The organism is Sphingomonas desiccabilis, assembly GCF_004135605.1.
Taxonomy (GTDB): domain Bacteria; phylum Pseudomonadota; class Alphaproteobacteria; order Sphingomonadales; family Sphingomonadaceae; genus Sphingomonas; species Sphingomonas desiccabilis.
On record NZ_SDPT01000001.1, the window covers coordinates 1,016,503 to 1,127,946 of the forward strand.

General features: G+C 68.7%; 109 protein-coding genes, 2 tRNA genes and 1 riboswitch (2 of these 112 cut by a window edge). Of the genes, 52 read left to right on the forward strand and 59 right to left on the reverse strand.

From position 1 onward, the window contains the following. Window positions 1-510 carry the 5' end (the start) of an acetyl-CoA hydrolase/transferase family protein gene (locus EO081_RS04880; RefSeq protein WP_129340768.1) on the reverse strand. 1,002 nt of this gene lie to the left of the window's left edge, so 510 of the gene's 1,512 nt are visible here — the first part of the coding sequence; the start codon lies at window positions 508-510; its stop codon lies off the left edge, out of view. 27 nt (window positions 511-537) lie between these two features. After that, entirely contained in the window at window positions 538-1,707 is a 1,170-nt protein-coding gene (ubiM, locus tag EO081_RS04885; protein WP_129340769.1) for a 5-demethoxyubiquinol-8 5-hydroxylase UbiM, read from the reverse strand. A 211-nt stretch (window positions 1,708-1,918) separates the two neighbouring features. Here ubiM and EO081_RS04890 point away from each other — a divergent pair, with 211 nt between their 5' ends. Then, window positions 1,919-2,797, forward strand: a complete 879-nt coding sequence (locus EO081_RS04890; protein WP_165284509.1) for a 2-dehydro-3-deoxygalactonokinase — start codon at window positions 1,919-1,921, stop codon at window positions 2,795-2,797. Beyond that, window positions 2,794-3,423, forward strand: a complete 630-nt coding sequence (locus EO081_RS04895) for a 2-dehydro-3-deoxy-6-phosphogalactonate aldolase (RefSeq protein ID WP_129340771.1) — start codon at window positions 2,794-2,796, stop codon at window positions 3,421-3,423. The genes EO081_RS04890 and EO081_RS04895 overlap by 4 nt, the downstream gene beginning before the upstream one ends. 35 nt (window positions 3,424-3,458) lie before the next feature. Here EO081_RS04895 and EO081_RS04900 read toward each other — a convergent pair whose 3' ends face one another. The 7 genes from EO081_RS04900 to EO081_RS04930 form a co-directional block, all read right to left on the reverse strand. Next, window positions 3,459-3,668 (reverse strand): hypothetical protein, encoded by a 210-nt coding sequence (locus EO081_RS04900; RefSeq protein ID WP_129340772.1) that lies wholly within the window; start codon window positions 3,666-3,668, stop codon window positions 3,459-3,461. A 64-nt stretch (window positions 3,669-3,732) separates the two neighbouring features. Beyond that, window positions 3,733-4,989 (reverse strand): N-succinylarginine dihydrolase, encoded by a 1,257-nt coding sequence (locus tag EO081_RS04905; RefSeq protein WP_129340773.1) that lies wholly within the window; start codon window positions 4,987-4,989, stop codon window positions 3,733-3,735. Then, entirely contained in the window at window positions 4,989-6,005 is a 1,017-nt protein-coding gene (locus tag EO081_RS04910; protein ID WP_129340774.1) for an arginine N-succinyltransferase, read from the reverse strand. Before EO081_RS04910 ends, EO081_RS04905 begins: the two co-directional genes overlap by 1 nt. Continuing rightward, the gene (locus EO081_RS04915) at window positions 6,002-7,210 is read right to left on the reverse strand and encodes a hydrolase (RefSeq protein WP_129340775.1); all 1,209 of its coding nucleotides are present in this window, start codon (window positions 7,208-7,210) and stop codon (window positions 6,002-6,004) included. Before EO081_RS04915 ends, EO081_RS04910 begins: the two co-directional genes overlap by 4 nt. Before the next feature lie 42 nt (window positions 7,211-7,252). Further along, a complete protein-coding gene (locus EO081_RS04920; RefSeq protein ID WP_240697537.1) occupies window positions 7,253-8,173 on the reverse strand; it encodes a DUF481 domain-containing protein in 921 nt (306 codons plus the stop codon). Window positions 8,174-8,235: 62 nt separating this feature from the next. Beyond that, window positions 8,236-8,724, reverse strand: coding sequence for an RNA pyrophosphohydrolase (locus EO081_RS04925; protein WP_129340776.1), 489 nt, complete (start codon window positions 8,722-8,724; stop codon window positions 8,236-8,238). A 42-nt stretch (window positions 8,725-8,766) separates the two neighbouring features. Further along, window positions 8,767-9,684: an alpha/beta hydrolase gene (locus EO081_RS04930; RefSeq protein WP_129341440.1), complete on the reverse strand. Its 918-nt coding sequence runs from the start codon at window positions 9,682-9,684 to the stop codon at window positions 8,767-8,769. 110 nt (window positions 9,685-9,794) lie between these two features. On the opposite strand from EO081_RS04930, the gene EO081_RS04935 reads away from it, so the two are divergent. Both EO081_RS04935 and EO081_RS04940 read left to right on the forward strand, forming a co-directional pair. After that, window positions 9,795-10,703: a histone deacetylase family protein gene (locus tag EO081_RS04935; RefSeq protein WP_129340777.1), complete on the forward strand. Its 909-nt coding sequence runs from the start codon at window positions 9,795-9,797 to the stop codon at window positions 10,701-10,703. Between the two features lie 44 nt (window positions 10,704-10,747). After that, complete coding sequence (locus tag EO081_RS04940; protein WP_129340778.1) at window positions 10,748-11,986, forward strand: SAM-dependent methyltransferase; 1,239 nt, start codon at window positions 10,748-10,750, stop codon at window positions 11,984-11,986. Window positions 11,987-12,203: 217 nt separating this feature from the next. Here EO081_RS04940 and EO081_RS04945 read toward each other — a convergent pair whose 3' ends face one another. Together EO081_RS04945 and purF are read right to left on the reverse strand one after the other, a co-directional pair. Further along, the gene (locus EO081_RS04945) at window positions 12,204-12,914 is read right to left on the reverse strand and encodes an SDR family NAD(P)-dependent oxidoreductase (protein ID WP_129340779.1); all 711 of its coding nucleotides are present in this window, start codon (window positions 12,912-12,914) and stop codon (window positions 12,204-12,206) included. Between the two features lie 47 nt (window positions 12,915-12,961). Beyond that, window positions 12,962-14,419, reverse strand: coding sequence for an amidophosphoribosyltransferase (purF, locus tag EO081_RS04950; RefSeq protein ID WP_129340780.1), 1,458 nt, complete (start codon window positions 14,417-14,419; stop codon window positions 12,962-12,964). 131 nt (window positions 14,420-14,550) lie between these two features. Between purF and hisI the strand changes: the two genes are divergently transcribed. From hisI to EO081_RS04965, 3 genes are all read left to right on the forward strand, one after another. After that, window positions 14,551-14,910 (forward strand): phosphoribosyl-AMP cyclohydrolase, encoded by a 360-nt coding sequence (hisI, locus tag EO081_RS04955; protein ID WP_129340781.1) that lies wholly within the window; start codon window positions 14,551-14,553, stop codon window positions 14,908-14,910. Beyond that, window positions 14,907-15,395: a hypothetical protein gene (locus EO081_RS04960; RefSeq protein WP_129340782.1), complete on the forward strand. Its 489-nt coding sequence runs from the start codon at window positions 14,907-14,909 to the stop codon at window positions 15,393-15,395. The genes hisI and EO081_RS04960 overlap by 4 nt, the downstream gene beginning before the upstream one ends. 525 nt (window positions 15,396-15,920) lie before the next feature. Continuing rightward, window positions 15,921-16,667, forward strand: a complete 747-nt coding sequence (locus EO081_RS04965) for a 2-phosphosulfolactate phosphatase (protein WP_129340783.1) — start codon at window positions 15,921-15,923, stop codon at window positions 16,665-16,667. A 120-nt stretch (window positions 16,668-16,787) separates the two neighbouring features. Here the strand turns inward: EO081_RS04965 and EO081_RS04970 are convergent, their stop codons facing one another. The 10 genes from EO081_RS04970 to EO081_RS05015 all read right to left on the reverse strand — a co-directional run bounded on the left by EO081_RS04970 (window position 16,788) and on the right by EO081_RS05015 (window position 28,703). After that, window positions 16,788-18,116 (reverse strand): cell wall hydrolase, encoded by a 1,329-nt coding sequence (locus EO081_RS04970; protein ID WP_240697538.1) that lies wholly within the window; start codon window positions 18,114-18,116, stop codon window positions 16,788-16,790. A 9-nt stretch (window positions 18,117-18,125) separates the two neighbouring features. After that, the gene (cysK, locus tag EO081_RS04975) at window positions 18,126-19,046 is read right to left on the reverse strand and encodes a cysteine synthase A (RefSeq protein ID WP_129340784.1); all 921 of its coding nucleotides are present in this window, start codon (window positions 19,044-19,046) and stop codon (window positions 18,126-18,128) included. After that, complete coding sequence (locus EO081_RS04980; protein ID WP_129340785.1) at window positions 19,043-20,374, reverse strand: MFS transporter; 1,332 nt, start codon at window positions 20,372-20,374, stop codon at window positions 19,043-19,045. The genes cysK and EO081_RS04980 overlap by 4 nt, the downstream gene beginning before the upstream one ends. A gap of 108 nt (window positions 20,375-20,482) precedes the next feature. Next, the gene (locus EO081_RS04985; RefSeq protein ID WP_129340786.1) at window positions 20,483-21,340 is read right to left on the reverse strand and encodes an alpha/beta fold hydrolase; all 858 of its coding nucleotides are present in this window, start codon (window positions 21,338-21,340) and stop codon (window positions 20,483-20,485) included. A gap of 61 nt (window positions 21,341-21,401) precedes the next feature. Beyond that, window positions 21,402-21,893, reverse strand: coding sequence for a pyridoxamine 5'-phosphate oxidase family protein (locus tag EO081_RS04990; protein ID WP_125960111.1), 492 nt, complete (start codon window positions 21,891-21,893; stop codon window positions 21,402-21,404). Window positions 21,894-22,002: 109 nt separating this feature from the next. Continuing rightward, the gene (locus tag EO081_RS04995; protein ID WP_240697539.1) at window positions 22,003-22,332 is read right to left on the reverse strand and encodes a hypothetical protein; all 330 of its coding nucleotides are present in this window, start codon (window positions 22,330-22,332) and stop codon (window positions 22,003-22,005) included. A 294-nt stretch (window positions 22,333-22,626) separates the two neighbouring features. Then, on the reverse strand, window positions 22,627-22,896 hold the full coding sequence (locus tag EO081_RS05000) for a hypothetical protein (protein WP_129340787.1): 270 nt from the start codon (window positions 22,894-22,896) through the stop codon (window positions 22,627-22,629). Between the two features lie 62 nt (window positions 22,897-22,958). After that, window positions 22,959-24,776 (reverse strand): glucans biosynthesis glucosyltransferase MdoH, encoded by a 1,818-nt coding sequence (gene mdoH, locus EO081_RS05005; RefSeq protein WP_240697540.1) that lies wholly within the window; start codon window positions 24,774-24,776, stop codon window positions 22,959-22,961. Then, a complete protein-coding gene (locus EO081_RS05010; protein WP_129340788.1) occupies window positions 24,773-26,275 on the reverse strand; it encodes an OpgD/OpgG family glucan biosynthesis protein in 1,503 nt (500 codons plus the stop codon). The genes mdoH and EO081_RS05010 overlap by 4 nt, the downstream gene beginning before the upstream one ends. 142 nt (window positions 26,276-26,417) lie before the next feature. Beyond that, window positions 26,418-28,703, reverse strand: a complete 2,286-nt coding sequence (locus tag EO081_RS05015) for an ATP-dependent helicase (protein WP_129340789.1) — start codon at window positions 28,701-28,703, stop codon at window positions 26,418-26,420. Window positions 28,704-29,039: 336 nt separating this feature from the next. Between EO081_RS05015 and EO081_RS05020 the strand changes: the two genes are divergently transcribed. Beyond that, window positions 29,040-30,353 carry an MFS transporter gene (locus tag EO081_RS05020; RefSeq protein ID WP_129340790.1) on the forward strand — a complete coding sequence of 438 codons (1,314 nt, stop codon included), beginning with the start codon at window positions 29,040-29,042 and terminating at the stop codon, window positions 30,351-30,353. Here EO081_RS05020 and rsmD read toward each other — a convergent pair. Further along, a complete protein-coding gene (gene rsmD / locus EO081_RS05025; protein ID WP_129340791.1) occupies window positions 30,307-30,870 on the reverse strand; it encodes a 16S rRNA (guanine(966)-N(2))-methyltransferase RsmD in 564 nt (187 codons plus the stop codon). The two genes, EO081_RS05020 and rsmD, sit on opposite strands and share 47 nt — an antisense overlap. Next, window positions 30,870-32,396: a pseudouridine synthase gene (locus EO081_RS05030; protein ID WP_240697541.1), complete on the reverse strand. Its 1,527-nt coding sequence runs from the start codon at window positions 32,394-32,396 to the stop codon at window positions 30,870-30,872. Before EO081_RS05030 ends, rsmD begins: the two co-directional genes overlap by 1 nt. Window positions 32,397-32,519: 123 nt before the next feature. Between EO081_RS05030 and EO081_RS05035 the strand changes: the two genes are divergently transcribed. Both EO081_RS05035 and EO081_RS05040 read left to right on the forward strand, forming a co-directional pair. After that, complete coding sequence (locus EO081_RS05035) at window positions 32,520-32,951, forward strand: response regulator (protein ID WP_129340793.1); 432 nt, start codon at window positions 32,520-32,522, stop codon at window positions 32,949-32,951. 267 nt (window positions 32,952-33,218) lie between these two features. Beyond that, the gene (locus tag EO081_RS05040; protein ID WP_129340794.1) at window positions 33,219-34,577 is read left to right on the forward strand and encodes an AmpG family muropeptide MFS transporter; all 1,359 of its coding nucleotides are present in this window, start codon (window positions 33,219-33,221) and stop codon (window positions 34,575-34,577) included. Here the strand turns inward: EO081_RS05040 and EO081_RS05045 are convergent. The 6 genes from EO081_RS05045 to EO081_RS05070 all read right to left on the reverse strand — a co-directional run bounded on the left by EO081_RS05045 (window position 34,574) and on the right by EO081_RS05070 (window position 40,084). Then, window positions 34,574-35,011 carry a DUF6628 family protein gene (locus tag EO081_RS05045; protein ID WP_129340795.1) on the reverse strand — a complete coding sequence of 146 codons (438 nt, stop codon included), beginning with the start codon at window positions 35,009-35,011 and terminating at the stop codon, window positions 34,574-34,576. The genes EO081_RS05040 and EO081_RS05045 overlap by 4 nt on opposite strands. Before the next feature lie 73 nt (window positions 35,012-35,084). Further along, window positions 35,085-36,413, reverse strand: a complete 1,329-nt coding sequence (locus tag EO081_RS05050; protein WP_129340796.1) for a bifunctional folylpolyglutamate synthase/dihydrofolate synthase — start codon at window positions 36,411-36,413, stop codon at window positions 35,085-35,087. Window positions 36,414-36,494: 81 nt separating this feature from the next. Continuing rightward, on the reverse strand, window positions 36,495-37,352 hold the full coding sequence (gene accD / locus EO081_RS05055) for an acetyl-CoA carboxylase, carboxyltransferase subunit beta (RefSeq protein WP_129340797.1): 858 nt from the start codon (window positions 37,350-37,352) through the stop codon (window positions 36,495-36,497). Continuing rightward, window positions 37,349-38,161, reverse strand: coding sequence for a tryptophan synthase subunit alpha (gene trpA / locus EO081_RS05060; RefSeq protein WP_129340798.1), 813 nt, complete (start codon window positions 38,159-38,161; stop codon window positions 37,349-37,351). Before trpA ends, accD begins: the two co-directional genes overlap by 4 nt. After that, window positions 38,158-39,387, reverse strand: a complete 1,230-nt coding sequence (trpB, locus tag EO081_RS05065; RefSeq protein WP_129340799.1) for a tryptophan synthase subunit beta — start codon at window positions 39,385-39,387, stop codon at window positions 38,158-38,160. Before trpB ends, trpA begins: the two co-directional genes overlap by 4 nt. Window positions 39,388-39,445: 58 nt before the next feature. Next, a complete protein-coding gene (locus tag EO081_RS05070) occupies window positions 39,446-40,084 on the reverse strand; it encodes a phosphoribosylanthranilate isomerase (RefSeq protein ID WP_129340800.1) in 639 nt (212 codons plus the stop codon). A gap of 428 nt (window positions 40,085-40,512) precedes the next feature. On the opposite strand from EO081_RS05070, the gene EO081_RS05075 reads away from it, so the two are divergent. Next, the gene (locus tag EO081_RS05075) at window positions 40,513-40,938 is read left to right on the forward strand and encodes a ribosomal maturation YjgA family protein (RefSeq protein WP_129340801.1); all 426 of its coding nucleotides are present in this window, start codon (window positions 40,513-40,515) and stop codon (window positions 40,936-40,938) included. Here the strand turns inward: EO081_RS05075 and pyrF are convergent. The 7 genes from pyrF to EO081_RS05110 all read right to left on the reverse strand — a co-directional run bounded on the left by pyrF (window position 40,883) and on the right by EO081_RS05110 (window position 46,363). Beyond that, window positions 40,883-41,557 (reverse strand): orotidine-5'-phosphate decarboxylase, encoded by a 675-nt coding sequence (pyrF, locus tag EO081_RS05080; RefSeq protein ID WP_129340802.1) that lies wholly within the window; start codon window positions 41,555-41,557, stop codon window positions 40,883-40,885. The two genes, EO081_RS05075 and pyrF, sit on opposite strands and share 56 nt — an antisense overlap. Then, window positions 41,554-41,976 carry a LapA family protein gene (locus EO081_RS05085; protein WP_129340803.1) on the reverse strand — a complete coding sequence of 141 codons (423 nt, stop codon included), beginning with the start codon at window positions 41,974-41,976 and terminating at the stop codon, window positions 41,554-41,556. The genes pyrF and EO081_RS05085 overlap by 4 nt, the downstream gene beginning before the upstream one ends. A gap of 81 nt (window positions 41,977-42,057) precedes the next feature. Beyond that, entirely contained in the window at window positions 42,058-42,753 is a 696-nt protein-coding gene (locus tag EO081_RS05090; protein ID WP_129340804.1) for an endonuclease/exonuclease/phosphatase family protein, read from the reverse strand. Window positions 42,754-42,851: 98 nt separating this feature from the next. Continuing rightward, window positions 42,852-44,213, reverse strand: a complete 1,362-nt coding sequence (locus tag EO081_RS05095; protein WP_240697542.1) for a sensor histidine kinase — start codon at window positions 44,211-44,213, stop codon at window positions 42,852-42,854. Continuing rightward, window positions 44,210-44,929 (reverse strand): response regulator, encoded by a 720-nt coding sequence (locus EO081_RS05100; protein WP_129340805.1) that lies wholly within the window; start codon window positions 44,927-44,929, stop codon window positions 44,210-44,212. Before EO081_RS05100 ends, EO081_RS05095 begins: the two co-directional genes overlap by 4 nt. 83 nt (window positions 44,930-45,012) lie before the next feature. After that, window positions 45,013-45,546: an EF-hand domain-containing protein gene (locus EO081_RS05105; protein WP_129340806.1), complete on the reverse strand. Its 534-nt coding sequence runs from the start codon at window positions 45,544-45,546 to the stop codon at window positions 45,013-45,015. 121 nt (window positions 45,547-45,667) lie between these two features. Further along, complete coding sequence (locus tag EO081_RS05110) at window positions 45,668-46,363, reverse strand: glutathione S-transferase N-terminal domain-containing protein (protein WP_129340807.1); 696 nt, start codon at window positions 46,361-46,363, stop codon at window positions 45,668-45,670. A 106-nt stretch (window positions 46,364-46,469) separates the two neighbouring features. Between EO081_RS05110 and EO081_RS05115 the strand changes: the two genes are divergently transcribed. Then, window positions 46,470-47,573 carry a phosphotransferase family protein gene (locus EO081_RS05115; RefSeq protein ID WP_129340808.1) on the forward strand — a complete coding sequence of 368 codons (1,104 nt, stop codon included), beginning with the start codon at window positions 46,470-46,472 and terminating at the stop codon, window positions 47,571-47,573. 247 nt (window positions 47,574-47,820) lie between these two features. On the opposite strand, the gene EO081_RS05120 is transcribed toward EO081_RS05115, so the two are convergent. After that, a complete protein-coding gene (locus EO081_RS05120) occupies window positions 47,821-48,690 on the reverse strand; it encodes an acyl-CoA thioesterase (RefSeq protein ID WP_129340809.1) in 870 nt (289 codons plus the stop codon). Window positions 48,691-48,804: 114 nt separating this feature from the next. Between EO081_RS05120 and EO081_RS05125 the strand changes: the two genes are divergently transcribed. Beyond that, a complete protein-coding gene (locus EO081_RS05125; protein WP_240697543.1) occupies window positions 48,805-50,553 on the forward strand; it encodes a class I adenylate-forming enzyme family protein in 1,749 nt (582 codons plus the stop codon). Window positions 50,554-50,735: 182 nt separating this feature from the next. Here EO081_RS05125 and EO081_RS05130 read toward each other — a convergent pair whose 3' ends face one another. The 4 genes from EO081_RS05130 to EO081_RS05145 all read right to left on the reverse strand — a co-directional run bounded on the left by EO081_RS05130 (window position 50,736) and on the right by EO081_RS05145 (window position 54,442). Continuing rightward, a complete protein-coding gene (locus tag EO081_RS05130; protein ID WP_240697544.1) occupies window positions 50,736-51,980 on the reverse strand; it encodes an MFS transporter in 1,245 nt (414 codons plus the stop codon). 60 nt (window positions 51,981-52,040) lie between these two features. Then, window positions 52,041-52,463, reverse strand: coding sequence for a VOC family protein (locus tag EO081_RS05135; protein ID WP_129340810.1), 423 nt, complete (start codon window positions 52,461-52,463; stop codon window positions 52,041-52,043). 65 nt (window positions 52,464-52,528) lie between these two features. Next, window positions 52,529-53,239, reverse strand: a complete 711-nt coding sequence (locus EO081_RS05140) for an HAD family hydrolase (RefSeq protein WP_129340811.1) — start codon at window positions 53,237-53,239, stop codon at window positions 52,529-52,531. A gap of 9 nt (window positions 53,240-53,248) precedes the next feature. Beyond that, window positions 53,249-54,442: a toxic anion resistance protein gene (locus EO081_RS05145; protein WP_129340812.1), complete on the reverse strand. Its 1,194-nt coding sequence runs from the start codon at window positions 54,440-54,442 to the stop codon at window positions 53,249-53,251. Window positions 54,443-54,533: 91 nt separating this feature from the next. On the opposite strand from EO081_RS05145, the gene EO081_RS05150 reads away from it, so the two are divergent. The 4 genes from EO081_RS05150 (at window position 54,534) to EO081_RS05165 (ending at window position 58,412) form a co-directional block, all read left to right on the forward strand. Further along, window positions 54,534-55,487, forward strand: coding sequence for a DUF2268 domain-containing putative Zn-dependent protease (locus EO081_RS05150; protein WP_129340813.1), 954 nt, complete (start codon window positions 54,534-54,536; stop codon window positions 55,485-55,487). 81 nt (window positions 55,488-55,568) lie between these two features. Further along, window positions 55,569-57,407, forward strand: a complete 1,839-nt coding sequence (gene typA, locus EO081_RS05155) for a translational GTPase TypA (RefSeq protein ID WP_129340814.1) — start codon at window positions 55,569-55,571, stop codon at window positions 57,405-57,407. A gap of 203 nt (window positions 57,408-57,610) precedes the next feature. Continuing rightward, window positions 57,611-58,042: a hypothetical protein gene (locus EO081_RS05160; protein ID WP_129340815.1), complete on the forward strand. Its 432-nt coding sequence runs from the start codon at window positions 57,611-57,613 to the stop codon at window positions 58,040-58,042. 91 nt (window positions 58,043-58,133) lie between these two features. Next, entirely contained in the window at window positions 58,134-58,412 is a 279-nt protein-coding gene (locus EO081_RS05165) for a DUF3297 family protein (protein ID WP_129340816.1), read from the forward strand. Between the two features lie 39 nt (window positions 58,413-58,451). Here the strand turns inward: EO081_RS05165 and EO081_RS05170 are convergent, their stop codons facing one another. The 6 genes from EO081_RS05170 to ligA all read right to left on the reverse strand — a co-directional run bounded on the left by EO081_RS05170 (window position 58,452) and on the right by ligA (window position 66,174). Beyond that, window positions 58,452-58,757, reverse strand: coding sequence for a transcriptional regulator (locus EO081_RS05170; protein WP_129340817.1), 306 nt, complete (start codon window positions 58,755-58,757; stop codon window positions 58,452-58,454). Beyond that, window positions 58,754-59,215, reverse strand: coding sequence for a hypothetical protein (locus tag EO081_RS05175; RefSeq protein ID WP_129340818.1), 462 nt, complete (start codon window positions 59,213-59,215; stop codon window positions 58,754-58,756). Before EO081_RS05175 ends, EO081_RS05170 begins: the two co-directional genes overlap by 4 nt. A gap of 74 nt (window positions 59,216-59,289) precedes the next feature. Next, entirely contained in the window at window positions 59,290-60,093 is an 804-nt protein-coding gene (locus tag EO081_RS05180; protein ID WP_129340819.1) for a LytR/AlgR family response regulator transcription factor, read from the reverse strand. Further along, window positions 60,090-61,196 (reverse strand): sensor histidine kinase, encoded by a 1,107-nt coding sequence (locus EO081_RS05185; protein WP_129340820.1) that lies wholly within the window; start codon window positions 61,194-61,196, stop codon window positions 60,090-60,092. Before EO081_RS05185 ends, EO081_RS05180 begins: the two co-directional genes overlap by 4 nt. 137 nt (window positions 61,197-61,333) lie before the next feature. Next, complete coding sequence (locus EO081_RS05190) at window positions 61,334-63,883, reverse strand: TonB-dependent receptor (RefSeq protein WP_129340821.1); 2,550 nt, start codon at window positions 63,881-63,883, stop codon at window positions 61,334-61,336. Window positions 63,884-64,044: 161 nt separating this feature from the next. Then, the gene (gene ligA, locus EO081_RS05195; protein ID WP_129340822.1) at window positions 64,045-66,174 is read right to left on the reverse strand and encodes an NAD-dependent DNA ligase LigA; all 2,130 of its coding nucleotides are present in this window, start codon (window positions 66,172-66,174) and stop codon (window positions 64,045-64,047) included. Window positions 66,175-66,286: 112 nt separating this feature from the next. Here ligA and EO081_RS05200 point away from each other — a divergent pair, with 112 nt between their 5' ends. Then, the gene (locus EO081_RS05200) at window positions 66,287-67,807 is read left to right on the forward strand and encodes a fumarate hydratase (protein WP_129340823.1); all 1,521 of its coding nucleotides are present in this window, start codon (window positions 66,287-66,289) and stop codon (window positions 67,805-67,807) included. A gap of 164 nt (window positions 67,808-67,971) precedes the next feature. Here the strand turns inward: EO081_RS05200 and EO081_RS05205 are convergent, their stop codons facing one another. The 3 genes from EO081_RS05205 to EO081_RS05215 form a co-directional block, all read right to left on the reverse strand. Next, the gene (locus EO081_RS05205; RefSeq protein ID WP_129340824.1) at window positions 67,972-68,739 is read right to left on the reverse strand and encodes an SDR family NAD(P)-dependent oxidoreductase; all 768 of its coding nucleotides are present in this window, start codon (window positions 68,737-68,739) and stop codon (window positions 67,972-67,974) included. Window positions 68,740-68,828: 89 nt separating this feature from the next. Then, window positions 68,829-69,893: a threonine aldolase family protein gene (locus EO081_RS05210; RefSeq protein WP_129340825.1), complete on the reverse strand. Its 1,065-nt coding sequence runs from the start codon at window positions 69,891-69,893 to the stop codon at window positions 68,829-68,831. Between the two features lie 42 nt (window positions 69,894-69,935). Next, window positions 69,936-70,046: riboswitch (SAM-I-IV-variant riboswitch) on the reverse strand. A 348-nt stretch (window positions 70,047-70,394) separates the two neighbouring features. Then, a complete protein-coding gene (locus tag EO081_RS05215; RefSeq protein WP_129340826.1) occupies window positions 70,395-71,207 on the reverse strand; it encodes a ferredoxin--NADP reductase in 813 nt (270 codons plus the stop codon). Window positions 71,208-71,365: 158 nt separating this feature from the next. On the opposite strand from EO081_RS05215, the gene uvrB reads away from it, so the two are divergent. Beyond that, on the forward strand, window positions 71,366-73,558 hold the full coding sequence (gene uvrB, locus EO081_RS05220) for an excinuclease ABC subunit UvrB (protein WP_129340827.1): 2,193 nt from the start codon (window positions 71,366-71,368) through the stop codon (window positions 73,556-73,558). A 64-nt stretch (window positions 73,559-73,622) separates the two neighbouring features. On the opposite strand, the gene EO081_RS05225 is transcribed toward uvrB, so the two are convergent. Next, window positions 73,623-74,288, reverse strand: a complete 666-nt coding sequence (locus EO081_RS05225; protein WP_165284513.1) for a DUF2490 domain-containing protein — start codon at window positions 74,286-74,288, stop codon at window positions 73,623-73,625. Window positions 74,289-74,469: 181 nt separating this feature from the next. On the opposite strand from EO081_RS05225, the gene EO081_RS05230 reads away from it, so the two are divergent. Further along, on the forward strand, window positions 74,470-76,296 hold the full coding sequence (locus EO081_RS05230; protein ID WP_129340829.1) for a DUF885 domain-containing protein: 1,827 nt from the start codon (window positions 74,470-74,472) through the stop codon (window positions 76,294-76,296). 516 nt (window positions 76,297-76,812) lie between these two features. Next, window positions 76,813-79,827, forward strand: a complete 3,015-nt coding sequence (locus EO081_RS05235; RefSeq protein ID WP_240697545.1) for a TonB-dependent receptor plug domain-containing protein — start codon at window positions 76,813-76,815, stop codon at window positions 79,825-79,827. Window positions 79,828-79,962: 135 nt separating this feature from the next. Here the strand turns inward: EO081_RS05235 and EO081_RS05240 are convergent, their stop codons facing one another. Then, the gene (locus EO081_RS05240; protein ID WP_129340831.1) at window positions 79,963-80,658 is read right to left on the reverse strand and encodes an HAD family hydrolase; all 696 of its coding nucleotides are present in this window, start codon (window positions 80,656-80,658) and stop codon (window positions 79,963-79,965) included. 136 nt (window positions 80,659-80,794) lie between these two features. On the opposite strand from EO081_RS05240, the gene EO081_RS05245 reads away from it, so the two are divergent. The 5 genes from EO081_RS05245 to EO081_RS05265 all read left to right on the forward strand — a co-directional run bounded on the left by EO081_RS05245 (window position 80,795) and on the right by EO081_RS05265 (window position 83,911). Further along, entirely contained in the window at window positions 80,795-81,316 is a 522-nt protein-coding gene (locus EO081_RS05245; protein WP_129340832.1) for a hypothetical protein, read from the forward strand. Beyond that, window positions 81,313-81,852 (forward strand): hypothetical protein, encoded by a 540-nt coding sequence (locus EO081_RS05250; protein ID WP_165284515.1) that lies wholly within the window; start codon window positions 81,313-81,315, stop codon window positions 81,850-81,852. The genes EO081_RS05245 and EO081_RS05250 overlap by 4 nt, the downstream gene beginning before the upstream one ends. 452 nt (window positions 81,853-82,304) lie before the next feature. Further along, the gene (locus EO081_RS05255; RefSeq protein ID WP_129341447.1) at window positions 82,305-83,522 is read left to right on the forward strand and encodes an AI-2E family transporter; all 1,218 of its coding nucleotides are present in this window, start codon (window positions 82,305-82,307) and stop codon (window positions 83,520-83,522) included. A gap of 21 nt (window positions 83,523-83,543) precedes the next feature. Beyond that, window positions 83,544-83,620, forward strand: a tRNA-Asp gene (locus EO081_RS05260). A gap of 214 nt (window positions 83,621-83,834) precedes the next feature. After that, window positions 83,835-83,911: transfer RNA gene (locus tag EO081_RS05265), tRNA-Asp, on the forward strand. Window positions 83,912-84,145: 234 nt separating this feature from the next. On the opposite strand, the gene EO081_RS05270 is transcribed toward EO081_RS05265, so the two are convergent. The 4 genes from EO081_RS05270 to EO081_RS05285 all read right to left on the reverse strand — a co-directional run bounded on the left by EO081_RS05270 (window position 84,146) and on the right by EO081_RS05285 (window position 85,628). Then, window positions 84,146-84,355, reverse strand: a complete 210-nt coding sequence (locus tag EO081_RS05270; protein WP_129340834.1) for a DUF2842 domain-containing protein — start codon at window positions 84,353-84,355, stop codon at window positions 84,146-84,148. Continuing rightward, window positions 84,355-84,909 (reverse strand): 5-formyltetrahydrofolate cyclo-ligase, encoded by a 555-nt coding sequence (locus tag EO081_RS05275; RefSeq protein WP_129340835.1) that lies wholly within the window; start codon window positions 84,907-84,909, stop codon window positions 84,355-84,357. The genes EO081_RS05270 and EO081_RS05275 overlap by 1 nt, the downstream gene beginning before the upstream one ends. A gap of 180 nt (window positions 84,910-85,089) precedes the next feature. Then, the gene (locus EO081_RS05280) at window positions 85,090-85,440 is read right to left on the reverse strand and encodes a cell division protein ZapA (RefSeq protein WP_129340836.1); all 351 of its coding nucleotides are present in this window, start codon (window positions 85,438-85,440) and stop codon (window positions 85,090-85,092) included. After that, window positions 85,440-85,628 carry a hypothetical protein gene (locus EO081_RS05285; protein ID WP_129340837.1) on the reverse strand — a complete coding sequence of 63 codons (189 nt, stop codon included), beginning with the start codon at window positions 85,626-85,628 and terminating at the stop codon, window positions 85,440-85,442. The genes EO081_RS05280 and EO081_RS05285 overlap by 1 nt, the downstream gene beginning before the upstream one ends. Window positions 85,629-85,753: 125 nt before the next feature. Between EO081_RS05285 and tkt the strand changes: the two genes are divergently transcribed. Genes tkt through EO081_RS05305 form a run of 4 tightly spaced genes read left to right on the forward strand, consistent with a single transcriptional unit; the run spans window position 85,754 to window position 90,478 of the window. After that, a complete protein-coding gene (tkt, locus tag EO081_RS05290) occupies window positions 85,754-87,721 on the forward strand; it encodes a transketolase (protein WP_129340838.1) in 1,968 nt (655 codons plus the stop codon). A gap of 50 nt (window positions 87,722-87,771) precedes the next feature. Continuing rightward, window positions 87,772-88,779, forward strand: a complete 1,008-nt coding sequence (gene gap, locus EO081_RS05295) for a type I glyceraldehyde-3-phosphate dehydrogenase (protein WP_129340839.1) — start codon at window positions 87,772-87,774, stop codon at window positions 88,777-88,779. A 5-nt stretch (window positions 88,780-88,784) separates the two neighbouring features. Continuing rightward, window positions 88,785-89,291 carry an MOSC domain-containing protein gene (locus tag EO081_RS05300; RefSeq protein ID WP_311720691.1) on the forward strand — a complete coding sequence of 169 codons (507 nt, stop codon included), beginning with the start codon at window positions 88,785-88,787 and terminating at the stop codon, window positions 89,289-89,291. Beyond that, complete coding sequence (locus tag EO081_RS05305; protein ID WP_129340840.1) at window positions 89,288-90,478, forward strand: phosphoglycerate kinase; 1,191 nt, start codon at window positions 89,288-89,290, stop codon at window positions 90,476-90,478. The genes EO081_RS05300 and EO081_RS05305 overlap by 4 nt, the downstream gene beginning before the upstream one ends. 128 nt (window positions 90,479-90,606) lie before the next feature. Here EO081_RS05305 and EO081_RS05310 read toward each other — a convergent pair whose 3' ends face one another. Both EO081_RS05310 and EO081_RS05315 read right to left on the reverse strand, forming a co-directional pair. Beyond that, the gene (locus EO081_RS05310; protein ID WP_129340841.1) at window positions 90,607-91,092 is read right to left on the reverse strand and encodes a hypothetical protein; all 486 of its coding nucleotides are present in this window, start codon (window positions 91,090-91,092) and stop codon (window positions 90,607-90,609) included. Further along, window positions 91,089-91,568, reverse strand: coding sequence for a vgr related protein (locus EO081_RS05315; RefSeq protein WP_129340842.1), 480 nt, complete (start codon window positions 91,566-91,568; stop codon window positions 91,089-91,091). Before EO081_RS05315 ends, EO081_RS05310 begins: the two co-directional genes overlap by 4 nt. A gap of 153 nt (window positions 91,569-91,721) precedes the next feature. Between EO081_RS05315 and EO081_RS05320 the strand changes: the two genes are divergently transcribed. Next, window positions 91,722-92,630 carry a class I fructose-bisphosphate aldolase gene (locus EO081_RS05320; RefSeq protein ID WP_129340843.1) on the forward strand — a complete coding sequence of 303 codons (909 nt, stop codon included), beginning with the start codon at window positions 91,722-91,724 and terminating at the stop codon, window positions 92,628-92,630. Then, complete coding sequence (locus EO081_RS05325) at window positions 92,630-93,022, forward strand: putative quinol monooxygenase (protein ID WP_129340844.1); 393 nt, start codon at window positions 92,630-92,632, stop codon at window positions 93,020-93,022. Before EO081_RS05320 ends, EO081_RS05325 begins: the two co-directional genes overlap by 1 nt. A 183-nt stretch (window positions 93,023-93,205) precedes the next feature. Here the strand turns inward: EO081_RS05325 and EO081_RS05330 are convergent, their stop codons facing one another. Further along, on the reverse strand, window positions 93,206-93,955 hold the full coding sequence (locus EO081_RS05330; RefSeq protein ID WP_129340845.1) for a DUF72 domain-containing protein: 750 nt from the start codon (window positions 93,953-93,955) through the stop codon (window positions 93,206-93,208). On the opposite strand from EO081_RS05330, the gene thiE reads away from it, so the two are divergent. From thiE to nuoN, 20 genes are all read left to right on the forward strand, one after another. Further along, window positions 93,954-94,658 (forward strand): thiamine phosphate synthase, encoded by a 705-nt coding sequence (gene thiE, locus EO081_RS05335; RefSeq protein ID WP_129340846.1) that lies wholly within the window; start codon window positions 93,954-93,956, stop codon window positions 94,656-94,658. The two genes, EO081_RS05330 and thiE, sit on opposite strands and share 2 nt — an antisense overlap. A 377-nt stretch (window positions 94,659-95,035) precedes the next feature. Next, the gene (locus EO081_RS05340; RefSeq protein WP_129340847.1) at window positions 95,036-95,632 is read left to right on the forward strand and encodes a M23 family metallopeptidase; all 597 of its coding nucleotides are present in this window, start codon (window positions 95,036-95,038) and stop codon (window positions 95,630-95,632) included. Between the two features lie 69 nt (window positions 95,633-95,701). Beyond that, window positions 95,702-96,265 carry an elongation factor P gene (gene efp / locus EO081_RS05345; protein WP_125960050.1) on the forward strand — a complete coding sequence of 188 codons (564 nt, stop codon included), beginning with the start codon at window positions 95,702-95,704 and terminating at the stop codon, window positions 96,263-96,265. 18 nt (window positions 96,266-96,283) lie between these two features. Next, window positions 96,284-96,691 carry a hypothetical protein gene (locus EO081_RS05350; RefSeq protein ID WP_129340848.1) on the forward strand — a complete coding sequence of 136 codons (408 nt, stop codon included), beginning with the start codon at window positions 96,284-96,286 and terminating at the stop codon, window positions 96,689-96,691. Between the two features lie 5 nt (window positions 96,692-96,696). Continuing rightward, window positions 96,697-97,512 (forward strand): inositol monophosphatase family protein, encoded by an 816-nt coding sequence (locus EO081_RS05355; protein ID WP_129340849.1) that lies wholly within the window; start codon window positions 96,697-96,699, stop codon window positions 97,510-97,512. 319 nt (window positions 97,513-97,831) lie between these two features. Then, window positions 97,832-98,206 (forward strand): NADH-quinone oxidoreductase subunit A, encoded by a 375-nt coding sequence (ndhC, locus tag EO081_RS05360; protein ID WP_125960149.1) that lies wholly within the window; start codon window positions 97,832-97,834, stop codon window positions 98,204-98,206. Between the two features lie 2 nt (window positions 98,207-98,208). Beyond that, window positions 98,209-98,769, forward strand: a complete 561-nt coding sequence (locus EO081_RS05365; protein ID WP_317893264.1) for a NuoB/complex I 20 kDa subunit family protein — start codon at window positions 98,209-98,211, stop codon at window positions 98,767-98,769. Continuing rightward, window positions 98,766-99,623 (forward strand): NADH-quinone oxidoreductase subunit C, encoded by an 858-nt coding sequence (locus EO081_RS05370; RefSeq protein WP_129340850.1) that lies wholly within the window; start codon window positions 98,766-98,768, stop codon window positions 99,621-99,623. Before EO081_RS05365 ends, EO081_RS05370 begins: the two co-directional genes overlap by 4 nt. Further along, window positions 99,623-100,855 carry an NADH-quinone oxidoreductase subunit D gene (locus EO081_RS05375; protein ID WP_129340851.1) on the forward strand — a complete coding sequence of 411 codons (1,233 nt, stop codon included), beginning with the start codon at window positions 99,623-99,625 and terminating at the stop codon, window positions 100,853-100,855. Before EO081_RS05370 ends, EO081_RS05375 begins: the two co-directional genes overlap by 1 nt. Further along, window positions 100,855-101,532, forward strand: a complete 678-nt coding sequence (locus EO081_RS05380; RefSeq protein WP_129340852.1) for a complex I 24 kDa subunit family protein — start codon at window positions 100,855-100,857, stop codon at window positions 101,530-101,532. The genes EO081_RS05375 and EO081_RS05380 overlap by 1 nt, the downstream gene beginning before the upstream one ends. Further along, on the forward strand, window positions 101,529-101,699 hold the full coding sequence (locus EO081_RS16780) for a hypothetical protein (RefSeq protein ID WP_165284517.1): 171 nt from the start codon (window positions 101,529-101,531) through the stop codon (window positions 101,697-101,699). Before EO081_RS05380 ends, EO081_RS16780 begins: the two co-directional genes overlap by 4 nt. 2 nt (window positions 101,700-101,701) lie before the next feature. Then, complete coding sequence (gene nuoF / locus EO081_RS05385) at window positions 101,702-103,006, forward strand: NADH-quinone oxidoreductase subunit NuoF (RefSeq protein ID WP_129340853.1); 1,305 nt, start codon at window positions 101,702-101,704, stop codon at window positions 103,004-103,006. Next, window positions 103,006-105,006, forward strand: coding sequence for an NADH-quinone oxidoreductase subunit NuoG (gene nuoG / locus EO081_RS05390; protein ID WP_129340854.1), 2,001 nt, complete (start codon window positions 103,006-103,008; stop codon window positions 105,004-105,006). The genes nuoF and nuoG overlap by 1 nt, the downstream gene beginning before the upstream one ends. Beyond that, window positions 105,003-106,058, forward strand: coding sequence for an NADH-quinone oxidoreductase subunit NuoH (gene nuoH, locus EO081_RS05395; RefSeq protein ID WP_129340855.1), 1,056 nt, complete (start codon window positions 105,003-105,005; stop codon window positions 106,056-106,058). Before nuoG ends, nuoH begins: the two co-directional genes overlap by 4 nt. Then, window positions 106,055-106,540, forward strand: a complete 486-nt coding sequence (nuoI, locus tag EO081_RS05400) for an NADH-quinone oxidoreductase subunit NuoI (RefSeq protein ID WP_129340856.1) — start codon at window positions 106,055-106,057, stop codon at window positions 106,538-106,540. Before nuoH ends, nuoI begins: the two co-directional genes overlap by 4 nt. Before the next feature lie 127 nt (window positions 106,541-106,667). Beyond that, on the forward strand, window positions 106,668-107,279 hold the full coding sequence (locus EO081_RS05405; protein WP_129340857.1) for an NADH-quinone oxidoreductase subunit J: 612 nt from the start codon (window positions 106,668-106,670) through the stop codon (window positions 107,277-107,279). Next, window positions 107,276-107,581, forward strand: a complete 306-nt coding sequence (gene nuoK, locus EO081_RS05410; protein ID WP_129340858.1) for an NADH-quinone oxidoreductase subunit NuoK — start codon at window positions 107,276-107,278, stop codon at window positions 107,579-107,581. The genes EO081_RS05405 and nuoK overlap by 4 nt, the downstream gene beginning before the upstream one ends. Window positions 107,582-107,588: 7 nt before the next feature. Continuing rightward, window positions 107,589-109,709: an NADH-quinone oxidoreductase subunit L gene (nuoL, locus tag EO081_RS05415; RefSeq protein ID WP_129340859.1), complete on the forward strand. Its 2,121-nt coding sequence runs from the start codon at window positions 107,589-107,591 to the stop codon at window positions 109,707-109,709. A gap of 109 nt (window positions 109,710-109,818) precedes the next feature. Further along, the gene (locus EO081_RS05420) at window positions 109,819-111,387 is read left to right on the forward strand and encodes an NADH-quinone oxidoreductase subunit M (protein WP_129340860.1); all 1,569 of its coding nucleotides are present in this window, start codon (window positions 109,819-109,821) and stop codon (window positions 111,385-111,387) included. After that, window positions 111,387-111,444, forward strand: the start of a protein-coding gene (gene nuoN / locus EO081_RS05425) for an NADH-quinone oxidoreductase subunit NuoN (protein ID WP_129340861.1). 1,400 nt of this gene lie beyond the right edge of the window; only the first 58 of its 1,458 coding nucleotides appear in the window; its start codon is at window positions 111,387-111,389; its stop codon lies beyond the right edge, outside the window. The genes EO081_RS05420 and nuoN overlap by 1 nt, the downstream gene beginning before the upstream one ends.

Below are 111,444 nucleotides of genomic sequence, written 5' to 3' on the forward strand. Positions count from 1 at the left end.
GCGGTTCACCTCCAGGATCACCTTGTCGGCGCGATCGATCCAGGTCTTGTTGTTGCCGACCGAGGAGGATGGGATCAGCGCGCCGTCCGGGCGGATGCCTGACACCTCGATCACCGCGACGTCCAGGGGGCCCAGGAAGCCCTCCCAGGCCATCGGCGCGACCTGGCTCAGGTGCATGTCGAAATAGTCCATCTCGCCCGCGTTGATCTTCGCGCGCGCGATCGGATCGGAATTGTAGGGCAGGCGGAACTCGATGCCGTCGGCCTTGGCGAGGGCGCCGTCGAGTTCCGGTCCGGTCGAGGCACCGGTCCAGATGCGGACGCGAAACGGCCGGCCGGCTGCGTGTTCGGCTTCGATCCTTGCAGCCAGCGCCGTCGGCACCGCCTTGGGGTATCCGGACCCGGTGAATCCGCTCATGCCGACGGTGTTGCCCGACGAGATGTGGGTCGCAGCCTCGGCGGCGGTGCAGATTTTGTGACGAAGCGCCTGGCACGCGATACGATCGGCCATCGGGTTCTGGTTCTCCTTTTCGGGGGTTCAGCGCTGCATCAGCATCGCGGTGATCGCCTGGCGGGCGAGCGGCAGCCGGCTGCCGACCCGAAGCGTCGCGTGACGCGCGAGCCGCGCGCCCGGGCGCTCGTCGGTATAGAGCCGAACCAGGAAATTCGTGGCCGCATAGAGCGGGCGGCTCGCGAGCCGGTGCGTCATCTCGTAGCGGCGCAGCAGCGCCGGCGCCGCGATGTCGCCGCCGCGCCGCGCGGCATCGGTCACCAACTGCGCCAGCGTCGCCTGGCTTTGCAGACCCAGGTTGAAGCCGTGGGCGGTGACGGGGTGCATGCCCACCGCCGCATCGCCGATCAGCGCCGCGCGCGTCGCCGCAAAGTGCCGGGCATAGGTGGTGGCGAGCGGATAGACGTGCGCGGGCGCGTCCACTTGCATCCGTCCGAGCCGCCCCTGGTACCGCCGCGTCAGTTCCGCCCCCAGCGCTGCCTCGTCCAGCGCCGCGATCCGCGCCATCGCCTCCGCCGGCAGCGTGAGCACCGCCGACGACCGGCGCCCGTTCAGCGGCAGCATCGCCACGGTCTGGTGGTGATCGAACCATTCGGTGGCGACGCCCCCATGATCGCCCTCGTGGCGGACCCGGCACACCATCATCGATCGGCCGAGCCGGTTGACCTCCGCCCCGATCCCCAGTTGCTCCCGCACCCGCGAGAAGCGCGAGTCCGCCGCCACCAGCAGCCGTGCCGAAAGGACCCGCCCGTCGTCGAGCGTCACTTCGGCCGATCGCGCGTCCGTCCGGATCGCCGCGACCCCGGTCCCGGCCAGCAGCGTCAGGTTCGGCTGGTCGGCGACCGTCCGGTACAGCGCCGCGCGGATGCGGTGGTTCGGCACCATCAGGCTCAGCGGCCCGCCGCCGTGACCGGACGTCTCGAACGAAAGCGCGAAGGGCGAGGCGCCGTTCAGCACCCGCGCTTCGTTGAGCGGCGAGATCTCTTCCGCCGGCAGCAGCTCCCAGGCGCCCAGCGCCTTGAGCGTGCCGATCGAGCGGTGGGTGAGGGCGATCTCGCGCCCGTCATAGGCGGGGGCGGCGATCGCCGCCTCTGGCTGGCGCTCGATCACGGTCACGCGCAGGGGCGCATCGGCCAGCGAACGCGCCAGGCTGAGCCCGGCGGGACCGCCGCCTATGATCACTACGTCACTCTCCATCGCGCGAACCTCCCGTGTGCCGGGCGCTATGCGGGTCCCCTCCTGCGCCCGTCCTTGCGCCCGATCAACCCGCTCCGGCGCGGAAACGCCTCGGAATGCTGGAGAGCCGCACCGGGCTCGACATTTGCGCGCAGCCGTTCCACTTCAGCGCCATGATCCGCAACGCCCTCGCGCCGGCCCGGCGCGCGTTGCATCTTCTGGGAGCACGCGCATGACGTTGGTTGGTGTCGACTGGGGATCGAGCAACCTGCGCGCCTATCGCTTCGGGCCTGACGGTGCGGTGATCGACCGGCGCGAATCCCCGCGCGGGGCGGCTCGGCTGAAGCGCGACGAGTTCCCGCAGGTGCTGGCCGACACCCTCGACGGCTGGCTGGAGGCGGACACGCGAGTCGTGCTCGCCGGCATGGTGGGTGCGCGCGCCGGCTGGCACGAGGCACCGTATCTTCCGTGTCCCGCCGATCCGGCCGGGCTCGCCGCCGCCGCCCTTCGGGCCGAGGATGCGCCGGCCCACTGCTTCATCGTCCCCGGCCTCTCCGCGCGCAGCGCCAGCGGCGTGGCCAACGTGATGCGGGGGGAGGAGACCCAGATCCTCGGCAGCGGGCTTGCAGACGGCACCATTGTCCTGCCCGGCACCCACAGCAAGTGGGCCCGCGTCGAAGGGGGCCGCATCACCGGCTTCTCCACCATCATGACGGGCGAGATGTACGCCCTGCTGCGGAACAACTCGCTGCTGGGGCAGCTTGCGGAGGGCGACGCGCCCGACGAGGCCGCCTTCACGCTCGGCGCCCAGCGCGCCCTCGACAATCCGGCAGGCGTGCTGCCGCTGCTCTTCTCGGCACGGGCCGACGTGCTACTCGGCAGTCTCGCGCCGCAGGCGGTCGCTAGCTATCTCTCCGGCCTGCTGATCGGCGGCGAAGTGGCGGCGATGCGGGATGCAGCAGGGCAGGGCGTGGTGCTGATCTGCAACGCCGTGCTTGCGGCGCATTACCGCGTTGCCCTGGCGCTGGCGGCTGTAACGGATGTGGCCGTGGTCGACGGCGCCGATGCGGTGGCGCGCGGCCTGTGGCGAATTGGAGGATTGCTGAAGTGACCATCGAAACCCTGCTGGGCGGCCTGCCGCTCGTCGCGATCCTGCGCGGCCTGACCCCGGACGAGGCGCCGGCGATCGCCGATGCGCTGTTCGACGTGGGCTTCCGCTGCCTGGAAGTGCCACTCAACTCGCCCGAGCCGTTCGACAGCATCCGCCGCATCGTCGATCGCATGGGCGATCGCGCGCTCGTCGGTGCGGGCACGGTGCTGACCGTCGCGGACGTCGGCCGGGTGGCGGATGCCGGCGGCAAGATCGTGATCTCGCCCAACACCGACGTCGACGTGATCGCCGCGACCAAGGACGCCGGGCTCCAGTCGCTGCCCGCCTTCTTCACCCCCAGCGAGGCGTTTCGCGCCATCGCGGCCGGTGCCGACGCGCTCAAGCTCTTCCCCGCCGAACTCGCCGGGCCGCAGGGGCTGAAGGCGATGCGCGCGGTGCTGCCCAAGAGCTTCCCCGTATTCCCCGTCGGCGGCATCGATCCCAACACCATGGGGCCGTATCTGCAGGCGGGCGCTGCCGGCTTCGGGATCGGCTCGTCGCTCTATGCGCCCGGCCGCAGCGTCGAGGACGTGCGCGCCCGCGGCGCGGCGTTGGTCCAGGGGTTCGAGGCGGCCCGCGCCGGCTGACATACATGCCGGCAGCGGCGCGTCCTCGGGGGTGTTCAGTGCGCCTCGACCGAGTCGAGGATGCGCCCGCCGGCCATAAACACCGCGACCGGGCAGAGGGCGAACAACGCCCAACCCCCGGCGCCGGGGTATTGCTCGACATAGGTGAGCCCGCGCTCGACGGCCCCCATGCCGAGGCCGTAGATCACCAGATAGGCTTCGAACTTGGTCTTGATGGTGAACAGGCGGGTGACACGCTTCCACATGGCCGGTGCGTAGCAAGCCCCGTGCCAGTGGCGGAAAACTGCGTCTCCGCCTGGCGCAGCCTAGTTAACTGTAAGTTAACTCGACAAGTTCGAGCGCTTCGAGCAGCGATGCTCGCGCGATTTCGATCTGCTCGATCAGACCCGGATCCGCGATGGCGTCATGCGCGATCGTCTCGGGCCAGTGGGTGCGGATGACCTCCGCGATCCGGTCGAGCTTTGCCTCGTCCACCAGGAAACGCGGGTCGACCGTAGCCGGATCGGCAACGACGCGCAGACGCAGGCACGCCGGGCCGCCGCCGTTGGCCATGGATTCGCGCACGTCGACCACTTCCAGCCGGCGGATCGGGCCATTGCCCGCGACATGTTCCTGCAGCCAGTTCCACACCGACGGCGTCGCCCGCGCTTCTTCCGGCAGCACTAGCGCCTGCGCCCCGTCCGGCAGCGTCACCAGCTGCGCGTTGAAGAGGTAGGACGCGATCGCATCCTCCAGCGGCACGCGTGCCGCGGGCACCTCGACGATCTCCACCTCCGGCAGCAAGCGGCGGAGCTCGGCGTAGAAGCCGGGCGCGTCGGCAAAGGCCTGTTCATGGCAGAACAGCACGCGCTCGTTCGCCACCGCCACCACGTCGTTGTGAAAGGCGCCGGCCGCGATCGCCGCGTCCGATTGCTGCACGAACAAGGTGCGCGTCGGGTCCAGGCCATGCGCCCGCGCCACCGCCGCGCTCGCCTCGCGATGCTGGCGGGCGGGAAAGGGCCCGCCGCCCACGCCATAGACGAACACCTCGACGCCGGGCCGATCGTGCGCGGCCGACAGCCGCATGTGGTTCGCCGCGCCTTCGTCCCCGAACGGTGCCGGCACGGGCGGGTGTACGGCGAAGCCCTCGTGCGCGAAGGCGAGCCGCAGCTGTGCCAGCGTCGCGGGCCACTCGTGGCTGCGATGCGCCATGGTCACGAGATTGGCCACGCTCAAGTGGCACCGTCCATCGGCCGTGTCGGGCGCCGGGGAGACGGTGGCGGCGTTGGCCGCCCACATCGCCGAGGCGGACAGCGCCTGCGCCTTCAGATGCGCCGGGGCCGTCGCATAGTCGGTGGCCAGCGCCGACAGCCAGCGGCGATCCGGCCGCGGGTGCGGCAGCAGGATCCCCTGTGCGAGGCCGAGGGCAAGATTTGCGCGCATCTTGTCGATGCCCTGCAACGCCGCCGCGCGCGGGTGCGAGACCGCACCGGCATTGCGGGTCGCGGCCAGGTTGCCGTGGCTCAGCCCTGCATAATTGTGGCTCGGCCCGACGATCCCGTCGAAGTTGATCTCCCGCACCGCCATCAGTCGCGCTCCACCACCGTCACCTGGTCGCCGGCGTCGACGCCCAGCAGCGCGGCACAGGCGGGATCGAGCAGCACGTCGCCGGCGTCGCCCGCACGCACCTGGCCCAGCGCCACGCGGAAATGCTCCAGCCGCCCGGCCGACACCAGCATCGGCTCCCCGTCGCCTCCCAGTTCCGCCACGCGCACCTGCCGCGCGTTGCGGATGGTCCCCACCTGGTCGGTCCGGGCGGTCATGGTCGGCCCGCCGTCGAAGATGTCGACGTAGTTTTCATAATGGAAGCCTTCGCGCTCCAGCATCCGCATCGCGGCCCGGCCGGAGGGGTGGGGCAGGCCGATCACCGACCGTGCATTCTCCGGCAGCATCGCCGTGTAGACCGGATGCTTCGGCATCAGGTCGGCGATGAACTGGTTGCCGTGGATCGCATTGAACTGGTCCGCCTCCTGGAAGCTCATGCCGAAGAAGCGCCCCGCGACCCCGTCCCAGAAGGGCGACCCGCCCGCCTCGTCGATCACGCCGCGCAGCTCGGCCAGGATGCGGTCTGCGAAGCGCTGGCGATGCGCCTTGATGAACAGGTAGCGGCTGCGCGCCAGCAGCAGCCCCAGCCCGCCGGCGCGCTCGCCCGGATGCAGGAACAGCCCGCCGACCTCGCTCGCGCCCTCCAGGTCGTTCACCAGGTTGAGGATCTCGGCCCGAAAGGTCCGGCGCAGCGCCTCGCTATGCTTGGTGAGGGTCGCGACCCGATAGGAGTAGAAGGGCCAGTGCTGGCCGACCTGGGTGAAGATCTGGCAGGTGCCGCGCACCTCCTGCGTCTCCGCATTCTCCAGCACCAGCACGAACAGCTCGTCTTCCAGGCTGTCGGCCTCGCGCGCGAAAGCCGCGTGGCTGCGCTCCAGCTTTGCCCGCAGGGCCGGCTTGTCGGGGGGCAGGTTGGTGAAGCCGCCGCCGGTCAGCTTCGCCATTTCATAAAGGTGCTGCAGGTCCTCGTCGCGGGCGGCGCGGATGCGAAAGCTCATGCGCTCCCCCGCTCGACGAGCCGCAGGATCGAAAGTGCCGACAGCGCGGCGCGCTCGGCAAGGCTGTCGGGCAGCATATATTCCTCCGGCGAATGGATGGCGCCGCCGCGGACGCCCATGGTGTCGATCACGGGCACGCCGCAGGCGGCGATGTTGTTGCCGTCGCACACGCCCCCGGTGTCGCGCCAGCCGACCGAGAGGCCCAGGCTCTGGCCCGCATCGCGGACCAGCCCGAACAGGCGCTCGGCGGCGGCATCGATCGGCTTTGGCGGCCGGTTGAAGCTGCCGTGGCATTCGACGCGCACGTCGTGCCCCGCAGCCACCTCGGTCGCGGCCGAATCGAGCGCCGCTTGCGCGCGCGCTGCCGCGTCGAGCGAGGCCGGGCGGAAGTTGACCCGCAGCACCGCATGCTCCGGCACGACGTTGTTCGGGCTGCCGCCGTCGATCCGCGCCGGATTGACGGTGAGGCCATCGCCTGCCGCATCCGCCAGCCGCAGCGCGAGCTCGGCCGCCGCCACCAGCGCGTTGCGGCCTTCCTCGGGATTGCGGCCGGCATGGGCGCTGCGCCCCGTCACCGCGAGCGAGAAATTGCCCGTGCCGCCGCGCGCGCCTGCCAGCGTTCCGTCCGCAAGCGACGGCTCGTAGACGAAGGCGGCGGCCTTGCCGCGCGCCGCGCGGGCGATCAGCGGAGCGGAGGAGAGCGAGCCCGTCTCCTCGTCGGAGTTGATGACGACCTGATAGCCCAGCCGCCCCGCGAAGCCGGAATTCTCGATCGCCTCCAACGCCGCGAGCATCACCGCCAAGCCGCCCTTCATGTCGGCCGCGCCGGGGCCGTTCAGCGCGCCATCCTCGCGCACCCGCATCTTTTGGAACGGGTGGTCCGCCGGATAGACCGTGTCCATGTGGCCCGCGAACAGCAGCTGGATCGGCGCCTGCGGCCGCACCGTCAGCAGCAGGTGGCGTCCGTGCTCGATCGGCTGGAGCCGCCCGGTGGCGGAGATCGCCTCGACCGGGTCCGGCTTGATCAGCGCAATTCCGCCGGGAAGCGCGGAAAAGGCATCGGCTAACAGCTGCGCCATCCGGGCAAGCCCGGTGAGATTGCGCGTGCCGCTGTTTACCGCGACCCAGGGTTCAAGGTGCGCCAGCATCGGGGCAGCGCGCGCCCGTTCGACAACGGCGGCTTCCGCGCTTGTAAGAACATCCATGGTCGCGAGGCTAGCGCGGATCCGCCTCGGAAGGAACGGGGCCTAGAAGGAATAGACCAGGGACGCGCGCGTGGTGGTGTCGGTGGTGACGCTGCCTTCGGGCGGGCGGCTCTCGTATCGCACCGCATAGGAGACCTGTGCGGAAAGCGGCCCCAGCAGCTTGGCATCGACCGCCGTGGTGCTGCTCACGGTGCTGTTCGCCTGCGCGGCCAGATAGGCGGAGGCGTCCTGGCGCAGCGTCAGCGCGGGGGTCAGGCGCCAGTCGAAGTCGACCGAACCGCGCGCCGCAAGGCTGCTTTCCTGGGTCTCGTCGGTGAAGTCGGTCTGGCGAAACGCTGGGCCGAGTTCCAGGTCCAGCGTCAGCGCCGGCCGCTTAATTGCGCTGTAACCGGCACCCGCCGAGGCCGAGAAGCGGCTGTTGTACCCGACGAACCGGTCGCTCTCGAACTGCGTCGAGCCGTAGACGTAGAGCCGGTCGTCGACCTTGTAGTTCGGCTCATAGGCGGCGAGATAATATTCCCGGCTCGTGACGCCGTTCGCCTTCTGATAGTCGAGCTGCAGGCGCAGCTTGTGGCGCCAGCGGAACCCCTCGCGCGACAGGTCCAGCACGCCGGTCGCGCCGAAATTGTCGCTGTTGCCCGAACTCGCATAGCCGCCGAGTTCGGCACGTCCCTTCACCAGCGCGAAGAACGAGGACTCCTGCAGCTCACGGGTGCGTTGGGCAGCACGATCGGCCGTCCACTTGCCGGTGATCTCACGAACCAGGTCGATGCTGTCGGGCGCTGCGATCCGCGAATACTTCACCAGCGTCGCGACCTCGCCCTCGTTGCCCGAGGCCATGGCGGCATCGAGCATCATCTTGAGCTGCTCGGGGATCGGCGCGTCCTTCTTGGCGGCAGCCGGCGGTGCGGCGTTTGCCAGCAGGAGCGGTGCGGCAAGGAAAAGATACGCAGCCTTGGTCACGCGCCTGTCCTTAGCTGCAATGCAGCGAGAGGTGAACCCGCCTTGCGACTCGCTCCGTCGCGTCAGCCGGCGTTTCGGCCCAGCGGCTCGGCGAACAGCTCGAGCAGCCGCTCGTAGAGTGCGCGCTTGAAGCCGACGATCGCCTCCGGCAGCTCATCCGGCTCGGCCCAGCGCCAGGCGCGGAACTCCGGCTCGGGCGTTGCGATGTCGATGTCCTGCTCCTCACCCTCGAAGCGGAAGGCGAACCAGCGCTGGCGCTGCCCGCGATACTTGCCGCCCCAGACCTTGCCGATCATGTCCTCCGGAAGGTCGTAGGTGAGCTCCTCCGGCGCCTCGCCGATCAGCGAGACCTTGTCCGGCTGCACGCCCGTCTCCTCGCGCAGCTCGCGCAGCGCCGCGGCGAGCGCGTCCTCGCCGGGGTCGATCCCGCCCTGCGGCATCTGCCACGCCTCCAGCGTCGAATCGATCCGCTGGCCGACGAACACGCGCCCGTCGCGGTTGATCAGCATGACACCCGCGCAGGGCCGGTAGGGAAGCGTGGTCTCGTTCATGGCAGGTCTCCTAGCGGTGCGGCCGCGCCCAAGTCGAGGGATTCAGCCGGCCGCCTGCGCCAGGACGCGCTCGGCTTCCGCCTCGGTGACGATCTGGCGCAGGGCGACCAGCGCGCCGGCAAGGTCGCCCTGACTCGACGGGATAGCGCGGCGCAGGTTGAGGAACCCGTGCACATTGCCGCGCGCCTCGCGATAGGTCACGGCGACCCCCGCCTCCGCGAGTGCTGCCGCATAGGCGCGGCCCTGATCCCGCAACGGGTCGAGCCCGGCGGTCAGCACCAGCGCCGGCGGCATCTCCGCCATGGTCCCCAGCAGCGGCGAGGCGCGCAGGCTCGCGCTCTCCGCGCGATAGGCCTGGCCGAACCAGGCGAGCGATTCGCGGGTCAGCAGATAGCCCTCGGCGAACTCGCCGTAGGAAGGGTATTCGCGGGTGGTGTCGGTCACGGGGTAGATCGGCCACTGCGCGATCACCGGCGCCGCCGCGGGCCGGTCGCGTAGCGCCATGGCGGTGACGATCGCGAGCGTGGCGCCCGCGCTGTCGCCCGCCAGCACCAGGCTCGTCACGCCGCGCTCCAGCACGGCCGGCCCGGCCGCCAGCCAGCGCGCGGCGGTCTCGGCGTCGTCGGGCGCCGCCGGCCACGGGTGTTCGGGCGCAAGCCGATAGTCGAGCGCCACCACCGGCAGGTCGAGCATCCGCGCGATCTCCGCACAAGCGCTCGCATGCGAGTCGAGGTCGCCGATGACGAAGCCGCCGCCATGAAGGAACAGTATCACAGGGCCCGGCTCCCGCGACGGACGCGCGTCGAACAGCCGGGCGCGCAGATCGCCGTGCGGTGCGGGGATGGTGCAGTCGCGGATCACCGCCAGCGTTCCCACCGGCAGATCCGCCACGTCCTTGGTCGCAAGGAGCTGCGCGCGTGCGGCAGCCGGCTCCAACTCGTGCATGCGCGGGCCCGGCATGTTCTCGAGGTAGCCGAGGAAGGCGCGGACGTCGGGGCGGACGAAAACGGTCAAGGCGCTCTCCTGTGGCGCGGCGTTGCGGCCGCGGTGCGTGCGCTTACCTATGGAGCGTGATCCGCGTCGTCCACCACCCCGACTATGTCGCGCCCGCGCCGGCGCGCAGCACCTATCAATGGAACAAGAACGGGCTGGTCCGCGACCTGCTGCGCGCGCAGGGCGCCGGGATCGACTGGCACGAGCCGGACCCCATGCCGCGCCGGTGGATCGAGGCGGTGCACGAACCCGGCTATGTCGCCGAGGTGATCGCGCTTGCGGTGCCCCCGGAAAAGGCGCGGCGGATCGGCTTCCCGATCACCGCCGAGGTTGCGGCGCGCGCGCAGGCGGTGCCGGGCGGGACCTATCTCGCCGCCCGGCTCGCACTGGAACACGGCTTTGCCGCGAACACCGCGGGCGGAAGCCACCATGCGCTGGCCGACACGGGTGCCGGCTTCTGCGTCTTCAACGACCTGGCGATCGCCGCCAACCGGCTGGTGGAGGAGGGGGCGGCTGCGCGCGTGCTGGTGGTCGACTGCGACGTGCACCAGGGCGACGGCACCGCCTCGCTGCTGGCGGGCCGGCCCGGGCTCGCCACCTATTCCATCCACGCGGAAAAGAACTTCCCCGTCCGAAAGGCGCGCTCGACCCTCGACGTGCCCCTCGCGGATGGCGTCGGCGATGACGAATATTGCGCGGTGCTGGCCGAAACGCTGGTTCCGCTCGTCGACGGCTTCGCGCCCGACCTGCTGCTCTACCAGGCCGGGGTGGACCCGTTCGCAGGCGACCGGCTCGGCCGGCTCGCGCTCAGCCGCGAAGGTCTCGTCCGACGCGATCGCTGGGTGGCGACGCTGGCGCGCGACCGCGGCATCCCGCTGGCGAGCGCACTGGGGGGCGGCTATGGCGACGACGCGATGGAGGTTTCGGAGCGGCACCTCGCCTCGATCCTCACGCTCGGCGGGGTCTTCGCCGCGGACCATCGGTAGCAGGACGGCTTGCGGTGATCTCGCGGAGGTGCATGTAAGGCGCCATGCACGCGCCCCGCTCTTCCTTGCCCTCTTCCCTGGCCGCAACGCGCGATCCGCTCCGCTGGTTCGCGCCCGTGTTCGAACGGATGCTCGGCCGCATCGACCGGGGGCTGGAGTTCGGCGCGATCGAGGCGACGCTCCCGACCGGCCGTGCGGTCCGGCTCGGCGGACGCGGCGAGGGACCAATTGCGGTGGTGGTGCTCCACCGCTGGCGCGCGATGCTGCGGCTGGCGACCGGCGGCTCTGCCGGCTGGTACGAAGCATGGGTCTCAGGCGACTGGTCGAGTCCCGATCCCGTGCCGCTGTTCGATCTGTTCATGCGCAACGGCCGCGCGCTCGGCAACGTCGGCCGCGCCGGGCGATGGACCGGCATCGCCCGGCGCTTCGCCCATTGGTCGCGCCGCAACCACCGCGCCAATGCGCGCCGCAACATCCAGTTCCACTATGACCTGGGCAACGACTTCTACCGCGCCTGGCTCGACCCCGGCATGACCTATTCGAGCGCGCTGTTCGACGATCCCGCCGAGCCGCTGGAGGCCGCGCAGGATCGTAAGCTCCAGGCGATCCTCGACCGCACCGGGACGCAACCGGGCGACACCATCCTCGAGATCGGCTGCGGCTGGGGCTCCTTCGCGGAGCGCGCCGCCCGCGCCGGTCGCCGTGTCCATGGCCTGACCCTCTCGTCCGAGCAGAAGCGCTTCGTCGAGCAGCGGATCGGCGAGGCCGGGCTGGAGGGCGTGGAGGTGTCGCTCACCGACTATCGCGACGCCGCCGACAGCTACGACGCGATCGCCAGCATCGAGATGGTGGAGGCGGTGGGGCAGGAATATTGGCCGGCCTATCTGGACGCGATTGCCGCGCGGCTGAAGCCGGGCGGCCGCGCCGCGCTCCAATATATCGCGATCGACGACGCGCTGTTCGACGCCTATGCGAACAACGTCGACTTCATCCAGGCCTATATCTTTCCCGGCGGCCTGCTGCTGTCGACCGAGCGCTTTCGTGCGCTGGCCCAGGCGCGGGGCCTCGCCTGGCACGACGAGCACCGCTTCGGCCGGGACTATGCCGAGACGCTCCACCGCTGGCGCCTTGCCTTCGACGCGGCCGAGGCGGCCGGCGACCTGCCCGGCAACTTCCCGCCCGGTTTCGCCGACCTGTGGCGCTACTATCTCATGTACTGCGAAGGCGGCTTCCGCGGCGGCGGCATCCACGTCGCCCAGGTCACGCTGGTGAAGCAAGGCTAGCCGACGGGCGTACCGTGCTCCTGCGCAGGCAGGAGCTCAGGGCGGCAAGCGCCGGCGTCCTGGCTCTAGGCTCCTGCCTGCGCAGGAGCACGGGAGGAGGGCGCGCGCTTCGCTTCTCTTCTCGTCATACCAGCGAAAGCTGGCATCCATACGCGTTGCGATCGCGCTTCCTGCCGTAGCGGCAATGGATTCGGACTTGCGGCAGGATGACGAACGGTCAGTCGACGCGCTCGAAATGCCCCGTCTCGAACCCCGCCACCATCAGCGCGGCAATCCGCTCCGCCACCACTTCCGGCGGCTTCACGCTTTCGGGCGCCTCGCCCGGATAGGCACGCGCGCGCATCTTGGTGCGGGTAGCGCCCGGATCGACGATCGCGGTGCGGATCGCGGTCAGCTGGCGAACTTCCTCGCCGAACGCGGTCAGTAGGTTCTCGAACGCCGCCTTGGACGATCCGTACAGCCCCCAATACGCGCGCGGGGTGCGCCCGACACTGGAGGTCAGCCCGACGACCCGGCCGTTCTTCGCCTGGCGCAGCATCGGCCCGAACGCGCCCAACAGCGCCGCCTGCGCGGTCACGTTGAGCGTGAACAGCGTCGACATTTCCTTGAAGTCAATCGCGTTCACCGGCCCCAGGCTGCCGAGCATCGCCGCGTTCAGCACCAGCATGTCGAGCGCCTGCCAACGCTCGCCCAGCGCCGCCGCCAGCCGGGCGACGCCGTCCGGCTCGGCCAGGTCGAGCGGCGCGATCGTCGCGCTGCCGCCCGCCTGGTGGATCGCCTCCTCGACCTCCTCCAGCCCACCCGGCGTGCGCGCGGTCAGCACCACATGCGCACCCTGGGCGGCAAGCGCGAGCGCCGTCGCCGCGCCGATGCCGCGGCTGGCCCCCGTCACGAGCGCGAGCTGGTCGGCAAGGGGCTTGTCGGTCATCGAAGATCCTGGAGCTTGGAAAAAAGAAGGGCAGGGTGCGCCGGCGATCAGCCGACGCGCTCCTCCAGCATGGCGAGCTGGTCGACCGTGCGGGTCTCGTCCTGGTCGGTCAGCGGCGTCGGATAGTCGCCGGTGAAGCAGGCGTCGCAATATTTCGGCCGCACCGCTGCGCGCTCGGCCTCGCCCAGCGCCTTGTAGAGGCCGTCGATCGACACGAACGCCAGGCTGTCCGCCTGGATATATTCGGTCATGCCGCCCAGATCGAGCTTGGCCGCCAGCAGCTTGGCCCGCTCGGGCGTATCGACGCCATAGAAGCAGCTGTGCCGCGTCGGCGGGCTGGCGATGCGCATGTGCACCTCGGCAGCGCCGGCATCGCGCATCATCTGCACGATCTTGAGCGAGGTGGTGCCGCGCACGATCGAATCGTCGATCAGCACGATCCGCTTGCCCTCGATGAGCGCGCGGTTGGCGTTGTGCTTCAGCTTCACGCCAAGGTGGCGGACCTTGTCGCCGGGCTGGATGAAGGTGCGGCCGACATAGTGCGAGCGGATGATGCCGAGTTCGAACGGGATGCCCGACTGCTGCGCATAGCCGATCGCCGCCGGCACGCCCGAATCGGGAACCGGGATCACCAGGTCGGCATCGACCGGATTCTCGATCGCGAGCTCCGCGCCGATCGCCTTGCGCACCGAATAGACGGAGTTGCCGCCCGAGATCGAATCGGGCCGCGAGAAATAGACATATTCGAAGATGCACGGCCGCGGCGCGTTGGGCGTGAACGGGCGGATCGAGCGCAGCTCGGTGCCCTTGACGATTACCAGCTCGCCCGGCTCCACGTCGCGGACGTACTCGGCGCCGACCACGTCGAGCGCGACCGTCTCGGACGCAAAGATCACCGAGTCGCCCAGCTTGCCCATCACCAGCGGGCGGATGCCCAGCGGATCGCGGCAGGCGATCATGCCCTCGGGCGTCATGCAGATCAGCGAATAAGCGCCCTCGACCTGCTTCAACGCATCGATGAAGCGGTCCAGCAGCGTACGGTAATTGGACGTGGCGACCAGGTGGATGATCACCTCGGTATCCGACGTCGACTGGAAGATCGAACCGGTCCGCACCAGGTCCTTGCGGAGCCGCAGCGCATTGGAAAGGTTGCCGTTGTGCGCCACGGCGAAGCCGCCGCTCGCCAGCTCGGCATAGAGCGGCTGCACGTTGCGCAGCGCCGTCTCGCCGGAGGTGGAGTAGCGGACGTGGCCGACGGCGGCCGCGCCCGGCAGCGCCTCGATCACGTCGGGCCGGTCGAAGTTGCCGGCCACATGCCCCATCGCGCGATGCGTGTGGAACTGCACCCCGTCGAAGCTGGAGATGCCGGCGGCTTCCTGCCCGCGATGCTGCAGCGCATGGAGGCCGAGCGCCACCAGTGCTGCCGCGCCGTCCGCGCCGGAAACGCCAAAGATGCCGCACTCTTCGCGCAGCTTGTCGTCATCGAATGGATTGGTGCTAAACATCGGCCCCACGGGGTTCGCTGAGATGCGAGCGCCATATAGGGAGCGATTCCGGGTTTGTCGCCCTTCTGTCACGAAGAATGTGCGATCGCCCCGGATTGCCGCCCCGCCGCCTCCCCGGTAAGCCGCCGGCCATGGACGCGCGCGACACCGGCCTCACCCTGAATCCCAAGTACGACGCCGCGGGGCTCGTCACCGCGGTGGCGACCGATGCCGCAACCGGCGAACTTCTGATGGTCGCGCATATGAATGCCGAGGCGCTGGCGGCGACGCTGGAAAGCGGGGAGGCCACCTTCTGGTCGCGGAGCCGCAACCGGCTGTGGAAGAAGGGGGAGACCTCCGGCCACGTCCTGCGCGTGGTAGAGGTGCGGATCGACTGCGACCAGGATGCGCTGTGGCTTCGCGTCGAGCCCGCAGGGCCCGCCTGCCACACCGGCGCGCGCAGCTGCTTCTTCCGCCGGATCGAGGACGGCCGGCTGGTCGCCGTCGAATGAGGCGCGGCGTCGCCGCGCTGGCGCTGGCACTTGCGGCCTGTTCGGGAGGCGGCGACCCGGCGAACACCGAGGCGCCGGACCTAGAGACGGTCGCGATCGAGCGCGGGGTGGTGCGCGATCCCGGGAGCGACTCGATTACCGGTCTCTACGCGCGCGGCGGCGACCGGCTCTGCCTCGTGCCGCAGGGGGAGGCGCTGCGGGTCGGCGCCTTCGTCCTCAACGGCGGCCGCCTCGGCTGCAGCGCGAGCGGGACGGCCAAGCGTTCGGGCGATCGCCTCCGGATCGACTTCGGCAACGCCTGCGAGGTGGAGGCGCGGATCGAGGACGCGCGCGTCATCTTCCCCGCCAAGCTGCCGCCGCAATGCGCCGGGCGATGCAGCGCGCGCGGTACCTTCAGCGGCCTGCGCGTCGAGCGGATGAGCGACGTCCTCTCCGAAGCCGCCGCCCTCCGCGACCCCCGCGGCCGGGCCGTGTGCGGGGGCTAAGCCGGCCCAGAAGGTGCGTCAGCTATCGGTACAATGGCATCTTGCACGTTCTCATCCTGTCGTTGAGCCTAGCAGCATGAACGACGAAAGGTACCGGGGTGGGGGGACGACAGGCGGCAAATGGGGCTGTGCCCTTGCCGCTGTCGTGGGTCTGCCACTACTTGGTTTGGCGGTATTGGTAAGTGCGCTGGGCACTGCATCCCAGAAGTGCCCTGCAATCATGACCTAGAGTGGCCGCTGATCCTCGGAGCGCTGGTGATCTCGCTGGCTGTCGGTCTCGCCATTCGGGCGCTGATCAATGGCGTCGCCGCGCGCGGAGGCGGCGACCGTTAGCGCTCGATGAGTCGGGTTCACGCTTGATACCCATCATCGTCATCCCGGCGAAGGCCGGGATTGATCAGGCACTAGGCGCACCCGGTGAGATGGACGCCGGCCTTCGCCGGGTGCCGGAGGAAAGGCCGAGGAACGCGGCTAGCGCCAACGACTCGCCAATTGGCAACCCTGCCTCGCTCTGGCATCGCTTCGATGATGTCGAAGGTGGTTTGCGAATGGGGTCTGTCCGGGATCGAGGCTTGGAAGGCCTCGGCGGACGTGTTCATCATCGTTGATATATTGTCCTTCTCGACGGCGGTCAGCGTATCCGTCGAGAACGGCGCGATGGTGTTCCCCTTCCCATATGGCGACGCCGCGGCGGCAGACACCGAAGCTGCTCGGCTCGGAGCGGTCGCGGCCTCACCGCGAAGCGCCGGCGGGGGGCAGCTCAGTCTTTCGCCAGTCAGCCTGAAGCAGATCAAGTCGGGCGCGCGCCTTCTGCTTCCGTCGCCCAATGGCTCCCGGCTGTCCCTGAACACCGGCGACACTCCGACGATTTGCGGCTGCCTTCGAAACGCACGTGCGGTCCGCGAGGAGGCAAACCGCCTTGCTGGTGATGGAACGATCGTTGTGATCCCGGCAGGTGAGCGGTGGCCGGATCAGACGCTACGCCCGGCTGTCGAAGATTGGCTCGGAGCGGGCGCCATTATCGCGGGCTTGAGCGGAACACTGAATGCAGAGGCCGACCTGGTGGCCGAGGCTTACAGGGCAGCGAAGCCTCGCCTCGCCCAGATAATTCGCGACAGTCGGTCAGGTCGCGAACTCTCCGGGTGGGGGTACGCCGAAGACGTAGAAGTCGCGCTTGAGTCTGATGCGACCGACGTCGTGCCGTTGATGCAGGAAGGTGCGTACCAGGCAAGTCGAAACCACACGTCGCCATTTATCCGTTCGGCGACGTAGGCGCGGTTTCCCCCGTCTTCATCCGGACAGCAGTTCTGGCTAGGTGCTCCTCGAAAGCCGCCGCAGTCGGCGACCTGCAACACCGTCCCTTCGCCAGCGGCTGCCTGCTTTGGCGCGAAACTACGATGCGACCGGCGCGGCCGCTGCGGCGACCGACGCCGCCGGCTCCGCGGCAGGCTTGCGCCGCACGCCGCTCAGCCCCGCGGGGCCGTCCTCCGTCACTGCGCCCGGGGCCGGGGAGGCGATCGGCTGTGGTGCGCGGCGCATGCATTGCGGCTTGGGCTGGGGGAAGTCCGCGCAGTTCCATAGCGCGCGCTCCAGGTTGCGCGGTCGGTCGCGCAGGTAGCTGAACGACATCGACGTCAGCTGCTGGGGCGACAGCGTGCCCTTCGCGCTCGCCGGCAGCTGGCGCGGGTCGGTCCAGCCCATGAACTTGCAATAGGGGCGCTCGCCGCAGGCGCGGTCCGCCAGAATCGGGAAGCTCGCCGCATCCTTGGCATCGACATGGATCAGGAAGGTGTTGGGGTCGTCCGCCGATGGCTTCAGCGCAGAATCCGGCAGCGCCATCGCCTTCTGCATCGCCAGTGCCTGGGTTTCCGCCGCCAGCACCTCCGGCAGCTTGTGCGCGTCGAAGTGCGCCGCCAGCTGGGTCACGCGCGGTTCGCTGCCCGTGGCGGTGAAGCGGAACGCGGGCGGGGTCCCCCACCAGCCGGTCCAGCGGAAGAACAGATGCGTGTGGACCGCCACGATCTTGTCGAGGCTGGAGCTCCAGTACGGCACCACCCAGTCGGTGTGATAATGGGTGGCATGGCCGACCGGCCTGTAGACGGCGCCTGCCAGGGCCGTGTCCGCGACCTTGCGCGCGCGCTCCCAGAAGGGCTCGGAATACCAGCGCGCCAGCGCCCCGTCGCAGGTGAAGGTGAATTGGCAGCCGGTGGTCCGCTCGGAGCCCTGGAACACCACCCCGCACACCGTCTTGGGAAAGGCCGGATGGCGGACGCGGTTCAGCACCACCTGGGCGACGGCCTTCTGCCCCTCCGGATCGTCGCCCGCCTCATAGAGCACGGCCGCGGCGAGGCAGTCGCTCGCCCGCGCCCGGTCCTCGTCCGCGCCGCTGAAGCGGAAGGGGCGGGCGGCAGGATTGGGGCCGCCGGCAAACGGGATGCCGGCGTTGAAGGCCCGCGCCTCGTCCGCGGTCATGTCCTGGAACTCGATCGGCTCCACGGCCGGCAGCTCCGCGGGGGGCAGCACGCGGCGCGGTGCCGCATGCCGCATCGCGCGGCCGTCCTGCGAGGGCATCGACGGCGCATGCGTCACTGCCCATGCGGGCACCAGCACCGCCGCCAGCGCCACGGCTGCGAGCACCCCGTCGAGCACGCGCGAGCCCGTGCCCAGCGGCGCGCGCACGCCTGAGGAATCAGGCGCCGCCGCGCCGCGGAACACCAGCATGTCGATCGCTCAGCTTTCCGGCAGGAAATCCGGAACCGACAGGTAGCGCTCGCCCGTGTCGTAGTTGAAGCCCAGCACCCTTGCCCCGTCGGGCAGGTCGGGCAGCTTCTGCAGGATCGCCGCCAGCGTCGCACCCGACGAGATGCCGACCAGCATGCCTTCCTCGTGCGCCGAGCGCCGAGCCATGTCCTTGGCGACGCCCGCACCGACCTTGATCACGCCGTCGATCGCCTGGGTGTGGAGGTTGGCCGGGATGAAGCCCGCGCCGATGCCCTGGATCGGGTGCGGCCCCGGCTGCCCGCCGGAGATCACCGGCGAAAGCTCCGGCTCCACCGCATAGACCTTGAGCTGCGGCCACTGCTTCTTGAGCGTCTCGGCGACGCCCGTGATGTGCCCGCCGGTGCCAACGCCGGTGATCAGCACGTCGATCGGCGTGTCGGCGAAGTCCTCCAGGATCTCCTGAGCGGTGGTGCGGACATGCACGTCGACGTTGGCGGGGTTCTCGAACTGCTGCGGGATCCAGGCGCCGGGCGTCTGCTCGGCCAGCTCCTGCGCGCGCTCGATCGCGCCCTTCATGCCTTTCTCGCGCGGGGTGAGGTCGAAGGTCGCGCCATAGGCCAGCATCAGCCGGCGGCGCTCGATCGACATGCTCTCCGGCATCACCAGGATCAGCCTGTAGCCCTTCACCGCCGCGACCATCGCCAGGCCCACGCCGGTGTTGCCGCTGGTCGGCTCGATGATGGTGCCGCCGGGCTGCAGGTCGCCCGACGCCTCGGCCGCCTCGACCATCGCGAGCGCGATGCGGTCCTTGATCGACCCGCCGGGGTTGGAGCGCTCGGACTTGATCCACACCTCGGCGTCTCCGAACAGCCGCTGGATGCGGATGTGCGGCGTCTTGCCGATAGTGTCCAGGATGGTGTTGGCCTTCATTCTGCCTTCTCCTTGACGGGTGTGAATTCCAGCGTCGCCGGCGCTTCGAACGTGCGCGCCCTGCGAAGCTCTGGAAAAATGCGTGCCCACAGTGCCGTCACCAATATGGCACCGATGCCGCCTGCCACAACCGCGGCCACGGGGCCGATCGCCGCCGCAAGGAAGCCGGATTCCGCCTCGCCCAGTTCGTTCGAGCCGGAGATGAACAGCGTCGACACCGCGCCCACCCGGCCGCGCATGTCGTCGGGGGTGTAGAGCTGGATCAGCGACTGGCGCACATAGACCGACACCATGTCGGCGGCGCCCAGCACGAACAGCGCCGCGAGCGCCAGCAGCACCGCGGGCGCACCGTCATGCCCGACCGCCGATTGGCCGAGCAGCGGCAGCAGCGCCGGCGCGCTGAGGCCGAAGGCAACCGTCGCGCCGCCGAACACCGCGACCGCCGCCAGCATCTTCACGCCGACGTTGGTCCGCAGCGGCCGCCACGAGAACCACAGCGCCACCGCGATCGCGCCGACCGCGGGTGCCGCGCGCAGGTGGCCCAGCCCGTCGGCGCCGACCTTCAGGATGTCGCGCGCATAGACGGGCAGCATCGCGGTCGCGCCGCCCAGCAGCACCGCGAACAGGTCGAGCGAGATCGCCCCCAGCACCAGCCGGTTCTGGCGCACATAGGACAGACCCTCCAGCATCTGGCGGAAGGGATTGGCGGTCCCGCGCACCGAATTGTGCGGCACCCGCCCGATCAGCGACAGCATCAGGAACGAGAAGCTGAACAGCGCGCCCGACACGGTGTAGGGCAGCCAGTGGTTGGCGGCGTAGAGGTAGCCGCCCATCGTCGGCCCCAGCACCGTGCCCGCCTGCCACGATACCGAACTCATCGCGATCGCCGTCGGCAGGATCGCCTTGGGCACCAGATTGGGGGCAAGCGCCTGGAGCGAGGGGCCGGCAAAGGCGCGCGCCACGCCCAGCAGCGCCGCCACGAAGAACAGCAGTTCCAGCGTCACATGCTCGTGGTAGCTCGCCACCGCGAGGGTGATCGCGCATCCCGCCTCGATCGCCACCGATCCGCGCGCGATCCAGCGACGGTCGACCCGATCGGCGACCCAGCCCGCCACCAGCGAGAGGGCGAGCAGCGGCAGGAACTGCGCGACGCCGATGAGACCGAGGTAGAACGCCGCTTCCTTCACGTCCATCGTCCGGCGGGCAAGGTCGTAGACCTGCCAGCCGATGACGATCACCATCGACATCTGCGCAAGGGTGGTCGACAGCCGGGCCAGGAAATAGGCGCGGAAGTTGTGGATCGCGAACGGGTGCTGGGCGGCGGCCATGTCCAGGGCTCTATGCGGGGGCGGGGCCGGCGGCAATCACGCTTTGCAGGCTGGTCGCGACGCTACGGACGACGGACGCGCGGCGGCAGCCCCGCCGCGCGCCGGCGATCACAGGACGGTGCCGCCGTGGGTTGCCGCCACCGGATCGCCCAGGAACGCGAGCAGGTCGTCGGTCAGCCGGTCCTGATCGGTCGCGAACAGGCCGTGGGGTGCGCCGTCATATTCGATCAGCGTCGCGCCGGGGATCGCCGCGGCCGCCGCCCGGCCGGTCGCATCGATCGGCACCGTGTCGTCCGACGTGCCGTGGATCACGAGCGTCGGGACGGTGAACGCGGCCAGGTCGGGGCGGAAATCGGTGAAGGCGAACGCCTCGGCGCAGGCGAGGGTGGGCTTGAGCCCCGCCTGCTGCGTCAGGTTCCACGCCCAGTGCAGCCGCTCCTCGCTCACCGGGCTGGTGATGAAGCCGACGCCGAAGAACTGGTCCAGGAAGTTCGCCATGAACTTCGGACGGTCCGCTTCGATCTGGTGGCCGATGTCCTCCAGCTGCGCGCGCGGCACGCCATGCGGATTGTCGTCGGTCTGGAGCATGTAGGGCACGACGGAGCCGACCAGCACCGCCTTTGCCACACCCTTGCCCCCGTGACGCGACATGTAGCGCGCGACCTCGCCGCCCCCCATCGAGAAGCCGACCAGCGTCGCGCCGGAGGTGACGCCGCAGGCCTCCATCACGTCGGCCAGATCGTCCGAGAGCGTGTCATAGTCATAGCCCGACCAGGGCTGTTCCGACCGGCCGAAGCCGCGACGATCATAGGCGATCACGCGATAGCCGGCGTTGGCGAGCGCGAATGCCTGCGGGTCCCAGCTGTCCGACGACAGCGGCCAGCCGTGGATCAGCACGACCGTGGGCCCGCTGCCCCAGTCCTTCACATACAGCTTGGTACCGTCGCGGGTCTCGACAGTCGGCATCGGCAACTCCTTGTGCGGGGAAAGAGGGGCGGGCGGCAGGGGGACGGGGCAGCGGCGGGGTTCAGCCGAGGGTGACGTCGGCGACCTTGTCGGCGTAATCCGCCTTGGGATCGACCCCCAGCAGGATCTTGATGCCGGCGAACAGGCTCGACTCGTCCAGCCAGATCTTCGCGTGCTCGGCGTCCAGCCGGATCAGCTCCAGCTTGGGATCATCCTTGCCGCCTTCGTACCACGCGGCGGCGAAGCGGTTCCACAGCCGGTCGATCATGGCGCGGTCCTGCTCCACGACCAGGTTGCCGTGGATGCTTGCGAACACCTCGTGGTTCTTCGAGGCAAAGTGGGCGGTGGCGCGGGTGCCCTCGCGCATCTCCTTCACCAGCGTATTGTCCTTGGTGGTGAAGAACCAGATCGGCCCGTGCTCCGCGCCGTCCAGCGTCTGGCCCGTCATCGGCTGGGCGTGGCCGTCGCCGACGCCGTCGATCCCCAGCATCAGCGTGCGATCGGATTTCAGCGCCTTCCAGAAGCGGGTCTGGATTTCCTGGGGCGTCGGCATGCGGTTCTCCTGAAGTTCGCCGCGCCAACGGGTGGACCGCCTCGGCGGTTCCGGGGGAGCCGGGACGCGCGGGCCGGCTCCGGCACGGATCAGAGCGTGCAGCGGCGGGTCACGCCAGGGCGCACCGTGTAGCTGTCGGTGCCGGCGTTGTAGCTGCGGTGGCGCTGCTGGCACGCGCGGACGTGGCGGTACCAGTCGTTCTGGCGGCCGCGGTCGGCGCGCCCGGGCGCGTACCCCAGCGGTTGTCCCAGTTGCCATAGCTGTTGCCGCGCGTCGTCGTGGTCGTGCGGGTGACCGTCCGCACGGTCGTGCGGCTCTGCTGGTGCTGGCCCTGCGCATGCGGGGCGGGATCGGTTCGCGCCTGCGCGGAGGCGGCGGGGGCGATCATCGCCAGGACGGCGCCAAGGGCGCCTGCGAGCAATTTCTGCATGGACTTCATACTCTTCGTTCCGCCGATACGCTGGCGGCGCGAGCACAACCCCGGCCCCGCGAATGTTCCCGCGCGGCGTGCATCGTTCTTCTCCGACGGGAGAACTCGCGTGCACCGGACGGAAACCAAAGCGCGGACGCCACGTTGTTTGGGCGTAACAAAAAAGGGATGGAGCGATGAAGCGAGGCTGTTTGCTGTGGGTGCTCGGCGTGCCGCTGCCGGTGGTGCTGATCCTCTACTTCCTGTTTTTCCGCTAAGCGCCGGCCGCCGCTTGACCTCCGGGGCAAGCGACGCCCGCGGCGGCTATGGCCGCACGCAGAACTCCACGTCCGTCACATAGATGCTCTCGACGCACTGCTCCGCCGCCCAGGCGAGCCCCGCGTCCTCGGCCGCTTCCCGCGTTTCGAACGGCGGCAGCCCGATCAGCGCCACCGACTGCACCTCGTCCCCGTCCCCGCAGGCGACCAGCGCCGCGCCCGACAGCTCAAAGCGCCCGTCCGGAAGCCCGACGATGCTGATGCAGTCGACGTCGCCCGGCGCCACCTCGCCGCTCGGCATTCGGATGATTTCCATGGCTCACCTCCTCTTGATGCAGCGGCAACGCGCCAGGCCCGGAAAACGGTGCAGCGGCGCCGTCAGACCGGGGAAGGAGAGGGGGCCACGCGCTGCTCGGGGAGCGGCGCCGCCCGCAACTCTCCATAGCGGGGCTCGAAGATCGCGTGCCGTGCGGCCCAGGCGCCCGCGCGCGCGCTCGCCGTCCACTGAACCGCAAGCGGGGACAGGAGCAGCCCGATCGTAACCGGCAGCAGCCAGAGCGCCGTCACCGGCATCAGCGGCGAGAGCAGCAGCAGCAGCACTCCCAGCCCCAGGTGCCAGCGATAGCGCGGCAGGATGTCGCGCATGGCGAGGCCGTCGCGCTGGCGGCTCTGCGGATCCCAGGCGGACCGTTTGCCCGCCGCGATGCCGAGGAGGTCGATCGTCTGGGTCAGCGCGATTGCCGGCGCCACCAGCATCGAGAGCGGCACGTCCAGCAGCACCGACCGGCCGATCGTCCGCCACCCGCCCAGCGCCTCTCGCCGCTCGCGGTCGGCCGTCGCCCAGATCACGCTCAGCAGCTTGGGCCCGAACAGCAGCAGCAGCGTCACCGCCAGCACCACGGCGGAGGTGCTTCGGTTCATCAGGCTCGGCTCGCCCGCCAGCGCCTGGACGATGCTGGTCAGGATCAGCAGCAGCCAGAGCGGCGAGGCGAGATAGGCAGAAGCGCCCAGCAAAAGTTGCAGCCGGTTGATCCAGTGGAAGCCGGAGGCGCCGAGCAGCCGCAGGTGCTGGATGTTGCCCTGCGCCCAGCGCCGGTCGCGCACCGCCGCGTCGATCAGCGTCGGCGGATATTCCTCGAAAGTCGCGTCCGTCAGCACCATGTGCACGCGCCAGCCGCGCCGCCGCAGCAGCGCTGCCTCCACCATGTCGTGGCTCATGATGGTACCGCCGAACGGCGGCCCGCCCGGAAGCTCGGGCAGACCGCAGCAGGCGGCGAACGCCTCGATCCGGATCAGGGCATTGTGGCCCCAGAAGGTCGCCTCGGACCCGGACCACCACACCAGCCCGGCGGTCGAGATCGGGCCGTAGAGGTGGCTCGCGAACTGCATCCAGCGCTGGAACAGCGTGGTCGCGCCGATCACCATCGGCACCGTCTGAAGCAGCGCCACCGCCGGCCGCCGGTCGAGTACCTGCGCCATGCCGATGATCGTGTCGCCGCCCATCAGGCTGTCGGCGTCCAGCATCAGCATATAGTCGTAGGCGCCGCCGAACCGCCGGATCCACTCGGCGACGTTGCCCGGTTTCCGGCCGATGTTCTGCGTCCGCCGGCGATAGTAGAGCGCGCAGTCGAGCTGCTGCGCCAGCGCCCGCCATGCCGCGACTTCCTCCGCCTCCGCCTCGGGCGCGGAATCGCTCAGGATGAAGAAGTCGAAGTGCTTGGCCATGCCGCCCTGGGCGATCGCCTCGGCCATGTGGGCGATGCGGGCGTAGACAGCCGCCACGTCCTCGTTGTGGACCGGCATCAGGATGGCGGTGCGCCCCTTCAGCGGCGACGACCAGCGCGGCGTCGGCATGAAACCGGGGCGCAGGCCGGTGATCAGCAGCAGGAAGCCGATCGACGCATTGACGAAGCCGAACGAGATCAGCGCGAACAGGGGAAAGAAGATGCCCAGCAGCACTGCGTCGGTGATGCTCCAGCCATCCGCGACCAGCGACTCCTTGAGCGCCGTCGATGCGGCGGTCGCCAGCATCGCGGTGAGCAGCACCAGCAGCACGCGCCGCGCGAGCACGTCGCCGCCGTCTTCGCTGGGCCCGGACCAGGGCTCGGGAATGCGACGCGGCGGCGGCGGCCCGTCGAACTGCTGGACCGGCATGTCGATGGGGGCCTCTGCCGGGAGGCGAGCAGGCTGCTTCACCCGTTGAACACCGGAAACAGCAGCGTCTCGCTCAGCGCACGGTCGCCCCGCTTCAGGAACAGCCGCACGTCCGCCGGGCCGTTCGCTTCGGGCGCGATGTCGGCAGTGATGCGCCAGCGGTTCTTCTGTCCCACCACCGGATAGGCGGCGCTGGCGATCAGCTTGCCGCGCGCGACGTCGATCGCCGCCGAGACCCCGCTCGACCGGTCGAGACCGGCAAGACCGGCGCCCTCGAAGTCGACGACCAGCTTGCGCGCGCCCTTGGTCGGCGCGTCTCCGGGGCGGCCGGCGACGCCGGTCCAGCTGTCGACCACATGCGCGGTCGCCTGGGCCAGCGTCGGATCGTCCGATCCCCAGCGCAGGCCATAGTCGAACTGCAGCCGCTGCCCGGCCTTGGGCGCCTCTGCCGGCACCCAGAAGGAGACGATGTTGTCGACCGTCTCGGCGGCGGTCGGAAAGGCGAACAGCACCACGTTGCCGCGGCCCCACTGGCCGCGAGGCTCGACCCACAGGCTGGGGCGGCGGTCGTAGAAGGCGCCATCGTCCTGGTAATGGTCGAAGGTGCGGTCGCGCTGGAGCAGGCCGAAGCCGCGCGGGTTTTCGTCGGCGAAGCTGTCGAGCGTCTCGTGCGGCGGATTGACGAGCGGGCGCCAGATGCGCTCGCCGCGTCCGGTCAGCAGTGCGAGGCCGTCGGAGTCGTGGATCTCCGGGCGCCAGTCGACGGCCGCGCCGCGGTTGCCCTCGCCATACCAGAACATGCTGGTGGCGGGCGCGATGCCCAGCCGCTCGACGTCGCGGCGCAGGTGCAGCACCGCCGACACGTCCTGCTGCACGCCGTTCTGGTGGCGGCTGGCGATGCGATACGCCCCCGTCACGCTGGCGCCGTCCATCAGCGCATAGACGGTGTAGGCGTCCCCACCGGTACGCTCGATCCAGAACTCGGTGAAGTCCGGAAACTCTTCGCGTCCGGAGATGCCGGTGTTGATCGCGATCCCGCGCGCCGACAGGCCATATTGGTCCTGCGACCCAGCCGTGCGGAAATAGGACGCGCCCTGGAACGCCATCCAGTCGCTTTCTTTGCCGGGCTCCATCGCCCGGAAACCGGCGATGCCGAGCGGCGGCGCGTGGCCGGACACCGCCTGGAACAGGTCGCGCGAGAAGGGGACCGCGCGCGCCTGGCCGTTCTCGACGATGTGGATCTTGACCGGCGTGGGCGCATAGCGGCCGAGCGGAAACAGGCGGATGCCGCCCGCCAGCGTCTCTTCAGGCCGATACCGGATCGAGCCTACCGCATCATAGTCGATCGCCGCTGCCGCTGCGACGCGCTCAGGCGCGCGATAGGGCTGGCGGGCAAGGGTGGCGGCCCGCTCCTGCAATGCTTCCCAGGAAAATGGCTGGGCCGGGCTCTGCGTCCTGCGCGCCATTGCTGCAAAGGGACCGCCGAAAAGCGCTGCCAGGCCGGCAGTGGCGACGATCTCACGTCGGGTCGGGTATCGCATGCGGGCTCCAAGCCGTGATCGGGCAATTGTTGCAGCGCAACAGATGCCTGAACGCAAGGGCACGCCGATCGGTTCAAAGCGCCAACGCGGCCGGCCGTGCAGGGAAGCGGAGCGACAGCGCCGACGCCGTCCCAGGCGCCGCTCAGCCGACCGTCACGAAGCTGTCGAGCACGCGCTTGCGCCCGCCGGTCTCGAAGTCGATCTCCAGCTTGTTTCCCTCGATCGCGGCGATGGTGCCATAGCCGAACTTCTGGTGGAATACGCGTAGGCCCAGGCTCACGTCGCTGCGGCCCTTGTTGCCTAGGCTCACCGCACTCGCGCGGCTCTCGATCACGCGCGGGGCGTCGCGGGTGAAGGTGGATCCGCTGCTCGCCGCCCGCTGCCAGCCCGGCCCGCGCCCGGTGCCGCGGTTCACGTCGGCAAAGGGATCGGCCCGCTCGGACCAGTTCGCGCGCCACAGGCTCTCGCCGCCCGCCATGGTGGTCTCGGCGTCGATATGCTCGGCCGGCAATTCGCCGACGAAGCGGCTGGGGAGCGAGGAGGTCCACTGGCCATAGATGCGGCGGTTGGCCGCGTGCAGGATCACCGCCAGCCGGCGGGCGCGGGTGATCGCCACATAGGCGAGGCGGCGTTCCTCCTCCAGGCTCGCGAGCCCGCCTTCGTCCAGCGAGCGTTGCGAGGGGAACAGCCCTTCCTCCCACCCGGCCAGGAACACCGTGTCGAACTCTAGCCCCTTGGCGGCGTGGATCGTCATGATGGTGACCTGCGGCTCCTGCGCGGACCCTTCATTGTCCATCACCAGGCTGACATGCTCCAGGAACGCGCCCAGGCTGTCGTACTCCTCCATCGCGCGGACGAGTTCGTTGAGGTTCTCCAGCCGCCCGGCGGCCTCGGCCGACTTCTCCGCCTGCCACATCGCCGTATAGCCGCTCTCGTCGAGCAGCTGGCGTGCGAGTTCGGGGTGGGGCAGGTCGCGCGCCATGTCGCGCCAGCGGGCAATGTCGCCGACCAGCCGGCCGAGCGACTTGCGCGCCGCGCCGGTCAGTTCGTCGGTATCGAGGATGCGCGCCGCCGCCGTCATTAACGGGCTGCCGGTCGCACGCGCATAGCGGTGGACGGTCGACACCGCCTTGTCGCCCAGCCCGCGCTTCGGCACGTTGACGATGCGCTCGAACGCCAGGTCGTCGGCCGGCTGGTTGACCACGCGGAGGTAGGCGATCGCATCGCGGATCTCCATGCGCTCGTAGAAGCGCTGGCCACCGACGATGCGGTAGGGAAGGCCGATCGCGATGAAGCGGTCCTCGAACTCGCGGGTCTGGTGCTGGGCGCGCACCAGGATCGCCATCTCGTCATAGGATTTGCCCGAGCGGCGGCACGCCTCCATCTCCTCGCCGACGCGACGCGCTTCCTCCGGGCCGTCCCAGACGCCGATCACGCGCACCTTCTCGCCCGCGTCGAGCTCGGTCCACAGCTGCTTGCCCAGCCGCCCGCTGTTGTTGGCGATGACGCCGCCGGCCGCGCCCAGGATGTGCGGCGTGGAGCGATAATTCTGCTCCAGCCGGATCACCTTGGCGCCGGGGAAGTCGCGTTCGAAGCGCAGGATGTTCTCCACCTGCGCGCCGCGCCACGAATAGATCGACTGGTCGTCGTCGCCGACGCAGCAGATGTTTTTGCGCTCCTGCGCCAGCAGCCGCAGCCACAGATACTGGACCGAGTTGGTGTCCTGATACTCGTCCACCATGATGTAGCGGAAGCGCTGCTGATACTGCTCCAGCACGTCGCGATGGGTGCGCAGGATGGTCAGCACGTGCAGCAGCAGGTCGCCGAAGTCGCAGGCGTTCACCGCTTTGAGCCGGTCCTGATACTGCTGGTACAGCTCGCCGCCGCGTCCGTTGGCGAAGCGCTCGCTCTCGCCCGCATCGACGTCGGCGGGCGTCATCCCCTTGTTCTTCCAGCTGTCGATCACGCCGGCGAGCTGGCGAGCCGGGAAGCGCTTCTCGTCCAGGTTCGCCGCCACGATCAGCTGCTTCATCAGCCGCAATTGGTCGTCGGTGTCGAGGATGGTGAAGTTCGACTGCAGCCCCACCAGCTCGGCATGGCGGCGCAGCATCTTCGCGCCGATCGCGTGGAAGGTGCCGAGCCACGGCATGCCCTCGACCGCGTCGCCGACCAGCCGCCCGACGCGCTCGCGCATCTCGCGCGCGGCCTTGTTGGTGAAGGTGACCGACAGGATCTCCGACGGCCACGCCTTGCGCGTGTAGAGCAGGTGCGCCAGCCGCGCCGTCAGCGCCGCGGTCTTGCCCGTGCCCGCACCCGCCAGAACCAGCACCGGCCCCTCGCTCGTCAGCACCGCCTCGCGCTGCGGTTCGTTGAGGCCACGCAGGTACGGCGGGTCCTGGGGCGAGGGGGTCGTCTGCGGCACGGTCATGCGCGAACAGCTAGGGAACGAAGCCCGCCGGGGCAAGGCTTGAGCGGTGCCGTAGACCATGCGTCTCCGGCCGCTTTGAAATGGTGCAAGAGACGCCGTGGCAGCTGCCATATCCCTGCGCAGGCAGGGATTCAGGGCCAAGCAGAACAACGAAACGTGGTCCTCGAAACCCCGGGCTCCTGCCTCCGCAGGAGCACGACAGGGGAAGATGCCGGATTCCTCTCCCCTCGTTGACGGTGTTTAAGGCGCAAGGATACTGCTCCGGCGCCGGCTTCGTCGGCAACAAAGATGCGCGGGTAGGTTGACCTCTCTCAACCGCCCCGCCAACCAGCGCGCATGACCGCTCGATCCTCCGCCGCCGTTCCGATCCCGGCCGCCGTTCTGCCCGCAGCCGGTGGCCCCTCCAGCCGCCGCATTCTGCTCGCGAGCCTCGTCGGCACCTCGGTCGAGTTCTACGACTTCTACATCTATGCGACCGCGGCGGCGCTGGTCTTCCCGACGCTGTTCTTCCCGGCCGAATCCGAGTCGGCCCGGCTGATGCTGAGCTACGCCAGCCTCGGCCTCGCGTTCCTCGCCCGCCCGCTCGGCGCGGCGCTGTTCGGCCACTTCGGCGACCGCATGGGCCGCAAGTCGACGCTGGTCGCCTCGCTGATGCTGATGGGCGGCTCGACCCTCGCGATCGCCTTCCTGCCCACCTACGGCCAGGTCGGTCTGCTCGCGCCATTCCTGTTGTGCGTGCTGCGGTTTGCCCAGGGGCTGGGGCTCGGCGGCGAGTGGGGCGGGGCGGCGCTGCTGGCGGTGGAGAATGCGCCCAAGGGCTGGGCCGGCCGCTTCGGATCGGTGCCTCAGCTGGGCGCACCGGTCGGTTTCCTCGCGGCCAACGGCCTGTTCCTGCTGCTCGGCCTCGGCCTGGACGAAGCCGCGTTCCGCAGCTGGGGCTGGCGGCTGCCGTTCCTCGCCAGCGCGCTGCTGGTGGGGCTCGGCCTGTGGGTGCGCCTGAAGCTCACCGAGACCGCCGAGTTCCGTGCCGCCCTGGAACACGAGGCACCCGCCTCCGTGCCGATCGCCGAACTCTTCCGCAGTCACCTGCGCGGGACGCTCGCCGGCACCTTCGGGGCGGTCGCCTGCTTCGCGCTCTACTATATCGCCACCGCGTTCGCGCTCGGCCACGGCACCACCCGCCTTGGCTTCCCGCGCGAGACTTTCCTCTCGATGCAGCTGTTCGCGATCCTGTTCATGGCCGCCGGCATCGCGCTTGCCGGCTGGTGGGCGGATCGCAGCAGCACCGGCCGGGTGCTGGCGTTCGGCTGCGGCGGGGTGGTGATCGCCGGCCTGCTGATGCAGCCGCTGATGGGCGGTGGCACGATCGCGGCCGTCACCGCGTGGCTCGCGATCGCGCTGTTCGCAATGGGCTTCGTCTACGGCCCGCTCGGCGCCTGGCTGCCGGGCCTGTTCCCGCCGCGGGTGCGCTACACCGGCGCGTCGATGGCGTTCAACGTGGGCGGCGTGATCGGCGGCGCGGTGACGCCGATGGCGGCCGAGGCATTCGCCCAGGCGGGCGGGCTCACCCCGGTTGGGCTCTACCTCGCCATGGCCGGGCTGTTCAGTCTTGGGGGTCTGTGGCTGGTTCCGCGCGGCGCAGCAAAGTGAGCTTGCCCTTGCCGTAGACGCGCTCGGCATCGATCACAAAGCCGGCGGCATCGGCATCCTCGGTGCGCCCGGTCTCGACGCTCACCCAGGTCGCAGGTCCGATCCAGCCGAGCCGCGCGAGCTTGTCGGCCGCCACCCAGCCGGCCCCGCTCGCATAGGGCGGGTCCATCATCACCAGGTCGAGCGGCGTCGCGGTCGGCCCCAGCGCCAGCACCGACTGGGCCCGCACCTGCGCGCCCCGGGCGCCGAGCTTCTCGACATTGGCGCGCAGCGCGTCGAGCGCGTGCCGGTCCTGTTCCACGAACAGGCACGACGCCGCGCCGCGCGACAACGCCTCGAGCCCGAGCGCGCCCGAGCCCGCGAACAGGTCCGCGACCGCCAGCCCCTCGAAGCTGCCGACCCGGCTCGCCAGCATGGAAAACAGCGCCTCGCGCGTGCGGTCCGCGGTCGGGCGGGTCGCCTCACCCTTGGGCGCGGCGATCGGGCGCCCGCGCCATTGCCCGGAAATGATCCGCATCAGCGGCGACCCTTGGGAGGGCTGCCGGGCCGTCCGCCCCGCGGCGGCCGGGCGGGACCATCGCCCCGCGGCGCGCGCGGTGCGTCACCGCGCGGCGTGCGTGGTTCGTCTCGGCGAGGTCCGCGCGGGCCATCCCCGCGCGGCGGCCGCGGACCGTCGGGGCGCGGGGTACGCGGACCTTCGCCGCGCGGCCCGCGGCCGGCCTCACCACGGGGCGCACCGGCACCGAACTCCCCGGAGCGCGGCTTCCCGAATGCGCTACGCGGCCCATCCGCGCGCTGCGGACGCTCGCCCCGCTGCGGCCGTTCCGCACGATCGGTACGCGGCGGTCGCCGGTCGTCTCGCGCCGGGCGCTCGCCACCAAAGGCTGCCGACAGCGTGCTGCGGGGCTTGTCGCCACGTCCCGCCTCGACGGGACGCTCCCCCCGCTCGGCGGCGGGCTTGCGGCCGGTGCGGTCGGCAAAGGCGGCTGCGCGCTGCCCCCGCGGGCTGCGCGGTGCGCCGGCGTCGTCGCGGCGGCCGGCAAGACTGTCCTTGCGGCGCGGACCGCGCTCGGCGGCGCGCTTGCCGAAGCCACTGCCGCGCGGTGCCTCGCCCGTGTCTTCGGGCGTCGGGCGGTTGCGGCGGAACGCCTGCGGGTGCGGCTGCACCTCGCGCGCCACCCGCTCGCCATAGGACACCGGCGACGGACGCGGGCGCGGCGCGGTGCGATCGCGCGACGGCTCGCGGCGCCACTGCTTCAGCGCGGCCGGATCGGCGCCCTCGGGCGCGGGCTTGCTGGTCGGCCGGTCCTTCAGCGTCTTGCGGAAGGCGACGAGGTCGTGCTGGCGGATCTCGTCGACCGATGCGATCGGCATGTCTTCGAGATAGAAGGGGCCATAGCGGGTGCGGATCAGGCGCGAGACCTGCAGCCCCAGATATTCGAGGACCCGGCGGACTTCGCGGTTTTTGCCCTCCGTCAGGGTCATCTCGATCCAGACGTTGGTGCCGGTGCGCCGCTCCATGTTGGCGTTGATCGGGCCGTAGCGCACGCCCTCGATCTCGACGCCCAGCATCAGCTCCTCGAGCTGCGCCTGGCTCACTTCGCCATAGGCGCGCGCGCGATAGGTGCGCTCGACGCCCGTCGCCGGCAGCTCCAGCTGGCGCTTCAATTCGCCGTCCGTCGTCAGCAGCAGCAACCCCTCCGTATTGAGGTCGAGCCGTCCGACCGGCATCAGCCGCGGCAGGTCGCCCGGCATCCGGTCGTAGATCGTCTGCCGGCCATGCGGGTCGCGCGCGGCGGTCAGCACGCCCGCAGGCTTGTGATAGCGGAACAGCCGGGTGGGGGCGGCGGCCTGCACCGGCTCGCCATCCACGGTGATGCCGCGCAGCGAGGTGAGCAGCGTCGCGGGCGTTTCGATCGGCACGCCGTCGAGCGCGACGCGGCGCGCCTCGATCAGCCGTTCGACGTCGCGGCGGGAGGCAACTCCGGCGCGGGCGAGCAGCTTTGCGATTCGCTGCGGTTCTTGGGTCTTGGACGTCGACACGATGGGGAAATGCTATCCTGTTACGCCTGCGCGACGAAATCGTGCGGCGGCGGTGATCGTTCGATCGGTTCGGGTGTTTCTACGCTATAGGACAGACCCCGAAGAGAGGGAAGCGAGCGGCGGATGTTGTTTGGCAAGAAGAAGCGGCGGATCCAGCGCATCCTGGTCGTGGAGGACGAGCCGCTGGTCGCGTTCGACGCCGAACATCTTCTGGCGGATTCGGGATTCGAGATCGTCGCCACCACTGATCTGGTGAGCGAAGGCCTCTCGGTGGTGAACAGCGACGCCCCGATCGACCTGGTGCTGGTGGACGTCTCGCTCAGCGACGGCAGCGGCATCGACGTCGCCCGCGCGGCCCGGCAGCGCGGCATCCCGGTGATCTTCGTGACGGGAGCCTGCCCGGACGGCGCGCGCGAGTTCGCGCTCGGCTGCCTTGCCAAGCCCTATCCCCAGCGCGACCTGCTCGCCGCGATCGAGGCGCTGGAAACGCTGCTCGACGGAAAGAGCCCGCGAAAGCTGCCGAACAGCTTCAGCCTCTTCGCCAGGCTCGCCTGAGCATGTTGGCCGGGGGATCGGTCGCACGGTAGTCCCGACGTCCCGCGTGCTTGGTTGCTGTCCGTAAGACACGCGGGACGACGGGTGACGTTCCGAGGCTCCGGTCCGGAACCTCGCCGTCGACCGTGCTTCTATCACTCTCTGGAGATGAACCCCAGCCGAATGGGTGGGATTTGCGGCAGGCGGATTTGCGCCCCTTCAAAAGCGCGCGGCGGGCGCTAGGGTGCGCGCGGTTTGCTGCCGGGGCGGCGTTTCGAGGGAAGTGCAATGGTTGAGGTCGCCGGCGAGCGCAACGGAGGCAGGCGCCGCGTGGCAGCGATGGCGCCCTATGTGCGCCCGAAGCCGCTGGTCGCCTTCCTGCTCGGCATCGCCAGCGGCTTCCCGCTCACGCTGTTGCTCGGCACCATGGGCTTCTGGCTCGCCAAGGTCGGCATCGACAAGAAGACCATCGGCTTCGCGATCGGGCTCACCACGCCCTACACGCTCAAGTTCCTCTGGGCGCCGCTGATCGACCGACTGCGCCTGCCGGTGCTCACGCCGCTGGTCGGGCAGCGCCGCGCCTGGCTGTTCTTCATCCAGGCGCTCCTGTTCGTATCCGTGTGGATGCTGGGGGCCAGCCAGCCGGAACTGCATCTGGGGCTTTTCGCCTTCTGGGCAATCGTGACGGCCTTCCTGTCCGCCACCCAGGACATCGTCATCGACGCCTATCGCATCGAGATCCTTTCCGACGAGGAGCTGCCCTTCGGCACCGCCAACAACCAGTTCGGCTATCGCGTGGGCAACCTCATCGCGGGCGTCGGCACCATCGCCATCGCCTCTCCGGAGGGGTGGGGGCTCGGCTGGGCGCTGGGCTATGGTCTGACCGCCTTCTGCGTCGTCCCGGCAATGCTGGGCGCCTTGATCGCCGGGCCCGGCCGCCACGACGCCACCGTCGTGCGCGACGGCTCGCACGGCCAGTGGCTGCGCGACACCGTCGTCGGACCCTTCCGTGAGTTCCTGCGCCGCCGCGGCGCGGTGCTGATCCTGCTGTTCGTGCTCATCTACAAGCTCGGCGACGCGATGGGGCAGGCGATGCTCAACCCGATGATCGTCGAGCTCGGCTTCTCCGACACCGAGTTCATCGCCATCAACAAGGTGGTCGGCTTCTGGGGCCTGATCGTCGGCACCGCGCTCGCCGCGCCCTTCATGGCCTGGCTCGGCATGGGCCGCGCGCTGATCGTCTCGGGCGTGTTGATGATGCTGAGCAACCTGACCTTCGCGATCCTCGCCATGCACGGCCATTCCGTGACCTGGCTGACGATCGCGGTCGCGACCGAGCAAGTGACGAGCGGCATCGGCCTGACCGTGTTCGTGACCTATCTCTCCGGTCTCTCCAACCTGGCCTATACCGCCACCCAGTTCGCGCTCCTGTCCTCCTTCGCTGCGGTCGGGCGGACGTGGCTCGCCGCACCCGCGGGGGTGGCCGCCGATGCGCTCGGCTGGGTCGGCTTCTGGCTGCTGACCATGGTGGTGGCGCTGCCGGGCCTGCTGCTGCTGGGCCTGTTGTGGCGGCGCGGCTTCGTCGTCCAGAACGTCCGCCAGCCCGGCACCGAGAAGGTGCCGGACGAGGCGCCCGCCGCCGCCTAGTCGAGCCGCCGCCCGCCGTCGCGGAACGCCAGCGCGAGCAGGTGGGCGGTCGCGACCAGCCCGCCTGCATGCCGTACGCCCAAGAGGTCGCGCAGCAGCAGTTCGGCCCGCTCGGGCTGGGCCTCGACCGAGCCCAGCACGTCGACCAGCGCGGCTTCCCCTGCGGTCATCCGCGGGCAGCAACAGGGCGCGATCTGGATCGGGTTGGCGGAAGTCTTCGACACTTCCGCCATCAGCGCGCGCAGCAGCAGCAAGGGTCGCCGGAACTCCCGGCCGAACGCGGTCATGTACGCGTGCGCAGCCGCCGCGTCGTGGAGCCCGTTCGCGCCCGTGCGGCGGATGCCGTAAAGCAGCAGCAGCCGATCCTCATGCGACGGCCAGCCATGCGGCAGCATCTCGGACAGGGAATGCAAAAGGGGCTGGGCGGTGGTCATGCGAGTCTCCTGCCGCGTGGGGTGGCAGCAGGTTCGTACGACCTCTATTGCAAGTCAATATCAATAAGGCGCGTCAATCCGGCAGTTCGTCGTTCGCCTCCAAAACCGTGCCCGCCAGGTAGAGCGAGCCCAGCACCAGCACCACCGGCGGCTCCCCCGCGGTGGCACGGCCCGCCAGCATCCGCAGCGCGGTTGGGACCTCGTCAGCGACTGCGGTGCTGGTGATGCCAAGGCGGTGCGCCGCCTCCACCAGCGCGACCGGGGCATGATGCGCGTGGCCCGGCACCGGCACTGCCGTCAGGCTCGCGGTGAAAGGGGCGAAGGGCGCGAGCAGCCCCTCGACATCCTTGTTGGCAAGCATCCCGAGCACCAGGTGGATCGGCCGCCCGTGCGCGACCCGCTCGATGGTGTCCGCCACCGCGTCGGCCGCTGCCGGGTTGTGCCCGCCGTCGAGCCACAACTCGGACCCGGAGGGCAGCAGCGCGAGCAGGGGGCCGCGCGCCAGGCGCTGCATCCGCGCGGGCCAGCGCGCCTCCCGCGCTGCTGCGGCAAAGGCGCTGTCGGGAACGGCGATGCTCGTCTGGTGGCGCAGCGTGGCGATCGCGAGCGCCAGGTTGGCCGGCTGGTGCGGCCCGGCGAGAGCGGGAAGCGGCGTCGCCAGCGTGCCCTTCGCATCGCGGTAGCACAGCTGCCCGCTCTCGACCCGGAACGACCAGTCGCTGCTGCGCGGGAAGAGCGGCGCACCGGCCGCGCCCGCCACCGCTGCGACCGCCTCTGCCACGGTCGGCGGATAGGCCATGGTGATCAGCGGCACGCCAGGCTTGGCGATACCCGCCTTCTCCCGCGCGATCGCCTCGGCGGTGTCGCCCAGGAACGCCTGATGGTCGATGCCCAGCTGCGCGATGGCCGTGGCGGCGGGCGCCGGGATCACGTTGGTCGCATCTAGCCGCCCGCCAAGCCCGACCTCGATGATGCAGGCGTCCGCCCGCGTGCGGGTGAAGGCGAGGAAGGCGACCGCCGTCGTCACCTCGAAGAAGCTCGCGCGGATGTCCGCGCCCGCATCCAGCACCTCCGCCAGCAGCGCTGCCAGTTCCGCGTCGCCGATCAGGCGGCCGGCGACGCGGATGCGTTCGTTGAAGCGCACGAGGTGTGGGCTGGTATAGACATGGACGGTCTTGCCCGCTGCCTCCAGGGCCGCGCGCAGGAAGGCGCAGGTCGATCCCTTGCCGTTGGTGCCGGCGACATGGATCACCGGCGGCAGCGCCTGCTGCGGATCGCCCAGCCGCGCGAGCAGCCGCGTGATCCGGTCGAGCCCGAGCACGTCGGCCCCTGGGCCGAGTGCCATCAGGCGGTCGAGCTGGAACTGTACGGCGGGGTCGGCGGAACGGGCGTGGTCGGGCATGGCAGCGGCCTTAGCGCCGCCTGGCGGCGTCGTCGCGGGGGAAGTGGCGCCGGCTCGTGTCGGGGAGCCGGCGCCCGCGGATCACGCCGCCTGCTTGTTGCCCGCGCACAGGAAGTCGATCAGCTCGGCCAGCGTGCTGCGCAGTTCCTTCCGGTGCGTGACCATGTCGATCAGGCCGTGGTCGCGATAATATTCCGACGTCTGGAAATCGTCGGGCAGCTTCTCGCGGATCGTGCTTTCGATCACGCGGCGGCCGGTAAACGCCAGCGTCGCCTTGGGCTCGGCGATCTGCACGTCGCCCAGCATCGCATAGGCGGCCATCACGCCGCCTGAGGTCGGATCGGTCAGCACGACGATGTACGGCAGGCCGGCATCGTGCAGCATCTCGATCGCCACCGTGGTGCGCGGCATCTGCATCAGGCTCAGGATGCCTTCCTGCATGCGCGCGCCGCCCGATGCGGTGAAGACGATGAACGGGCAGTTCTGCTCGATCGCCTTTTCCACGCCGGCGATGAACGCCTCGCCCACGGCCTGGCCCATCGACCCGCCCATGAAGCCGAAGTTCTGCACGCCCACCACGGCCTTGTGCCCGTCGATGGTGCCCAGCGCGTTGATCCAGGCGTCGCTGTCCCCGGTGCTGGCGCGCGCCGCCCTCAGCCGGTCGGCATAGCGCTTGGAGTCGCGGAACTTGAGCGGGTCCTCCGGCACCGTCGGGCTAGGCAGCGTCTCGCAGCTGCCCTCGTCGAACAGGTAGGCGAACCGCTCCTTGGGGCCGATGCGCTCGTGATGGTCGCACATCGGGCAGACATATTGGTTCTCTTCCAATTCCTTGGTGAAGACCATCTGCCCGCAGCCCTTGCACTTGTGCCACAGATTGTCGGGCGTCTGGCGCGGGGCGACAAAGGGGAGCGCGTTGCGAACGCGGGTAATCCAGCTCATGCAAGTTCCTTCCGGGCGCTCGCCAGCCCGGCGGCGAGCGACTGAATATAGGTGCGCACCGGCTCCGCCGCAGCGGTGCCGTGTACGCCGACGATCTCCACGATCGCCGATCCGACCACCACGCCGTCGGCCACGCCGCCGATCGCGGCTGCCTGTTCGGGCGTGCGGACGCCGAAGCCCACCGCGATCGGCAGGTCGGTCGATTGCTTCAGCCGCGCCACCGCCGCGTCGATCGACGCCTGGGCCGCCTGCTGCTTGCCGGTGATGCCGGCGACGGACACGTAGTAGAGGAAGCCACCGGCGCCATCGAGCACCGCCGGCAATCGCGCCACGTCGGTGGTGGGGGTGGCGAGCCGGATCGGCGCGATGCCGCGCGCGCGCAGCGCCACGCCCAGGCTGTCGTCCTCTTCCGGCGGGATGTCGACGCAGATCACGCCGTCCACGCCCGCATCCGCTGCCGCCTCCGCGAACCAGTCGGCACCGCGGCGGACCATCGGGTTGGCATAGCCCATCAGCACCAGCGGCACGTCGGCGTGCCGGCTGCGGAACTCGCGGACGATCGCCAGGATGTCAGCAGTAGTCGTGCCCGCGCCCAGGCTGCGGATGTTGGCCAGCTGGATCGCCGGCCCGTCCGCCATCGGATCGGTGAACGGCATGCCCAGCTCGATCACGTCGGCGCCGCCTGCGACCAGCGCGTCCAGGATCGCGCCCGTCGCTGCGGGGGCGGGGTCGCCCGCCGTCACGAAGGTGACGAGCGCCGCGCGGCCTTGCTCGCGACAGCGCGCGAAGGTCTCGGCGATGCGGCTCATATCGCCACCCCAAGGGCGGCTGCGACCGTGAAGATGTCCTTGTCGCCGCGCCCGCACAGGTTTGCGAGGATGATCTGATCTTCCCGCATTTCTCGTGCTTTGCGCGACACCGCTGCGATCGCGTGCGAAGGCTCGAGCGCGGGGATGATGCCCTCGGTCCGGCACAGCAGCTGGAAGGCGTCGAGCGCTTCCACGTCCGTCACTGCCTCGTATTTCACGCGGCCGATCTCGTGCAGCCAGCTGTGCTCCGGCCCGATGCCCGGATAGTCGAGCCCGGCCGAGATCGAATGCGCTTCCGCAATCTGGCCGTCCTCGTCCTGCAGCAGGTAGGTCTTGTTGCCGTGGAGGATGCCCGGCGCGCCGCCCGCAAGGCTGGCCGCATGCTGCTTGTCCAGGCCATGGCCGGCCGCCTCGATGCCGAGCATCGCCACGTCGGCGTCGTCCAGGAACGGGTGGAACAGCCCGATCGCGTTCGATCCGCCACCGATCGCCGCCACCAACAGGTCGGGCAGCCGGTTGATGCGCGACAGCATCTGCGCGCGCGCCTCGCGCCCGATCACCGACTGGAAGTCGCGCACCAGCTCCGGATAGGGGTGGGGGCCGGCGGCGGTGCCGATGATGTAGAAGGTGTCGTGGACGTTCGCGACCCAGTCGCGCAGCGCCTCGTTCATCGCGTCCTTGAGCGTCGCCGCGCCGCTCGCCACCGGCCGCACCTCGGCGCCCAGCAGCTTCATGCGAAATACGTTGGGCTGCTGCCGCTCGACGTCCTTGGCGCCCATGAAGATGGTGCAGGGCAGGCCGAAGCGCGCGCACACGGTCGCGGTCGCGACGCCGTGCTGGCCCGCGCCGGTCTCTGCGATGATGCGCGTCTTGCCCATCCGCATCGCCAGCAGGATCTGGCCGATGCAGTTGTTGATCTTGTGCGCGCCCGTGTGGTTGAGCTCGTCGCGCTTGAACCAGATCTGCGCGCCCATGCCCGGTGCCGCGCTTTCGCGCAGCGTCTCGGTGAGGCGCTCGGCATAGTAGAGCGGGCTCGGCCGTCCGACATAATGTTCGAGCAGATCGTCGAACTGGGCCTGGAACGCCGGATCAGCCTTGGCGGCGCGATATTCGCGCTCCAGGTCGAGGATCAGCGGCATCAGCGTCTCGGCGACATAGCGGCCGCCGAACTGGCCGAAATGGCCGCGTTCGTCGGGCTGGGCGCGGAAGGTGTTGGGCGCGTTCATGGGGTCGGCTTTAGCAGCGGCGGGGACGCCCTCAACCCCTTTCGCGCGCGACCCGCCCTTAGACGCGGGTGACCGCCCCCAAGAAGGCGCCGATCCGCGCCGGATCCTTTACGCCAGGCGCCTCCTCGACCCCCGACGAGACGTCTACTAGCGGCGCGCCGGTGCGCGCGATCGCCTCGGCCACGTTCGCCGGATCGAGCCCACCCGACAATGCCCAGGGCAGCGGATGCCGGAAGCCGTCGAGCAACGCCCAGTCGAAGCGAAGTCCCATGCCGCCCGGCAGTGCCGCGCCCGGCGGCGTCTTCGCGTCATAGAGGATGCGATCCGCCGCCCCGGCATAGCTGCGCGCGGCGTCCAGGTCGGCGCGGGTCTTCACCGCCACCGCCGCCCAGGTGTCCCGGCGCAGGCGGCTGCGGATCGCCGCCACCCGTTCGGGCGCCGTCTTGTGCAGCTGGATCGACTCGAGTCGCCCTGCCGCCACGGCCGCGTCGAGCAGCGCGTCGTCGGGATCGACGAACACGCCCACGCGCCGCACCTGCGCCGGCACCCGCGCGGCAAGCCCGGCGGCGAGGTCCAGCCCGACGTTGCGGGGGGAGGGCGCGAAGAACACGAACCCGACATGGCTCGCCCCGCCGGCCACTGCCGCGTCGAGGGTTGCGGGCGTCGAGAGGCCGCAGATCTTGGCGGAAACTGGCATGGCAGCCCGATAGAACAGCCGGGCCTCGGGCGCGAGGAGAAAGCGCGCGGACGGGCGCCATGGTCTTGAGCGGGGAGGCTCCGCCGCAAACGGCTGCTCAGCGCCGCTCCGCATGCTCCTTCGGACCCGCCGCCGGGGCCTGCCGGACTTGCTTGTCGGGGGCACGGCAGATCCGCCGCACCGGCTGACACGCAATGCCGATGTTGGAGCATTGCTGCCGGCCTGCCCCGGTCGCGCAGGCACGGCACTGCTGCTGCACCTCGATACAGCTTTGCGGGCCCGCAAGGAGCGCCAGGACGACTGCCAACATGGTCTGAGGCTGCGCCTCAGCCGCAACGGTGTCAACCGGGCGGCAGGAGGCGGACAGGTCGCCGAAACGAAGACGCTGGCTGCATTGGATCTGCATCTAGGGGCGCTACGGCAGTGCCATGAACACCCGCGCTCGCACCTTCCGCCCCGGTTATGCCGCCGCCGCGCTGCTCGTCTTTCTGACAGAAGTGGCAATCGCGGTCTGGCTGCGCGATCCGCTGATCCGCCCCTATTTCGGCGACAGCCTGGCGGTCGTCCTGGTCTATCTCGCCCTGCGCGCAACGACCACGCTGTCCGCAGGCGGAGCGACGGTCGCCGCACTGACGATCGCCTTCGCGGTCGAGCTATCGCAGGGGTTCCGCCTCGTCGACGCGCTCGGGCTCCGCGCCGATCCGATCGCCTCGGCCATTCTAGGCACCGCCTTCGACCCCCGCGACTTCCTTGCTTATGGGCTCGGCAGCGCGATGATGCTTGCCGCGGAGGCAGGAGCTACAGCGTGGCGCCGATCGCCCGTGCTGCTTCGTCGGGATCTTCCGCCTGGGTGATCGGCCGGCCTATCACCAGGATCGAGGCGCCGGCATCGAGGGCGGCGCGCGGGGTGACCACCCGCTTCTGGTCCCCGACGTTCCCCTGCGCCGGACGCACGCCCGGCACCACGAAGAAGCCGTCGCGCCAGGCAGCACGCGCTGCGCGCACCTCCTCGCCCGAACAGACGATGCCGTCGACGCCTGCGGACTTGGCGAGTTCCGCCAGCCGCACGACCTGTTCGTGCGGGTCGGGCGACAGGCCGATCGAGCGCAGGTCGTCGGCGTCCAGGCTGGTGAGCATCGTCACCGCCACCACCTTGGTGCCGGTCGGCGCTGCCGCCTTGGCATCCTCCAGCATCGCCCGGCCGCCCGCGGCATGGACGGTCAGGATCGCCGGCCTGATCGGCCCCAGCGCCTGGATCGCCTTGGCGACCGTGTTCGGGATGTCGTGGAACTTCAGGTCCAGGAAGATCGGCAGGCCGATGTCCGCCATTTCGCGGACGCCCTGGCGGCCGTTGGCCATGAAGAATTCCAGCCCCAGCTTGATGCCGCCGACGTGGCGCTGGACGCGCTTTGCCAGCGCCTTGGCACGTTCGAGGTCGGGCGTATCGAGAGCGACGTAGATCGGAGAGGTCATGAACGGTCCTGGGAAATCGTGCCCGGCGCGATGGGGTGCTCGCCGAGCGCGTTGTCGGTCACCGGCGCGTCCACGGCATTGACCGGGGTCACGGCCGGGGCCGGAGCCGGCACGACGCGGGCGGCGGGCACGTCGCCCGGCGCCAGCGCGGCAGGCGGGGTCGCCTGTACGGCGCGCAGGTCCGCCAGCGCGCGCTCGGTCGCGGCGATCCGCTGCCGTGCCCGCCACCGCACCGTCACCAGCGACAGATAGGCCGGCACGAAGCCAAGCAGGAAGGTGATGATCAGCAGCAGCGGCAGGTTCACGTCCGCCACGACGCTGCCCCACAGGCGAACGGGTACCATCGTCATGTTGTTGAGGCTGAAGGCCACCACGACCCCGACGAGCAGCGCCCAGAACAGGGTTTTGAGGAATTGCATGGCCGTGCCCCTATGGTTTGCGGTCGCCGCCTGCTTAGGCGGGGAGCGCCGCGCGGGCAAGGGAGGGGAAGGTGAGGGCGCTTAGGCCCGCTCCACCACCGCCCAGATCGGCAGGTGGTCGGATGCGGTCCGCGCCGCCGCCGTGTCGTGGACGCCGGCATCCACGATCTTCAGTTCGGGCGAGGCCATGATCCGATCGAGCCTGCCCACCGGCCGACGCGCGTGGAAGCTCGGGCCCGTCGCCGCAAACCGATGGTGGCGTGCAAAGTCACGCAGGCAGCCCGACGCCGCGCTCCATTCGTTGAGATCCCCCATCAGCACCGTCGGCATCGTCCGCGCTGCGCTGTCGCAATGGCTCAGGATCGCGGCCGCCTGCTTGCGCCGCCACAGGCCGGACAGGTCCAGGTGCATGCCGACCGCGCGCAGCAGCATCCCGCCGATGCGCAGGTCGGCCGACACGGCGCCGCGCGGCTCCAGGGCGGGCAGCTCGATCCGCTCGCAATCCACCACTTGCGCCGACTTGCGGATCAGCAGCGCGTTGCCGTGCCATCCCATGCTGTGGGCGCGCGCCGCCACGGGGACGGCACGCCAGTCGGTATGCTCCTCCAGCATATGCTCGGGGATCACGCCCATGCGCTGGCCGAAGCGGCGGTCGCATTCCTGCAGGGCGATGACGTCGGCGTCGATCTCGCGCAGCACCTCCAGCGTGCGCTCCGGCCGGCGGCGCCGATCGGTGCCGAGGGCCTTGCGCATGTTGTAGCTCGCGATCTTGATCATCCGGGATGCCTGTGGGGAAAGCTCTGGAAGGACTGGGAAACAAGTGCGGGCGCGCCGAACTGGTTCCGCCACCGAAAGGATTCAGCTGTTCGGGCCGCTCATCCGCGCGGCAGGGTGATGGTGGCGAGCAGCCCGCCCCCGTCCCGATTTGCGAGCGCGATCTCGCCGCCGGCATCGCCGACGATCGCCTGTGCCAGGGCAAGGCCCAGGCCGATGCCGCCGGTCTCGCGGTTGCGCGACGTCTCCAGCCGGGTGAACGGCTGGAACACCCGGGCGATCTGGTCCGGCGGGATGCCCGGCCCGCGGTCGGCCACCTCGATGCGCACCCGCGCCGGATCGGCGACCAGCCGTACCTCCGCGCCACCCGCATATTTGACCGCATTCTCGATCAGGTTGCGGATCGCGCGCCGCATCAGGGTCGGGCGCAGGCGCAGCCTCTGGCGCTCCGCCTCCTCGAACGACACGTCGGCGCCCAGGTCGCGGAAGTCCTCGACCACCGCGTCCACCAGCGCCGCCAGGTCCACCTGCGTCTCGGGCTCGCTCGGACGGCCCAGCCGCGCAAGCGACAGGATGTCCTCCAGCGTGCGGTTCATCTCGTCGATGGTCTCCGCCATGCGCGCACGGTCCGCGTCGTCCTCGACCGATTCGATGCGGACGCGCAGCGCTGCCAGCGGCGTGCGCAGGTCGTGGCCGATCGCGCCCAGCATCCGGTCTTTTTCCTCCAGCATGCCGCTCACGCGCACGCTCATCCCGTTGAAGGCGGCGATCACGGCGCGCACGTCTCCAGGCCCGGATTCTTCGACGGTGTTGGCCGCCGATCCCGGACGATAGTCGTGCGCCGCCTGAGCCAGCGCGCGCAGCGGCTTGGAGATGCGGCGCCCGATCCACAGCACCGGCAGCAGCACGAAGCCGTAGAGGATCAGCGTCTGCGCCACGAGCTGCCACACCAGCCCCTGCTGGGTGTTCGGCCAGGGCGTCTCCAGCACCAGCCAGCCGTGGCCCGGGATTTCGGCCGCCACCTTCAGCGTGGCCCCGAAGCGCCGAAGCCGCTCGGCGTGCACCCGGTCCATCCTGCGCAGCACCGGGCTGTCCGGATCGACCAGGCGGATCTCCGTCTCGATCCGGCCTACCTGAAGCGCCGCGTCGGCAAAGGCGCTGCGCACCGCCGCCTCGAACTCGCCATCGCTCGGTTCCTGGTGGCTCAGCGGGTTGTCCGCCACCAGCCGCACGGCGCGTGGGCGGTCGCGATCGAGCCGGCGCGGGTCCACGGGCCTGCCGCCGCGCACGCGCTCCGCCGCGTCCACCATGCGCGTCACGGCGGGCACCGTCACCTGTGCGAACCGCACGGCCCGCCGCTCGCGCAGCAGCATCCCGAAGTTGATCGCCTGCGCCACGAACAGCGCGATGGCGACCAGCAGCGCGATCTGGCCGGAAAGGCTGCGGGGCCACAGCCGGGTCAAAGCCGGGTGACCTCGCTCGCCAGCGTATAGCCGCCGCCCCACACGGTCTTGATGATTTCGGGGTTCTTGGGGTCGGTCTCGATCTTCTTGCGCAGGCGGCTGATCTGGTTGTCGATCGCCCGATCGAACGCCGCGGCCTCACGACCCTGCGTCAGGTCGAGCAGCTGGTCGCGCGTCAGCACCTGGCGCGGCCGCGTCACCAGGGCGTGAAGCAGGTTGTACTCGCCCGTCGACAGGGGCACCGACACGCCCTCGCGGTCGACGAGACTGCGCTCACCGCTTTTCAGCACCCAGCCGGCAAAGGCGAAGGAGCCGCTTTCCGGCGCATGCTGGCGCACGCCACCGGCGGCCAGCCGCCGCAGCACCACCTTGATGCGCGCCGCCAGTTCGCGCGGCGAGAACGGCTTCACCACATAATCGTCCGCGCCCATCTCCAGCCCGACGATACGGTCGGTCTCCTCGGCGCGCGCCGTCAGCAGGATCACGGGCGTGTCGCTGGTCTCGCGGATGTGGCGGCACAGCGACAGCCCGTCCTCGCCCGGCATCATGATGTCGAGCACGATCAGGTCGATCGCATAGGCCGCCAGGCGCGCGCGCGCGCCCTCGGCGTCGCCCGCCTGGGTGACGCGAAAGCCCTGCTTGGTCAGATACTGGGCAAGCGGCTCGCGGATCGAACGTTCGTCATCGACCAGCAGCAGGTGGGGAATATCGGCCATGAACAGGGGACCTATCACACTCCCCGGCCGGCAACAGCCTGCGGGAGAGCGCCGGGCGGCGAAGCACCGCCCGGCGGGGAACGTCAGTCGTTTGCGCCTTCGGCGGCCGCCTGCGGCGCCGCACGGCCCGAGCGGGCCTTCATGCGCTCGCGCATCGCATTCTGCTCGGCGGCGTCGATGCGACCGTCGCGGTTGGCGTCCATCCGTTCGAAGCGCGTCGCCGCGGCGGCGCGGAACTCCTCGCGGCTGATCGCGCCGTCCTTGTTGGTGTCGACGCGGGCCAGCATGCGCTGCCCCATGCCGCCGGCCCTGTGCATGCCGGGCGCCGGCTTGCCGGCGGGAGCCTTGCCGTCCGCCGCGGCCGGGGCGCCGCCGCGACGATGCGGCGGGCGCATCTCGGTCGCGTCAACCTTGCCGTCCTTGTTCTGGTCCATGCGCGCGAACTGGAGGTCGGCGGCGGCCATCGCCTCGTCGCGGGTGACCACGCCATCCTTGTTGGTGTCGATCATCGTCATCAGGCCGGCGCGACGCGGCGCCGGGCTGCCCTGCGGTTCCGCCTGGGCGACGCCGGTCAGCATGGTGGCGCCCAACGCTGCCGCAACAACGAACTTCTTCATGGCAAAAGCCTCTGCATTGCTTGCCGGGGCAGAATGCCGCGGCGACGGTCCGTTATCTGGGCCCGGCCTGTCGCACCGGTATGTCGCGCGACCCGAAAACTGTCGCAAATTGTCTCGTCGCTCAGTCCCGCTTCGCCGTCTGGCCGAACAGGTTGCGACGCGCCTCCTCCGTCATCTCGCCACCGCTCGCATTCACCTGTTCGCCAAGGGCATAGGCGCGCTCGGTCGCGGGGCGCGTGCGGATCGCCTCGAACCAGCGCCGGACGTTGGGGAAGTCTGCCAGATCCTGGCCCTGCGCCTCATGCGGCACGACCCAAGGATAGGCGGCCATGTCGGCGATCGAATAGTCGCCGGCGATAAACGGGCGCCCTTCCAGCCGCCGGTCAAGAACACCGTACAAGCGGTTGGTTTCCTTGACATAGCGCTCGATCGCGTAGGGGATCTTCTCGGGCGCGTAGCGATTGAAGTGATGGTTCTGGCCCAGCATCGGGCCCAGGCCGCCCATCTGCCACATCAGCCACTGCGTCTGTTCGACGCGCGTGCGCAGGTCCGGGCCCAGGAAGCGGCCGGTCTTCTCGGCCAGGTAGAGCAGGATCGCCCCGGATTCGAAGATGCTGATCGGCTCGCCGCCGTCCGCCGGTTCGTCATCGACGATCGCGGGCATGCGGTTGTTGGGCGCGATCTTCAGGAAGTCGGGCGCGAACTGCTCGCCCTTGCCGATGTTCACCGGGTGGACGGTGTAGGGGAGGCCGGTCTCCTCCAGGAACAGCGTGATCTTGTGGCCGTTCGGGGTCGGCCAATAGTGGAGATGGATCATCGGCAGGGCTCCTTGTTTCGGCGAGGAGACATGGGCTGGCCGGTCGGCACGCGCAAGGCGAGGGAACGCGCCGGGGGCGGCGCGCGTATCAGTCCCAGGCGCGGCGATGACGGTCACGCAAGGCAGAGGGGGAGAGCGCGATGGCGAACGGCAGCCCGGCAACAGGGGCGCAGCGCCCATCCTCGTGCTCCTGCCGGCCGAGGCGCGCATGACCACCCGCGACACCTCGCAGATGCTCGGGACCCGCCCGGCCGACGATCTCGACGGCGCCGCGCTCGCACGGTGGATGCGGCAGGCGATCGACGGGTTCGAAGGGCCGCTCGCCTATGTCCGCTTCGCCGGAGGGCGCCGCAACCGCACCTATCGCATCGACACGCCCGAGCGCGCCTATGTGCTCCGCCGCCGCCCGTCCGATCCGCAGGGACCGGCGGTCCGGCCGCTCGATCGCGAATTCCGGCTGCTTCAGGCCTTGCAGCCGACCGGCTTCCCCGCCCCGCGTCCGCTCGCGCTCTGCACCGACGCCTCGGTGCTCGGCGACCCTTTCTACGTGATGCAGCTGGTGGAGGGCCGCACCCTCTGGGACGAGACGATACCCGGCATGACGCCGGCCCATCGCCGGGAACATTTCGACGCCTGGATCGACGCGCTCGCAGCGCTCCATGCGATCGAACCGGCGCCGCTCGCACTCGACGCCATCGGCTTCACCGAATGCCAGCTCGACCGCAAGCTGCGCCATTGGACCGCCAGGCCGGCCGCTCGCGCGACGCCCGAACTCGCCCGCATCGCCGACTGGCTCCTCCGTGCCCTTCCGGACCATGCGCCGCCCGCGATCGTCCACGGCGACTTCCGCCTCCAAAACCTCCTCTTCTCGCAGGAGGGTGTGGACGTCGCCGCGGTGCTCGACTGGGACCAGGCCGGCCTCGGCGACCCGCGCATCGACCTCGCCTATGTGCTCGCGCGCTGGGTGAGCGGCACGGAACTCCATCCCGCCCTGGACGAACTCGCCGGCCCCGAGAGCGGCATCCCCTCGGCAGACGCGATGGTGGCGCGCTACTGCCGGGCGAGCGGCCGCGACGCAGGCGCAGCCCTCGACTGGCACCTCGCCTACACGCTCTTCCGCCTCGCGCTTCTGGAGCAGGAAGAGGCACCGGCCCACAGCGCGACGCTGGCCGCCACCGCCTGGACCTACGCCCGGCGCGCCGGCGCCTAGGTGCCGCCCAGGCCGACGTCACAAACCGTACCCAGCCGAGGCCGCGCCCCAATTCGCAAGGCGGCAGTGATGTCGGCCGCTTCCACCGTAATCCTGCGCAGGCAGGAGCCCAGGGTTCCGAGCACCGCAAGTCGTTGGTCAGCTTGGCCCTCGATTCCCGCCTGCGCAGGAATAGGGGTGGGGCCAAAGGACGGCCCCTGTTTCGCAGGAGCCCGCCCATCCTCGCACCGCCTCCGGCCAGCCGACCTCACCCCCGCTTGCGGATCAGCCCTTCCTGCGCGACGCTCGCCACCAGTCGCCCGTCGCGCGTGAAGATGCGCCCGCGGTTGAACCCACGCCCGTTGCCCGCCCAGGGGCTGTCGGTCGTGTAGAGCAGCCAATCGTCGAACCGGAACGGCTCGTGCAGCCACAGCGCGTGGTCCAGGCTTGCGGTCTGCATGCGCGGGTCGCCCAGCCGTACCGAGTGCGGCATCATCGACGTGCCGAGCAGCAGCATGTCGCTGGCATAGGCGAGCACCGCCCGGTGCAGCGTGGGATCCCCGGGCAGGGGAGCGACCGTCCGGAACCAGCTGTGCTGCGCCGGCGGCCGCGGCTCGGAGCGCAGCCAGTCCCCCGGTGCCACCGGCCGCATCTCGATCGGCCGCGGCTGGGCGAGGAACTTGCGCACCGGATCCGACAGCTCGCCCGCCATCTCCGCCTGCACTTGCGCTTCGGATCCCAGCGCTTCGGGCGGCGGCACGTCCGGCATCGCGTCCTGGTGGTGCAGCCCTTCCTCCTGATGCTGGAACGAGGCGGCGAGCACCAGGATCGGCTGCCCGCCCTGCAGCGCCATCACGCGCCGCGTCGCGAAGCTTCGCCCGTCGAAGTCGCGGGTCACTCGGAACAGGATCGGATGCTCGGCATCGCCTGCGCGCATGAAATAGGCGTGAAGCGAATGGGCGATCTTGTCGTCGACGGAGCGCTGCGCCGCCTGGAGCGCCTGGCCGATCACCTGGCCGCCGAACACCCGCCCGCGCCCGCCGGGCAGCCGCGCGCCCCGGTACAGGTCCGTGTCCAGTTCCTCCAGGTCGAGCAGCGCGGTCAGCGTCTCGACCAGCCGTTCCGGGGTGTGCGTCATGGGAATAGTCGTTCCTTCGATCCGATCGCACCAATAGGCACATGCTTTACGTATTCGGCAAGCACTTATCCGCCCGGCTTGACGGCGCCGGCTGCCGGCGCTTGAAGCCGCGCGGTGTCCACGCACCAACCGATCGAACCGCCGCCGGGCTCCGCCTGGCCCGCCTGCACCCTTGCGGAGGCGACCGCGCGGCTCACCGCACCCGGCGAGCGGTACGAGATGGAGACGGTCGCGATCCGCGGCGTGCCGACCCGCACCTGGAAGCACGCGCCGCGCAGCCTCGCCGCGCTTGCCCAGTCGTCCTGCGCGCATGGCGATCGCCTGTTCCTGGTCCACGAGGACGAACGCGTCACCTTCGAGGCGAGCTATCGAGCGGTCGCTACGCTCGCCGCAGCCCTCGCCGCGCGCGGCATCGTTAAGGGCGACCGGGTGGCGATCGCGATGCGCAACCGCCCGCAATGGCCGATCGCGCTGATGGCGATCGCGAGCCTGGGCGCCATCGCGGTGCCGCTCAACGCCTGGTGGACCGGCGGCGAACTCGCCTTCGCGCTCGCCGACACCGGCGCCCGCCTGCTGATCGCCGACGCCCGCCGCCACGAACGGCTGCTCGACCATTATGCGGATTTGCCGGCGCTGGAGGCGGTGCTCGTCTCCGGCTGGCGCGAGAAGGCGGGCGGTGACGCCGAGGCCCTGGAGGCGCTGATCGGGAGCCCGAATGATTGGGCACGGCTACCCGAAGTCCCGTTCCCCGAGGCGGAGGTCGCCCCCGACGATCCCGTCACCATCTTCTACACCAGCGGCACCACCGGCGGCCCCAAGGGTGCGGTCGGCACCCACCGCAACCTGATGAGCAACATCCTCTCCTCCGCCTTCGTCTCCGCCCGCACGCTGCTGCGGCGCGGGGCGCCGCTGCCGGAGCGCTCCCAGCCGCAGACGGTGCTGCTGCCGATCCCGCTCTTTCACGTCACCGCGTGCAGCGCCTTCCTGATGATCGCCCTCGCGACCGGCGGCGCGGTCGTGCTGATGCGCAAATGGGATGCCGCCGCCGCCATGGCGCTGATCGAGCGGGAACGGATCGAGGCGATCGGCGGGGTCCCCGCCATCGCCTGGCAGCTGCTCGAGCACCCCGACCGTTCTGCGCACGATCTCTCCTCGCTCGTCCGCATCGCCTATGGCGGCGCGCCGGCCGCGCCCGAACTCGCCCGCCGCATCCACGCGGAATTCGGCGCCATGCCCAGCAACGGCTGGGGCATGACCGAGACCATGGCCACGGTCGCCAGCAATGCGGCGGAGGACTATCTCGCCCGCCCCACCAGCTGCGGCCCGCCGGTCGCGACCGCCGACCTCAAGATCCTCTCGCCGGACACGGGCGAGCGGGTCCCGCAGGGGGAGGTGGGCGAACTCTGGGCACGTGGGCCGATGGTGGTGCAGGGCTATTGGAACCGCCCGCAGGAAACCGCCGCCGGCTTCGTGGATGGCTGGGTCCGCACCGGCGACCTCGCGCGCATCGATGCCGAAGGCTTCTGCCACATCGTCGATCGCCTGAAGGACGTGGTGATCCGCGGCGGCGAGAACATCTATGCGGCCGAGGTGGAGGACGTGCTCTACGCCCATCCTTCCGTCACCGACTGCGCCCTGGTCGGCATCCGCCACCGCACGCTCGGCGAACAGCCGGCGGCCGTCGTCCATCTCGCGCCGGGGACACACGCCGACGAGGCCGAGCTGCAGGCCTGGGTTCGCGCGCGCCTCGCCGCCTTCAAGGTGCCGGTCGCGATCCGCTTCGTCGAGGCCACGCTGCCCCGCAACGCCAACGGCAAGATCCTGAAGCGGGCGCTGCGAGAGATGTTCGCCCCCGAGCCCTGACCTCACCCGTGCTCCTTACAGGGCAGAAGCCCAGGGCCACGAACGCTGGCGCAGCGGGCCCGGCTGCCGCAATCCCGTACCCCGGCGAAGGTCGGTGCCCAGTCGGGATGGCCTCAGCCGGCTCCCACAACCGCCGGCCCACTCTGGCTGGACCCGGCCTCCGCCGGGGTGCCGTTCCGTCGCTACGCAGCCACCCGGCTCGACCGCGCCAGCGACGCCAGCACCCAGAACCCCGCCAGCGTCAGCACCGCGGTCAGCGCGGCGAGTGCATGCCATCCGCCATGCTCCCAGAACCAGCCGCCCAGCGTTCCCGTCACGCTCGACCCGACATAGTAGAACAGCAGGTACAGCGACGCCGCATGCCCCTTCGCCCCCTGCGCGACCCGTCCGACCCACCCACTCGCCACCGAATGGCCGATAAAGAAGCCGATCGTCAGCAACGTGATGCCGGCCACGATCCACACCAGGCTCGCCGACAGGGTCAGCGCGATCCCGGCGAGCAGCAGCGCCAGCCCGACGGCCAGCGTGCGCGCACGGCCATGCCGGTCCGCGAGCCGCCCCGCACTGGAGGAGGCGACCATCCCGAGCGCATAGGTCAGGAAGATCATGCTGCTCGCGGTCTGGCCCAGGTGATAGGGCGCTGCTGCCAGCCGGAAGCCGGCATAGTTGAACAGCGCCACGAAGACGCTCATCAGCAGGAAGGCGAGGGTGAACAGGCGCAGCAGCCGGGGGTCGCGCAGATGTGCCCGCCACGTCCGAAGGTGGAAGCCGAGGTCGAAGCCCCGCACCACCGCGAAGTTGCGCGACGCCGGCAACAGCAGCGCAAAGCCCACCGCCGCCGCCAGGTCGAGTGCTCCCAGCAGCCCCATCGCCCCGCGCCAGCTGGTGAGGTCCGTCGCCAGCCCCATGCCGACGCGCCCCATCATCCCGCCAAACGCGGTACCCGCGACATAGAGGCCCATGGCGCGCCCCAGGTGCGCCGGATCAATCTCCTCGGCCAGATAGGCCATCGCCACCGCCGGCACGCCGCCCAGCACCAGCCCCTCCAGCGCGCGCGCCGCGAGCAGCAGCGCGAAGCTCGGCGTCAGGGCGGCAACGAGGTTGAGCACCGCTGCCCCCGCCATCGACGCGAACATCAGCCCGCGCCTGGGCACCATCTGCGAAAAGGCACCCGCCACGAAGATCGCCAGCGCAAGAAGTCCGGTGGTCAGCGACAGCGCCAGCGAGGCAACGCCCGGCGCCACGCGGAAATCGCGCGCGAACTCCGGCAGCAGCGGCTGCACGCAGTAGATCAGCGAAAAGGTGGCGAACCCGGCCAGGAACAGCGCCAGGCTGATGCGGCGGTAGGCGCGCGTCCCATATGCCGTCCATTGCGGCTGGCGGGGCGGGTCGGTGTCGGGCGCTTCCAGAAGAACGGTATCGGTCACGCCCCGCCATGTGGGCAGGCCTGGCCCCTCTGTCCAATCCCGCCTGCGGATCAGCCGCTCTCAGCCCGCGTACGGATCATAGCTGCCAAAGGTCCAGACGTTCCCCTCTGGATCGCGCGCGCTGTAGCTGCGGCCGCCATAGGGCTGGTCCTGGGGCGGCAGGAAAATTTCGGCACCCGCGGCGGCGGCGGTCGCGGCATGGCCGTCGACGTCGTCCACCACCAGGTAGAGCGACTGGGTCACGCAGCCCGCCTCGGCAGCGGTGCGCATGCCCGCCGCCTGTGCAAAGGGCGTGTCGATCGCTGAGGACACCATGATCATCTGCCCCGCCCAGACCAGCTCGGCATGGTCGATCCGGGAGGGCGTGGCCGCATCGCTGTAGACGGCATAGCGCACGAAGCCAAAGGCCGCGCACAGGAAGTCGATCGCATGCGGCGCATCGGCGTAGCGCAGCACCGGGATCACGGCAGGACGCACCGTCATGGCCCATCTCCTCGAACGCGAGCGTAGGCCCGCCTCGGCGGCGATGCTACGCCTCTACCGGCCTGCTACGCCAGCGTCTCGTCGTCGCGATATTTGATCTGGAGGTAGCGGTTGCGGGTCGCCAGGCTGTCCAGGTCCCCCTGCGCCAGCTGGCGGCTCATGTCGGCGATCTCTTCGTCGATCAGCTTCAGCCCCTCGACCAGCTGGTCGTCCGGGGTGCGCCCGTTGCGCTCCACCCGGCGCAGCGGCTCGGGCACGCGCTGGTAGCCGCGCACCAGTTCGGGCAGCTGTTCGCCCACCAGCTTGCGCACCTCGGCCGCCGCGGGTTCGCGCTCGTCGAGCGCCCCCAGCTGCTGGCTGAGCGTATCGAGCCGCACGCCGATCGAGTCGGTGAGCGTACGTGCCGGCGCGGGCAGGGCGGGGCGCTGCGTCTCCAGCCAGCGCTCGGTCTGCTGCGGCAGCGCCTTCAGCGGCGCGGTCGCGAACGTCTCCGGCGTCGCCGCCGGTACGACCGGGAAGATCGCGAACAGCGCGGTGGCGGCGATCAGCAGAGCCATCACCAGCATCGCGCCACCGATCCCCAGCGGCACGAACCAGCCGACCACCAGCGCCCCGATCAGGATCGCGAGGTCGGCCGCGGCGATGCGGCCCAGCCGCCGCAGCACCTCGGCTTCCCGCCTGCGCTTCACGCGCTGCGCGCCGCCGCGATAGCGATCACGCGCGCGCTCCAGCACTTCGGTCGAACGGGCGATCTGGTGGTCGACTTCGCTCTGCATGGCGGTTCCTTACAGCGCCTCGAGCTTGAAGGTCTCGCCGCCGCCGCCGGCGTTCTGCGCGGCGCCCTCGGCCCGGGCGATATAGCCCTTCGACCGCTCGACTTCGTTCGACAGCGTGTTGACCGTGGTCTTCATGCTGTCGAGCGCCTTGAGCTTGAACACGTCGATCGCGTCCATCGTGTCATAGATGTTCTGGAACGCGCGCTGCAGCGTCTCGACCGGGATGGTGGAGGCCGCCGCCTGCTCGTGGATCTGCGCGGTTTGCGACTTGAGCAGCTTGCCGGTCGAATCGATGATGTTCGCGGTCGTGGTGTTGAGCGCGGTGATCTGCTCCAGCACCAGCTTCTGGTTGGTGAGCGCCTGCGCCACCGTCACCGCCGTGCGCAGCGCGCCGACCGTGGTGGTGGAGGCGCGGTCGACGCCCTTCACCAGCTCGACATTGTTCTTCTTGACCAGGTCGAGGGCCAGATAGCCCTGCACCGTCACCGCCATCTGCGTCAGCAGATCCTGGGTACGCTGCCGCACATAGAACAACGCGGTCTCGCGGATCGCCTTGGCCTTGGCAGGATCGGTGTGGTCCAGGTCGTTGGCCCGGTCCTCCAGCTTGCGATCCATCTCCTTGGAGAGATAGATCATTTGCTCCAGCCGGCCCATCGCCGCCCACAGGTTCTGCCGCTCCACGTCGATCGCGGCATTATCCATCAGCAGCTCGTCCTTGCCCGACTGCAGGCTCTTCAGGATCTGCGCGATGTGCGTCTGCGAGCTTTTGTAGCTGTCGAAGTAATCGCGCATCTTGTTGCCGAACGGCAGGATGCCGAACAGCTTCTTGGGCGCCATCAGATTGCCCTGCTTGCCGGGGTCGAGGTCCTCGATCGTGCGGCGCAGCTGGGCGAGGTCGGCACCGACGCCGCTCTCGCGGTCCATCGCCTTCACCGGCCGATCGAGGAAGCGGTTCGATTGGCCCGCGGCCTCGCGGATCTCGCGCGCGCCCATGTTGGTGATCGCGTCGACCCGCTTGCCGAACTCCGGCGAGTTCACGTCCTGCGCGATCAGGTCCTCGATGAAGCTGTCGACGCGGGTCTCCAGCTCCGACTTCTTCTTGTCGTCCACCGGCACCAGCCCGGCAGCCTTGGCAGGCGTAACGGCGGGCACGGGATCCGGCGCTTCGAGTTTCAGCTCCTGTTCCGCCACCTGCGTCGCCATATCGTCTCCTGTGCTTGGTCCCTTGAGGATAGTTGCTTGCCGCGGCCGTGCAAGTGTATCAGCCAAATAACACGCAGTGCAGGGGGGTAGGTTGCTGAAGTTGCTGATCGGGGCCGCGCTTGCGCTGGGCCAAGTGGAAGTTCCGCCGCCTGCCGTTGACCCGCTGACGGTGGAAATCGAGACCGGCGACGCCGATCGCTTCGCGGCGTTGCTCGCGCGCACGGAGGGCCCGCTGACGGCCGAGCAGATCCAGCGTGACTATCTGGATGGCGCCAGCGACGGGGTGCGGGTGTTCACGCCGGGCCGTATCCGGGATGCCGCGCATCTGGCGCGCACCGTCGCCGCTAAGCGCGGCCTCTATACCGAGGCGGTTCGGGAATGCCTGCCGGTCGTCAAAGGTACGACGCCGGAGCTTCGCGCCACCTATCTCGCGCTGAGTGCCCTGTTTCCGGGCCGGTCACTCCCACGCATCTACCTGGTGGTGGGGGCGGACAACTCCGGTGGAACCGCAGCGCCTGGCATGCAGGTGCTCGGGCTGGAGACGCTGTGCAGGATTGCAGGCAATCCCGAGGCGTTGCGCGCGGTGCTCCGGCAATTCTATGCGCACGAGACCGTCCATGCGCTGCAGCGGGACGGCGGCGAGCCCTCGCCTGGCGGACCGCTGCTGCGCTCCGTGCTGGCCGAGGGCGCTGCCGACTTCATCGCCGCGCTGGCGACCGGGACCGAGATGGACCCCAAGCGCGCGGCCTGGGGCAGCGCCCGCGAAGCGGCGCTCTGGCAGATGCTCAAGGCCGACCTGGCGACCACCGCCGACACCAAGGGCGATCCGGCGCGCGGCTCGCCCGCGGAGGTCGCGATGCATCGTTGGGTCGGAAACTACAGCAGCGCGCCCGAGGGCTGGCCGGGCGAGGCCGGATATTGGATGGGACAGCGCATCTGGGAGCGCTGGTATGCACGCCAGCCCGACAAGCGCCGCGCGCTGGAAGAGATGTTGACGATTTCCGATCCGCTGGCCGTGCTGCAAGGCGGGCGCTTCGTCGAATGACCTTTCCGCGGCGCACGAAATAAGCTAAGGGCCGCGCCGAAACCGCCCGCGCACTGCGTCGGCCACTTTCCGGGAAATTGAATGAGCCTGCGCAACATCGCCATCATCGCGCACGTCGATCATGGCAAAACCACCCTTGTCGACCAGCTGTTCCGCCAGTCGGGCACCTTCCGCGACAACCAGCGCGTGGAAGAGCGCGCGATGGACTCGAACGACCTCGAGAAGGAGCGCGGGATCACCATTCTCGCCAAGCCGACCTCGGTCGAGTGGGCGCCTCCGGGCGGCGGCGAGCCGGTGCGCATCAACATCGTCGACACGCCCGGCCACGCCGACTTCGGCGGCGAGGTGGAGCGCATCCTCTCGATGGTCGACGGCGTGATCCTGCTGGTCGACTCGTCGGAAGGCGCGATGCCGCAGACGAAGTTCGTGACCGGCAAGGCGCTGAAGCTCGGCCTCAAGCCGATCGTCGTCGTCAACAAGATCGACCGTTCGGACAGCCGCGTGCAGGAAGTGCTGGACGAGGTGTTCGACCTGTTCGTCTCGCTCGACGCGACCGACGAGCAGCTCGACTTCCCGGTGCTCTACGCGTCGGGCCGCAACGGCTATGCTTCGGACAACCCCGATGCGCGCGAAGGCACGCTGATCCCGCTGTTCGAGAAGATCGTCAGCCACGTGCCGGCGCCGAACCTCGACGTCGACGCGCCGTTCAGCTTCCTGGTGACGCTGCTCGACCGCGACAACTTCCTGGGCCGTATCCTCACCGGCCGCGTCCAGTCGGGCACGGTGAAGCTCAACCAGCCGATCCACGCGCTCGACATGGCGGGCAACGTGATCGAGACGGGCCGCGCCTCCAAGATCATGACCTTCCAGGGTCTGGAGCGCGTGCCGACCGAAGAGGCCAAGGCAGGCGATATCATCTCGCTCGCGGGCCTCACCGTCGCGACCGTGTCGAACACCATCGCCGATCCGTCGGTGACCGAGGCGATCCAGGCGCAGCCGATCGATCCGCCGACGCTGTCGATGCGCTTCGCCGTCAACGACTCGCCGCTGGCGGGCCGTGAGGGTTCGAAGGTGACCAGCCGCATGATCCGCGACCGCCTGGAGCGCGAGGCCGAGTCCAACGTCGCCATCAAGGTCACCGAGAGCGAGGACCGCGACAGCTTCGAAGTCGCCGGCCGCGGCGAGCTTCAGCTGGGCGTGCTGATCGAGACGATGCGCCGCGAGGGCTTCGAGCTCGGCATCAGCCGTCCCCGCGTGCTGTTCGGCACCGACGAGAACGGCGCCAAGACCGAGCCGTACGAGACGGTGGTGATCGACGTGGACGACGAGTTCTCGGGAACGGTCGTCGACAAGATGAACCAGCGCAAGGCCGAGATGACGGACATGCGTCCGTCGGGTGGCGGCAAGACCCGCATCACCTTCTCGGCACCGTCGCGCGGCCTGATCGGCTACCATGGCGAGTTCCTGTCGGACACCCGCGGCACCGGCATCATGAACCGCCTGTTCGAGCGCTATGGTCCGTTCAAGGGCCAGATCGAGGGCCGCAAGAACGGCGTGCTGATCTCGAACGGCGCCGGCGAGGCCCAAGGCTATGCACTCGGCCCGCTCGAGGACCGCGGCATCCTGTTCGTCGGCCACGGCGAGACCCTCTACGAGGGCATGATCATCGGCGAGAACGCCAAGACGGATGACCTCGAGGTCAACCCGATGAAGGCGAAGCAGCTGACGAACTTCCGCGCCTCGGGCGGCAAGGACGACGCGATCCGCCTGACCCCGCCGAAGAAGATGACGCTGGAGCAGGCGATCGCCTACATCGACGACGACGAGATGGTCGAGGTCACGCCCAAGAACATCCGCCTGCGCAAGCGCCACCTGGACCCGCACGAGCGCAAGCGCGCCTCGCGCGCCAAGGCGGCCTGATCCGGGCCTAGCCTTCGCGATCTGCGAACCAACGCAAGAGGCGTCGGATGCACCCGCATCCGGCGCCTTTTTGCTGACCGACTAAACCCTGGCTGAACAACGGGTTACCCCCCGGTTCAGCGCGCCCGCGCTACTGCCTGGCTGTCGTGCCCATTGCGTGATGTCCGTCACGCCCGGCGCGAGGAGAGAGGAGGAGTTCGGAGATGAAATCCTTGTTGAAGAAGGCCGGGCTGGGCATCGCGCTCGCCGCCACCGCGCTGACCGCGTCGGCGCCTGCGGAAGCCCAGCGCTACCGCGGCGGCTATTACCCGCACGGCGGCTACCACGGCTACTATCCCGGCTATCGAGGCTACCGCGGGCGCAGCTCGGCCGGTCCGGCGATCGCGGCAGGCGTCGTCGGAGTGGTGCTGGGCGCAGCGCTCGCATCCAGCGCCAACGACCGCCGGTACCGCGATCGCTACTACCGCGACCGCGGCTACGCCTATGACTATGACGATCGCTACTATCGTCAGCGGGGCTATTATCCGGCCGACGGCTATTACGCCTATCGCTATCGCGATCACCGCCAGTGCTGGGACGAGCAACGCTTCGATCCGTACGACGGCTATCCGGTGCGCGTGCGCGTCTGCAACTGACGCTGCCACCACCGGAGGGCGGCGCGGGCAGGGGCCACGCGCCGCCCTTTTTTTGTTGGCGCGGACGCGGTTTTGCGCCATGCGGCCGCCCATGAGCGATACACCCCCCGACCACCTTTCGATCAACCCGCGCAGCCCGCATTTCGACCGCGAGGCGCTGGAACGCGGCGTCGGCATCCGCTTCAAGGGCGTGGAGCGCCGCGACGTCGAGGAATATTCGATCTCCGAAGGCTGGATCCGCGTGGGCCTGGGCAAGAAGGTCGATCGCCATGGCCAGCCGCTCACTATCAAGCTGGTCGGCCCGGTCGAGGCCTGGTTCCAGACCGGCACCGATGACGAAGCCGCGGCCGACGAAGCCGAGCAGGGCTGACCGTCCGACCCTGGGCGCGCGGGTCGCTATGCCCGCGCGTTACTCCGCCGCCTCGGCCATGACGGCCAGGCGTGTGAGTGCGGCCACATGCGTTCGAAACGCCTGCTTGCCCGCCGTCGTCAGCCCCAGCCAGGTTCGTTGCCGCCCCCCCATGCTGGCCTTGCGCAGCCGGACATAGCCTGCCGCATCCAGCTGCGCCGCGTGCTTGGACAGCACGGATTCGCTGATGCCGATGGCTTCCCGGATGCGGGCGAACTCCACCTCCTCCGCCTCGATCAGCAGCGCGCAGACCTGCAGGCGCACTGGGGCGTTCAGCACCGCATCATAGCCCGGGATCGCGCTCACAGCGGCGCCGCCAGTTCTTCGCGCCAGATGCGATCGAAGCGCCGGCTGGCGAGCGTCGCCACGACCCCGCCGACTACCCCCAGCGGCAGCGGCGCCCAGACGATGCCCAGGCGGAAGCGGAGCACGACGCCAGCTATCAGCATGCCCAACATCAGCACCGCGAATGCGACCACCGTCCGCCGGGTGCGGCCGGCGCGATAGCCGTTCACCGAAAGCCCGGTGCGCCGCTTCCACGTCCGGAACAGCAGCGCCATGCCGAGAATGCTCACCGCCACCCCGATCGAAATCAGATGCTCGGGAAGCGCATAGCTGGCGATCAGGGCCCCGGTAGCGAGACCGTACAGGGGCGCGTACCAGCTCGTGCCAAGATCGCCGGCGGCCATGCGGGAGCGGGCGCGATTGGTGGCGGCAAGTGCCAGCGCAGCGCTGGCGGGATCAGGCGAATCAGGGTGCGGCATGAGCGTGTCTCCACTTTCCAACGTGGAAAGTGACGAACACTTTCCACATCGTCAAGTGACGCCGCGCGCCTGCCTCAGTGGACGAAGCGCGCCACTACGTCGCGATAGCTGCGGCTCACCTTCACCTGCGCGCCGGAGTCGAGCACCAGGAAGCACTCGCCGTTGGTGTGCGGCTTCACCTGCTTCACCAGGTCCAGGTTGACGATGGTCGAGCGGTGGACGCGCTGGAACCGCCGCGGGTCGAGCCGCTTCTCCAGGTCCTTCATCGTCTCGCGCAGGATCAGCGTGTTGTCGCCGGTGTAGATGCACATGTAATCGCCCGCCGCGTCGATGCGCTCGATCGTGTCGACGTCCACGCGGAAGATCTGCCCGCGATCCTTGATGTTGATGAGCTTCTCGAACCGGTTGGCGTTGTGGGCGCCGTCGCTGCCGTCCGACAGCGTCTCGGCGGCTTCGGGTGCAACCTCGGCCAGCACTTCCTTCAGCCGGTCGACCTCGGCCTGGCCGCGCTTTTCGTTCAGGCGCTGGCGCACGCGGTCGAGCGTGTCGGCCAGGCGCGAGTCGTCCACCGGCTTCATCAGATAGTCGACCGCCTGCGCCTCGAACGCGCGCAGCGCGTGGTCGGAATAGGCGGTCACGAACACCACCAGCGGCGGCTCGACTTCCATCAGCCCCTGGACGACCGAGAAGCCGTCAAAGCCGGGCATCTGGATGTCGAGAAACACGAGGTCGGGCTTGTGGGTCTTGATCGAGCGGATGGCCTCGCGGCCATTGACGCACTTGTCGACGATCTCGACGTCCTCATGCGCCTGCAGGCGCAGTTCCAGCCCCTGGATGGCCAGCGGCTCGTCGTCGACTAGGATGGTACGGATGGTCATGCAGCCTCTCGCGTGCGTTCCTCGACCTGGAACGGAATTTCGATCTCGACGCTGAACCCGCTGCCCGGAATCGACCGCGTGTCGAGGCGATGGTCTTCACCATATGCCTGCGCCAGTCGCTCTCGGATGTTTGCCAGTCCCACGCCGGTCGATAAGGTCGGCCTGCGCGACGCTTCGTTCAAGCCCGGGCCGGTGTCCGAAACGCCAATCTGCACCCGTTCCCCGGCGAGCCGAGCCGTGACCGCGATCTCGGCACCCTCTTCCTTGGGGGTGACTGCGTACTTGATGGCGTTTTCGACCAGCGGCTGCAGCAGCAGCGAGGGCAGCCGGGCGTTCGCCACCCGCGGGTCGATGTCGAACCGCGTCTGCAACCGCTCCTCGAAGCGCATCTTCTCGATGTCGAGGTACAGCTTCAGCGTCTCCACCTCCTGCGCCAGCGTCACATGCGCGGTCGGCTCGTTGGCGAGCGTGTAGCGTAGGAACGAGGACAGCCGCGACAGCATGATGTTGGCGCGCTCGGTGTGCTTGAGCAGCACCAGCGTCGAGATCGAGTTGAGCGTGTTGAACAGGAAGTGCGGGTTCAGCTGGTAGCGCAGCATCGCCAGCTGTGCCGAGGAGGCCTGGTTCTCCAGCGCCTGCATGGTGCGGGTCTGCTGCTCGACGATGAGGTAGAAGTTGATGCCGAAATAGAGCGCCGACCAGCCGGCGAGCACCGTGAAGGTCAGGAAGATCAGCGCTGGCAGCAGCGACAGGTCCAGCCCGGGGGTCGCGGTCGTCGCGCGGAACAGGGAGAAGGTGTACGCCTCGATCACCGCGTACAGCAGCGTCGCGGCGAACAGCGTCACCAGTGTCGCGATGACGGCCCAGACCCGCGGCAGCCGCCGATAGCTTCCGTAGAGCACCGACATCAGCAGCGTGAGGCAATAGCCGACGATCGACTCCACGATGACGGCCAGCACCACCTTCGCGGTCGGCGCGTTGAACACGCTGGAGACGGTGCGCAGCAGCAGATAGCCGCTCCATCCCGCCGCCTGCAGGATCCAGAAGGCGCGGCTCTTCTCTTCGAAGAACGGGCGCGAGAACAGGGAAGACACGGCAGCCATCGTGCCGCCGCCTTACTGCGGGTCTACTTCGCGGGGAAGGGGCAGGGCGGCCACACACCCGCGCCGAAAAGCAAAACCGCCGCTCCCCGGGTGGGGAGCGGCGGCCTGCTTGCGGTCCGGTTTCCCGGGCGTTCGGATCAGAACTCGAAGTGGATCGAGCCGATGAACGTGCGCGGTGCGCCGAAGTTGAGGCGCGGGTTGTTCGAGAACGCGGTCTGGGTGCTCAGGTTGCCGAAATAGCGCTCCTTGAGCAGGTTGGTCGCGTTGAACTGGAAGAAGGTACGCTCCAGCCCCGCGAAGCCCAGGTCGAGGCGCGCGTCGAGGTTGACGAGCGTGTACCCGGCGACCTTGAGGTCGTTCACGTCGGTGACCCAGCGATCGCCCGTGTGCTTGGCTTCCACGCCGACCGACACCGGGCCACCCTCGGCCTGGATGCGGCCGCCATACTGCCACTTCGGCGTCTCGACCGTGAACTTGCCTTCGGTGGCTGCGATCACGGCACCGCTGATCGGGTTGATCGCGTTGTCCTGCAGTTCGGAGTCGATGTACGAACCGAACGCATAGAGCGACAGGAAGCGCGTCGGACGAATGCCGAAGCTCGCGTCCACGCCGCCGCTCTTCACCGCGCCGACGTTGCGGTCGATGCTGATGGTGCCGCCACCCTCGAGCTCCTGGATCGAGCTGATGATGCGGTTCTTGTAGTAGACGTACCACCCGGCGACCTGCGCCTGGATGATGCCCGAGTTGTAGCGCAGGCCCAGGTCGAACGAGTCGGTCCGCTCCGGCTGCACTTCATCCGCCGGGCGGATCGTCACGTCGTCGTACGAATAGAGGTTGTCGGTCTTGGGAACCGAGAAGCCCTTCGAGTAGCTGGCGAAGACGCTGAGGTTGTTCACCAGCTCGTAGGTGAGGCCGACGTTCGGCAGCAGCGCGTCATACTTCTTGATGCGGTGCTCGTACGGCGCGCCAAAGCCTGCGGTGTTCGGGTTCGCTGCGACCGACTCCGGCGACTGCGAGGTGCAGTAGGCGTCGCTCGAGTTGCCCGGGATCGTGTAGCAATAGTTGCTCAGGTTGCGGCGGAAGAACGGTGCGCGAACGCCGAGCGCGACGTTCAGGCGGTCGTCGAAGAACTTGCCGCGGTATTCGCCCGACACCTGGTGCAGGATCGCGTAGGAGAGGCGGTTGCGCTTGTTGAGCACGTTGCCGGCAGCGTCGACGATCGCATAGTCGCCTTCGCCGTCGAGCGCGCTGAACACGTCGAACGGCTGGCCCGCTTCCGTCAGGCGGCTCGCCTCGCCTGTCTGGCGGTGACGTGCGCGGTCCCAGGTATAGGCGATGCGGACGAGGTTGTTGTCGTCCAGGTCATAGCGCAGGCCTGCGATCGCGGTGAAGCGCTGGGTGCGGGTGTTGGACGGCCAGTAGACGCGCACCAGATCGCTCAGGTCGCCGTCGCCGTTCAGGTCTGCACCGGCGGCGATGCCCGCACCGACGCGGCCGAACTGCTGATTGTACTGGTTGCGGCCATTCGCCGCGGCATCGCTCTCGGCGAACACGGTCGAGCCGCCGCCGTTCGCACGCGTGAAGCTGTACGCACCGTCGAAGGTGAAGGTCAGCTTCTCGTTCAGGGTGAGGCGCGAGTTGAGGCGGACGTTGCCCGTGTTGGACGGGTTGATCGCCGTGTACCGCGAGTTGAAGCAGTTGCCCGTGGTGTCGTCCTGACGGCCCGGGCCGCCGTTCGCAGCCGGGCGCTCGCAGACGTCGCTGTAGAGGAACGACGTCGAGGTGTCGTTGAACAGAGTGTCGTACTGGCCCTTGCTCAGGTCGAGCTTGAACGGTGCGTCCGGCGACACCGCCGCCGCCGCCGGAATCACGCTCTCGCCCAGCACGTTCCGCATGTTTGCGGTCGTCGGGTTGCTGTACGAGCTGTTGCGGTTCTGGTTGTAGTGCGCCGCCAGCGACACGAAGTCGCCGTTGTTGCCGATCGGCTGATAGATCTTGCCGTTGTACTGCTGCTTGTCGATGCGGCCGTACCCGCGGAACTGGTCGTACGTGTCCTTGCTCGCCGACAGCCAGGCCTTGGTGCCCGACGCGGTCAGCGTGCCGGTGTTCAGCATCACGAAGGCGCGGTTGCGGTCAAAGGTGCCGTGCGAGAAGACGGCCATCGCGCCCAGCTCGTCGCGCGGCTCAAGCGAACGATAGTTGACGGTACCGCCCGAAGCGCTCGCGGTCGGCGAGTCGACGTCGGTCGCGCCGAAGTTCACGTTGACCTGCTCGATCAGCTCGGGGTCGAGCTGCTGGTTCGAATAGATCGAGTAGTTGCCCGAATCGTTCAGCGGAATGCCGTCGAAGGTCAGCGAGACGCGGTCGCCGCTGAACCCGCGGATGCGCAGGTTGCCGCCCGACGAGCCGTACGGATCGCTGTTGGTGAAGCTCACGCCCGGGACGAGGTTGATCGTGTCCAGGATGGTCTGGCCCGGCGCGCGGCGCTCGATCAGCTCCTGGGTGATGACGGCACGCGCCTTGGGCGTGTCGGGCGTCTGCACGCCATTGATGCTGCGCTCCCCGCGCGCACCGGTGACGACGATGTCCTCGCCCTCCGCGTCGACCGTACCGGTCGACTGCGCCATTGCGGCAGCCGGAATGACCAGCGCGGCAAAAGCCACGCCTGCAAAAAGCTTCGTACGCATGTGTTCCCCTATCGTGAGCGGATGCTCAGATGCGGTGCCCGTTCACCGTCTGGCCGCCCCGTGGGCGATTCATATGTCGACTTTGTGACAATCAGGGGAGGGGGAACTAAAAGCTTTTTGCTGCGTTGCACAAACGCCACACCGGGAGTTCTGTCCGGAAATTAGGCTGCTGCCGTAACTATTTGCGCCCATTCCTGTTCGTTAACCACCCTGACGCCCAGTTCGGCTGCCTTCTTGAGCTTGGAGCCGGCATTCGCACCTGCGACGACCAGGCCGGTTTTTGCGGAAACCGATCCCGCGACCCGTGCACCCAGTGCCTCTGCCTGGGCCTTTGCCTCGTCGCGCGACATCGTTTCCAGGGTGCCGGTGAAGACCACGGTGAGACCAGTCACCTCCGACTCGCGAACCTCGGGGACAAACGCAGGCGGGCTGACTTCGCCCAGCAAGTCCGCCCACAGCGCGCGATTGTGGGGCTCGGCGAAGAAGTCGGCGAGCGCATGGCCCACCGCCGCGCCGACGTTCTCGACGCCGATGTGCTCGGCGATCGCCTTGTCGACGCGCGCCTGGAACTTCTGGTCGGTCTCGCCGACCACCGGCGCCATGCCCTGGCGCAGGGCGATGATCTCGTCCGCTAGCGTCTGGATCGCGGGCAGGGTGGCATAGCGCTTGAGCAGGTCCCGCGCCGTCACGATGCCGATGTGGCGGATGCCGAGGCCGAACAGCAGCCGCACCGGATCCGGCGCACGCTTCGCCTCGATCGCGGCCAGCAGGTTGTCGACCGAAATGTCGGCCCAGCGCTCGCGGGCGAGGATGTCGGCGCGGCGGTCCTTCAGGCGAAAGATGTCGGCCGGCGAATGCAGCAGCCCGTCGCGCACAAAGGCCTCGATCGTGGTCGCGCCCAGCCCTTCGATGTCGAGTGCGCCGCGGCTGGCGAAATGCTTGAACCGCTCCACGCGCTGCGCCGGGCAGATCAGCCCGCCGGTGCAGCGGATATCGACCTCGCCTTCTTCGGCCACCGCATCCGATCCGCACTCCGGACAATGGGTCGGGAACGCCCAAGGCTCCCGCGCCACGTCGCGCGTCAGATTGTCGACGATCTGCGGGATCACGTCGCCGGCGCGCTGCAGCACCACCCGGTCGCCGGGGCGCACGCCCAGCCGCGCGATCTCGTCGGCGTTGTGCAGCGTCGCGTTGGTGACGACCACGCCGCCGACCGTCACCGCCTCCAGCCGCGCGACCGGCGTCAGCTTGCCGGTGCGCCCGACCTGGATGTCGATCCGCTCCAGCGTCGTCTGCGCGCGCTCGGCGGGGAACTTGTGCGCCAGCGCCCAGCGCGGGGCGCGGCCGACCTGGCCCAGCCGCGCCTGCCAGTCGAGCCGGTCGACCTTGTAGACGACGCCGTCGATATCGAACGGCAGGTCCGCACGCTGCGCCTCGATCGCGCGGTAGATGCCGAGCGCGTCCTCCAGCGTCGGAGTCAGCGCGAAGCTGTCGGCGACCGGGAAGCCCCAGCCGGCGATCGCCGCCACCACGGCCGCCTGGGTCTCGCCCGGCAGGCTGCTGGTCTCGCCCCAGCCGTGCATCAGGAAGCGCAAGGGGCGGGTGGCGGTGACGCCCGCATCCTTCTGCCGCAGCGATCCGGCGGCGGCGTTGCGCGGGTTGGCGAACTGGCGCGCCTTGGCAGGGTCGGTCGCCTCGGCGAGCAGCCGCGCGTTGAGCGCCGCGAACGCCGACTTTTCCATGTATACCTCGCCGCGCACCTCGAAGAGGTCGGGCGCCGCGTCAGGCAGCGTCTCGGGAATGTCGGCGATGGTGCGGACGTTGGCGGTCACATCCTCGCCCACCGCGCCGTCGCCGCGGGTGAGCGCGCGCACCAGCCGGCGGTTCTCGTAGCGCAGCGAGCAGGAGAGGCCGTCGATTTTGGGCTCGGCGGTCAGCGCCACCGGCGCATCGACACCCAGCGCCAGGAACCGCCGCACCCGGCCCAGAAAGTCCGCCACCTCCTCGTCGCTGAAGGCATTGTCGAGGCTCAGCATCGGCCGCGCATGCGCCACCTTGGCCAGGTGGCCGGTCGGCGCCGCACCTACCTGACGCGCCGCCGAGTCGCTCAGCACCAGATGCGGAAAGGCCGCCTCGATCGCCGCGTTCCGGCGGACCAGCGCGTCATAGTCCGCGTCGCTGATCTCGGGCGCATCGGCGTTGTGATAGAGCTCGTTGTGGCGCGCGATCTCGGCGGAAAGCGCGGCGAGTTCCTGGGCGGCGTCCTGGTCGGTCTGGGGCAGCGGGTCCATGCCCGGTCGGTATCACGGACGCCGCCGCGATCAAGGCGCGCGCGCCGGTGCGAACGCGGTTTTCCCAGCCGCGCTCGTGTTGCATAGGGGCGCAAACCACCATGGACCCGCAATGACCACCATCATCACCGAAGCCGACCTGATCGAAAGCGTCGCCGACGCCCTCCAGTTCATCAGCTACTACCACCCAATGGATTACATCCGCGCGCTGGGCCAGGCCTATGAGGCCGAGCAGAGCCCGGCGGCCAAGGACGCCATCGCGCAGATCCTGACCAACAGCCGCATGTGCGCGGAGGGGCATCGCCCGATTTGCCAGGATACCGGCATCGTCACCGTTTTCGTGAAATGGGGCCAGGACTGCCGCCTCCAGTCGGACCGCTCGCTGCAGGAAGTCGTCGATGAGGGCGTGCGCCGTGCCTATCTCCACCCGGAGAACAAGCTGCGCGCCTCAATCCTGGCGGACCCGGCTTTCACCCGCCGCAACACCCGCGACAATACGCCGAGCGTGATGCACGTCGAGATGGTGCCGGGGAACACGGTTTCGGTTGACGTCGCGGCCAAGGGCGGCGGCTCGGAGAACAAGACCAAGTTCAAGATGATGAACCCCAGCGACTCGATCGTCGACTGGGTTCTGGAGATGGTGCCGCAGATGGGCGCCGGCTGGTGCCCGCCCGGCATGCTCGGCATCGGCATCGGCGGCACTGCGGAAAAGGCGATGCTGCTCGCCAAGGAATCGCTGATGGGCGCGATCGACATGGCGCAGTTGAAGCAGCGCGGCCCCCAGAACGACATCGAGGCGCTGCGCATCGAGCTGTTCGACAAGGTCAACGCGCTCGGCATCGGCGCGCAGGGGCTGGGTGGTCTCTCGACCATCCTCGACATCAAGATCCTCGACTGGCCGACCCATGCCGCGTCCAAGCCGGTCGCGATGATCCCCAACTGCGCCGCCACGCGCCACGCGCACTTCACCCTCGACGGTTCGGGGCCGGTCTATCTGGAAGCGCCCAAGCTCGACGAATGGCCCAAGGTCGAGTGGAAGCCCTCGGCCGAGGCCAAGCGCGTCGACCTCGACACGCTCACGCCTGAGGTGGTGCAGTCGTGGAAGCACGGCGATCGCCTGCTCCTGAACGGCAAGATGCTCACCGGCCGCGACGCCGCGCACAAGCGCATCGCCGACATGCTCGCCCGCGGCGAGCAGCTGCCCGTCGAGTTCAAGGGTCGGGTGATCTACTATGTCGGTCCGGTCGATCCGGTCGGTGAGGAAGTGGTCGGCCCCGCCGGTCCCACCACCGCCACCCGCATGGACAAGTTCACCCGCATGATGCTCGACCAAGGCCTGCTCGCAATGGTCGGCAAGGCCGAGCGCGGCCCGGCCGCGACCGATGCGATCAAGGACCACAAGAGCGCCTATCTGATGGCGGTCGGCGGTGCGGCCTATCTCGTCGCCCGCGCGATCAAGGGCTCCAAGGTCGTCGGCTTCGAGGACCTCGGCATGGAGGCGATCTACGAGTTCGAGGTGCAGGACTTCCCCGTCACCGTCGCGGTGGATGCCGAGGGGCAGAACGTCCACACGCTCGCGCCGCTGGTGTGGCGCGAGAAGATCGCCAAGGAGCGCCTGCTCGAGAACGCCTGACTTCGGTCAGGCGTTCGGAGACCGCATCGCCCCAACCGCAACCCGTACCCCGGCGGAGGCCGGGGCCCAGGGCCCAGGGCCCAGGGCCAAGCAGAACAACGGCTGTTGCTGCGTGAAACCCTGGGCTCCTGCCTGCGCAGGAGCACTCCGGGGCAGGGTGCCGCTCACCTCGACGCGTGCAGCCCGCCGTCGATCGCGTGGTACGCGCCGTTGATGTACCCTGCCGCGTCCGAGGCGAGGAACGCCACCAGCTGCGCCACCTCTTCCGCCCGGCCATAGCGCCTGGCGGGCAGCGCCTTTGCACGTTCGGCTTCCGAACCCTTGCTGCCCTCGTCGAGCGAGTCCATCATCCGACTGTGGATCGGACCGGGGTTGATGCAGTTCACCCGGATGTTCTTGTCGGCGACTTCCATCGCCGCCACGCGGGTCAGCCCCAGCACCGCATGCTTGCTGGCGTTGTAGGCGGACGTTCCCGGCGATCCGCTCAGCCCGGCGACGCTGGACGAGTTGACGATCGCGCCCGCGCCCTGTTCCAGCATCACCGGCAGCACGTACTTGAGCCCCAGGAACACGCCGTCGACGTTGACGGCGAACACCTTCTTGAACGCATCGAACGGATAGTCGCCGATCGGCTTCACCGGCCCTTCGATTCCGGCGTTGTTGAAGAACACGTCGATCCGGCCGCCGAACGCCCGCTTCGCTTCCTCGACATAGTTGCGGACGGAGGCTTCGTTGCTCACGTCCGCTTCCACGATGGCCAGGGCGTCGGCGGCAATCCGCTCCCTCAGCGGGCCGAAGTCGGCGCCGGGAATGTCCACCGCCACGATCTTCGCGCCGCGTTCCGCCATCAGCACCGCGGTCTCGAGACCGATGGCACCCGCGGCGCCGGTGATGATCGCGACCTTGTCTTCGAAGCTGCGCGCGTCCGTCATGTCCTGACCTCGTCAGTTGAAAACCACGTCTCTGGAATGGGCGGCCGCGCAGCGCGGTTCCGCGGAACGCAGCGTTTCGCCGGGGCGGGTCAGGCTGCGAGGGTCACGCCAGCCTGCGCCTCCTGCACCGCCGCGCGCAGGTCGCCCGCCAGCGCATCGACCCGCGCCGGGTCCGCATCCCACGCGAACATGAACCGCGCGCCGCCGCCGATGAAGGTGTAGAAGCGCCAGCCGCGGGCGCGCAGTCCCTCCAGCACCGGCTCGGGTGCCCGCAGGAACACCGCATTGGCCTCGACCGGGAACATCGGCTCGATGCCCGGCAGGTCGGCGATCGCGGTGGCCAGGCGGCGGGCGCAGTCGTTGCCGTGCGCCGCGTTGCTCAGCCACACGCCGCTCTCCAGCATCCCCACCCAGGGTGCGGCCAGGAAGCGCATCTTGGAGGCGAGCTGCCCCGCCTGCTTGCAGCGATAGTCGAAGTCGACGGCGAGCGCGTGGTCGAAGAACAGGATCGCCTCGCCGGCGGCCATGCCGTTCTTGGTGCCGCCGAAGCACAGCACGTCGACGCCCGAGCGCCACGTCATCTCGGCCGGCGAGCAGCCGAGGGCCGCGCACGCGTTGGCGAAGCGCGCCCCGTCCATGTGCAGGCGCAGGCCCAGCTCACGGCAGATCGCCGACAGCGCCCGGATCTCGTCCAGCGAATAGACCTGGCCCGTCTCGGTCGGCTGGGTGATCGTCACCGCGCGCGGCTTGGGAAAGTGGATGTCGGAGCGCCCGGTCGCCAGCGCGCGCACCGCCTCGGGCGTCAGCTTGCCGCCCTCGGTCTGCGCCACCAGCAGCTTGGAGCCGTTGGAGAAGAATTCGGGCGCGCCGCACTCGTCGGTCTCGACGTGGGCGGAGGAGGAGCAGATCACGCTATGGTAGGACTGGCACAGCGCCGCCAGCGCCAGCGAGTTGGCGGCGGTGCCGTTGAACGCGAAGAACACCTCGCAGTCCGTCTCGAACAGCGTGCGGAACGAGTCGGAGGCGCGCTGCGTCCACGGGTCCTCGCCATAGGCGGGCACGTAGCCGCGGTTTGCCTCGTCCATCGCCGCCCATGCCGCGGGACAAATGCCGGCGTAGTTGTCGCTGGCGAACTGCTGGGGTTCCTGGGTCATGCCTTTGTCGTACCTCGTTGGAGAGTCGGTGCGACGTGTGGCTTGGGTCCCGTGGTTTGCCGACCGGCCACATCCCTTCCCGCGAAGCGCGAAGGCACCACCTTGCTCGGGAGCAGGTTGGTGTCGGGGTCGCCCCGACTCTCGATGCTGGCGCGCCTCTAGCAAGCTCGCTGCGCTGCGGCAAGATGGGGGAGGGAGAGGCGCAACGTTGCCCCAAACGCCACCCGTACCCCGGCGGAGGCCGGGGCTCAGTTGGGAAGGTGCCAGTGAGGGAGCGCGACCTAACATCCGCCTTCCAACTGGACCCCGGCCTTCGCCGGGGTACATCAAGGGTGGACAGGACTGATTGTGAGAGGCCTCGCGCGAGCCTCTACCGCCCCACCTCGTGCTCCCGCGCAGCCGGGAGCCCAGGGTATCGGCGCTACCGGATGTTCCGCTGCTTGGCCTTGGGCTCCTGCCTCCGCAGGAGCGCGGTGGAGGGAAGGCGAAGTCTCGTTCAGATCAATCGACGAACGCGCGCTCGATCACGAACTGGCCCGGCGCCGCGTTCGATCCCTCGACGAAGCCCATGCCCTCCAGCATCGCGGCGAAGTCGCGGATCATCGCCATGCTGCCGCACAGCATGATGCGGTCGGTTTCCGGATCGAGCTTCTTGGGGCCCTGCACCGGCTCGCCGAACAGCGCGGCGCTTTCGATCAGGTCGTTGATGCGGCCGGTGTTGCGGAACGCCTCGCGCGTGACCGTCGGGATATAGTGGAACTGCGCCTGCGCCTCGTCCGCCACCAGCGGATCGTCCGCCAGCCGCGACGCCAGCTCGTCATGATAGGCGAGGTCGCTCACCTGGCGCACCGAATGCACCAGGATCACCTGATCGAACATCGAATAGACGTCCGGGTCGCGCGCGAGGCTCAGGAACGGCGCCAGGCCGGTGCCGGTCGAGAAGAAGAACAGCCGCTTGCCGCCGGTCAGCGCGTCGGTCACCAGCGTGCCGGTCGGCTTCTTGCCCAGATACACTTCGTCGCCGGGCTGGATCAGCTGGAGCTTGGAGGTGAGGGGGCCGTCCTCGACCTTGATCGACAGGAACTCCAGCTCCTCGGCATAATGCGGGCTGGCGATCGAATAGGCACGCATGATCGGCTTGGTGTCGCCGGGCAGGCCGATCATCACGAACTCGCCCGAACGGAAGCGGAAGCTCGACGGGCGCTCGACTGCGAAGGAGAACAGCCGGTCGTTCCAATGGCGCACCCACAGCACCTTGGCGTTCAGGAACGCCTTGGATTCCGGGATGAGCACGGGTTCGCGGACGTCGGTCATGCACTTCTTCCTTCAGCCGCGTCTGGACAGGCGCGGTTCGTCTTGCCTGGGCTTGTTGCGAGGGCATCGCACTATGGGCTGCACGGCGCCCGGTCAACCAAAGCAAAGCTTGTGCCCCGCGTTGCCGCTGCTTCACCGCACCCCCATATTGGCGACTTATGGCGATCCAGATCCGCACCAGCCTTGCCGAGCCGGAAACCGGCCCCTCCTTCGTGCCCCACCGGCCGGCACGCCCGCCCAAGGTGGAGGGCGGCAAGACCTTCAAGCTCGTCTCGGAATACGAAGCGTCGGGCGACCAGCCGACCGCCATCGCCGAGCTGGTGGCCGCGGCCCAGGCGGGCGAGCGCGACCAGGTGCTGCTGGGCGTCACCGGCTCGGGCAAGACCTTCACCATGGCCAAGACGATCGAGGCGCTGCAACGCCCCGCGCTGATCCTGGCGCCGAACAAGATCCTCGCCGCCCAGCTCTACGGCGAGTTCAAGAGCTTCTTCCCCGACAATGCGGTCGAGTATTTCGTCAGCTACTACGACTATTACCAGCCCGAGGCCTATGTGCCGCGGTCGGACACCTACATCGAGAAGGAAAGCTCGGTGAACGAGGCGATCGACCGCATGCGCCACTCCGCCACGCGCTCGCTGCTGGAGCGCGACGACGTCATCATCGTCGCCTCGGTATCGTGCCTCTACGGCATCGGCTCGGTCGAGACCTATTCGGCGATGATCTTCGACCTCAAGAAGGGGCAGGTGGTCGACCAGCGCGAGATCGTGCGCAAGCTGGTCGCGCTCCAGTACAAGCGCAACGACGCCGCCTTCCAGCGCGGCGCCTTTCGCGTGCGCGGCGACAGCCTGGAGCTGTTCCCCTCGCACTATGAGGACAGCGCCTGGCGGATCACCTTCTTCGGCGACGAGATCGAGGCGATCACCGAGTTCGATCCGCTGACCGGCAAGAAGGTCGCCGAGCTCAACTCCGTGCGCGTCTACGCCAACTCGCACTATGTGACGCCCGGCCCCACGCTCAAGCAGGCGAGCGAGGCGATCAAGCACGAGCTCGCCGAGCGGCTGAAGGAGCTGCATGCCGAGGGCAAGCTGCTCGAAGCCCAGCGGCTGGAGCAGCGCACCAACTTCGACCTGGAGATGATCGCCGCGACCGGGAGCTGCGCCGGCATCGAGAACTACTCGCGCTTCCTCACCGGCCGCCTGCCGGGCGAGCCGCCGCCCACGCTGTTCGAGTATCTTCCCGAAAACGCGCTGCTGTTCGTGGACGAGAGCCACCAGACGATCGGCCAGGTCAACGGCATGGCGCGGGGCGACCACCGGCGGAAGATCACGCTCGCGGAGTACGGCTTTCGTCTGCCGTCGTGCATCGACAACCGGCCGCTGCGCTTCAACGAATGGGACGCGATGCGCCCGCAGACCGTCTGCGTCTCCGCGACGCCGGGCGGCTGGGAGCTGGAGCAGACCGGCGGCGTGTTCTCCGAACAGGTCATCCGCCCCACCGGCCTCATCGACCCGCCGATCGAGATCAAGCCGGTCGAGGAACAGGTCGACGACCTGATCCACGAGGCGAAGAAGACCGCGGAGGCCGGCTATCGCACGCTGGTGACGACCCTCACCAAGCGCATGGCCGAGGACCTGACCGAGTTCATGCACGAGGCGGGTCTGAAGGTCCGCTACATGCACTCCGACGTCGAGACGCTGGAGCGCATCGAGCTGATCCGCGACCTGCGCATGGGCGTGTACGACGTGCTGGTCGGCATCAACCTGCTGCGCGAGGGGCTCGACATTCCCGAATGCGGGCTGGTCGCGATCCTCGACGCGGACAAGGAAGGCTTCCTGCGTTCGGAGACGTCGCTGATCCAGACGATCGGTCGCGCCGCGCGCAACGTCGAGGGCCGCGTGATCCTCTATGCCGATCGCATGACCGGCAGCATGGAGCGCGCGATCGCCGAAACCGACCGCCGCCGCGAAAAGCAAAAAGCGTACAACCTCGAACACGGCATCACGCCGACCACGATCAAGCGCAACATCGGCGACATCATCGCCCATGTCGCGTCCAAGGATCAGGTTACGGTCGAGATCGACGACGAACGGCCGCACATGGTCGGCCACAACCTGCGCTCCTACATCGAGAGCCTGGAAAAGAAGATGCGGGAGGCCGCCGCGAACCTGGAGTTCGAGGAAGCCGGCCGCCTGCGCGACGAGATCCGCAGCCTGGAGAACGAGGAACTCGGGCTGCCTGCGGCCGAGCACAAGGCGCCGGTGATGGGCCGCTCGAACGAGGGCAAGCCCGGCACCCGCAAGACGCGCTACGGCAAGCAGCAGAAGACCCGCATGAGCCACCGGCGGGCGTAGCCGGGTCGCGGCGCGGGAGCGGGCGGTGCGCAGGCGACGCCATGGCCGCGCGCCCGCCTTCTCGTCAGAACGTCACGTACAGAGCCGTCATCAGCCCGTGCTCCATGACGTCCGGGTCCTCGTCGTTGAAGCGATACTGGTTCATGTAGCCGAGCTGTGCGCTGAGGTTCTTCGTGACCGGCACGGTGGCGATGGCCCAGTTGCGCATCCGCTCATGCCCCCGGTCCTGGAAGCCGGTGCTGTTGAGGTTGAAGTAGCTTTCGTGCGCCAGCCGCAGTTTGACGTCGCGATAGACGGGCAGGGTATAGGTGATCTCCGGCCGAACCCGGTGCCCCATCTCGCTGTCGTCACTCCGGAAACGCTGCTCCAGGCGAACGCGACCCGCCAGCTGACCTGAACCCAGCTTTGCGATCGCGAACCCGATCTGCTGGCGCGGCCGCCATTCGGTGCTCTGCACCCTGCCGTCGCGGGGCCGGACCACGCGGTTCAGCCCGCCCGTCAGGGTGACCCCGGTCGCGACCTGGACCGTGAGTGCGGCGAGATATTGGCTCTCGTACAGCTCGCCGCTGTTGTCGCTGAACCGCTGGTTGGTCTCCAGCTCCAGCTTGAGCCCTTCGCGCAATTCGGTGGAGGCGTTCGCGGTCAGCCAGAGTTGCGCATCGTGCTCCTGCGCCGCCGCCGGAGTGGCAGCGGTCGCCAACGCAAGCGCCAGGACAACGGAAAAACGCAATTCGGGCCTCCTGCCGATCTCGGCGACTGCTCCTCTGCGCCGAAAGCGTTTCGCGGACAATGAGAATGAACCGGGCTGCGACGCGACTGCGCGGGGCTGGCGCGGTCTCCGTACGCGGGCGCTTGCCTCGGCCGGCACGGTGCTGCATCCCTGCAACACAGTTGTATTTGGGGGGATCCACTTGCGCGTTCGACTTCTCGCCGCTTCGGCCGCGGCGCTTCTGGCAGGCTGCGCCACGACGGCGCCGCCTGCCCCTTCCTCGCCTGCCGCTGCCGCGCCCGAGGCGGCTTCGGCGGATGCCGCCACGGCCCTCCACGCGCTGTTCAAGCAGAGCGACGAGGACAATCTGCGCCGCAATCCGCTCAACGCGCTGTTCCGGGGCGACATGCGCTATGCCGATCAGCTCGGCGACATGATCAGCGACGCCTATTTCGACGCGGAGCGGGCGGCCGGCGAGAAGGACCTGGCGGCGCTGCGGCGCATCGATCGCGCGGCGCTCTCGCCCACCGACCAGCTCGCCTATGACGTGTTCCGGTGGCAGACGGAGCTCGGGTTGCGTGCGCTCGGCCCCGATGTCCTGCCGCTGTCGGTCGTGCGTCCGATCGACCATTTCACGGGCATCCACACCTTCTACCCCGATCTTGCCTCGGGCCAGAGCGCGGCGCCGTTCAAGACGGTGAAGGACTATCGCGACAGCATCAGCCGCCACCACCGCTATGCGCAGATCCTTGACGCGTCGATCGGCCGCTTCCGCCAGGGGATGGCGGCCGGCGTCGTCCAGCCCAAGCTAGTCGTGCGCAACGTCATCGACCAGCTCGACCTGCAGCTGGCGCAGGGCGTCGAGGGCTCGACCTTCTACGCACCGCTGAAGGCGTTCCCGGCCGACATCTCCGCCGCCGACCAGGCGCAGCTGCGCACCGACACCGCGGCCGTGATCCGCGACGAGATCCGCCCGGCCTATCAGCGCCTGCGCGACTTCCTGGCCAGGGAATATCTCCCCGCCGCGCGCGAGGGCGTCGGCCTCGTCCACATGAAGGGCGGGCCAAAGCTCTACGCCTTCCTGATCGAACAGAACACGACGCTGCCGCTCTCCGCGGACGAAGTCCACACCCTTGGCCTCAGCGAAGTGGCGCGCATCCACCGTGAGATGGAGGCGGTGAAGACGCAGGTCGGCTTCAAGGGCACGCTTCCGGCCTTCTTCGAATTCCTGCGCACCGCTCCGAAGTTCCGTCCCGCCAGTAAGCAGGCGCTGCGCGACGAATATTATGCGATCGGCAAGCGGGTCGACGCGCGCGTCGGCGAGATCTTCTCCACCCTTCCCAAGACCGCGCTCGAGATCCGCCCGGTGCCGGACTATCGCGAAAAGACCGACGCCGGCGGCTCCTACATGCAGGGCGCACCGGACGGATCGCGGCCGGGCACCTTCTACTACAACACCTACGACCTGCCCTCCCGCTCCACCTGGGGGCAGGAGACGCTCTACCTCCACGAGGGCGCGCCCGGGCATCACTTCCAGATCAGCCTCGCGCAGGAGAATGCCGGGCTTCCCAATTTCATGCGGTTCGGCGGCAACACCGCCTATGTCGAGGGCTGGGCGCTCTATGCCGAAACGCTGTGGGACGAACTCGGCATGGAAACCGATCCCTATCAGCGCTTCGGCGGCTTGAACGACGAGATGCTGCGCGCGATGCGGCTGGTCGTCGACAGCGGCATCCACGCCAAGGGTTGGACCCGCGACCAGGCGATCAAGTACATGCTCGACAACAGCTCGATGGGCCGCACCGACGCGACCAGCGAAGTCGAGCGCTACATCGCGATGCCGGGCCAGGCGCTCTCCTACAAGATCGGCCAGCTCAAGATCCTGGAACTGCGCGCCAGGGCCGAGCGGGCGCTGGGTGCGAAGTTCGACCTCAAGGAGTTCCACACCCAGGTGCTGATGACCGGTTCCCTGCCGATGAACATCCTGGAGCAGAAGATCGACCGCTGGATCGCCGCCAAGCGCGGTTGAGCCACGCCTCCCGGTGCGGGATCGGCAACGGCGCTGCCGTGGTGCCGGCCCCGCACCGGCGCCGCCGCCGGGCTAGGCGATCGCGTCGATCCACCCCGGCAGTTCGGCAAGGCTTCGCAACTGGCGGAAGCGCGGGTGCTCGGTGGGCAGCTGCGCGTGCCTCCCGCGGGATGAACATCGTCCAAGTCAGTGACGACGTTGGATCCACTTAACCGGTCGTCGGAGCCACCATGGCAGGTAGCGAAAGATTGGATAGATCGCCGACGCGCTTGAAAAATCTCTCTTCTCACATCTACCGAAAACTCTTCCCTGAAACTTTATTGCGTGGACCGAGGGTGGACTATACGACTGTTGCGCAAGTGCCGCTGCAATGTGGCATATGTGTCACGCTGTCAGAAAAGGTTCATGCTCCGCCCAAGTTCGGCTTGTGCAGACCCCCTGTAGAACTTCTTATGCCTTGGTTTGAAGCTCTTAGAGCGTAGAGCAACGGGGGTTATTTTAGTGAGGTCTTACCACTTGTACGCCGCTGCAGCCTTGCTGCCGCTCGCCATCGCTTCCGCTGCGCCTGCATTCGCGCAATCGGCCGTCAGCCCGGATCCGACCCAGGTTCCCGAAGACGCGCAGAACCCGGAGTCCCCGCGTGCGGACCAGGGCAGCGCCGCGGCGCCGGGGGAGATTACCGTCACCGGCTCGCGCATTCGTCGCGACGAGTTCTCGGTTGCAGAGCCGCTGACCGTCATCGGCCGCGAAGAGATCACGCAGGCGGGCTTCGCGAGCGCCGCCGACGCGCTACAGAGCGCTGCGGTGACGCAGGGTGCTTCGCAGATCAACAACACCTATGGCGGCTTTGTCACCGACGGCGGCACCGGCGCGAACACGATCGGCCTTCGCGGCCTCGGGCCGTCGCGCACGCTGACGCTGCTCAATGGCCGCCGTCTCGCGCCTGGCGGTACCCGCGGTTCGCTGCTGGCTGCCGACCTCAACGTCCTGCCGAACGCGCTGATCGAGCGCATCGAGGTGCTGAAGGCCGGCGCTTCGTCCGTCTATGGTTCGGACGCGGTTGCGGGCGTCGTGAACATCATCACCGACAATGCTCTGCGCGGCCTTGAGCTCGATATGCAGACGAACGTGCCGGAAGTCGGTGCCGGCCTCGACCGTCGTATCAGCGCCTCCTTCGGCTTCCAAACTGATCGCCTCAGTGTCGTCGGCTCGGTCGAATACCGCAAGCGTGACGCGATCGCCCGGAACGATGTTTCGTTCTTCAACTGCCCGGTGGGCGGGTTCCTGAACGGTGAGGACTCGGAGTTCGGCTCGGCCGATCCGTACCCGGTTGGTGACCGCCGCAACTGCTTCACCATCGACAACGGTGGCGTGACCATCAATACGCTTGGCCTCCCCACCCGTGATGCGATCGGCCGCACCAGCGGCACGCTCGGTCGCTTCAACCGTTTCGTCCCAGCACCGGGCGTGACCACCGGTCCGTTCCCCGGCTACCTGGGCGTCGGCACCTACGATCGCGATACGTTCGATCCCCGGCAGGAAGAGGAGCCGCTGGTCACTGGTCAGAAGACCTACACCGGTTATCTCTCCGCGACTTACAAGCTGAACGCCCTGGGCGATGCGGAAGTGTACGGAGAGCTGCTGGCGACCCGTCGCAAGTCTTCGTCGCCCTTGTACCGCCAGCTGTCGCTCGACTATCTGCAGGGCAGTCCGCTGCTTCCCGCCGATCTCCGGGACGGCCTCTTCGCCAATCCGACGGAAACCTCGAGCGGCCAGAACATCGCCGCGCGTGCGTTCATTGGTTACGGACTGACCTCGTCGAACCAGACGGTGGATTATGTCCGCGCGTCCGGCGGGATCCGCGGCGACTTCTTCTTCCCGGAATGGCGCTATGACGCCTATGTCGGTAAGTCTTGGAACGACGGCACCTATGAGGCGGAGTCGTTCCTGACCGACCGTCTCGCCAATTCGCTGAACGTTGTGGCGAACGGGGACGGATCGTTCAGCTGCGCGAGCCTCGCCTCGAACCCGAACTGCGTCGCGGCTCCTGCGCTGAGCGCCGCGGTCATCGGCGGCAATCTTCCTGCGGAGTTCCGGAACTACATCGTCGCCAACACCATCGGTAAGACGCAGTTCCGCGAAACGACCTATGCGTTCAGCATCGACGGTCCCCTGTTCGCGCTGCCTGGTGGCGACGTTCAGCTGGCCCTTGGCGTCGAGCACCGCCGTCAGAGCATCAATGATCAACCCGACCCCAACTCGGTCAACGGCAACCTGTTCGGCCTGACCGCTGCCACCCCGACGGTCGGCAAGGACAACGTCAAGGAAGCGTTCGGCGAGCTGTTCGTGCCGCTGTTGGCTGACAAGCCGTTCTTCTACCGCCTGAACTTCACCGGTTCGGCGCGGTACACGGACTATGCGTCTTACGGATCCGACTGGACCTACAAGATCGCGGCAGAGTGGGAGCCGTTCCGCGGCCTCGGCTTCCGGGGCAGCTATGGCACGTCCTATCGCGCTCCGGCGCTTGCGGAACAGTTCCTTGGAGCCACCAGCGGCTTCCTGAGCAGCAACAGCGATCCCTGCAGTGCACTGCCGGCGCCTGGCGAGCAGTCGCCTGTCGAGCAGACCGTTGCCCGCAACTGCGCCTCCGTCGGCTTGCCGGCCGACTTCGAGCAGCGCAACAGCGTTCGGGTCTTCCGCGTCGGCGGTGCCGAGGCGGGCCTGAGTGCAGAGACGTCGACGAATTGGACCGTGGGTGCGGTCGTTCGTCCGCCGCTGCCGGAGTCGATCGGATCGCTGTCGCTGTCGCTCGACTATTTCGACATCAAGGTCGAAAACGGCGTGTCGGATCTCGCCGGCGGCACGATCCTCAATCGCTGCTACGAAGCGCAGAACTTCGATCCGACGGCCGGCCTCTGTCGGTTCGTCGAGCGTGACAGCAACAACGCTCTGATCGTCACGAGCAGCTTCGTGAACCTTTCCGAGAACATCGTGAAGGGGTTCGAGTTCAACGGTCGCTATGCGCGGGACCTCTTCGGTGGTCGCTTCATCCTGAACGCGGGCATCACCAAGTACACCGAACAGTCGACCCGCCTGTTCCCGGAGGAGTTCCTCGCGGACAACAACGGCGTGCTGGGTTCGCCTGACTGGGTCGGGAACTTCGATGCGACTTACCGTATCGGCGGCGTGACCATCCGCTACGGCCTCGACTGGATCGATGGCGACAAGGACAAGACGTACGAGTATCTGGCGTTCGATAACCTGACCGGTATCACCGATCCGGCGGACGTGCAGTCCTTCCGCGACGAATACTACTTGGAGGTGGACGACTACTTCCTCCACTCGCTCTCTGCACAGTTCAACGTGCAGAAGCGCTTCCAGTTCACGGTCGGCGTGCGGAACCTGCTCGACACGAAGCCGCCGCGGGTCACTGCGTCTCCGTACTTTACGGTGATCGGGAACGCACCGCTGTATTCCGGCTACGACTATGTTGGTCGGTCGTTCTTCGCGAACGCCAACATCAAATTCTGATCGTAGACCTCTTCGATCAACGAATGGCCCCGAGAGATCGGGGCCATTCTCGTTTGGAGGAAGATATTCGTCTCGGCCGGCGGCCGTCGAGTGCTCGTGGGCGGCCCGGCGTCACGGCGCGTGTCGTGGGTGGCGCTACGCCAACCTATCAATCCACTCCGGCAACTCCGCGAGCCCTCGCAGCTGGCGGAAGCGCGGGTGCCCGGCCGGTAGCGGTGCGTGCTCGTGGGACCAGGCGCCCTCCTGGGGGATGAACGCCGCCCAGGCGCCGGCTTCCAGCGCCGGGTTGATGTCGGACCGCAGCGAATCGCCTGCCATCACCGCCTCCTCCGGCGCGACACCTTCCTTCTGGAACAGTCGCCGGAAGGTGTCGGCCGTCTTGTCGCTCACGATCTCGATCCCGCTGAACCGGGCGCCGAGCCCCGATGCGGCAAGCTTCGCCTCCTGGTGGAGCAGGTCGCCCTTGGTCACCAGCACCAGCCGGCCGCGCTCCGCGAGCCGTTCGAGTGTGTCGGCGATTCCTTCGAACAGCTCGACGGGGTGGGACAGAAGCGCGCGTCCCGCCGCCAGGATGTCGGCGATCAACGCCTTGGGCAGCGGGTCGTCGGCCAGCTCGATCGCCGTCTCGATCATCGACAGCGTGAAGCCCTTGGCCCCATAGCCATAGAGCTTCAGGTTGCGCGCCTCGCAGGCGTTCAATCGCTCGCGGGCGATGTCGCGAGCCGCGAACGGCGCGATCAGCGCGAGCAGCGCCTCTTCGGTCGCGTTGAAGTGGCGCATGTTGTGCCACAGCGTGTCGTCGGCATCGAGGCAGATGAGCTTGATCGTCATGGCCTTCGGATAGCCCAACCGGGCCGGCGCACGCCATGCACCAATAGGGGCCGATCCGCGTCTGCGGCGAACCGCTCGCCGCGCGGCGGAGGGACGGGTGGTTGAGCCGCCTGCCGGCTTCCCCCATAAGCCGGGCATGCGTCGCGTCGTCCTCATCCTGCCCCTGCTGGTCCTGACCCAGTGCGTCCGCCCCTCCGAACCGCCGCCGGCGCCTCCGCCGCCTGCGCCCGTCGCCGCTGCGCCCGTGGTGCCGGCGACACCGCCGCCGGTCGGCGACTGGCGCGACTGGCCGGTCACCCGCGGCGACTGGCGCTATGCGCAGGACGGGCAGGGCGCCGTCGCCTCCTTCGGCGCGCCCGGCACCGCGCCCGTGTTGACGCTGCGCTGCGATCGCGCGCGCCGCCAGGTGACGCTCACCCGCACGGGTGCCGCTGCGCCCGGCGCCGCGCTGACGATCCGCACCTCCAGCACCGCGCGGACGCTTCCCGTGACGGCGGGCGCAGGCACGGTCGCCGCCGCGCTTCCCGCGCAAGATCCGTTGCTCGATGCCATGGGCTTCAGCCGCGGCCGCTTCATCGTGGAGCTGCCGGGCCAGGCGCCGCTGGTGGTGCCTGCCTGGGCCGAAGTGCTGCGCCTGACGGAGGATTGCCGCGGGTGATGCGGTGGCGGCCGGGGCTGCTCGCGCTTGCGCTTGCGGGCTGTTCCGGCGAGCAGCCGGCACCTGCGCCCAGCGCCACGCCGCAGCCCGCTGCCACATCCACGCCTGCGCCTGCCCCGATCGACGTGGGCGCGCTGGCGCCGGGCGAATTGCCCGCGCCCGAACTGGCCGGCGTCGCGCCTGCCGCGGGCCAATGGCACACGGGCAAGGGTAGCGCCCGCTTCGTCGACGCGGGTGGGACGGGCGCCTTTGCGCTCCGCTGCGACTCCGCACGCCGCGAGCTCGTCCTCCTGCGCAGCGGCACCGCCGATGGAGGCGCCATGCTGCGGGTCGTGACCGGGATGGCCGCGGCGTCCTATCCGGTGGTCGCAAGCGGCCGCAGGGTGGAGGCACGCGCCGGCATCGACGATCGCTTCCTCGCCGCGCTGCAGAAGGTGAAGGGCACGATCGGCGTGTCGCTGGGGGAGGGGCAGGTCCTTGCCGTTCCGGCCGATCCCGCGATCGCTGCGGTGATAAGCTTCTGTCGCGGCCGCTGATCCGGGCAGGCGGAAGAAGTTCGTGGAATCTGCCGCGCATTACAAGACTTGTTTGCAGGTGCGCCGTGTCACACATTCGGGTCGTGATCGCAGCAGCGGTCACGCTCTAGCTCAACTAGCGAAAGGAGGTGATCCGATGTCTCATGGTTCAGCAATGGGGTCGGTTCAGTTCGTTCGGGAGACGCGCCGCTAAACGGCGGCCCGGTCTCAGGACCGGGCGTCGCGACGCGGTTCGCATGGTCTCCCGGGCTGGAGCTTCCGGCCGCTGACCATGCTTGAGGTCGTCGGGCCCCTGCGGGGGCTCGGCGACCTCTTTCATATCTGGCGTGTGCGTTGAGCGGGACGGGATTACACCGACCGGGAAAGCCGCTAGGGTGCGGACGAAAGGACCTCCGCACTTGGATCATTTCGGTATCGCCGAGTCAGTTCGCGCCCCTTCTTCCGCCGCGGCCGTGGTCGAACCGGCGTTGCCCGAACCGGCGGAGGGCGCCCCCAAGGAAGAGCTGCGCCGCGACCGCCTGCTCGCCGCGCTCACCCTGATCGCCGGGGCGGGTCTGGTCCTCGCCCTGCCGTTCGCGCTGAAGGCAGGGTCGCGCTTCTTCCTGCCGCTCACCGCCGCCATCGTCATCGCGATCGCGCTGGTGCCGCTGCTCGAGTGGCTGGAGCGCCGCCGCCTTCCGGCGCCGCTCGCGGCATTCGCCTGCGTGCTCTTGTTCCTGGTCGTCGCCAACGGCGCGATCGCCTCGATCGTGCTGCCCGCCTGGGGCTGGGCGGAGATTCTGCCCGAGCGCATCGATCGCGTGCAGCAGAACATCGCGCCGCTGATCGACTTCTATTCGAACCTGGAGCGGTTCGTGAACGAGCTGCTCGCCAACGTCGCCAACACGCCGGTGCGCCAGACGGGGGCCACGGCCGAGCGTCCGGCCTCGCTGCTCGATTTCACCGCCAGCACGGCGCCCTCCGCCCTGATCGAGATGTTCTTCGCGATCCTGGTGATCTACTTCTTTCTCGCAGGCTGGACGCGGCTCCGGCGCTCGGCGATCACCAGCCGCACCAGCTTCGGTGGTGCCATGGCGACGGCGCGGGTGATCCAGGACGTGGTCGACTTCACCTCCGCCTATCTGGGCACCATCTCCTTCATCAACCTCACGCTCGGGCTGCTGGTGGCCGGCGCCCTGTGGTTCGTGGGGATGCCCACGCCGCTCATGTGGGGCGGCATCGTCGCCGTGCTCAACTACATCCCCTATTTCGGCCCGATTCTGTCGGCGGCGTTGCTGGCGCTGGGCGGGCTCATGACCTTCACGGACGTCTGGTGGGCGCTGCTGCCGGCCGCGATCATGGTCGGGGCGCATCTGGTGGAGGCGAACGTCGTCACACCGCTGATCGTCGGCCATCGCCTGACCATCAGCCCGCTCATGATCCTGGTGGCGCTCAGCTTCTGGGGATGGGTGTGGGGGACGCCCGGCGCGCTCTTGGCGGTGCCGCTGCTCATCATCATCCAGACGGTCGTCAGGGCGGCCGGCAAGCCCGATATCGCGGGCTTCCTGTTCGAGCACGGCACGCTGGTGAACGACGTGGCGCCGCCCGGCACCCCGGTTCAGGCCGGGAACGCGCCGGCCGGTGAAAAAGCCGACGGCAAGGCGGTTGACAGGTCCGGGCCCCTCGCTTAGAGGCCGCCTCCTCGCAAGCGAGCGGGTGTAGCTCAGTTGGTTAGAGCGCCGGCCTGTCACGCCGGAGGTCGCGGGTTCGAGCCCCGTCACTCGCGCCATTGCAGCGGTTTTCGAGAACCGCCGATGGCTAATCCGCCGCTTGCGAAACTCCCCTGGAAAATCGCCATATCGACCCCACAGGCACTCGCCTGCACGCGGCATTGCGCCCCTTCGATACGCTTCCGAAACTTTTTTACGAAAATCGCGAAATCGGCCGATTCTGGCTTTGACAGGCCCGGACAGCTCGCCTAGAGCCCGCCTCCTCGCAAGCGAGCGGGTGTAGCTCAGTTGGTTAGAGCGCCGGCCTGTCACGCCGGAGGTCGCGGGTTCGAGCCCCGTCACTCGCGCCATTGCAGCGGTTTTGAAGAACCGCCGATGGCAGGATCCGCCGCTTGCGAGCCCTTCCACATCGACGATCTGCCGGACGCCACGGACAGCGAACGTCAGTACCTCAACATTGTACCCCGGCGAAGGCCGGGGCCCAGTCGGGGGACCGGCTGGGTAGGGCAGCGCGCGGTCTCAGGAGGGGTTGCAACTGGACCCCGGACGTCGCCGGGGTATGCGGGTATGCAATCAGGCCACCCTCAGCGCCGCCAGCGCCCGGTCTCCATCCACCGCAACGCCGGCTTCAGCGGCGCGATCCACGCGACCCCGGCGACGCCATAGACCAGCATCTGCACCAGTGCGGGCAGGGCGCCGATCCAGGGCGACAGGCTCGCCACCGCGACCAGCCAGAACAGGATGAACGCCAGGATGCCCAGCATCCCCACGGGTTTGCGCCAGGTCGGTTGCATCAACGTTGCTCCGGCAGGTGCAGCGCCTGCTCTGTGAGGAGGGCGTGCAGCGGCACGTCCCAGGGATCGGCGGGCAGCTCGGGCACCTGCTGCACCGACCAGGCGAGCCCCAGCCGCCACGCGCCCCCATGCTGCGCGAAAGCCCGGTCGTAGAAGCCGGCTCCCTGGCCCAGCCGGTTGAGCTTCGAATCGAACCCCACCAGCGGCGTCAGGATCACGTCCGGCACCACTGCGGGCGCGCTGCGCGGCGGCTGGCGAAGGCCGAGCGGCCCCGCCTCGATCGCGGTGTCCGCGTCCCAGCGCAGGAACTCCATCGGGGTCGCGCGATCCGCCACCCAGGCGAGCGCCAGCACGCAGCCGGCGTCCCGCGCGGCGTCGACCAGCGGGGCAGGGTCCGCCTCGCTTCCGACCGGCAGGTAGCTGGCAACCACCACCCCCGGCGCCAGCCGCGTTCGCAGCAGGTCGGGGACGGCCAGCCGCGGGCGGCTCTGGACGAAGAAGGCGTCGCGCGCGGCGCGCAGCTGGGCGCGCAGGGCTTTTTTGTCGAGCGTCATCGGGGGAAGCGGGTGGCGGGACCGCCGTGGCCGTTGGCCGCGATATCCACTGACGCCCAGTACGTCAGGTGGGGACCATGTACGTCAGACCAGGATCTGCGCAGGGACAGCCCCCATGGATGATGAATAGCCTCAGGGATAATGAAGGCTCGTACCGGGCAGTGCCCGCCGGGGACCAACTTAGGCGACGTGGCCGTGATCCTCAAGGGCTGCCGCGACGGCTTCCAGTCGTTCGGCGATTTCGTCGAGCAGATCCTGCGGCAGCTCCGGTTCCCGCGCCGGTACTGGCGGCTCGGCCGCAGGGGCGGCGGCCGGGGCGGCAGGGGTGCGGTCGCGCTCGTCGAGCTCGTCCGCCAGCATCAGCGCGATCAGCAGCAGCGTCCGCTCCGCCGAGGTTCCGGCCGAAGCCCGCATCGCTGCCGGCGCATGTCGTTGCAGCCGCTCGACCAGCGCCAGCAGGTGCGGCTCCTCGCCGTCTCGGCAGGCGACGCTGTGGGAGCGATTCGCGACGGTGAAGCTGACCTGCGCCATCAGCTGTCGCTCCGGCCCGCGATCACGTGGTCCAGCGCGGTGATCGCCTCCGCCATGCTCGCCCGCAGCGCCGCATGCCGGCGCTCGAGCGATTCGGCTGCCGCGGCGCGGGCGCGTGCCGCTGCCTCGATCCGCTGGAGTGCGGCATCGATGCGGGCGAGGCCTGGGTTCGCTTCGGGCTGGTCCATGGTCCCCGGATAGGAGGGGCGAACCGCCGCGGCAAGCACGGCTCGCCGGTTGACGAAGGCGGGTCGCCGCCCCAAAGGCGGGCATGCGCGGTCAAGGGGGACCGCGCCTGTCACAAGGATGACTCATGGCCGCCTCGGATACCCTGCTCGCCAACGCGATTCGTGCGCTTGCGATGGATGCGGTGGAGGCCGCCAACTCCGGTCATCCGGGCATGCCGATGGGCATGGCGGACGTCGCCACGGTGTTGTGGACCCGCTACCTCAAGTTCGATGCCGCCGACCCCAAGTGGCCGGACCGCGACCGCTTCGTGCTGTCGGCCGGCCATGGCTCGATGCTGATCTACGCGCTGCTGCACCTGACCGGCCACGCGCGTCCGACCATCGACGACATCAAGAACTTCCGCCAGCTGCACAGCCCGTGCGCCGGCCACCCCGAGAATTTCGAGCTGCCGGGCATCGAGACCACCACCGGTCCGCTCGGCCAGGGCCTCGCAACCGCGGTCGGTCTTGCGCTCGCCGAGCGCCACCTCAACGCCACCTTCGGCGACGACCTGGTCGACCACCGTACCTGGGTGATCGCCGGCGACGGCTGCCTGATGGAGGGGATCAACCACGAGGCGATCGGCCTCGCCGGTCATCTCGGCCTCGGGCGCATGATCGTGCTGTGGGACGACAACCGCATCACCATCGACGGCGCGGTCGAGCTGTCGTCGAGCGAGAACATCGCCGCGCGCTATGCCGCGACCGGCTGGCACACCGTCGCCTGCGACGGCCATGATCCCGCCGACATCTGCCGCGCGCTCGACGAGGCGATCGCCGATCCACGCCCGTCGCTGGTCGCCTGCCGCACCATCATCGGCAAGGGCGCACCCGGCAAGGAGGGCACCAGCGCCGTCCACGGCGCCGCGCTCGGCCCGGACATCGTCGCCAAGACCCGCCTCGCCATGGGCTGGGAGCCCGAGGCGTTCGAGGTGCCGGAGGAGATCGCCGAGACCTGGGCCGCTGCCGGCGTCCGCAGCCGCGACGTGCGCCTCGCCTGGGAGGCACGCTGCGACGCCGACGCGCAGGGGGCGACCTTCCGCCGCCGCATGTCAGGCGAGCTGACCGAGGGCTTCACGCTCAAGCCCTACCTCGACGGCCTGCTCGCCAATCCGCAGAAGCTCGCGACCCGCAAGGCGTCGGAACTGGTGCTCGGCACCATCACCGAGCAGCTGCCCGAGACCGTCGGCGGCTCGGCCGACCTCACCGGCTCGAACAACACCAAGACCAAGGCGCTGCAGCCGCTCAACCGCAACGACTATGCCGGCCGCTATGTCTACTATGGCATCCGCGAGTTCGGCATGGCCGCGGCGATGAACGGCCTGGCGCTGCACGGTGGCATCGTCCCGTTTGGCGGCACCTTCCTGGTGTTCGCGGACTATGCCCGCCCGGCGATCCGCCTGTCGGCGCTCCAGAACGCACGCGTCATCTACGTCATGACGCACGACTCCATCGGCCTGGGCGAGGATGGCCCGACCCACCAGCCTATCGAGCACCTCAACAGCCTGCGCCTGATCCCCAACCTCGACGTCTACCGCCCGTGCGACACGATCGAGACCGCGGAGTGCTGGGAATTGTCGCTCCAGGATGCGACCGGCCCGTCGCTCCTCGCGCTGTCGCGTCAGAACTTGCCGCAGCTGCGCACCGACGCCTCGGAGAACCTCTGCGCCAAGGGTGCCTACCGCCTGGTCGCGGCCGAGGCGCCGCGCCGCGTGGTGCTCGTCGCCACCGGCTCGGAAGTCGAACTCGCAGTTTCTGCCCGCGCGCAGCTTGAAGCGAAGGGCATCGGTGCCGATGTGGTGTCCATGCCCTGCTGGTCGCGCTTCGACGCACAGCCTGCCGACTATCGTCGCGATGTGCTGCCCAAGGACGCCCTGATCGTCTCGATCGAGGCCGGCACCACCATGGGCTGGGAACGCTATACCGGGCTCGACGGCCTGCGCTTCGGCATCGACCGGTTCGGCGCCTCCGGCCCGGCACCCAAGCTCTACGATTATTTTGGACTGACTGCGGACGCGATCGCCACCAAGGTTGCGGCTGCGCTCGAGAATTGAGGCCTGCGGCGACGCGGGCATTGGACCATCCAAGTGAAAGGATCGGCAACATGACGAAGGTAGCGATCAACGGGTTCGGGCGCATCGGCCGCCTGGTGGCGCGGGCCATTCTGGAGCGCCCCGATTGCGGCCTCGAACTGGTCACCATCAACGACCTGTCCGACGCGAAGTCGAACGCCTGGCTGTTCAGCCGTGACAGCGTGCACGGCCGCTATCCGGGTGAAGTCTCGGCCGACGGCAACGACCTCGTGATCGACGGCAAGCGCATCAAGGTGACCGCAGAGCGCGACCCCGCGAACCTGCCGCACGGCGAAAACGGCGTCGATCTGGTGCTGGAGTGCACCGGCTTCTTCACCGACCGTGCGAGCGCGCAGAAGCACATCGATGCCGGCGCCAAGAAGGTGCTGATCTCGGCACCGGGCAAGAACGTCGACCTGACGGTCGTCTACGGCGTAAATCACGACAAGCTGGAGGCCGGCCACACGATCGTCTCCAACGCATCGTGCACCACCAACTGCCTGGCGCCGGTTGCCAAGGTGCTGAACGACTCGATCGGCATCGAGCGTGGCCTGATGACCACGATCCACGCCTATACCAACGACCAGAAGATCCTGGACCAGATCCACAAGGACCTGCGCCGCGCGCGTGCGGCCGCCATGTCGATCATCCCGACGACCACGGGCGCTGCCCGCGCGGTGGGTGAGGTGCTTCCGGAGCTCAAGGGCAAGCTCGACGGTTCGTCGGTGCGCGTGCCGGTGCCGGACGGCAGCCTGATCGACCTGACCTTCACGCCGAAGCGCGACACGACCAAGGACGAGGTCAACGCCATCCTCAAGGCGGCGTCCGAAGACGGCCCGCTCAAGGGCATCCTGGTCTATTCGGACGAGCCGCTCGTCTCGATCGACATCGTCCACACGCCGGCATCCTCGACCGTCGACAGCCTGGAGACGGCGGTGATCGACGGCAAGCTGGTGCGCGTCGTCAGCTGGTACGACAACGAGTGGGGCTTCTCCAACCGCATGGTCGACACCGCCTGCGCGATGGCCAAGTTCGGCTGATGTCGATGCCCGTCGCGCTGGCGGATGCCGGAGAGGACGGGCAAGCGGGCGCGCGGGTCGGCACGATCGCCGGCATCGCGCGCCACGCCTTTGTACGGGCACCCATGGAGGTGCTCGACCGCGCCGAGATCAGCGTGGACGCCGGCATCGCCGGCGACCACCGCGGCCGGCGCAAGCCCGGCAGCACCGGCAAGCGCCAGGTGACGCTGATGGAGCGCGGCGACTGGGAAGCGGCCACCGCCGCGATCGGCCGCACCATCCCGTGGCAGGAACGCCGCGCCAACCTGCTGGTCGACGGGTTCGATCTGCCGCAGGTCCCCGGCACGCGGCTTCGCATCGGTGCCGAGGTGGTGCTGGAAATCACGTATGAATGCGACCCGTGCGTTCGCATGGACGCGCTGGTCCCCGGGCTTCGCGAGGCGATGCTCCCCGACTGGCGCGGCGGTGCCTGCACGCGGGTGGTGGCGGGCGGAACGATCGCCGTGGGCGACACAATCAGGATCGAGACATGACACGCAACTTCAAGACCCTGGACGACATGGGTGAGATCGCGGGCAAGCGCGTGCTGGTCCGCGAGGACCTGAACGTGCCGATGGCCGACGGCCATGTCACCGACGACACCCGCCTGCGCGCGGCGATCTCCACCGTGACCGAACTCGCCGATCGCGGCGCGATCGTGCTGGTGCTCGCCCACTTCGGCCGCCCCAAGGGCGTGCCGAGCCCCGAATTCTCGACCGCCCAGCTGGCGATCCCGTTCGGCCAGGTGCTCGGGCGCCCCGTCCGCTACATCGACTGGGAAGGTGCGGCCGACGCGGTCGCCACGCTCCAGTCCGGCGACATCGCGCTGCTGGAGAACACCCGCTTCTTCGGCGGCGAGGAAAAGAACGATCCGGCGGTCGTGGATCGCTTCGCGGCGCTCGGCGACCTCTACGTCAACGACGCCTTCTCCGCGGCGCACCGCGCCCATGCCTCGACGGCAGGGCTCGCCCACAAGCTGCCGGCGTTTGCCGGTCGCCAGATGGAGGCAGAGCTCGACGCGCTCGACAAGGCGCTCGGCACCCCCGAGCATCCGGTCGCGGCCGTGGTCGGCGGCGCCAAGGTCTCGACCAAGCTCGACGTGCTCAAGCACCTGGTCGGCCGGGTCGATCACCTCATCATCGGCGGCGGCATGGCCAACACCTTTCTCGCCGCGCGCGGCGTGAACGTCGGCAAGAGCCTGTGCGAGCACGACCTCACCGGCACGGCCGACGAAATTTTTGACGCTGCCGACAAGGCCGGCTGCACCATCCACCTGCCGTATGACGTGGTGGTCGCGACCGAGTTCAAGCCGAACCCGGCGACCCGCACCGTCAACGTGCACGAAGTCGCCGCCGACGAGATGATCCTCGACGTCGGCCCCGCCGCGGTCGAGGCGCTGGGCGACGTGCTCAAGAACTGCCGCACGCTGGTGTGGAACGGCCCGCTCGGTGCGTTCGAGACGCCGCCGTTCGACGCCGCCACGGTGTCGCTGGCCAAGACCGCAGCCGCGCTCACCAGCGACGGCTCGCTCGTGTCGGTCGCCGGCGGCGGCGACACCGTCGCGGCGCTCAACCAGGCCGGCGCGGCCGGCGCCTTCACCTTCGTCTCCACGGCAGGCGGCGCCTTCCTGGAATGGATGGAAGGCCGCGAGCTTCCCGGCGTCGCTGCCCTGGCCCGCTAACCCGATCTTCTAATGTACCCCGGCGAAGGCCGTGGCCCAGTTGGCATGTCTTTTCGCATCTCGCGATCTGCTCGCACCTGGGTCCCGGCCTCCGCCGGGACACCGTCACGCAAGCGGCCCGCCAAGCCCTACCGCCGGCCAGCCCGCATCGCGATACACGCCGCCGCGCGCTGTGCCCGCTCTTCCACCGCACCCCAGCATCGCGCCAGTTCCGGTCGCGGCGGCATCGCCTGGTACACCCCGCTGCCGACCCCCCGCTCGAACCAAAGCCGCAGATGTTGTGGCGCGATATCAGCCGCTTCGCCGCGATCGCTCGCAGCTCGCTCGAGCAAGGACAGGCCCTGTTCCAGCGTCGCTGCCGGCCGCCGCTCCGGCTGCACCTCACGATGCCCGGCGATGATCAGATTGCCGGTCTCCAGTGCCACCGTCGCACTTGGCCGCCCGGATCGCTCGATCGCGGTGATTGCCCGCGCATAATCGGGCGGCTCGTCGGCAAGCGCTTCCTCCACGACCAGGTCGGTCGCCCGCTTGCTTGAATGCCAGTCCGCCTCCTCCGTGCTCTGGCTCGAGCATCCCGCCAGCACGACGGCCAGCGCCGGCAGCGCGCACCTCATGTCAGCGGCAGCAGCGGCGCATAGTCCGCCAGCGTATAGGGCAGGGGGATGCGGCCGCCGTTCGCCAGCGTGAAATAATGCTGGGCGATCATCCCCATCTGCTCCAGCCCATAGCGGGTGAACGGCTTTCCCGGCTCCAGCCGATAGTCGTAGTTGCGCTGGAACGGTCCGCGCACCCACACCCACTGCTTCAGCCCGTACCACTGAAAGAGGTGCGTCCCCTCGTGCACGAAGCCCGCCTTGCGCCACAGCGGCACGCCGGGCGCGGCGAAATCGGGGACATGGGTGTCGCCAGGGAAATAGGCGTGTCCGTTGGGCGCCATGGGCCGGTCGCCCGGAAAGACGAACCACCATCTGCGCGCGTGGATCCGCACCCGGCCATAGTCGATGCCCTCGCCGAACACGCCGCGCAGCATGGCCGTCTCGCCGGGGCTCAGTGGGCGATGGCGCGGGGTCGCAGGGGGCCGTTCACGCATCCCGGACATACGCGTCGCCCCCGAGTTCGTTGCACCGCGACGAAGGGAGCGTTCCCACGTTCGGGGCGCCCTTGTGGGGTGGGCGGCGCCCGCCTAACGAGGTCGGGCAAGCGGTAAGAGCCGCAGCGAACAGCAGCATGGGAGACCTTTGGAATGACGCCGACCGTCAGAGCAATTCTCGCGAACTACGAGTCCGACAATCCAGGCGTGAAGGCGAACCTCGCCCGCATCCTGATGCAGGGTCGGCTGGGCGGCACCGGCAAGCTGGTCATCCTGCCCGTCGACCAGGGCTTCGAGCATGGCCCCGCGCGCAGCTTTGCGGTCAACGAGCCGGCATACGACCCGCACTACCACTTCCAGCTCGCGATCGACGCCGGCCTCTCGGCCTATGCGGCGCCGCTCGGCATGCTGGAGGCGGGCGCCGGCACCTTCGCCGGGCAGATCCCGACCATCCTGAAGGTCAACTCCTCCAACAGCTGGGCGACCGGCATCAACCAGGCGGTGACCGGCGGCGTCGACGACGCGCTGCGCCTCGGCTGCTCGGCGATCGGCTTCACCATCTATCCGGGCGCCGACGACGTGTTCGACATGATGGAGGAGATCCGCGAGCTTTCGGCCCAGGCCAAGTCGGTCGGCATCGCCACCGTCATCTGGTCCTATCCGCGTGGCGGCAATCTCTCGAAGGATGGCGAGCTCGCGCTCGACGTCGGCGCCTATGCCGCGCACATGGCGGCGCTGCTCGGCGCGCACATCATCAAGGTGAAGCTGCCCACCGACCACATCGAGCAGAAGGAAGCCAAGAAGGTCTACGAAGGCTTCGACGCCTCCACCCAGGCCAAGCGCGTCAGCCACGTTGTGAAGAGCTGCTTCAACGGCCGTCGCATCGTCGTCTTCTCGGGCGGCGCCGCCAAGGGTGCCGATGCCGTCTACCAGGACGCGCGCGACATTCGCGACGGCGGCGGCAACGGCTCGATCATCGGCCGCAACACCTTCCAGCGCCCGCGTGACGAGGCACTGGCGATGCTCGACAAGATCATCGGCATCTATCAGGGTCAGGACTGATGGAGCGGCGCCCGCTCCTGGCCGGGCTCGCGCTCGCGCTGGTCGGCGGGCGCCTTTTCGAAGGAGAGGTGGCAATGGCGAGCACGACCGCAGGTTTCGGCATGATCGGCAAGATCAGGACAAAGCCGGGCACCCGCGCCGAGCTCGTCGCCATCCTCGCCAGCGGCACCGACGCGATGCCGGGCTGCCTGGCGTATCTGATCGCCGAGGATGCGGGCGATCCGGACGCGATCTGGATCACCGAACTCTGGGACGCCAAGGAAAGCCACGCCGCCTCGCTGAAGCTCCCGGCCGTCCAGGACGCGATCGCCAAGGGCCGCCCCCTGATCGTCGGCTTCGACCTCAGCGCCGAGACCCGCCCGGTCCCCGGCAGCTTCCTCGCCGGCGCCTGACGCGATCCCCTTCTTCGTACCCCGGCGAAGGCCGGGGCCCAGTCGGGAAACCCCTCCGCATCGCGAGGCGCCCGCGACTGGACTCCGGCCTCCGCCGGGGTACGGCTATGTGGATTGCACCCACAGTGCTCCTGCGCAGGCAGGAGCCACACCCACCGGCCGCCGTTGCGATACCGCAGGCCGCTACTGCCCAGCTTGCCGCAGCATCGCCTTCAGCGTCAGCGCGTCCTCGACCGCATGCGCCTCGGCATCGTTGTTGAAATAGGCCCACACCTCGCGCCCGGCGCGCGCCTCGGCCGTCATCCAGTCGGTCCAGCGCAGCAGGCGCTCCTCGGAATAGCGCCCCCAGTATTTCCCCTCGCCCCCATGAAAGCGCAGATAGGCGACCGGCCCCACCGCCAGATCGGGGCTCTCCGATCCCGGCATGTCGTGCGCGCAGAAACTCGCGCCATGGCGCTCCAGCAGCGCGAAAACCCGATCGTCGTACCAGCTCTTCTCTCGGAATTCGAAGACGTTGACGACGTCTTTTGGTACGAGTTGTAGGAATGCCTCCAGCCGCTCCAGGTTGACCTTGAACCGCGGCGGCAGCTGGTAGAGCACCGGCCCCAGCGTCTGCCCCAGATGCCGGAACGCCGGCATCATCCGCGCCATCGGCTCCTCGCACTCCTTCAGCTTCTTGGCCTGGGTCAGGAAGCGGTTGGCCTTCACCGCATAGCGAAAGCCCGGCGGCGCCTGCGCCGCCCAGCCATCGAACGTCTCCGGTTTCGGCAGGCGATAGAAGCTGTTGTTGATCTCGACCGTGTCGAAATGCTCGGCATAGAAGGCGAACCAGCGCTTGACCGCCAGCTTCTCGGGGTAGAAGCGGCCACGCCAATGCGGGTAGATCCAACCCGAACACCCCACCCGAACTGCCGCAAACCCGGAGCTTTCCATGCACGATCCCGAAGACGACCTCGAAGCCGACAACGCGCTGGAGGGCTTCGCGGATCAATTCGAGCGCGACGATCGCCGGCCCGCCTGCCAGCTCTACCTCGTCTCGCCGCTCGACGTGTCCGGCGCCTTTGCGGACCGGCTCGCCCGCGCGCTCGACGCGGGTCCTGTCGCGGCCTTCCAGTTCCGCGTGAAGGACATGGACCAGCACGCCGCCGCCCGCCTGGCCGAGCCGCTCCAGCGCCTCTGCGCCGATCGCGAGGTCGCGTTCATCGTCAACGACAGCGTCAGCCTCGCCAAGCGGCTGGGCGCGGACGGTGTCCATCTCGGCCAGGAGGACGGCGACCCGCGTGAGGCGCGCGCCACGCTCGGCCCCGCGGTCCAGATCGGCGTGACCTGCCACGACAGCCGCCACCTGGCGATGGGGGCAGGGGAGGCGGGAGCCGATTACGTCGCCTTCGGCAGCTTCTATCCGACCACCACCAAGGAAGTCCGGCACCGCGCGGAGCCGGCGATCCTGTCCTGGTGGACCACGCTGTTCGAGCTGCCCTGCGTCGCGATCGGCGGCATCACGCCCGCCAACGCGCAGCCGCTGATCGACGCCGGCGCCGACTTTCTGGCGGTGAGCGGCTCGGTCTGGAACGGCGACGAAGCTGCGGCCGTGCGCGCCTTCGCCGAGCTGCTCGCGCAGGGCAAGACGCGCTAAGCTCCCCTTCCGTCTGCTCCCGCGCAGGCGGGAGCCAGGGTTCCGAAGGCCACGCGTCGTGGTTGCACCTGGATTCCCGCCTGCGCGAGACCTCTGCGAAGCGCCTGACAGTGCTCCTGCGAAAGCAGGAGCCCAGGGTCCCAACCACCGCAAGTCGTGGTCTGCATGGCCCTGATTTCCAGCCTTCGCAGGAATACGGGTACGATCAAAAGACGGCGGCTCCTGTTCCCAGAAGTCCCGCTTGCGCGGGGGGCGCCGCAGGCGGGATGGCCGGGATACCGCCGCCCCCTCGAACGTTCTCCACCCGAAACATCCTGGGAGCGCGCGATGGGTCGGACAGCAATCGGCGGGGTCACCGAACGGCCGGGGCGCCAATCATGAACCGCCTCGGCTGGTCGATCCTGCTGCTGCTGGTGCTCGCGGGCGGCGCCTTCGCCCTGATGCTGTCGCCGGGCACCGCACCGCCGCCGCGCGGTGCGGCAACCGAGCCCGTCGCCGTGCCACCCGCCGCGCGGCCGCGTGCCAACGCCGCCGGCCTCATCATCCCCGTCGCCGGCGTCGCGCCCGATCAGCTCGTTGACACTTGGCACCAGAGCCGCGCGGGCGGCGCGCGCGAGCATCAGGCGATCGACATCATGGCACCGCGCGGCACGCTCGTGCTCGCCGCCCGCGGGGGCCGCATCGAGAAGCTGTTCGACAGCGCCGCCGGCGGCCACACCATCTACATCCGCACCGCCGATGGCGCGCACATCGACTATTACGCGCACCTCGACGCCTATGCCTCCGGCTTGCAGGAGGGGCAGCTGGTGCGCCGGGGGCAGGGGATCGGCACCGTCGGCTCCACCGGCAACGCCAGCCCGGACGGTCCCCACCTCCATTTCGCAGTGAAGCACATGGCGCCGGCCGAGCGCTGGCACCAGGGGACGCCGCTCAACCCCTATCCGCTGCTTGCCGGAACCGGTGGCGGCGGCTAAAGCCGCGCGCATCGTGGCCCGGGCGACTTGCGTCGCCGGCCCTTGGCTCTTTCCACCACAGGTTCCAGCATGAAGATCAGCGGCGTCGACATCCGTCCCGGCAACATCATCGAATATGAAGGCGGCATCTGGCGTGCGGTGAAGATCCAGCACACCCAGCCTGGCAAGGGCGGCGCCTACATGCAGGTGGAGCTCAAGAACCTGCGCGACGGCCGCAAGAACAACGTCCGCTTCCGCTCGGCAGAGACGGTGGAGCGCGTGCGCCTCGACACCAAGGACTTCCAGTTCCTGTACCCGGAAGGCGACATGCTCGTCTTCATGGACAAGGAAACCTATGATCAGGTTTCGCTCCCGCGTGACCTGCTGGGCGACGCAGCCGCCTTCCTTCAGGACGGCATGGACGTCGTGATGGAGCTCTATGACGAGGAAGCGATCAGCGTCCAGCTGCCCGACACGATCGAAGCCACGATCGTCGAGGCGGACGCGGTGGTGAAGGGGCAGACCGCCTCGTCGTCCTACAAGCCGGCCGTGCTGGACAATGGCGTGCGCGTGATGGTGCCGCCGCACATCGCCAGCGGAACCCGCATCGTGGTTGACGTGTACGAGCAGACGTACGTCCGCCGCGCGGACTGAGCAACGAGAGTAACGCGTATGAAGCTTCTCCTCCCCCTCGCGGCTGCGGCCGCCCTGGTCCTCAGCCCCGGCGCCTCGGCGCAGAAGGCGAAGAGCGGTGCTGCCAAGCCCGCGGCAGCCAAGCCCGCGGCCGGGCAACCCTCCCGCGAGGAGGTGGAGAATGCTTCCCGGACGCTTGCCGCGATGATCGGCGGGCTCCAGTCGGACAAGGTGCCCGAACAGGTGAAGAGCGCGCTGTTCGCCTGCATCTATCGTGCGCCGCTGGCCGAGATCAGCCTGCGCACCACGCAGATGCTCAATCAGAACAAGGACAAGCTGAACGCGTCCAACACGACCGATCGCCTCTCGGCGGTCGCGGCCGTGTGCGGCGTGCGTGAAGCGCCCCCGGGCGCCGCGCCGGCTGCCAAGAAGCCCCAGGGACGCTAAATATCATGGTTGCACATTCCGGCCTCTTCACGGTGATGGAGCGCGCCGCGCGCAAGGCGGGCCCCCGCCTGCGCCGCGACTTCGGCGAGGTCCAGCACCTCCAGGTCAGCCGCAAGGGCCCGGCCGACTTCGTGTCGATCGCCGACAAGCGCGCCGAACAGACGCTGGTCGAGGAATTGCGCAAGGCACGTCCCGACTGGGGCTTCCTGTTGGAAGAAGGCGGCAAGATCGAGGGCGACCCGACCAAGCCGCGCTGGATCATCGATCCGCTCGACGGCACCAGCAACTTCCTGCACGGCATCCCGCACTTCGCGATCTCGATCGCGGTCGAGGAGCCGAACGGCGCCGGCGGCCAGCCCGAGATCACCACCGCGCTCGTCTATCAGCCGATCACGGACGAGAGCTTCTGGGCCGAGAAGGGCCGTGGCGCCTGGCACCAGGATCAGCGGCTGCGCGTCTCGGCACGCCGCGACCTGACCGAATCGCTGATCGCGACCGGCATTCCGTTCATGGGCCATGGCAATTTCGCCGAGTGGAGCCGCATCTTCGGTGCGGTCGCACCCGAAGTCGCCGGCATCCGCCGCTTCGGTTCCGCCGCGCTCGACCTGGCCTGGGTCGCCGCGGGCCGTTTCGACGGCTATTGGGAATCGGGTCTCCAGCCCTGGGACATCGCCGCCGGCATTCTGCTGGTGCGCGAGGCCGGTGGCTTCGTCACCGACTTCAAGGGCGCCGACCGCGCCTACATCAAGCGCGAAGTGCTGGCGGCGAACGACGCGCTGCACTCGCGCCTTCACAAGCTGGTCGCCGGCGCGCTGCGCTGATCCGGGCAGGGCGGGGTGCCTGGCGCGCGCCGCCCTCCGCACCGGCGTCGTCCCCGTTAGCCCAACGGGACGAGTCGCGCCCGCGCGGTCCCTCCGGCGACCCGCTGCGCCCGCGGGCCGGCCTTCGAACTCCCGGAGTTTGCGCTAGGTTAGTCGGTCCGCACTGCGGGCCGGCTCGCGGGCGTTTGCGCGCGCCTGATGCGGCTGTGCCAGTCGACACCAGAGCCTAATTGCGAGCGATTCTCAAGGGGTTTGCGCCTTGATGCCTCCGGGTCATGCGCCTAGAAGCCCCTCAGCATTCCGCAACCGCGAGATGACCTTGGTCGACCTATCGCAATATCTGCCGATCCTGATTTTCCTTGGGATCGCGCTTCTCCTGTCCGGTGCCTTCGTGGCGCTGCCGATCCTCGTGTCGCGCCTCACCGGCGCGGACAAGCCCAATGCCGAGAAGCTCTCGGAATATGAATGCGGTTTCCCCGCGTTCGAGGACTCGCGCAGCCAGTATGACGTCCGCTTTTATCTGGTGGCGATCCTCTTCATCGTCTTCGATCTGGAGGCGGCGTTCCTATATCCCTGGGCAGTGTCGGTGTTCGACCTCGGTTGGACGGCATGGATCTCCATGATGATCTTCATCGGCGAACTGGCGCTGGGCCTCGTGTACGCGTGGAAGATGGGAGCGTTGGATTGGGAGTAGAACTGAACCCGTCGCCTGCCGCTTTCGGCGAGCAGAACGCCCTGGCCCCCGGCGCGCACGTCGCGCCGGACCAGCGCTTCTTCGACGACCTGAACGGCGAGCTGACCGACAAGGGCTTCCTTGTCACCTCGACCGAAGACCTGTTCCATTGGGCCCGTACCGGCAGCCTGTGGTGGATGACCTTTGGCCTCGCCTGCTGCGCGGTCGAAATGATCCACGTCAACATGCCGCGCTATGACATGGAGCGCTTCGGTGCGGCCCCTCGCGCGTCCCCGCGCCAGTCGGACGTGATGATCGTCGCGGGCACCTTGTGCAACAAGATGGCCCCGGCGCTGCGTCGCGTGTACGACCAGATGTCGGAGCCGAAGTACGTGATCTCGATGGGGTCGTGCGCCAACGGCGGCGGCTATTATCACTATAGCTACAGCGTCGTGCGCGGCTGCGACCGCGTGGTGCCCGTGGACATCTATGTCCCCGGCTGCCCGCCGACCGCCGAGGCGCTGCTCTACGGCGTCATGCAGCTGCAGCGGAAGATCCGTCGCTCGGGGAGCATCGAACGGTGAGGGCGCCCGCACCTGCCTATGCCGCCAACGACGGCGTCATCGAGACGGCGACCGCCGCCCTCGGCGCGGCGCTGCTCGAGGCGCAGGATCTCGTCGGCGAAGTGACGCTGCTGGTCGAGCGCGACCAGCTCGTGCCGGCGATGATCGCGCTGCGCGACACGCCCGGCCTCGAGTACCAGCAGCTGATGGAAATCGCCGGCGTCGACTATCCGTCGCGCGTCGAGCGCTTCGACGTCTGCTACCACCTGCTCTCGGTCACCCGGAATCACCGCATCCGCGTGCGCGTGCGCACCGACGAGGTGCAGCCGGTGCCGTCGGTCACCGGCATCTGGCCGGTTGCCGGCTGGCTGGAGCGCGAGACGTTCGACATGTACGGCGTGATCTTCGAGGGGAACCTCGACCTGCGCCGCATCCTGACGGACTATGGCTTCCGCGGCCATCCGCAGCGCAAGGACTTCCCGCTCTCCGGCTTTGCCGAGGTGCGCTATTCGGAAGAGGCCAAGCGCGTGGTCTATGAGCCGGTGAAGCTGGCGCAGGATTTCCGCAGCTTCGACTTCATGAGCCCATGGGAAGGCGCCGAATACGTCCTCCCGGGTGACGAGAAGGCGACCCCGTCGGGCGAGCACAAGGCGGCGCTGCCGCAGGCCAAGGGTGCGCCCTCGCCGGTGACGGCCGAGCAGGTGCGCCGCGCCGACGACGACAAAAAGGATTCGCCGCCGAACGCGCCGGAGACGAAGGTCACCGAGTCTCCCGCGCAGACTGGCGCCGGCAAGTCCGATCCGGGCAACAAGCCCGAGGAAAAGCCCAAGGATCCGGATGTCATTCCGTCCAAGGGTGAGGGGCAGAACCAGTAATGGCTGAGTATCTCGACCAGCTCGAGCATCGCGCCGACGATCACACGTCGGCCGGCGATGTCGAGATCCAGAACTACACGATCAACTTCGGCCCCCAGCATCCGGCCGCGCACGGCGTGCTGCGTCTGGTGATGGAGCTCGACGGCGAGATCGTCGAGCGGGTGGACCCGCACGTCGGGCTGCTGCATCGCGGGACTGAGAAGTTCATCGAGTACAAGACCTACCTGCAGTCGATCCCGTACTTCGACCGGCTCGATTACTGCTCGCCGATGTGCATGGAGCACAGCTATGTGCTCGCCATCGAGAAGCTGCTCGACCTCGAAGTGCCGCTGCGCGCGCAGTACCTCCGCGTGTTCTTCGCGGAGCTGACTCGCATCAAGAACCACATGCTGAACCTCGGTTCGCACATCATGGACGTGGGCGCGATGACGCCCAACCTGTGGCTGTTCGAGCTGCGCGAAGACTGCATGAACTTCTATGAGCGGGCCTCGGGCGCGCGTATGCATGCGAACTATTTCCGCCCGGGCGGCGTCCGCCAGGACGTGCCGCTGAAGCTGCTGACCGACATCGCCGAGTGGCTCGACACCCGCCTGCCGCGCCTGTTCGAGGATGCGATCAGCCTGGTGGCCGAAAACCGCATCTTCAAGCAGCGCAACGTCGACATCGCGATCGTCAGCCGCGAGGATGCGCTCAAGTGGGGCTTCTCCGGCCCGATGATCCGCGCCGCCGGCCTGCCATGGGATCTGCGCAAGTCGCAGCCGTACGACGTCTATGCGCGCATGAACTTCGACGTGCCGGTCGGCACGCGGGGCGACTGCTACGACCGGTTCATGGTCCGCGTGGAGGAGGTGCGCCAGTCGGCGCGCATCATGAAGCAGTGCCTTGCCGAAATGCCGGAAGGGCCCACGCTCAGCCTCGACCGCAAGGTCGCGCCGCCCAAGCGTGGCGAGATGAAGCGCTCGATGGAAGCGCTCATCCACCACTTCAAATATTTCACCGAGGGCTTCCACGTGCCCGCCGGCGAAGTCTATGTCGCGACCGAGAGCCCCAAGGGCGAGTTCGGCGTGTATCTGGTCTCCGACGGCACCAACAAGCCGTACCGGTGCAAGATCCGCCCGACCGCGTTCAGCCACCTCCAGGCGATGGACTTCATGTCGAAGGGGCACATGCTCGCCGACACGACCGCCATCCTGGGCGCGATGGACATTGTTTTTGGTGAATGTGACCGCTGATGGCTGACGCACCCCATATCCCGGACGAGGCGGAGACCCGCGCACGCTGGGGCAACTTCGCGTGGAACGAGAAGAACGCCGAAAAGGCGCGCGAGATCCTGTCGCGCTATCCGGCGGGCCGCGAGCAGTCGGCCTCGATCCCGTTCCTCGACCTCGCCCAGCGCCAGGTCGGGGAGGAGACGAACACCCAGGGCTGGCTGCCGGTCCCGGTGATCGAGTTCGTCGCGCGCGAGATCGGCGTCGCCTATATCCGCGTGTTCGAGGTCGCGACCTTCTACACGATGTTCAACCTGGCGCCGGTCGGCCGCTATCACGTACAGGTCTGCGGCACGACGCCGTGCATGCTGCGCGGCTCGGACGACGTGCTCGCGGCCTGCAAGAACCGCGGCCTCGCCAAGGGCAAGACCACGCCGGACGGGCTGTTCACGCTGACCGAGGTCGAGTGCCTGGGCACCTGCGCCAACGCGCCGATGGCCCAGATCAACGACGATAACTTCGAAGATCTCGACTACGACAAGACCGTCGCGATCCTGGACGCGCTGGCGCGGGGCGAAACCCCGAAGCCGGGTCCGCAGATCGAGCGTCAGGCGAGCGCGCCGGAAGGCGGTCCGACCACGCTTCAGGCGATGGTGGGCGAGAACCACGACTATCGCGGCGAATGGGGCTCGGCGGCGTGAAGGCGCTGGGATCCCTGATCCTGGCGATCCTCGTCGGGTTCGTGGCACTGTGGGTGCTGCTGCAGCTGTTCGTGGGCGCGCTGAAGTTGATCGGCGTCCTGATCGCGATCGGCGTGGCGGTTGTGGCCTATTTGCTGGCCGAAAAGCTTATCGGGAAGGGGCGCTGACCGTGCTCGCGGACAAGGACCGTATCTTCACCAACGTCTACGGCTTTCAGCCGTGGAACCTGGAAGCAGCGATCAAGCGCGGCGACTGGGACAATACCAAGGCGCTGCTCCAGCTCGGGCCCGATGTGATCATCGATCGCATCAAGGCCTCGGGCCTGCGCGGGCGCGGGGGCGCAGGCTTCCCGACCGGCATGAAGTGGAGCTTCATGCCCAAGAACCCGACGCCGGAACGGCCGAGCTTCCTAGTCATCAACGCCGACGAGTCCGAGCCCGGCTCGTGCAAGGACCGCGAGATCATCCGCCACGATCCGCACAAGCTGATCGAGGGCGCGCTGGTCGCCGGCTTCGCGATGCGGGCGCGTGCCGCCTACATCTACATCCGCGGCGAATATATCCGTGAGGCCGAGACGCTGTTCGCGGCCGTCGCCGAAGCCTATGCCAAGGGCCTGGTGGGCAAGAACGCCTGCGGCTCGGGCTATGACTTCGACGTCTTCGTGCACCGCGGTGCCGGCGCCTACATTTGCGGCGAAGAGACCGCGATGCTGGAAAGCCTCGAGGGCAAGAAGGGCCAGCCGCGCCTGAAGCCGCCGTTCCCGGCCGGCGCTGGCCTTTATGGCTGCCCGACCACGGTCAACAACGTGGAGTCGATCGCGGTCGCGCCGACGATCCTGCGGCGCGGTCCCGAATGGTTCTCCAGCTTCGGCAACGAGAACAACAAGGGCACCAAGCTCTTCCAGATCAGCGGCCATGTGAATCGTCCGTGCGTGGTGGAGGAGGCGATGTCGATCTCCTTCCGCGAGCTGATCGAGACGCATTGCGGCGGCATCCGCGGCGGGTGGGACAATCTGCTCGCGGTGATCCCGGGCGGCTCGTCCGTGCCGCTGGTGCCCGCGGCGCAGATCATGGACGCGCCGATGGACTTCGATGGCCTCAAGGCGCTGGGCTCGGGCCTGGGCACCGCGGCGATCATCGTCATGGACAAGTCCACGGACATCGTACGCGCGATCAGCCGCCTGTCGTACTTCTACAAGCACGAGAGCTGCGGCCAGTGCACTCCGTGCCGTGAGGGCACGGGCTGGATGTGGCGCGTGATGGAGCGGCTCCGCACCGGCGACGCTGACATTTCCGAGATCGACACGCTGCACCAGGTCACCAAGCAGGTCGAAGGCCATACCATCTGCGCGCTCGGCGACGCGGCGGCCTGGCCGATCCAGGGCCTGATCCGACACTTCCGCCCCGAAATCGAACGCCGCATCCTCGAGAAGCGCGGCGGCGGGCTGGAACCGATGATGGAAGCTGCCGAGTAATGCCGAAGCTCAAAGTAGACGGGATCGAAGTTGAGGTCCCCCAGGGCGCCACGGTGCTCCAGGCGTGCGAGATCGCGGGCAAGGAAATCCCGCGCTTCTGCTACCACGAACGCCTGTCGATCGCCGGCAACTGCCGCATGTGCCTCGTCGAGGTGAAGCCCGGGCCGCCCAAGCCGCAGGCGTCGTGCGCGCTGCCGGCTGCCGACGGCCAGGAAATCCGCACCGACAGCGCGATGGTGAAGGCCGCGCGCGAGGGCGTGATGGAGTTCCTGCTCATCAACCACCCGCTCGACTGCCCGATCTGCGATCAGGGCGGCGAGTGCGACCTGCAGGACCAGTCGGTCGCCTATGGCCGCGGCATTTCTCGCTATGACGAGAACAAGCGCGCCGTGACCGAGAAGTACATGGGCCCCATCGTCAAGACGGTGATGACCCGCTGCATCCAGTGCACGCGCTGCGTCCGCTTTGCGGAGGAAGTCGCGGGCGTGGAGGAAATCGGCGCGATCTATCGCGGCGAGGACATGCAGATCACCTCCTACCTCGAACGCGCGGTGTCGAGCGAGCTTTCGGGCAACGTCGTCGACCTCTGCCCGGTCGGCGCACTGACCTCGAAGCCCTATGCGTTCGAAGCGCGGCCCTGGGAGCTCAAGAAGACGCTCGCCATCGACGTGATGGACGCGGTCGGCACCAACATCCGGCTCGACAGCCGCGGTCGCCAGGTGCTGCGCGCGCTGCCGCGCATCAACGAGGACGTCAACGAGGAGTGGGCGCACGACAAGACCCGCCACGCCGTGGACGGTCTCGTGCGCAAGCGGCTCGATCGCCCGTACGTCCGTCGCGACGGCAAGCTGGTCGCGGTCGATTGGGACGAGGCCTTCGATGCAATCGCCGCGGTCAACGCCGGCTCCAGCGTCGCCGCGATCGCGGGCGACCTGCTCGATTGCGAGACGATGTTCGCTGCCAAGGCGCTCGTCCGCAACATGGGCTCGTCGCTGATCGAGGGTCGCCAGACCGGCATGGCCTATGACGTCTCGAACCTCGGCGCAGTGGCGTTCAACACCACCATCGCCGGTGTCGAGCAGGCCGACGCCATCCTGCTGGTCGGCACCGACCTCCGCCACGAGGCGCCGCTGGTGAACACCCGCGTGCGCAAGGCGATCAAGCGCGGTGCGCGCGTGTTCGCGATCGGGCCGGAGACGGACCTGACCTATAAGGTCGAGTGGCTGGGCGAAGACCTGTCGCTGCTGGGCGGTCTTCCCGACCGCGCCGCAGAGGCGCTGGACGCGGCCGAGCGCCCGATGGTCATCGTCGGCCCGGGCGCGCTCAAGAACGGCCATGCGGCAGCGCTCAAGCTCGCCACCGACGGCAATCTGGTCCGCGATGGCTGGAACGGCTTCAACGTCGTCCACACCGCCGCGGCGCGCATGGGCGGGCTGATGCTCGGCTTCGCGCAGCCGGGCGGCATCGCCGACATCGTCGCCGCCAATCCGAAGCTCGTCTTCTTCATGGGTGCGGACGAGGTCGACTTCACGGCGTTTGCGAACAGCTTCAAGGTCTACATCGGCCACCACGGCGACAAGGGCGCGCACCATGCGGACGTGATCCTGCCGGGTGCCAGCTACGCCGAAAAGGCGGGCACCTATGTGAATCTGGAAGGGCGCGTGCAGCGTGGCGACGCGGCGGTGTTCGCACCGGGCGACGCACGCGAGGACTGGACGATCCTGCGCGCGCTGTCGGATCGGCTGAGCGCGACCCTGCCGTTCGACACGTTCCAGGGCTTGCGCGCGGCGATGTTCGCCGAGGTGCCCGCGCTCGCCACCGAGGGTCTGGTCCGCTACGACTGGAACCCGCCGGTGCTGGACGCGCGTGCCGAAGGCAGCGTCACCTATCCGATCGCCGACTTCTATCTCACCAACGCCATCTGCCGCGCGAGCCCGACGATGCAGCGCTGCTCGGCTGAACTGGTCCATGGCCAGGATTTCGCGGAGGCCGCGGAGTGACTTCGTTCTTTCAGAATACCGTAGGGCTTCCCTACGACTGGGCGTGGTTCGTCGGCACGGTCGTCTCGATCCTGCTGATCGCGCTGCCGCTGATGCTGGCCGTCGCCATGATCATCTACGCCGATCGCAAGATCTGGGCGGCGATGGCGCTGCGCCGCGGCCCCAACGTCGTCGGCCCGTTCGGCCTGCTGCAGAGCTTCGCCGACGGCCTGAAGGTGTTCCTCCAGGAAACCATCATCCCGACCAGCGCGAACAAGGGCCTGTTCCTGCTCGCGCCGATCATCACCTTTACGGTGGCGCTGATCGTGTGGGCGGTGGTGCCGTTCCAGGAGGGCATGGTCCTCTCGAACATCAACGTCGGCCTGCTCTACGTCCTCGCGGCCTCGTCGCTCGGCGTCTACGGCATCATCATCGCAGGCTGGGCGTCCAACTCGAAGTACCCCTTCTACTCGGCGCTTCGCGGCGCCGCGCAGATGGTGTCGTACGAAGTCGCCATCGGCTTCGTGCTGATCGCGGTGGTGCTCTGGGCCGGATCGTTCAACCTCTCCACGATCGTGACGGAGCAGAAGGGGCACATCTTCGGCTTCATCAACGGCTTCGGCTTCAACCCGCTGCTGTTCCCGATGGCGGTGGTGTTCCTGATCTCGTCCATGGCGGAGACGCAGCGCGCCCCGTTCGACTTGACCGAGGCGGAGTCCGAACTCGTCGCCGGCTACCAGACCGAATACAGCTCGATGGCGTTCGCGCTGTTCTGGCTGGGTGAGTACGCCAACGTCCTCCTGATGTGCGCGCTCAACGCGACGCTGTTCTGGGGTGGCTGGCTGCCGCCGGTCGACTGGGCGCCGCTCTACATGGTGCCGGGCATCATCTGGCTGTTCGCCAAGATCCTGTTCTTCTTCTTCGTGTTCAGCTGGGTTCGCGCGACGGTGCCGCGGTACCGCTACGACCAGCTGATGCGGCTTGGCTGGAAGATCTTCCTGCCGCTGTCGCTGTTGTTCGTGTTCATGGTGTCGGGGTATCTCATGCTCGACCGCGTTGGAGTGCCCGCATGAGCGTCGCACAGGTAATCCGATCGTTCACGCTGTGGGAGTTCATCAAGGCCCACGCGCTGACCTTGCGCTATTTCTTCAAGCCCAAGGCGACGATCAACTATCCGTACGAGAAGAACCCGCTCTCGCCCCGTTTCCGCGGTGAGCATGCGCTGCGTCGCTATCCCAACGGCGAAGAGCGCTGCATCGCGTGCAAGCTGTGCGAGGCGGTGTGCCCGGCGCTGGCGATCACGATCGAGGCCGAACCGCGCGAGGACGGCAGCCGCCGCACCACGCGCTACGACATCGACATGACCAAGTGCATCTACTGCGGTCTCTGCCAGGAGGCATGCCCGGTGGACGCCGTCGTCGAGGGGCCGAACCTGGAGTTCGCGACCGAGACGCGTGAGGAGCTGATCTACCACAAGGACAAGCTGCTCGCGAACGGGGACCGCTGGGAACGCGCGATTGCCGCGAACCTTGCGAGCGACGCGCCGTACCGGTAATGCGCGCGACTTCGAAATTCATGCCGTTCGGGCCGAGCCAGTCGAGGCCCTGCGCTGCTTCCTCAAGAAGTGAACCGGCCTCGCGCAGCGCGCGGGGCGAACGGAGGGCAGGGGGCCCAACGCGTCCGTGATCCATACACTCGCCTTTTATCTCTTCGCCGCGGTGGTGGTCGTGTCGGCCGCGCTGACGATCACGTCGCGCAACCCGGTCCACGCCGTGCTCTGGCTGATCCTCGCGTTCTTCAACGCGGCCGGCCTGATGGTGCTCGTCGGTGCCGAGTTCATCGCGATGCTGCTCGTCATCGTCTATGTGGGCGCGGTCGCCGTGCTGTTCCTGTTCGTGGTCATGATGCTCGACATCGACTTCGCGGAGCTGCGCGCGGGCTTCGTCCGCTACCTGCCGCTGGGCCTGGTGCTCGCGGTGGCGCTGGTGGCGGAGATCCTGATCGCGGTCGGCGCCTGGTCGACGGGGCGCATCGAGCTTGGCCGGCGCATCGCGCCGATCGACGGCGCGCTCCCGAACATCGAGGCGATCGGCCACCTGCTCTACACGCGCTATCTCTACGTCTTCGAAGGCGCGGGGCTGGTGCTGCTGGTCGCCATGATCGGCGCGATCGTGCTCACGCACCGCAACCGCACCGACAGCCATCGCCAGAACGTCAGCCGCCAGGTTGCGCGCCGTTCCAAGGATGCGACCCGCAACGTCAATCAGCCCGTCGGGCAGGGAGTGGAGCTGTGATCGGTCTGATCCATTATCTGGTCGTGGGGGCGATCCTGTTCACGCTCGGCGTGCTCGGCATCTTCCTCAACCGGAAGAACCTGATCGTGCTGCTGATGGCGATCGAGCTGATCCTGCTCAGCGTGAACATCAACCTCGTGGCCTTCTCCTCCTACCTGGGCGACCTGGTGGGGCAGGTGTTCGCGATGTTCGTGCTCACCGTGGCCGCCGGCGAAGCCGCCATCGGCCTGGCGATCCTGGTGATCTATTTCCGTGGCCGCGGCTCGATCTCGGTCGACGACGTCAACCGGATGAAGGGGTGATCATTCGGTGATCCAGCTTATCGTTCTCCTGCCGCTCCTGGCCGCTGCGATTGCAGGCCTGAGCAACCGTGCGTTCGGCACCGCATTCCCGAAGATCGTGACCACGGGCGCGCTGTTCGCCTCGTGCGCCATGTCCTGGCCGATCTTCATCGACTTCATGCGCGGCACGCAGGTGGCGCACGTCGAGCCGCTGTTCACTTGGATCGTCTCCGGGGACATGGACATCGCCTGGGCGCTGCGCGTCGATGCGATGACGGCCGTGATGCTGGTGGTGATCACCAGCGTGTCCGCGCTCGTCCACCTCTATAGCTGGGGCTATATGAGCGAGGACCCGTCGCAGCCGCGCTTCTTCGCCTATCTGTCGCTGTTCACCTTCGCGATGCTGATGCTCGTGACGGCGAACAATCTGGTGCAGATGTTCTTCGGCTGGGAAGGCGTGGGTCTCGCGTCCTACCTGCTGATCGGCTTCTGGTACTATAAGCCCAGCGCCAATGCCGCCGCGATCAAGGCGTTCGTCGTCAACCGCGTCGGCGACCTCGGCTTCATGCTCGGCATCTTCGGCACCTTCCTGGTGTTCGGCACCGTCTCCATTCCGGAGATCCTGGCTGCCGCACCGGGCATGGCCGGCTCGACGATCGGCTTCCTGGGCGCGCGCTTCGATACGATGACCGTGCTCTGCCTGCTGCTGTTCGTCGGCGCGATGGGCAAGTCGGCGCAGCTGGGCCTCCACACCTGGCTGCCGGACGCGATGGAGGGCCCGACCCCGGTGTCGGCGCTGATCCACGCGGCGACCATGGTCACCGCGGGCGTCTTCATGGTGTGCCGCCTGTCGCCGATGTTCGAGGTGAGCCCGACGGCGCTCACCGTCGTCACCGTCGTCGGTGCCGCGACCTGCCTGTTCGCCGCGACGATCGGCCTGGTGCAGACCGACATCAAGCGCGTGATCGCCTATTCGACCTGCTCGCAGCTCGGCTACATGTTCTTCGCGGCCGGCGTCGGCGCCTATGGGGCGGCGATGTTCCACCTGTTCACCCACGCTTTCTTCAAGGCGCTGTTGTTCCTGGGTGCGGGGTCGGTGATCCACGCGATGCACCACGAGCAGGACATGCGCTTCTACGGCGGCCTGCGGAAGTCGATCCCGCTCACCTTCTGGGCGATGATGGCGGGCACGCTCGCGATCACCGGCGTCGGCATCTACGGCGTGGGCGGCTTCGCGGGCTACCATTCGAAGGACGCGATCCTCGAGGCGGCGTTCGCGGCCGGCGGCACCGGTACGCTGGCGTTCTACGTCGGCACCTTCGCAGCCCTGCTGACCAGCTTCTACTCGTGGCGGCTGATCTTCCTGACCTTCTTCGGCACGCCCCGCTGGGCCGCGTCGGAGCACATCCAGCATGCGCTCCACGACGCCCACGGCCATGGCCATGACGCGCACGGTCACGACGACCACGCCCATGCCCATGCGGTTGCGGACTCGCACGGCCAGGAAGTGCACGCGGATGCCGAAGACGCAGGCCACGCGCCTTCGACCCACGCGGCGCACGCGGACCAGGTCCCGGCCGGGACCGGCGGCTATCACCCGCACGAAAGCCCGCTGCCGATGCTGGTGCCGCTGATCGTGCTGACGGTGGGCGCGGTGGCCGCAGGCTTCGTGTTCAACCCGTGGTTCATCGGGGCAGAGGAGGGCGCACGCTTCTGGGGCGGCAGCCTGTTCTTCAACGAACACCTGATGCACGCGATGCACGAGGTCCCGATGCTGGTGAAGCTGGCGGCGACGATCGTCATGATCCTCGGCTTCGTGGCGGCGCTGGTCACCTATGTGCTCAAGCCCGGAACGTCGCGCCGCACGGCAACCGCCCTGCGTCCGCTGCATCAGTTCCTGCTGCGCAAATGGTACTTCGACGAGCTGTACAACCTCATCTTCGTCCGCCCGGCGTTCGCGCTCGGCCGCTTCTTCTGGAAGCGCGGCGACGAGGGCACCATCGATCGGTTCGGGCCCAACGGCTCGGCCGCGGTGGTGGCACTGGGCAGCCGCGTCGCGGTCAAGATGCAGACCGGCTATCTCTACACCTATGCCTTCGTCATGCTGATCGGCCTGACGGCGGCGGTCACCTGGGCGATCGCGTCGTGATCGGCGGCGCGGGCGCACCGGCCGTGCGCGGCACCGGGATGACCGAACAAGCAATGGGGGGTCCGGCAATGGCCGGCTATGTAACGATCGTGGTTCGGGGGTTCGCGAAGTGATGGAGTTCCCGATCCTGTCGGTGATGCTGGCGGTCCCCGCGATCGCGGCCATCGCCTGCCTGTTCGTCAAGGCGGAGGCGGCGCGCTGGATCGCGCTCTTCGCCACGCTGGTCGACTTCGCGCTGGGCATCCTGCTGTGGGCGTCGTTCGACGTCGGCGGCGCCCAGTGGCAGTTCGTTGAAGGCCCGATCAACGTCGGCGGCTTCAACTGGGCGCTCGGCATCGACGGCATCTCGCTGCTGCTGATCATGCTCAGCGTCTTCCTGATGCCGATCTGCATCGGCGCCAGCTGGAAGTCGGTGACGGATCGCGTGCCGGAATACATGGCCGCCTTCTGCCTTACCGAGGTGCTGATGATCGGCACCTTCGCGGCGCAGGACCTGCTGCTGTTCTACATCTTCTTCGAAGGTGGCCTGATCCCGATGTACCTGATCATCGGCATCTGGGGCGGGGCGAACCGGATCTACGCGTCGTACAAGTTCTTCCTCTACACGCTGCTCGGCTCGGTGCTGATGCTGATCGCGATGATCTACATCCGCTCGACCGCCGGCACGACCGACATCCCGACGCTGATGGCGTACGACTTCCCGCCGCAGGTCCAGACATGGCTGTGGCTGGCGTTCTTCGCATCGTTCGCGGTCAAGATGCCGATGTGGCCGGTCCACACCTGGCTTCCGGACGCGCACGTGCAGGCGCCGACCGCGGGTTCCGTCATCCTGGCGGGCGTGCTGCTGAAGCTCGGCGGCTACGGCTTCCTGCGCTTCTCGCTGCCGATGTTCCCGGATGCCTCGGGCGATCTCGCCTGGCTCATCTTCCTGCTCTCGGCCGTTGCGGTGGTCTACACCTCGCTCGTCGCGCTGGTGCAGTCGGACATGAAGAAGCTCATCGCCTATTCGTCGGTCGCGCACATGGCGATCGTGACCATCGGCCTGTTCGCCTTCAACCGGCAGGGCATCGAGGGCGCGATGATCATGATGCTCAGCCACGGTCTGGTCTCGGGCGCGCTGTTCCTGTGCGTGGGCGTCATCTACGACCGCCTGCACACCCGTGAGATCGCCCGCTACGGCGGTCTGGCGGAAAACATGCCGCGCTACGCCGTGTTCTTCCTGTTCTTCACCATGGCATCGATCGGCCTGCCGGGGACCAGCGGCTTCGTCGCCGAGTTCCTCAGCCTTGCCGGCCTCTACCAGGTGTCGACCTGGGCGGCGCTGATCTGCACCACCAGCATCATCCTGGGCGCTGCCTACATGCTCTACCTCTATCGCCGGGTCGCCTATGGCCCGCTCGACAAGGAAGACGTGCGGGCGATGCCGGACCTGTCGGTGCGCGAGATCGCGCTCCTGGCACCGGTCGCGGCCGTGGCGCTCTGGATGGGTGTCTATCCGGAAAGCTTCATGGCGCCGATGCGCAACGACGTCACCACGCTGCTGGCCCGCATCGAACGTGCGACCCCGGCCAGCGATTCCCGACCCACCCCCGGCAACCCCGAAGCGGCTGCGGCCGCGGCGGCTGAGCACGGCGGCGAAGCGGCGCATGGCGCCCCTGCACACTCCGAGGCGCACTGATGAGCTACGCATCCCAACTCGCGACCACCCTGCCGGAGCTCGTGCTCGCGGCCGGCG

What these genes read in the sequence shown, in the direction of transcription:
- ubiM (WP_129340769.1), bottom strand. Translation starts at nt 1,707, where the DNA reads ATGGAGAGTGACGTAGTGATCATAGGCGGCGGTCCCGCCGGGCTCAGC.
- EO081_RS04890 (WP_165284509.1), top strand. Translation starts at nt 1,919, where the DNA reads ATGACGTTGGTTGGTGTCGACTGGGGATCGAGCAACCTGCGCGCCTAT.
- EO081_RS04900 (WP_129340772.1), bottom strand. Translation starts at nt 3,668, where the DNA reads ATGTGGAAGCGTGTCACCCGCCTGTTCACCATCAAGACCAAGTTCGAA.
- EO081_RS04905 (WP_129340773.1), bottom strand. Translation starts at nt 4,989, where the DNA reads ATGGCGGTGCGGGAGATCAACTTCGACGGGATCGTCGGGCCGAGCCAC.
- EO081_RS04910 (WP_129340774.1), bottom strand. Translation starts at nt 6,005, where the DNA reads ATGAGCTTTCGCATCCGCGCCGCCCGCGACGAGGACCTGCAGCACCTT.
- EO081_RS04915 (WP_129340775.1), bottom strand. Translation starts at nt 7,210, where the DNA reads ATGGATGTTCTTACAAGCGCGGAAGCCGCCGTTGTCGAACGGGCGCGC.
- EO081_RS04925 (WP_129340776.1), bottom strand. Translation starts at nt 8,724, where the DNA reads ATGAACGAGACCACGCTTCCCTACCGGCCCTGCGCGGGTGTCATGCTG.
- EO081_RS04930 (WP_129341440.1), bottom strand. Translation starts at nt 9,684, where the DNA reads ATGCCGGGCCCGCGCATGCACGAGTTGGAGCCGGCTGCCGCACGCGCG.
- EO081_RS04940 (WP_129340778.1), top strand. Translation starts at nt 10,748, where the DNA reads ATGCACGCGCCCCGCTCTTCCTTGCCCTCTTCCCTGGCCGCAACGCGC.
- EO081_RS04945 (WP_129340779.1), bottom strand. Translation starts at nt 12,914, where the DNA reads ATGACCGACAAGCCCCTTGCCGACCAGCTCGCGCTCGTGACGGGGGCC.
- purF (WP_129340780.1), bottom strand. Translation starts at nt 14,419, where the DNA reads ATGTTTAGCACCAATCCATTCGATGACGACAAGCTGCGCGAAGAGTGC.
- hisI (WP_129340781.1), top strand. Translation starts at nt 14,551, where the DNA reads ATGGACGCGCGCGACACCGGCCTCACCCTGAATCCCAAGTACGACGCC.
- EO081_RS04960 (WP_129340782.1), top strand. Translation starts at nt 14,907, where the DNA reads ATGAGGCGCGGCGTCGCCGCGCTGGCGCTGGCACTTGCGGCCTGTTCG.
- EO081_RS04965 (WP_129340783.1), top strand. Translation starts at nt 15,921, where the DNA reads ATGATGTCGAAGGTGGTTTGCGAATGGGGTCTGTCCGGGATCGAGGCT.
- EO081_RS04970 (WP_240697538.1), bottom strand. Translation starts at nt 18,116, where the DNA reads ATGCTGGTGTTCCGCGGCGCGGCGGCGCCTGATTCCTCAGGCGTGCGC.
- cysK (WP_129340784.1), bottom strand. Translation starts at nt 19,046, where the DNA reads ATGAAGGCCAACACCATCCTGGACACTATCGGCAAGACGCCGCACATC.
- EO081_RS04980 (WP_129340785.1), bottom strand. Translation starts at nt 20,374, where the DNA reads ATGGCCGCCGCCCAGCACCCGTTCGCGATCCACAACTTCCGCGCCTAT.
- EO081_RS04985 (WP_129340786.1), bottom strand. Translation starts at nt 21,340, where the DNA reads ATGCCGACTGTCGAGACCCGCGACGGTACCAAGCTGTATGTGAAGGAC.
- EO081_RS04990 (WP_125960111.1), bottom strand. Translation starts at nt 21,893, where the DNA reads ATGCCGACGCCCCAGGAAATCCAGACCCGCTTCTGGAAGGCGCTGAAA.
- EO081_RS04995 (WP_240697539.1), bottom strand. Translation starts at nt 22,332, where the DNA reads ATGAAGTCCATGCAGAAATTGCTCGCAGGCGCCCTTGGCGCCGTCCTG.
- EO081_RS05000 (WP_129340787.1), bottom strand. Translation starts at nt 22,896, where the DNA reads ATGGAAATCATCCGAATGCCGAGCGGCGAGGTGGCGCCGGGCGACGTC.
- EO081_RS05010 (WP_129340788.1), bottom strand. Translation starts at nt 26,275, where the DNA reads ATGCGATACCCGACCCGACGTGAGATCGTCGCCACTGCCGGCCTGGCA.
- EO081_RS05015 (WP_129340789.1), bottom strand. Translation starts at nt 28,703, where the DNA reads ATGACCGTGCCGCAGACGACCCCCTCGCCCCAGGACCCGCCGTACCTG.
- EO081_RS05020 (WP_129340790.1), top strand. Translation starts at nt 29,040, where the DNA reads ATGACCGCTCGATCCTCCGCCGCCGTTCCGATCCCGGCCGCCGTTCTG.
- rsmD (WP_129340791.1), bottom strand. Translation starts at nt 30,870, where the DNA reads ATGCGGATCATTTCCGGGCAATGGCGCGGGCGCCCGATCGCCGCGCCC.
- EO081_RS05035 (WP_129340793.1), top strand. Translation starts at nt 32,520, where the DNA reads ATGTTGTTTGGCAAGAAGAAGCGGCGGATCCAGCGCATCCTGGTCGTG.
- EO081_RS05040 (WP_129340794.1), top strand. Translation starts at nt 33,219, where the DNA reads ATGGTTGAGGTCGCCGGCGAGCGCAACGGAGGCAGGCGCCGCGTGGCA.
- EO081_RS05045 (WP_129340795.1), bottom strand. Translation starts at nt 35,011, where the DNA reads ATGACCACCGCCCAGCCCCTTTTGCATTCCCTGTCCGAGATGCTGCCG.
- EO081_RS05050 (WP_129340796.1), bottom strand. Translation starts at nt 36,413, where the DNA reads ATGCCCGACCACGCCCGTTCCGCCGACCCCGCCGTACAGTTCCAGCTC.
- accD (WP_129340797.1), bottom strand. Translation starts at nt 37,352, where the DNA reads ATGAGCTGGATTACCCGCGTTCGCAACGCGCTCCCCTTTGTCGCCCCG.
- trpA (WP_129340798.1), bottom strand. Translation starts at nt 38,161, where the DNA reads ATGAGCCGCATCGCCGAGACCTTCGCGCGCTGTCGCGAGCAAGGCCGC.
- trpB (WP_129340799.1), bottom strand. Translation starts at nt 39,387, where the DNA reads ATGAACGCGCCCAACACCTTCCGCGCCCAGCCCGACGAACGCGGCCAT.
- EO081_RS05070 (WP_129340800.1), bottom strand. Translation starts at nt 40,084, where the DNA reads ATGCCAGTTTCCGCCAAGATCTGCGGCCTCTCGACGCCCGCAACCCTC.
- EO081_RS05075 (WP_129340801.1), top strand. Translation starts at nt 40,513, where the DNA reads ATGAACACCCGCGCTCGCACCTTCCGCCCCGGTTATGCCGCCGCCGCG.
- pyrF (WP_129340802.1), bottom strand. Translation starts at nt 41,557, where the DNA reads ATGACCTCTCCGATCTACGTCGCTCTCGATACGCCCGACCTCGAACGT.
- EO081_RS05085 (WP_129340803.1), bottom strand. Translation starts at nt 41,976, where the DNA reads ATGCAATTCCTCAAAACCCTGTTCTGGGCGCTGCTCGTCGGGGTCGTG.
- EO081_RS05090 (WP_129340804.1), bottom strand. Translation starts at nt 42,753, where the DNA reads ATGATCAAGATCGCGAGCTACAACATGCGCAAGGCCCTCGGCACCGAT.
- EO081_RS05100 (WP_129340805.1), bottom strand. Translation starts at nt 44,929, where the DNA reads ATGGCCGATATTCCCCACCTGCTGCTGGTCGATGACGAACGTTCGATC.
- EO081_RS05105 (WP_129340806.1), bottom strand. Translation starts at nt 45,546, where the DNA reads ATGAAGAAGTTCGTTGTTGCGGCAGCGTTGGGCGCCACCATGCTGACC.
- EO081_RS05110 (WP_129340807.1), bottom strand. Translation starts at nt 46,363, where the DNA reads ATGATCCATCTCCACTATTGGCCGACCCCGAACGGCCACAAGATCACG.
- EO081_RS05115 (WP_129340808.1), top strand. Translation starts at nt 46,470, where the DNA reads ATGACGGTCACGCAAGGCAGAGGGGGAGAGCGCGATGGCGAACGGCAG.
- EO081_RS05120 (WP_129340809.1), bottom strand. Translation starts at nt 48,690, where the DNA reads ATGACGCACACCCCGGAACGGCTGGTCGAGACGCTGACCGCGCTGCTC.
- EO081_RS05135 (WP_129340810.1), bottom strand. Translation starts at nt 52,463, where the DNA reads ATGACGGTGCGTCCTGCCGTGATCCCGGTGCTGCGCTACGCCGATGCG.
- EO081_RS05140 (WP_129340811.1), bottom strand. Translation starts at nt 53,239, where the DNA reads ATGCAGAGCGAAGTCGACCACCAGATCGCCCGTTCGACCGAAGTGCTG.
- EO081_RS05145 (WP_129340812.1), bottom strand. Translation starts at nt 54,442, where the DNA reads ATGGCGACGCAGGTGGCGGAACAGGAGCTGAAACTCGAAGCGCCGGAT.
- typA (WP_129340814.1), top strand. Translation starts at nt 55,569, where the DNA reads ATGAGCCTGCGCAACATCGCCATCATCGCGCACGTCGATCATGGCAAA.
- EO081_RS05160 (WP_129340815.1), top strand. Translation starts at nt 57,611, where the DNA reads ATGAAATCCTTGTTGAAGAAGGCCGGGCTGGGCATCGCGCTCGCCGCC.
- EO081_RS05165 (WP_129340816.1), top strand. Translation starts at nt 58,134, where the DNA reads ATGAGCGATACACCCCCCGACCACCTTTCGATCAACCCGCGCAGCCCG.
- EO081_RS05175 (WP_129340818.1), bottom strand. Translation starts at nt 59,215, where the DNA reads ATGCCGCACCCTGATTCGCCTGATCCCGCCAGCGCTGCGCTGGCACTT.
- EO081_RS05180 (WP_129340819.1), bottom strand. Translation starts at nt 60,093, where the DNA reads ATGACCATCCGTACCATCCTAGTCGACGACGAGCCGCTGGCCATCCAG.
- EO081_RS05185 (WP_129340820.1), bottom strand. Translation starts at nt 61,196, where the DNA reads ATGGCTGCCGTGTCTTCCCTGTTCTCGCGCCCGTTCTTCGAAGAGAAG.
- EO081_RS05190 (WP_129340821.1), bottom strand. Translation starts at nt 63,883, where the DNA reads ATGCGTACGAAGCTTTTTGCAGGCGTGGCTTTTGCCGCGCTGGTCATT.
- ligA (WP_129340822.1), bottom strand. Translation starts at nt 66,174, where the DNA reads ATGGACCCGCTGCCCCAGACCGACCAGGACGCCGCCCAGGAACTCGCC.
- EO081_RS05200 (WP_129340823.1), top strand. Translation starts at nt 66,287, where the DNA reads ATGACCACCATCATCACCGAAGCCGACCTGATCGAAAGCGTCGCCGAC.
- EO081_RS05205 (WP_129340824.1), bottom strand. Translation starts at nt 68,739, where the DNA reads ATGACGGACGCGCGCAGCTTCGAAGACAAGGTCGCGATCATCACCGGC.
- EO081_RS05210 (WP_129340825.1), bottom strand. Translation starts at nt 69,893, where the DNA reads ATGACCCAGGAACCCCAGCAGTTCGCCAGCGACAACTACGCCGGCATT.
- EO081_RS05215 (WP_129340826.1), bottom strand. Translation starts at nt 71,207, where the DNA reads ATGACCGACGTCCGCGAACCCGTGCTCATCCCGGAATCCAAGGCGTTC.
- uvrB (WP_129340827.1), top strand. Translation starts at nt 71,366, where the DNA reads ATGGCGATCCAGATCCGCACCAGCCTTGCCGAGCCGGAAACCGGCCCC.
- EO081_RS05240 (WP_129340831.1), bottom strand. Translation starts at nt 80,658, where the DNA reads ATGACGATCAAGCTCATCTGCCTCGATGCCGACGACACGCTGTGGCAC.
- EO081_RS05245 (WP_129340832.1), top strand. Translation starts at nt 80,795, where the DNA reads ATGCGTCGCGTCGTCCTCATCCTGCCCCTGCTGGTCCTGACCCAGTGC.
- EO081_RS05270 (WP_129340834.1), bottom strand. Translation starts at nt 84,355, where the DNA reads ATGCAACCGACCTGGCGCAAACCCGTGGGGATGCTGGGCATCCTGGCG.
- EO081_RS05275 (WP_129340835.1), bottom strand. Translation starts at nt 84,909, where the DNA reads ATGACGCTCGACAAAAAAGCCCTGCGCGCCCAGCTGCGCGCCGCGCGC.
- EO081_RS05280 (WP_129340836.1), bottom strand. Translation starts at nt 85,440, where the DNA reads ATGGCGCAGGTCAGCTTCACCGTCGCGAATCGCTCCCACAGCGTCGCC.
- EO081_RS05285 (WP_129340837.1), bottom strand. Translation starts at nt 85,628, where the DNA reads ATGGACCAGCCCGAAGCGAACCCAGGCCTCGCCCGCATCGATGCCGCA.
- tkt (WP_129340838.1), top strand. Translation starts at nt 85,754, where the DNA reads ATGGCCGCCTCGGATACCCTGCTCGCCAACGCGATTCGTGCGCTTGCG.
- gap (WP_129340839.1), top strand. Translation starts at nt 87,772, where the DNA reads ATGACGAAGGTAGCGATCAACGGGTTCGGGCGCATCGGCCGCCTGGTG.
- EO081_RS05300 (WP_311720691.1), top strand. Translation starts at nt 88,785, where the DNA reads ATGCCCGTCGCGCTGGCGGATGCCGGAGAGGACGGGCAAGCGGGCGCG.
- EO081_RS05305 (WP_129340840.1), top strand. Translation starts at nt 89,288, where the DNA reads ATGACACGCAACTTCAAGACCCTGGACGACATGGGTGAGATCGCGGGC.
- EO081_RS05310 (WP_129340841.1), bottom strand. Translation starts at nt 91,092, where the DNA reads ATGAGGTGCGCGCTGCCGGCGCTGGCCGTCGTGCTGGCGGGATGCTCG.
- EO081_RS05315 (WP_129340842.1), bottom strand. Translation starts at nt 91,568, where the DNA reads ATGCGTGAACGGCCCCCTGCGACCCCGCGCCATCGCCCACTGAGCCCC.
- EO081_RS05320 (WP_129340843.1), top strand. Translation starts at nt 91,722, where the DNA reads ATGACGCCGACCGTCAGAGCAATTCTCGCGAACTACGAGTCCGACAAT.
- EO081_RS05325 (WP_129340844.1), top strand. Translation starts at nt 92,630, where the DNA reads ATGGAGCGGCGCCCGCTCCTGGCCGGGCTCGCGCTCGCGCTGGTCGGC.
- thiE (WP_129340846.1), top strand. Translation starts at nt 93,954, where the DNA reads ATGCACGATCCCGAAGACGACCTCGAAGCCGACAACGCGCTGGAGGGC.
- EO081_RS05330 (WP_129340845.1), bottom strand. Translation starts at nt 93,955, where the DNA reads ATGGAAAGCTCCGGGTTTGCGGCAGTTCGGGTGGGGTGTTCGGGTTGG.
- EO081_RS05340 (WP_129340847.1), top strand. Translation starts at nt 95,036, where the DNA reads ATGAACCGCCTCGGCTGGTCGATCCTGCTGCTGCTGGTGCTCGCGGGC.
- efp (WP_125960050.1), top strand. Translation starts at nt 95,702, where the DNA reads ATGAAGATCAGCGGCGTCGACATCCGTCCCGGCAACATCATCGAATAT.
- EO081_RS05350 (WP_129340848.1), top strand. Translation starts at nt 96,284, where the DNA reads ATGAAGCTTCTCCTCCCCCTCGCGGCTGCGGCCGCCCTGGTCCTCAGC.
- EO081_RS05355 (WP_129340849.1), top strand. Translation starts at nt 96,697, where the DNA reads ATGGTTGCACATTCCGGCCTCTTCACGGTGATGGAGCGCGCCGCGCGC.
- EO081_RS05375 (WP_129340851.1), top strand. Translation starts at nt 99,623, where the DNA reads ATGGCTGAGTATCTCGACCAGCTCGAGCATCGCGCCGACGATCACACG.
- EO081_RS05380 (WP_129340852.1), top strand. Translation starts at nt 100,855, where the DNA reads ATGGCTGACGCACCCCATATCCCGGACGAGGCGGAGACCCGCGCACGC.
- nuoG (WP_129340854.1), top strand. Translation starts at nt 103,006, where the DNA reads ATGCCGAAGCTCAAAGTAGACGGGATCGAAGTTGAGGTCCCCCAGGGC.
- nuoI (WP_129340856.1), top strand. Translation starts at nt 106,055, where the DNA reads ATGAGCGTCGCACAGGTAATCCGATCGTTCACGCTGTGGGAGTTCATC.